102 protein-coding genes, 4 tRNA genes and 1 pseudogene (1 of these 107 cut by a window edge) are annotated in these 111,901 nt (G+C 74.6%); 64 read left to right on the top strand and 43 right to left on the bottom strand.

The features are described 5' to 3' along the window. Nucleotides 1–71 precede the first annotated feature (71 nt). The 9 genes from ACZ6PY_RS21465 to rdgB all read left to right on the top strand — a co-directional run bounded on the left by ACZ6PY_RS21465 (nt 72) and on the right by rdgB (nt 6,590). Nucleotides 72–950, top strand: coding sequence for a hypothetical protein (locus ACZ6PY_RS21465; protein ID WP_466075249.1), 879 nt, complete (start codon nt 72–74; stop codon nt 948–950). Nucleotides 951–1,065: 115 nt separating this feature from the next. After that, nucleotides 1,066–1,356 (top strand): ATP-dependent Clp protease adapter ClpS, encoded by a 291-nt coding sequence (clpS, locus tag ACZ6PY_RS21470; RefSeq protein WP_091201734.1) that lies wholly within the window; start codon nt 1,066–1,068, stop codon nt 1,354–1,356. After that, entirely contained in the window at nt 1,353–1,856 is a 504-nt protein-coding gene (locus ACZ6PY_RS21475; protein ID WP_466074699.1) for a DUF2017 domain-containing protein, read from the top strand. Before clpS ends, ACZ6PY_RS21475 begins: the two co-directional genes overlap by 4 nt. A gap of 55 nt (nt 1,857–1,911) precedes the next feature. Further along, nucleotides 1,912–2,397, top strand: coding sequence for a M67 family metallopeptidase (locus ACZ6PY_RS21480; RefSeq protein WP_151463080.1), 486 nt, complete (start codon nt 1,912–1,914; stop codon nt 2,395–2,397). Nucleotides 2,398–2,467: 70 nt separating this feature from the next. Further along, nucleotides 2,468–2,866, top strand: coding sequence for a MoaD/ThiS family protein (locus ACZ6PY_RS21485; RefSeq protein ID WP_466074700.1), 399 nt, complete (start codon nt 2,468–2,470; stop codon nt 2,864–2,866). Between the two features lie 11 nt (nt 2,867–2,877). Continuing rightward, nucleotides 2,878–3,843 (top strand): PLP-dependent cysteine synthase family protein, encoded by a 966-nt coding sequence (locus ACZ6PY_RS21490; RefSeq protein WP_466074701.1) that lies wholly within the window; start codon nt 2,878–2,880, stop codon nt 3,841–3,843. A 225-nt stretch (nt 3,844–4,068) separates the two neighbouring features. After that, nucleotides 4,069–4,815, top strand: a complete 747-nt coding sequence (locus tag ACZ6PY_RS21495) for an MBL fold metallo-hydrolase (protein ID WP_466074702.1) — start codon at nt 4,069–4,071, stop codon at nt 4,813–4,815. 397 nt (nt 4,816–5,212) lie between these two features. Beyond that, a complete protein-coding gene (rph, locus tag ACZ6PY_RS21500; RefSeq protein ID WP_262281593.1) occupies nt 5,213–5,938 on the top strand; it encodes a ribonuclease PH in 726 nt (241 codons plus the stop codon). A 34-nt stretch (nt 5,939–5,972) separates the two neighbouring features. Further along, the gene (rdgB, locus tag ACZ6PY_RS21505) at nt 5,973–6,590 is read left to right on the top strand and encodes an RdgB/HAM1 family non-canonical purine NTP pyrophosphatase (protein WP_466074703.1); all 618 of its coding nucleotides are present in this window, start codon (nt 5,973–5,975) and stop codon (nt 6,588–6,590) included. Between the two features lie 61 nt (nt 6,591–6,651). Here rdgB and ACZ6PY_RS21510 read toward each other — a convergent pair whose 3' ends face one another. After that, entirely contained in the window at nt 6,652–7,368 is a 717-nt protein-coding gene (locus ACZ6PY_RS21510; RefSeq protein WP_466074704.1) for an SDR family oxidoreductase, read from the bottom strand. Nucleotides 7,369–7,470: 102 nt separating this feature from the next. Here ACZ6PY_RS21510 and ACZ6PY_RS21515 point away from each other — a divergent pair, with 102 nt between their 5' ends. Further along, the gene (locus tag ACZ6PY_RS21515; RefSeq protein ID WP_466074705.1) at nt 7,471–8,307 is read left to right on the top strand and encodes a helix-turn-helix domain-containing protein; all 837 of its coding nucleotides are present in this window, start codon (nt 7,471–7,473) and stop codon (nt 8,305–8,307) included. Between the two features lie 41 nt (nt 8,308–8,348). Here ACZ6PY_RS21515 and hutH read toward each other — a convergent pair whose 3' ends face one another. From hutH to ACZ6PY_RS21545, 6 genes are read right to left on the bottom strand one after another with little or no spacing between them, the layout of a single operon-like run. After that, nucleotides 8,349–9,887 carry a histidine ammonia-lyase gene (gene hutH / locus ACZ6PY_RS21520; protein ID WP_466074706.1) on the bottom strand — a complete coding sequence of 513 codons (1,539 nt, stop codon included), beginning with the start codon at nt 9,885–9,887 and terminating at the stop codon, nt 8,349–8,351. Next, nucleotides 9,875–11,134 carry an imidazolonepropionase gene (gene hutI, locus ACZ6PY_RS21525; protein ID WP_466074707.1) on the bottom strand — a complete coding sequence of 420 codons (1,260 nt, stop codon included), beginning with the start codon at nt 11,132–11,134 and terminating at the stop codon, nt 9,875–9,877. The genes hutH and hutI overlap by 13 nt, the downstream gene beginning before the upstream one ends. Continuing rightward, a complete protein-coding gene (locus ACZ6PY_RS21530) occupies nt 11,131–12,483 on the bottom strand; it encodes a formimidoylglutamate deiminase (RefSeq protein WP_466075199.1) in 1,353 nt (450 codons plus the stop codon). The genes hutI and ACZ6PY_RS21530 overlap by 4 nt, the downstream gene beginning before the upstream one ends. Continuing rightward, complete coding sequence (locus ACZ6PY_RS21535; protein ID WP_466074708.1) at nt 12,480–13,679, bottom strand: allantoate amidohydrolase; 1,200 nt, start codon at nt 13,677–13,679, stop codon at nt 12,480–12,482. The genes ACZ6PY_RS21530 and ACZ6PY_RS21535 overlap by 4 nt, the downstream gene beginning before the upstream one ends. A gap of 55 nt (nt 13,680–13,734) precedes the next feature. Then, nucleotides 13,735–15,399, bottom strand: a complete 1,665-nt coding sequence (hutU, locus tag ACZ6PY_RS21540; protein ID WP_466074709.1) for a urocanate hydratase — start codon at nt 15,397–15,399, stop codon at nt 13,735–13,737. A gap of 12 nt (nt 15,400–15,411) precedes the next feature. After that, complete coding sequence (locus ACZ6PY_RS21545) at nt 15,412–16,260, bottom strand: MurR/RpiR family transcriptional regulator (RefSeq protein ID WP_466074710.1); 849 nt, start codon at nt 16,258–16,260, stop codon at nt 15,412–15,414. A gap of 130 nt (nt 16,261–16,390) precedes the next feature. Here ACZ6PY_RS21545 and ACZ6PY_RS21550 point away from each other — a divergent pair, with 130 nt between their 5' ends. Genes ACZ6PY_RS21550 through ACZ6PY_RS21585 form a run of 8 tightly spaced genes read left to right on the top strand, consistent with a single transcriptional unit; the run spans nt 16,391 to nt 28,904 of the window. Further along, nucleotides 16,391–17,656, top strand: coding sequence for a hypothetical protein (locus ACZ6PY_RS21550; protein ID WP_466074711.1), 1,266 nt, complete (start codon nt 16,391–16,393; stop codon nt 17,654–17,656). 35 nt (nt 17,657–17,691) lie between these two features. Continuing rightward, nucleotides 17,692–21,273, top strand: coding sequence for an SGNH hydrolase domain-containing protein (locus tag ACZ6PY_RS21555; protein WP_466074712.1), 3,582 nt, complete (start codon nt 17,692–17,694; stop codon nt 21,271–21,273). Nucleotides 21,274–21,278: 5 nt separating this feature from the next. Continuing rightward, on the top strand, nt 21,279–22,427 hold the full coding sequence (locus tag ACZ6PY_RS21560; RefSeq protein ID WP_466074713.1) for a glycosyltransferase: 1,149 nt from the start codon (nt 21,279–21,281) through the stop codon (nt 22,425–22,427). Further along, nucleotides 22,414–23,895, top strand: a complete 1,482-nt coding sequence (locus tag ACZ6PY_RS21565; protein ID WP_466074714.1) for a hypothetical protein — start codon at nt 22,414–22,416, stop codon at nt 23,893–23,895. Before ACZ6PY_RS21560 ends, ACZ6PY_RS21565 begins: the two co-directional genes overlap by 14 nt. Next, the gene (locus ACZ6PY_RS21570) at nt 23,888–25,099 is read left to right on the top strand and encodes a glycosyltransferase (RefSeq protein ID WP_466074715.1); all 1,212 of its coding nucleotides are present in this window, start codon (nt 23,888–23,890) and stop codon (nt 25,097–25,099) included. Before ACZ6PY_RS21565 ends, ACZ6PY_RS21570 begins: the two co-directional genes overlap by 8 nt. Further along, entirely contained in the window at nt 25,096–26,352 is a 1,257-nt protein-coding gene (locus ACZ6PY_RS21575; RefSeq protein ID WP_466074716.1) for a hypothetical protein, read from the top strand. Before ACZ6PY_RS21570 ends, ACZ6PY_RS21575 begins: the two co-directional genes overlap by 4 nt. A 27-nt stretch (nt 26,353–26,379) precedes the next feature. Further along, nucleotides 26,380–27,648, top strand: a complete 1,269-nt coding sequence (locus ACZ6PY_RS21580) for a DUF1800 domain-containing protein (RefSeq protein WP_466074717.1) — start codon at nt 26,380–26,382, stop codon at nt 27,646–27,648. Between the two features lie 2 nt (nt 27,649–27,650). Then, nucleotides 27,651–28,904 carry a DUF1501 domain-containing protein gene (locus ACZ6PY_RS21585; protein WP_466074718.1) on the top strand — a complete coding sequence of 418 codons (1,254 nt, stop codon included), beginning with the start codon at nt 27,651–27,653 and terminating at the stop codon, nt 28,902–28,904. Between the two features lie 7 nt (nt 28,905–28,911). On the opposite strand, the gene ACZ6PY_RS21590 is transcribed toward ACZ6PY_RS21585, so the two are convergent. Together ACZ6PY_RS21590 and ACZ6PY_RS21595 are read right to left on the bottom strand one after the other, a co-directional pair. Next, nucleotides 28,912–30,216 (bottom strand): sugar transferase, encoded by a 1,305-nt coding sequence (locus tag ACZ6PY_RS21590; RefSeq protein WP_466075201.1) that lies wholly within the window; start codon nt 30,214–30,216, stop codon nt 28,912–28,914. Between the two features lie 352 nt (nt 30,217–30,568). Continuing rightward, entirely contained in the window at nt 30,569–31,645 is a 1,077-nt protein-coding gene (locus ACZ6PY_RS21595; protein ID WP_466074719.1) for an LCP family protein, read from the bottom strand. Between the two features lie 119 nt (nt 31,646–31,764). Between ACZ6PY_RS21595 and ACZ6PY_RS21600 the strand changes: the two genes are divergently transcribed. Then, nucleotides 31,765–32,598 (top strand): O-methyltransferase, encoded by an 834-nt coding sequence (locus ACZ6PY_RS21600; RefSeq protein ID WP_466074720.1) that lies wholly within the window; start codon nt 31,765–31,767, stop codon nt 32,596–32,598. Nucleotides 32,599–32,666: 68 nt separating this feature from the next. After that, a complete protein-coding gene (locus ACZ6PY_RS21605) occupies nt 32,667–33,671 on the top strand; it encodes an expansin EXLX1 family cellulose-binding protein (protein WP_466074721.1) in 1,005 nt (334 codons plus the stop codon). Nucleotides 33,672–33,710: 39 nt separating this feature from the next. On the opposite strand, the gene ACZ6PY_RS21610 is transcribed toward ACZ6PY_RS21605, so the two are convergent. From ACZ6PY_RS21610 to bcp, 4 genes are all read right to left on the bottom strand, one after another. Beyond that, nucleotides 33,711–34,250, bottom strand: coding sequence for a GNAT family N-acetyltransferase (locus tag ACZ6PY_RS21610; RefSeq protein ID WP_466074722.1), 540 nt, complete (start codon nt 34,248–34,250; stop codon nt 33,711–33,713). A 58-nt stretch (nt 34,251–34,308) separates the two neighbouring features. Next, a tRNA-Leu gene (locus tag ACZ6PY_RS21615) sits at nt 34,309–34,391 on the bottom strand. Next, nucleotides 34,356–35,276, bottom strand: coding sequence for a hypothetical protein (locus tag ACZ6PY_RS21620; protein ID WP_466074723.1), 921 nt, complete (start codon nt 35,274–35,276; stop codon nt 34,356–34,358). The genes ACZ6PY_RS21615 and ACZ6PY_RS21620 overlap by 36 nt, the downstream gene beginning before the upstream one ends. Nucleotides 35,277–35,307: 31 nt before the next feature. Further along, nucleotides 35,308–35,778 carry a thioredoxin-dependent thiol peroxidase gene (gene bcp, locus ACZ6PY_RS21625; protein WP_262281573.1) on the bottom strand — a complete coding sequence of 157 codons (471 nt, stop codon included), beginning with the start codon at nt 35,776–35,778 and terminating at the stop codon, nt 35,308–35,310. A gap of 123 nt (nt 35,779–35,901) precedes the next feature. Between bcp and ACZ6PY_RS21630 the strand changes: the two genes are divergently transcribed. Genes ACZ6PY_RS21630 through ACZ6PY_RS21645 form a run of 4 tightly spaced genes read left to right on the top strand, consistent with a single transcriptional unit; the run spans nt 35,902 to nt 38,576 of the window. Next, complete coding sequence (locus ACZ6PY_RS21630) at nt 35,902–36,621, top strand: energy-coupling factor ABC transporter permease (protein WP_387115688.1); 720 nt, start codon at nt 35,902–35,904, stop codon at nt 36,619–36,621. Further along, nucleotides 36,618–37,040 (top strand): PDGLE domain-containing protein, encoded by a 423-nt coding sequence (locus tag ACZ6PY_RS21635; RefSeq protein WP_466074724.1) that lies wholly within the window; start codon nt 36,618–36,620, stop codon nt 37,038–37,040. The genes ACZ6PY_RS21630 and ACZ6PY_RS21635 overlap by 4 nt, the downstream gene beginning before the upstream one ends. Before the next feature lie 7 nt (nt 37,041–37,047). Next, entirely contained in the window at nt 37,048–37,818 is a 771-nt protein-coding gene (cbiQ, locus tag ACZ6PY_RS21640) for a cobalt ECF transporter T component CbiQ (RefSeq protein WP_466074725.1), read from the top strand. Continuing rightward, the gene (locus tag ACZ6PY_RS21645) at nt 37,815–38,576 is read left to right on the top strand and encodes an energy-coupling factor ABC transporter ATP-binding protein (protein WP_466074726.1); all 762 of its coding nucleotides are present in this window, start codon (nt 37,815–37,817) and stop codon (nt 38,574–38,576) included. The genes cbiQ and ACZ6PY_RS21645 overlap by 4 nt, the downstream gene beginning before the upstream one ends. 1 nt (nt 38,577) lies before the next feature. Here the strand turns inward: ACZ6PY_RS21645 and ACZ6PY_RS21650 are convergent, their stop codons facing one another. From ACZ6PY_RS21650 to ACZ6PY_RS21665, 4 genes are read right to left on the bottom strand one after another with little or no spacing between them, the layout of a single operon-like run. Next, nucleotides 38,578–39,669, bottom strand: a complete 1,092-nt coding sequence (locus ACZ6PY_RS21650) for a hypothetical protein (protein ID WP_466074727.1) — start codon at nt 39,667–39,669, stop codon at nt 38,578–38,580. Beyond that, nucleotides 39,666–40,382: a DsbA family protein gene (locus tag ACZ6PY_RS21655; protein ID WP_466074728.1), complete on the bottom strand. Its 717-nt coding sequence runs from the start codon at nt 40,380–40,382 to the stop codon at nt 39,666–39,668. Before ACZ6PY_RS21655 ends, ACZ6PY_RS21650 begins: the two co-directional genes overlap by 4 nt. Then, entirely contained in the window at nt 40,375–40,896 is a 522-nt protein-coding gene (locus ACZ6PY_RS21660) for a MauE/DoxX family redox-associated membrane protein (RefSeq protein ID WP_466074729.1), read from the bottom strand. Before ACZ6PY_RS21660 ends, ACZ6PY_RS21655 begins: the two co-directional genes overlap by 8 nt. A gap of 32 nt (nt 40,897–40,928) precedes the next feature. Next, nucleotides 40,929–41,519 carry a sigma-70 family RNA polymerase sigma factor gene (locus ACZ6PY_RS21665; protein ID WP_313722712.1) on the bottom strand — a complete coding sequence of 197 codons (591 nt, stop codon included), beginning with the start codon at nt 41,517–41,519 and terminating at the stop codon, nt 40,929–40,931. 281 nt (nt 41,520–41,800) lie between these two features. Between ACZ6PY_RS21665 and ACZ6PY_RS21670 the strand changes: the two genes are divergently transcribed. From ACZ6PY_RS21670 to ACZ6PY_RS21680, 3 genes are all read left to right on the top strand, one after another. Further along, nucleotides 41,801–43,486 carry a copper resistance CopC/CopD family protein gene (locus tag ACZ6PY_RS21670; RefSeq protein ID WP_466074730.1) on the top strand — a complete coding sequence of 562 codons (1,686 nt, stop codon included), beginning with the start codon at nt 41,801–41,803 and terminating at the stop codon, nt 43,484–43,486. Between the two features lie 17 nt (nt 43,487–43,503). Next, a complete protein-coding gene (locus ACZ6PY_RS21675; RefSeq protein ID WP_466074731.1) occupies nt 43,504–44,232 on the top strand; it encodes a YcnI family copper-binding membrane protein in 729 nt (242 codons plus the stop codon). Between the two features lie 175 nt (nt 44,233–44,407). Continuing rightward, nucleotides 44,408–45,322: a hypothetical protein gene (locus ACZ6PY_RS21680; RefSeq protein WP_466074732.1), complete on the top strand. Its 915-nt coding sequence runs from the start codon at nt 44,408–44,410 to the stop codon at nt 45,320–45,322. A 140-nt stretch (nt 45,323–45,462) separates the two neighbouring features. On the opposite strand, the gene ACZ6PY_RS21685 is transcribed toward ACZ6PY_RS21680, so the two are convergent. Next, nucleotides 45,463–46,734, bottom strand: a complete 1,272-nt coding sequence (locus ACZ6PY_RS21685) for a glycosyltransferase family 87 protein (protein WP_466074733.1) — start codon at nt 46,732–46,734, stop codon at nt 45,463–45,465. A 68-nt stretch (nt 46,735–46,802) separates the two neighbouring features. Here ACZ6PY_RS21685 and orn point away from each other — a divergent pair, with 68 nt between their 5' ends. Beyond that, complete coding sequence (gene orn / locus ACZ6PY_RS21690) at nt 46,803–47,399, top strand: oligoribonuclease (RefSeq protein ID WP_466074734.1); 597 nt, start codon at nt 46,803–46,805, stop codon at nt 47,397–47,399. Nucleotides 47,400–47,501: 102 nt separating this feature from the next. After that, nucleotides 47,502–47,577: transfer RNA gene (locus tag ACZ6PY_RS21695), tRNA-His, on the top strand. 109 nt (nt 47,578–47,686) lie between these two features. Here the strand turns inward: ACZ6PY_RS21695 and ACZ6PY_RS21700 are convergent. Together ACZ6PY_RS21700 and ACZ6PY_RS21705 are read right to left on the bottom strand one after the other, a co-directional pair. After that, a complete protein-coding gene (locus ACZ6PY_RS21700) occupies nt 47,687–48,988 on the bottom strand; it encodes a L,D-transpeptidase (RefSeq protein WP_466074735.1) in 1,302 nt (433 codons plus the stop codon). Between the two features lie 212 nt (nt 48,989–49,200). Beyond that, nucleotides 49,201–50,466: a L,D-transpeptidase gene (locus ACZ6PY_RS21705; RefSeq protein WP_466074736.1), complete on the bottom strand. Its 1,266-nt coding sequence runs from the start codon at nt 50,464–50,466 to the stop codon at nt 49,201–49,203. A gap of 187 nt (nt 50,467–50,653) precedes the next feature. Between ACZ6PY_RS21705 and ACZ6PY_RS21710 the strand changes: the two genes are divergently transcribed. The 4 genes from ACZ6PY_RS21710 (at nt 50,654) to ACZ6PY_RS21725 (ending at nt 52,849) form a co-directional block, all read left to right on the top strand. Further along, nucleotides 50,654–50,726: transfer RNA gene (locus ACZ6PY_RS21710), tRNA-Lys, on the top strand. A gap of 81 nt (nt 50,727–50,807) precedes the next feature. Beyond that, nucleotides 50,808–51,782 carry an NADPH:quinone reductase gene (locus ACZ6PY_RS21715; protein ID WP_466074737.1) on the top strand — a complete coding sequence of 325 codons (975 nt, stop codon included), beginning with the start codon at nt 50,808–50,810 and terminating at the stop codon, nt 51,780–51,782. Between the two features lie 70 nt (nt 51,783–51,852). Then, nucleotides 51,853–51,925: transfer RNA gene (locus tag ACZ6PY_RS21720), tRNA-Lys, on the top strand. 183 nt (nt 51,926–52,108) lie between these two features. Further along, complete coding sequence (locus ACZ6PY_RS21725; RefSeq protein ID WP_466074738.1) at nt 52,109–52,849, top strand: Clp protease N-terminal domain-containing protein; 741 nt, start codon at nt 52,109–52,111, stop codon at nt 52,847–52,849. Between the two features lie 191 nt (nt 52,850–53,040). Here the strand turns inward: ACZ6PY_RS21725 and ACZ6PY_RS21730 are convergent, their stop codons facing one another. Both ACZ6PY_RS21730 and ACZ6PY_RS21735 read right to left on the bottom strand, forming a co-directional pair. Next, nucleotides 53,041–53,556 carry a hypothetical protein gene (locus tag ACZ6PY_RS21730; RefSeq protein ID WP_466074739.1) on the bottom strand — a complete coding sequence of 172 codons (516 nt, stop codon included), beginning with the start codon at nt 53,554–53,556 and terminating at the stop codon, nt 53,041–53,043. A gap of 99 nt (nt 53,557–53,655) precedes the next feature. Beyond that, on the bottom strand, nt 53,656–53,841 hold the full coding sequence (locus ACZ6PY_RS21735; RefSeq protein ID WP_262281554.1) for a DNA repair protein: 186 nt from the start codon (nt 53,839–53,841) through the stop codon (nt 53,656–53,658). Nucleotides 53,842–54,021: 180 nt separating this feature from the next. Here ACZ6PY_RS21735 and ACZ6PY_RS21740 point away from each other — a divergent pair, with 180 nt between their 5' ends. Next, the gene (locus ACZ6PY_RS21740) at nt 54,022–54,687 is read left to right on the top strand and encodes a GNAT family N-acetyltransferase (RefSeq protein ID WP_466074740.1); all 666 of its coding nucleotides are present in this window, start codon (nt 54,022–54,024) and stop codon (nt 54,685–54,687) included. A 189-nt stretch (nt 54,688–54,876) separates the two neighbouring features. Here ACZ6PY_RS21740 and ACZ6PY_RS21745 read toward each other — a convergent pair whose 3' ends face one another. The 3 genes from ACZ6PY_RS21745 to ACZ6PY_RS21755 are packed head-to-tail and all read right to left on the bottom strand — an operon-like array spanning nt 54,877 to nt 56,496. Then, nucleotides 54,877–55,584 carry a TetR/AcrR family transcriptional regulator gene (locus tag ACZ6PY_RS21745; protein WP_466074741.1) on the bottom strand — a complete coding sequence of 236 codons (708 nt, stop codon included), beginning with the start codon at nt 55,582–55,584 and terminating at the stop codon, nt 54,877–54,879. Next, a complete protein-coding gene (locus ACZ6PY_RS21750; protein WP_466074742.1) occupies nt 55,517–56,017 on the bottom strand; it encodes a thiol-disulfide oxidoreductase DCC family protein in 501 nt (166 codons plus the stop codon). The genes ACZ6PY_RS21745 and ACZ6PY_RS21750 overlap by 68 nt, the downstream gene beginning before the upstream one ends. Beyond that, nucleotides 56,014–56,496, bottom strand: a complete 483-nt coding sequence (locus tag ACZ6PY_RS21755; RefSeq protein WP_466074743.1) for a hypothetical protein — start codon at nt 56,494–56,496, stop codon at nt 56,014–56,016. The genes ACZ6PY_RS21750 and ACZ6PY_RS21755 overlap by 4 nt, the downstream gene beginning before the upstream one ends. A 138-nt stretch (nt 56,497–56,634) precedes the next feature. Between ACZ6PY_RS21755 and ACZ6PY_RS21760 the strand changes: the two genes are divergently transcribed. Continuing rightward, on the top strand, nt 56,635–56,997 hold the full coding sequence (locus ACZ6PY_RS21760) for an STAS domain-containing protein (protein WP_466074744.1): 363 nt from the start codon (nt 56,635–56,637) through the stop codon (nt 56,995–56,997). A gap of 7 nt (nt 56,998–57,004) precedes the next feature. Here ACZ6PY_RS21760 and ACZ6PY_RS21765 read toward each other — a convergent pair whose 3' ends face one another. After that, complete coding sequence (locus tag ACZ6PY_RS21765) at nt 57,005–58,201, bottom strand: PP2C family protein-serine/threonine phosphatase (protein WP_466074745.1); 1,197 nt, start codon at nt 58,199–58,201, stop codon at nt 57,005–57,007. A gap of 36 nt (nt 58,202–58,237) precedes the next feature. Next, the gene (locus tag ACZ6PY_RS21770) at nt 58,238–59,689 is read right to left on the bottom strand and encodes a glycoside hydrolase family 3 N-terminal domain-containing protein (RefSeq protein ID WP_466074746.1); all 1,452 of its coding nucleotides are present in this window, start codon (nt 59,687–59,689) and stop codon (nt 58,238–58,240) included. Nucleotides 59,690–59,810: 121 nt separating this feature from the next. Here ACZ6PY_RS21770 and ACZ6PY_RS21775 point away from each other — a divergent pair, with 121 nt between their 5' ends. Beyond that, nucleotides 59,811–60,986 (top strand): ROK family transcriptional regulator, encoded by a 1,176-nt coding sequence (locus ACZ6PY_RS21775; RefSeq protein ID WP_466074747.1) that lies wholly within the window; start codon nt 59,811–59,813, stop codon nt 60,984–60,986. 111 nt (nt 60,987–61,097) lie between these two features. Here the strand turns inward: ACZ6PY_RS21775 and ACZ6PY_RS21780 are convergent, their stop codons facing one another. Beyond that, entirely contained in the window at nt 61,098–62,108 is a 1,011-nt protein-coding gene (locus tag ACZ6PY_RS21780; protein ID WP_466074748.1) for an ABC transporter permease subunit, read from the bottom strand. Then, nucleotides 62,105–63,109 (bottom strand): ATP-binding cassette domain-containing protein, encoded by a 1,005-nt coding sequence (locus tag ACZ6PY_RS21785; protein WP_466074749.1) that lies wholly within the window; start codon nt 63,107–63,109, stop codon nt 62,105–62,107. The genes ACZ6PY_RS21780 and ACZ6PY_RS21785 overlap by 4 nt, the downstream gene beginning before the upstream one ends. Nucleotides 63,110–63,184: 75 nt before the next feature. Here ACZ6PY_RS21785 and ACZ6PY_RS21790 point away from each other — a divergent pair, with 75 nt between their 5' ends. After that, a complete protein-coding gene (locus ACZ6PY_RS21790; protein WP_466074750.1) occupies nt 63,185–64,081 on the top strand; it encodes an ABC transporter ATP-binding protein in 897 nt (298 codons plus the stop codon). A 20-nt stretch (nt 64,082–64,101) separates the two neighbouring features. After that, on the top strand, nt 64,102–65,001 hold the full coding sequence (locus tag ACZ6PY_RS21795; RefSeq protein ID WP_466074751.1) for a ribokinase: 900 nt from the start codon (nt 64,102–64,104) through the stop codon (nt 64,999–65,001). A gap of 2 nt (nt 65,002–65,003) precedes the next feature. On the opposite strand, the gene ACZ6PY_RS21800 is transcribed toward ACZ6PY_RS21795, so the two are convergent. The 3 genes from ACZ6PY_RS21800 to ACZ6PY_RS21810 all read right to left on the bottom strand — a co-directional run bounded on the left by ACZ6PY_RS21800 (nt 65,004) and on the right by ACZ6PY_RS21810 (nt 66,896). After that, the gene (locus ACZ6PY_RS21800) at nt 65,004–65,732 is read right to left on the bottom strand and encodes a hypothetical protein (protein ID WP_466074752.1); all 729 of its coding nucleotides are present in this window, start codon (nt 65,730–65,732) and stop codon (nt 65,004–65,006) included. Between the two features lie 77 nt (nt 65,733–65,809). Next, complete coding sequence (locus tag ACZ6PY_RS21805; RefSeq protein ID WP_466074753.1) at nt 65,810–66,292, bottom strand: DUF6232 family protein; 483 nt, start codon at nt 66,290–66,292, stop codon at nt 65,810–65,812. 70 nt (nt 66,293–66,362) lie between these two features. Then, nucleotides 66,363–66,896 (bottom strand): DUF6232 family protein, encoded by a 534-nt coding sequence (locus ACZ6PY_RS21810; RefSeq protein ID WP_466074754.1) that lies wholly within the window; start codon nt 66,894–66,896, stop codon nt 66,363–66,365. A 131-nt stretch (nt 66,897–67,027) separates the two neighbouring features. Between ACZ6PY_RS21810 and ACZ6PY_RS21815 the strand changes: the two genes are divergently transcribed. From ACZ6PY_RS21815 to ACZ6PY_RS21830, 4 genes are all read left to right on the top strand, one after another. Next, nucleotides 67,028–67,801, top strand: coding sequence for an enoyl-CoA hydratase-related protein (locus tag ACZ6PY_RS21815; RefSeq protein ID WP_466074755.1), 774 nt, complete (start codon nt 67,028–67,030; stop codon nt 67,799–67,801). Nucleotides 67,802–67,910: 109 nt separating this feature from the next. Further along, entirely contained in the window at nt 67,911–69,533 is a 1,623-nt protein-coding gene (locus tag ACZ6PY_RS21820; protein WP_466074756.1) for an acetolactate synthase, read from the top strand. 152 nt (nt 69,534–69,685) lie between these two features. Continuing rightward, complete coding sequence (locus tag ACZ6PY_RS21825; RefSeq protein ID WP_466074757.1) at nt 69,686–70,651, top strand: ATP-binding cassette domain-containing protein; 966 nt, start codon at nt 69,686–69,688, stop codon at nt 70,649–70,651. Continuing rightward, nucleotides 70,648–71,460 (top strand): ABC transporter permease, encoded by an 813-nt coding sequence (locus tag ACZ6PY_RS21830; protein ID WP_466074758.1) that lies wholly within the window; start codon nt 70,648–70,650, stop codon nt 71,458–71,460. Before ACZ6PY_RS21825 ends, ACZ6PY_RS21830 begins: the two co-directional genes overlap by 4 nt. Here the strand turns inward: ACZ6PY_RS21830 and ACZ6PY_RS21835 are convergent. The 4 genes from ACZ6PY_RS21835 to ACZ6PY_RS21850 are packed head-to-tail and all read right to left on the bottom strand — an operon-like array spanning nt 71,444 to nt 75,876. Beyond that, the gene (locus ACZ6PY_RS21835) at nt 71,444–74,719 is read right to left on the bottom strand and encodes an ATP-binding protein (protein WP_466074759.1); all 3,276 of its coding nucleotides are present in this window, start codon (nt 74,717–74,719) and stop codon (nt 71,444–71,446) included. The two genes, ACZ6PY_RS21830 and ACZ6PY_RS21835, sit on opposite strands and share 17 nt — an antisense overlap. Before the next feature lie 38 nt (nt 74,720–74,757). Continuing rightward, on the bottom strand, nt 74,758–75,165 hold the full coding sequence (locus ACZ6PY_RS21840) for a PLD nuclease N-terminal domain-containing protein (protein ID WP_151463919.1): 408 nt from the start codon (nt 75,163–75,165) through the stop codon (nt 74,758–74,760). 28 nt (nt 75,166–75,193) lie between these two features. Further along, nucleotides 75,194–75,493, bottom strand: a complete 300-nt coding sequence (locus ACZ6PY_RS21845) for a DUF202 domain-containing protein (protein WP_466074760.1) — start codon at nt 75,491–75,493, stop codon at nt 75,194–75,196. Next, nucleotides 75,490–75,876 (bottom strand): YidH family protein, encoded by a 387-nt coding sequence (locus ACZ6PY_RS21850; protein ID WP_466074761.1) that lies wholly within the window; start codon nt 75,874–75,876, stop codon nt 75,490–75,492. Before ACZ6PY_RS21850 ends, ACZ6PY_RS21845 begins: the two co-directional genes overlap by 4 nt. 41 nt (nt 75,877–75,917) lie before the next feature. On the opposite strand from ACZ6PY_RS21850, the gene ACZ6PY_RS21855 reads away from it, so the two are divergent. The 4 genes from ACZ6PY_RS21855 to ACZ6PY_RS21870 all read left to right on the top strand — a co-directional run bounded on the left by ACZ6PY_RS21855 (nt 75,918) and on the right by ACZ6PY_RS21870 (nt 79,264). Then, a complete protein-coding gene (locus ACZ6PY_RS21855; RefSeq protein WP_466074762.1) occupies nt 75,918–76,715 on the top strand; it encodes a GNAT family N-acetyltransferase in 798 nt (265 codons plus the stop codon). A 2-nt stretch (nt 76,716–76,717) separates the two neighbouring features. Continuing rightward, on the top strand, nt 76,718–77,122 hold the full coding sequence (locus tag ACZ6PY_RS21860; protein ID WP_466074763.1) for a hypothetical protein: 405 nt from the start codon (nt 76,718–76,720) through the stop codon (nt 77,120–77,122). Between the two features lie 390 nt (nt 77,123–77,512). Further along, nucleotides 77,513–78,292, top strand: a complete 780-nt coding sequence (locus tag ACZ6PY_RS21865) for an electron transfer flavoprotein subunit beta/FixA family protein (protein WP_466074764.1) — start codon at nt 77,513–77,515, stop codon at nt 78,290–78,292. Between the two features lie 12 nt (nt 78,293–78,304). Further along, complete coding sequence (locus tag ACZ6PY_RS21870; RefSeq protein ID WP_355340303.1) at nt 78,305–79,264, top strand: electron transfer flavoprotein subunit alpha/FixB family protein; 960 nt, start codon at nt 78,305–78,307, stop codon at nt 79,262–79,264. 116 nt (nt 79,265–79,380) lie between these two features. On the opposite strand, the gene ACZ6PY_RS21875 is transcribed toward ACZ6PY_RS21870, so the two are convergent. Continuing rightward, on the bottom strand, nt 79,381–79,755 hold the full coding sequence (locus ACZ6PY_RS21875; RefSeq protein WP_466075203.1) for an anti-sigma factor: 375 nt from the start codon (nt 79,753–79,755) through the stop codon (nt 79,381–79,383). Between the two features lie 7 nt (nt 79,756–79,762). Between ACZ6PY_RS21875 and ACZ6PY_RS21880 the strand changes: the two are divergent. From ACZ6PY_RS21880 to ACZ6PY_RS21905, 6 genes and pseudogenes are all read left to right on the top strand, one after another. Beyond that, a pseudogene (locus tag ACZ6PY_RS21880) lies at nt 79,763–80,044 on the top strand (class F sortase); the annotation flags it as partial. An 86-nt stretch (nt 80,045–80,130) separates the two neighbouring features. Continuing rightward, nucleotides 80,131–81,306, top strand: a complete 1,176-nt coding sequence (locus ACZ6PY_RS21885; protein WP_466074765.1) for a cysteine desulfurase family protein — start codon at nt 80,131–80,133, stop codon at nt 81,304–81,306. A 37-nt stretch (nt 81,307–81,343) separates the two neighbouring features. Next, a complete protein-coding gene (gene mnmA / locus ACZ6PY_RS21890) occupies nt 81,344–82,417 on the top strand; it encodes a tRNA 2-thiouridine(34) synthase MnmA (protein ID WP_466074766.1) in 1,074 nt (357 codons plus the stop codon). A 38-nt stretch (nt 82,418–82,455) separates the two neighbouring features. Further along, nucleotides 82,456–83,460, top strand: coding sequence for a methionine synthase (locus tag ACZ6PY_RS21895; protein WP_466074767.1), 1,005 nt, complete (start codon nt 82,456–82,458; stop codon nt 83,458–83,460). 36 nt (nt 83,461–83,496) lie between these two features. Then, nucleotides 83,497–83,865: a VOC family protein gene (locus ACZ6PY_RS21900; protein ID WP_466074768.1), complete on the top strand. Its 369-nt coding sequence runs from the start codon at nt 83,497–83,499 to the stop codon at nt 83,863–83,865. A gap of 154 nt (nt 83,866–84,019) precedes the next feature. Then, nucleotides 84,020–85,033: an ADP-ribosylglycohydrolase family protein gene (locus ACZ6PY_RS21905; RefSeq protein ID WP_466074769.1), complete on the top strand. Its 1,014-nt coding sequence runs from the start codon at nt 84,020–84,022 to the stop codon at nt 85,031–85,033. Between the two features lie 146 nt (nt 85,034–85,179). On the opposite strand, the gene ACZ6PY_RS21910 is transcribed toward ACZ6PY_RS21905, so the two are convergent. Beyond that, complete coding sequence (locus tag ACZ6PY_RS21910; protein WP_466074770.1) at nt 85,180–85,680, bottom strand: type II toxin-antitoxin system PemK/MazF family toxin; 501 nt, start codon at nt 85,678–85,680, stop codon at nt 85,180–85,182. A 263-nt stretch (nt 85,681–85,943) separates the two neighbouring features. Between ACZ6PY_RS21910 and ligA the strand changes: the two genes are divergently transcribed. The 6 genes from ligA (at nt 85,944) to ACZ6PY_RS21940 (ending at nt 97,027) form a co-directional block, all read left to right on the top strand. Beyond that, the gene (gene ligA, locus ACZ6PY_RS21915) at nt 85,944–88,079 is read left to right on the top strand and encodes an NAD-dependent DNA ligase LigA (RefSeq protein WP_466074771.1); all 2,136 of its coding nucleotides are present in this window, start codon (nt 85,944–85,946) and stop codon (nt 88,077–88,079) included. 148 nt (nt 88,080–88,227) lie between these two features. After that, on the top strand, nt 88,228–91,029 hold the full coding sequence (locus ACZ6PY_RS21920; RefSeq protein ID WP_466074772.1) for a GGDEF domain-containing phosphodiesterase: 2,802 nt from the start codon (nt 88,228–88,230) through the stop codon (nt 91,027–91,029). 231 nt (nt 91,030–91,260) lie between these two features. Next, nucleotides 91,261–91,566 (top strand): Asp-tRNA(Asn)/Glu-tRNA(Gln) amidotransferase subunit GatC, encoded by a 306-nt coding sequence (gatC, locus tag ACZ6PY_RS21925; protein WP_091268917.1) that lies wholly within the window; start codon nt 91,261–91,263, stop codon nt 91,564–91,566. Then, a complete protein-coding gene (gene gatA, locus ACZ6PY_RS21930) occupies nt 91,563–93,038 on the top strand; it encodes an Asp-tRNA(Asn)/Glu-tRNA(Gln) amidotransferase subunit GatA (protein ID WP_466074773.1) in 1,476 nt (491 codons plus the stop codon). The genes gatC and gatA overlap by 4 nt, the downstream gene beginning before the upstream one ends. Nucleotides 93,039–93,051: 13 nt before the next feature. Further along, a complete protein-coding gene (gene gatB / locus ACZ6PY_RS21935) occupies nt 93,052–94,551 on the top strand; it encodes an Asp-tRNA(Asn)/Glu-tRNA(Gln) amidotransferase subunit GatB (protein ID WP_466074774.1) in 1,500 nt (499 codons plus the stop codon). 118 nt (nt 94,552–94,669) lie between these two features. Next, nucleotides 94,670–97,027: a transketolase-like TK C-terminal-containing protein gene (locus tag ACZ6PY_RS21940; protein WP_466074775.1), complete on the top strand. Its 2,358-nt coding sequence runs from the start codon at nt 94,670–94,672 to the stop codon at nt 97,025–97,027. Nucleotides 97,028–97,030: 3 nt separating this feature from the next. Here the strand turns inward: ACZ6PY_RS21940 and ACZ6PY_RS21945 are convergent, their stop codons facing one another. Genes ACZ6PY_RS21945 through ACZ6PY_RS21955 form a run of 3 tightly spaced genes read right to left on the bottom strand, consistent with a single transcriptional unit; the run spans nt 97,031 to nt 101,733 of the window. Beyond that, nucleotides 97,031–98,641 carry a metallophosphoesterase gene (locus ACZ6PY_RS21945; protein ID WP_466074776.1) on the bottom strand — a complete coding sequence of 537 codons (1,611 nt, stop codon included), beginning with the start codon at nt 98,639–98,641 and terminating at the stop codon, nt 97,031–97,033. 53 nt (nt 98,642–98,694) lie between these two features. Next, nucleotides 98,695–99,870, bottom strand: coding sequence for a PQQ-dependent sugar dehydrogenase (locus tag ACZ6PY_RS21950; RefSeq protein ID WP_466074777.1), 1,176 nt, complete (start codon nt 99,868–99,870; stop codon nt 98,695–98,697). A gap of 57 nt (nt 99,871–99,927) precedes the next feature. Continuing rightward, nucleotides 99,928–101,733, bottom strand: coding sequence for a SpoIIE family protein phosphatase (locus tag ACZ6PY_RS21955; RefSeq protein WP_466074778.1), 1,806 nt, complete (start codon nt 101,731–101,733; stop codon nt 99,928–99,930). A gap of 141 nt (nt 101,734–101,874) precedes the next feature. Between ACZ6PY_RS21955 and ACZ6PY_RS21960 the strand changes: the two genes are divergently transcribed. Next, nucleotides 101,875–102,801: a 2-hydroxyacid dehydrogenase gene (locus ACZ6PY_RS21960; RefSeq protein WP_466074779.1), complete on the top strand. Its 927-nt coding sequence runs from the start codon at nt 101,875–101,877 to the stop codon at nt 102,799–102,801. Between the two features lie 4 nt (nt 102,802–102,805). Here ACZ6PY_RS21960 and ACZ6PY_RS21965 read toward each other — a convergent pair whose 3' ends face one another. Continuing rightward, nucleotides 102,806–103,183, bottom strand: a complete 378-nt coding sequence (locus tag ACZ6PY_RS21965) for a PH domain-containing protein (RefSeq protein ID WP_466074780.1) — start codon at nt 103,181–103,183, stop codon at nt 102,806–102,808. Between the two features lie 237 nt (nt 103,184–103,420). Between ACZ6PY_RS21965 and ACZ6PY_RS21970 the strand changes: the two genes are divergently transcribed. After that, nucleotides 103,421–105,739, top strand: a complete 2,319-nt coding sequence (locus tag ACZ6PY_RS21970; RefSeq protein WP_466074781.1) for a putative bifunctional diguanylate cyclase/phosphodiesterase — start codon at nt 103,421–103,423, stop codon at nt 105,737–105,739. Nucleotides 105,740–105,770: 31 nt separating this feature from the next. Here the strand turns inward: ACZ6PY_RS21970 and ACZ6PY_RS21975 are convergent, their stop codons facing one another. Next, nucleotides 105,771–106,790, bottom strand: a complete 1,020-nt coding sequence (locus ACZ6PY_RS21975; RefSeq protein ID WP_466074782.1) for a LacI family DNA-binding transcriptional regulator — start codon at nt 106,788–106,790, stop codon at nt 105,771–105,773. 343 nt (nt 106,791–107,133) lie between these two features. Here ACZ6PY_RS21975 and ACZ6PY_RS21980 point away from each other — a divergent pair, with 343 nt between their 5' ends. The 4 genes from ACZ6PY_RS21980 to ACZ6PY_RS21995 form a co-directional block, all read left to right on the top strand. After that, on the top strand, nt 107,134–108,417 hold the full coding sequence (locus ACZ6PY_RS21980; protein ID WP_466074783.1) for an ABC transporter substrate-binding protein: 1,284 nt from the start codon (nt 107,134–107,136) through the stop codon (nt 108,415–108,417). Nucleotides 108,418–108,498: 81 nt separating this feature from the next. After that, nucleotides 108,499–109,512, top strand: coding sequence for a carbohydrate ABC transporter permease (locus ACZ6PY_RS21985; RefSeq protein WP_466074784.1), 1,014 nt, complete (start codon nt 108,499–108,501; stop codon nt 109,510–109,512). 35 nt (nt 109,513–109,547) lie between these two features. Beyond that, nucleotides 109,548–110,390, top strand: a complete 843-nt coding sequence (locus tag ACZ6PY_RS21990) for a carbohydrate ABC transporter permease (RefSeq protein ID WP_466075205.1) — start codon at nt 109,548–109,550, stop codon at nt 110,388–110,390. Further along, a protein-coding gene (locus ACZ6PY_RS21995; RefSeq protein WP_466074785.1) for a glycoside hydrolase family 2 protein crosses the window boundary here: on the top strand, nt 110,387–111,901 show its 5' portion. 942 nt of this gene lie beyond the right edge of the window; only the first 1,515 of its 2,457 coding nucleotides appear in the window; its start codon is at nt 110,387–110,389; the stop codon falls past the right edge of the window. Before ACZ6PY_RS21990 ends, ACZ6PY_RS21995 begins: the two co-directional genes overlap by 4 nt.

The raw sequence follows: 111,901 nt of genomic DNA on the forward strand, positions 1-111,901 counted from the left end.
GGCCGGGTCGCCGCCGGAGAGCTTGAGCCCCTCCCACGGGATGGAGATCAGGCACTCCCGCAGGTGCTCCCGTGACTCGTCGAGGGTGGGCAGCGGCGCACCGGGCCGCGCTGCTGGCCGCGGTGCCCGCGCTCGCCCAGGCCCGCTGGTTCCCGGCCCGCCAGGGCGAGCACTCGGTGCTGCGCCGCGCGCTGGTCGGCTGGGCCGCCGACGAGGGACTGCGCCGGGCCAGCTCCCGCCCGCCGGAGCCACCCGGCGCCCACGGCCGGGTGCCCGTGGTGGCCGGCACCGAGCCAACCGACCTCACCGAGCGGATCGACCGCCAGGCCCGCTCCTGCGCCCAGCGCATCCGCCAGCACCTCGCCCTGGAGCTGGCCAACATCCACCTCCGCGTGGTGCAGGAGATCGTCTTCGGGGTCGGCTGCGCCGGCCTGCCGCAGCTGCTCGACCGCGAGATGGAGGCGCTGTCGCTGCTCGCCACCGCGCAGTGCGACGAGGCGGTCCGCGGCATCGTCGACGACGCGGCCGCCCGCGTCTTCGGCGCGCCGCTCGCCGAGGGCGTGCGCCGGCGGATCGTGCACGCCGTCCGCTGGGGCCTGGCCGACCACCCGGACGGCCGCGAGCTGGACCGCGTGCTCCTCGTCACGAGCACCGCCGGGGTGGCCGGGCTGGCCGGCACCGGCGCCCTCGACGCGCTGGCCGGCTATCCCCGCGCCGAGCGCGACGAGGCGCTCCCGCCCGTCGGCGTGGCCCTCAACGGCGGGTGCTGGCAGCACTGGCGGCTGCCCGGCAACGCCGACCCCAACGTGGCCCGCTCCTGGGCCCAGCGGGCGCTGCGCGAGGTCGAGTTGGAGCTCTCCCGCCAGGTGTCCCGTCGCTTCGAGGTGATCCGCCTCTCGCTCGCCGCGGTCCTCGCCGATGCTGTCGACCACGGCATCCTCCTCGCCTGAGGTCGGGGCCGCCGCACCGCCGTCGCCGTCGACGTACGCGGCCCGGGCGGGTGATCCCGACCGCCGCGCCGTTCCGGTTCATCGGTTCCCCGGATCCGGTGGCACGATGGGGGGCATGGCGGCTCCACAGGTTGCGCCGGTCGAGACGCCGGACACCGACGAGGTGCCGGTCTCCGACCGGCCATGGGTGACCATCGTCTGGGACGATCCGGTCAACCTCATGACGTACGTGACCTGGGTGTTCCAGAAGCTCTTCGGATACAGCCGGGAGAAGGCCGAGCAGCTCATGCTGGACGTGCACCACAAGGGCAAGGCCGTCGTCTCCAGCGGCGCCCGGGAGCGGATGGAGCACGACGCGTCGCAACTGCACGCGTACGGCCTCTGGGCGACGGTGGACCGGTCATGAGCATGTTCCGCCGGCAGGGCGACCACTACGCGGCCATCTTCGCGGTCGACGAGGTCCGGGTGCTGCGCAAGGTCGCCTCCGAGGTGGTCGGGCTGCTCACCGACGGCTTCGACCACGGCGACCCGGTGGTCGGCCGGCTCTTCCCCGAGGTCTACCCGGACGACGCGGCGGGCAGCGCCGAGTTCCGCCGCTACACCGAGGGCGACCTCAAGACCGCCAAGATCGACCAGGCCGGCGCGATCCTGGCCGCGCTGCCCGACGGCGAGGCCGGCGGCGAGGTGCGGCTCGACGCCGAGGCGGCCGAGGCGTGGCTGCGCGCGCTCAACGACGCCCGGCTGGCCATGGGCGTCCGGCTGGAGATCAAGGACGGCACCGACCTGGGCGAGGAGCTGGACGACGCGGTCGCGGAGGACCCCACCTCGTCGCGGGTGTTCCAACTGTCGGTCTACGCGTACCTGGGTTATCTCCAGGAATCCCTGCTCAACGCCCTGATCGACTGAGTGGTGACGGTCACCACCTCGCGGCCCGGGACGGCCAGCGGCTAGGCTTGGCGGCGTGCTGAGCATCGACCGGTCGATCATCGACGCGATCGTGGCCCACGCGCGTCGGGACCACCCGGACGAGGCGTGCGGCGTGGTCGCCGGTCCCGCCGGCAGCGACACCCCGACCCGGCACATCCCGATGGACAACGCCGCCCGCTCCATGACCTTCTACGAATTCGACTCGATGGAGCAGTTGCGGGTGTGGCGGGAGATGGACGACCGCGACGAGGAGCCGGTCGTCATCTACCACTCGCACACCGCGACGGAGGCCTACCCGTCCCGCACGGACGTGTCCTTCGCCGGGGAGCCGGGGGCGCACTACCTGCTCGTCTCGACCCGCGAGCCCGACACCGAGGAGATCCGCTCCTTCCGGATCGTCGACGGCGTGGTCACCGAGGAGCCGGTCGAGATCGTGGCTGCCGTGGACCCGCACGCCGTCCAGTCCTACATGTTCGGGCAGAGCCCGGCGACGGTCGACTACGAGTGTTCCGACCGCTGACCTTCCAGCGCCGGCACACCTTTCTTCTTCCCGTCACCTGGCACGATCCGAACAAGGAGCACGAGACATCATGGCCATCGAGGTTCGCATCCCCACCATCCTGCGCAGCTACACCGGCGGCGCGAAGGTCGTCGAGGGCAGCGGCGACACCCTGGGCGACCTGCTCGCCGACCTGGACTCCCGGCACGCCGGCCTGCGGGCCCGGCTGGTCACCGACGCCGGCGCGCTGCACCGGTTCGTCAACGTCTACGTCAACGACGAGGACGTCCGCTTCCTCGGCGCGCTCGACGCCAAGCTCAACGACGGCGACAGCGTGACCATCCTGCCGGCCGTGGCCGGTGGCGCGTTCGGCTTCGCCGCCGCGGCGGCGATCGCGCAGCACAATGCCTCCGCGGCGGCGATCGCGCAGCACAGTGCCTCCGCGGCGGCGATCGCGCAGCACGGCGCAGCGCACGCAGTGCGCCGCTGAGGGCGGGCGGCATGGCACGGTACGACAGCCTGCTCGACGCCAGCGGCGGCACGCCCCTGGTCGGGCTGCCGCGGCTCTCGCCGACGGTCCCCGACGGCGCGCCGCCGGTGCGGCTGTGGGCGAAGCTGGAGGACCGGAACCCGACCGGCAGCATCAAGGACCGGGCGGCCCTGTTCATGGTCCGCGCGGCCGAGGAGGCGGGCCGGCTCCGCCCCGGTGACACCATCCTGGAGCCGACCAGCGGCAACACCGGCATCTCGCTGGCCATGGTGGCCAAGCTGCGCGGCTACCGGCTGGTCTGCGTGATGCCGGAGAACGTCTCCACCGAGCGGGTCCAACTGCTCCGGATGTACGGCGCGGAGATCATCTTCTCGCCGGCGGCGGGCGGCTCGAACCAGGCCGTCGCCACCGCCAAGCAGATCGCCGCCGAGCACCCGGACTGGGTGATGCTCTACCAGTACGGCAACGAGGCGAACGCGCGGGCGCACTACGAGACGACCGGGCCGGAGCTGCTGCACGACCTGCCGACCATCACCCACTTCGTGGCCGGCCTGGGCACCACCGGCACGCTGATGGGCACGGGGCGCTACCTGCGAGAGAAGGTCGACGGCATCCAGGTCGTCGCGGCCGAGCCCCGCTACGGCGAGCTGGTCTACGGGCTGCGCAACATCGACGAGGGCTACGTGCCCGAGCTGTACGACGCCACGGTGCTCTCCCGGCGTTTCTCGGTGGGCACCCGCGACGCGGTGCTGCGGACCCGGCAGCTCGTGGAGGTGGAGGGCATCTTCGCCGGCTTCTCCACCGGGGCGATCCTGCACGCCGCCCTCGCGGTGGCGCACGAGGCGGTCCGGGCGGGCCGCCGCGCCGACGTGGCCTTCGTGGTCTGCGACGGCGGCTGGAAGTACCTGTCGACCGGGGCGTACGGCGGCACCCTGGCGGACGCCGAGGACGCTCTGGAGGGGCAGCTCTGGGCCTGACGGCCGGACGGTCGGTTCGGTCGGCGCACGCCGCTGACCGAACCGACCGTAACCTCCCGGGACCGTACGTGTGCGGGTGTCACGTTGATGACAACTTCCGGCAGATGATTCTTGCCCGACCGGGCCGACGCGTAGGCTGCGCAGCGTGGCGAACGCGTCGGTAGAGATCATCGGCGGAGCGACCGCCGGCGTGTCGACTACCGAGCGTGAGATCGAGGCGACCGGATGCGACTGACCGTCCTCGGGTGCGCGGGCAGTTTCCCCGGGCCCGAGTCTCCCTGCTCGGCCTACCTCATGGAGGCCGACGGGTTCCGGCTCCTGATCGACTTCGGGGTGGGTTCGCTCTCCACGCTCCAGCGCTACGTCGGGCTGCACGCCCCCGACGCCATCCTCCTCACCCACCTGCACTGCGACCACATGTTCGACGCGGTGTCCTACGTGGTGGTCCGCCGGTACGCGCCGGACGGCCCGTACCCGCCCCTGCCCATGTACGCCCCCTCCGGCGCGCCCGACCGGCTGGCCAGCGCGTACGGGCAGGAGGAGGGCTCGGTGGAGGACGTCTACCAGTTCTACGGCCTGCAGCCGGGCACCTTCCCGATCGGCCCGTTCACCGTCACCGTCGACCGGATGAACCATCCGGTCGAGACGTACGGGGTGCGGCTGGAGCACGGCGGCCGGGTGTTCTGCTACTCGGCGGACACCGCGCCCTGCGACGCGCTGCTGCGCCTGGCCCAGGGCGCCGACGTGTTCCTCTGCGAGGCCAGCTACATGGACGGGGTGGACAACCCACCGGACCTGCACCTGACCGGCCGGGAGGCCGGCGAGGCGGCCACCAAGGCGGGGGTGGGCCGGTTGCTGCTCACCCACCTCGTCCCCGCCTGGGGCAGCGAGTCGCACACGGTGGAGTCGGCGGCCGGCGCGTACAGCGGGCCGCTCGAGGTGGTCCGCGCCGGCGCCTCCTACGAGGTCTGACCACGCCGGTCGGCGCGCCAGGTTGCCGGCGGTCGTCGCCGCGGACGTGATCCCGAAGCCGCTGTTGGTGCGCATCGCTCTGTGACACTCCGTGTCCCGCCCGGTCCGGGCGCAGGGTGCTGACACCGGCCTTTGCTCTGCAGCCATCCGCGCAGCGGTGCGGTGAGCTGCGGTTCTCTGCGTGACCTCCCGGCGGATCCTTGCCCGGCTGATGACTCCCGGTAGCTGCCGCGTCCGTGGCTGCAGAGCAAAGGCGGCCGGGGACCCCCGCCGCGGCAGCCCGGCCTCACCGACCGTGTGCTGCCGGCGAGTGTTCAGACCTCGCCACCGTGACGACTGAGGGCGACCGGGGGAGACCCCGGCCCGGTTCGATCACGGCACCGCATAGGGTGCAGGCATGGCGCGACCTGACGGGCGGCGGCCCGACCAACTCCGACCGGTGACCCTGACCCGCGGCTGGAGCACCCACCCGGAGGGCTCGGTCCTCGTCGAGTTCGGCGCGACCCGGGTGCTCTGCACGGCTAGCGTGACCGAGGGCGTGCCCCGCTGGCGCAAGGGCTCCGGGCTCGGCTGGGTGACCGCCGAGTACGCGATGCTGCCCCGGGCCACGAACACCCGCTCGGACCGGGAGAGCGTCAAGGGCCGCGTCGGCGGCCGGACCCACGAGATCTCCCGGCTCATCGGCCGCAGCCTGCGGGCCTGCGTCGACCTCAAGGCGCTCGGCGAGAACTCGGTGGTGCTCGACTGCGACGTGCTCCAGGCCGACGGCGGCACCCGGACGGCGGCCATCACGGGCGCGTACGTCGCACTGCACGACGCGGTGACCTGGCTCGCCGAGCGCAAGGCCCTGGCCGGCAAGGTCGACAAGGTCATGCACCGGTCGGTGGCGGCGGTCAGCGTCGGCATCATCGCCGGCGAGCCGCGACTCGACCTCTGCTACGAGGAGGACGTGGCCGCCGAGGTCGACATGAACGTGGTCTGCACCGGGACGGGTGACTTCGTCGAGGTGCAGGGGACGGGCGAGGCCGGCGTCTTCGCCCGGGAGCAGCTGGACGCCCTGCTCGACCTGGGCGTGGCGGGCTGCCTGGACCTGGCCGACGCGCAGCGGAAGGCGCTGAACTGATGAACCGGCTGACGCGCAGTGGAAGGCGTTGAACATGAACACGGTGCTCCTGGCCACCCGCAACCGGAAGAAGCTCGTCGAGCTGCAGCGGATCCTCGACGGCGCGCTCGGCGCCCACCGGATCGCCCTGCTCGGCCTGGACGACGTCGAGGAATACCCGGAGCTGCCCGAGTCGGGCCTGACCTTCGGCGAGAACGCGCTCATCAAGGCCCGGGAGGGCTGCCGGCGTACCGGCCTGCCGACCATCGCCGACGACTCCGGTCTGGCGGTGGACGCGCTGAACGGCATGCCGGGCGTGTTCAGCGCCCGCTGGGCCGGCCGGCACGGCGACGACCACGCCAACCTGCAGCTCGTGCTGGACCAGATCGCCGACCTGCCGGACGAGCACCGGGGTGCCGCCTTCGTCTGCACGGTGGCGATGGTCCTTCCCAGCGGCAAGGAGCACCTGGTCGACGGCCGGCAGCCGGGCCGCCTGCTGCGCGCCCCGCGCGGCGACGGCGGCTTCGGCTACGACCCGATCTTCCTCGGCGACGGGCAGGAGCGGACCAACGCGGAGCTGACCCCGGAGGAGAAGGACGCGGTCAGCCACCGCGGCAAGGCGCTGCGCGAGCTGGCCAAGCTGGTCGCCAAGGTGCTCCCGCCGGCCGCCTGACCGCGACGGGCCGGCCGGCCCCGCCGTCCGCCGAGGCGGACGGCGAGGAGAGACACACCGGTCAGACCAGCCGGTGTCCGCCGTCGACGTGCAGCACGGTCCCGGTGATGAAGCTGTTCTCCAGGATCGCCACGAAGGCCCGGGCGATGTCGGCCGGGTCGCCCACCCGGCCACCGGGCAGCCGCCCGGCCAGGGCCGCCAGCCGGTCGTGCTTCGCGTCGCCGGCGAAGGTGTCCCAGATCGGCGTGTCCACCCAGCCCGGCGAGACCGCGTTGACCCGGACCGGGGCGAGTTCCAGCGCCAACGCCCGCACGAGGGACTCCAGCGCCCCGTTCGCGGTCGCGACCATCGAGCCGCCCGGCGCGGGCCGGTAGGCGGCGATGCCGGACGTGACGGTGAGCGAACCGGTCGGGGCCACCGCGACGTGCTTGGCGACCAGCCACGGCCCGAGCACCTTGGTGCCGAGGACCGCACGCGCCGCGTCGAGGTCGAAGTCGGCGAGCGGACCGTACGCGCCGGTCATGTCGGCGGCGGTGACCACGACGTGGTCCAGCTGCCCACACTCGCCGGCCAGCCGCCGTACCTGCTCCTCGTCGGCGATGTCGACGGGGTGGGTGCTCAGCCGCTCGGGTGCGCCCAGCCGGCGGGCCGCCTCGGCCAGGCGGCCGGCGGAACGGCCGGCGATGGCCACCTCCGCGCCGCCGTGCAGCAACAGTTCCGCCAGCGCCAGCCCCATGCCCGAGCTGCCGCCGACGATCAGGATTCGGGATCGTTCCATGCCGTCGAGGTTTCCGGTCCGCCCGTGAGCCCGGAAGACCGCGGCGGGACCGGCCCTGACAGGGCCACCCCGCGTGCCGGTCGGGGATGTCAGACTCTGCGGGTGGCGGAGCACGGCGCACTCGGTGAGTTCCTGCGCAACCGACGGGGCCGGATCGGGCCGGCCGACGTCGGTCTGCCGCCCGGCGCCGGCCGCCGGCAGACCCCGGGGCTGCGCCGCGAGGAGCTGGCCGCACTGGCCGGCGTGAGCGTCGACTACTACATCCGGCTGGAGCGCGGCCGGGACACCAACCCCGGCCCGGCCGTCCTCGACGCGCTGGCCACGGCGTTGCGCCTCGACGACGACGAGCGGGCGCACCTGCACGCGTTGGCCCACCACGCGTCCGGCCGTCCCGCCCGCCGCCCGCGCCCGGTCACCGGGGTCCGGCCCGGGCTCCGGCTGCTGCTGGAGAGCGTCCGGCCCACCCCGGCGTACGTGCTGAGCCAGACCAGCGACGTCCTCGCCGCCAATCCCGAGGGGCTGCGGTTGCTGGCCGGGATCGAGCAGTGGCCCGGGGAACGACGGAACCTGATCCGGTACGTCTTCGTGCACCCGGCGGCCCGCACGCTGTTCGTGCCGTGGCGGCGGATGGCCGAGGACTGCGTGGCGCACCTGCGGACGGTCGCCGCCGCCGACCCGGAGTCGCCGGAGCTGGCCCGGCTGGTGGCCGAGCTGTCCGGGGTCGCCGAAGAGTTCGCGGCGCTCTGGCGGCACTACGACGTACGGGTCAAGAGCGGCTCACGACGCAGCTTCCAGCACCCCGGGGTGGGCCGGCTGGAGCTGACGTCCGAGATCCTGACCGCCCCGGACGGGCAGCGGTTCGTCGCCTTCCAGGCCGACCCGGCCAGCCCCGACCGGGACGCGGTCGCCCTGCTCGCCCACGCCCCGGCATACCGCTGACCGGCTCCCCGGGACGCGGACGGACCGACCGCGCCCGGGGCTCAGCCCAGCGGGCCGACCTCGCGCTCGATGGCGGCGCGCAGCGCGGGGCCGCCCACCACGTCCCGCGCCGCCTCCATGAGCGGGGCGAGGAACACGTCCGGCCCCGGCTCGCCGATCGCCTCGCCGAGCGCGGCCACCGCGGCCCGGCCGGCCGGTGACGGGGTCAGCGGGGCGCGGAGCTGGAGCCCGCGCACGGCGGCCAGCAGCTCGACCGCGAGCAGGCTGGTCAGGTTGTCCAGCACGGTGCGCAGCTTCTTGGTCGCCGCCCAGCCCATCGAGACGTGGTCCTCCTGCATGCCGCTGGTGGGCAGCGAGTCGACCGAGGCGGGTGCGGCGAGCCGGCGGTTCTCCGCGACGATCCCGGCGGCCGTGTACTGGGCGATCATCAGGCCGGAGTTGACCCCGGCGTCGGGGGAGAGGAACGCCGGCAGCTCCCGGGAGCGGGTGACGTCGAGCAGCCGGTCCACCCGGCGTTCGGCGATCGCGCCCACCTCGGACGCGGCGATGGCGAGGTAGTCGGCGGCGAAGCCGAGCGGCGCGCCGTGGAAGTTGCCTGTCGACTCGACCCGCCCGTCCGGCAGCACCACCGGGTTGTCCACCACCGAGAGCAGCTCCCGCCCGGCCACCACCTCGACGAAGTCGAGGGTGTCGCGGGCGGCGCCGGCCACCTGCGGCGCGCAGCGCATCGAGTAGGCGTCCTGCACCGCGTGCGCCAGGTCGTCGCGGTGCGAGTCCATGACCGCCGAGTTCTGCAGCAGCTTGTGGATGTTGGCGGCCGAGGCGGCCTGGCCGGGGTGCGGCCGGATGGCGTGCAGCTCGGGCAGGAACGGCCGCTCCGAGCCGAGCATCGCCTCGATGGCCAGCGCGGCAGTCACGTCGGCCATGGCGAACAGGTGCCGGGCGTCGTGGACGGCCAGCAGCAGCATGCCGAGCATGCCGTCGGTGCCGTTGATCAGCGCCAGCCCCTCCTTGGCGGCCAGCTCGAGCGGCTGCAGCCCGACCCGGCGCAGTGCGTCGCCGGCCGGGATCCGGTCGCCCGCCGGGCCGAGCACCCAGCCCTCACCGAGCAGCACCAGCGCGCAGTGCGCGAGGGGCGCCAGGTCGCCGGAGGCGCCGAGCGAGCCGTGCTCCGGCACCCACGGGGTCACCTCGTGGTTGAGCAGGTCCACCAGGGCCTCGGCGACCCGCGGGCGGACCCCGGAGCGGCCGAGAGCCAGGGAGCGCACCCGCAGCAGCATCATGGCGCGGACCACCTCGCGGGGCATCGGCGCGCCCACCCCGGCGGCGTGCGAGCGGATCAGCGCGTGCTGGAGCTCGGCCCGCCGCTCCGGCGCGACGAACGTGTTGGCGAGCGCCCCGAACCCGGTGGAGACGCCGTACACGGGCCGGCCGGCGGCCTCGATCCCGTCCACGATGGACCGGCTGGTGGCCATCGCCTCCACCGTGGCGGGGTCGAGGACGACCTTGGCGGTGCCGCGGGCCACGGCGAGCACGTCGGCGGGGGAGATCCCGGTGGGCTGGATGACTACGGTCGACATTGCGGTACTCCGTTGTGCAGGACCTGGCGGATCAGCGGGACACCGGGCCGGTAGGCCAGGTGCAGGTGGGACGGGGCGTCGAGGATCGTCAGGTCGGCCCGCGCGCCCCGCGCGAGCCGCCCCACGTCGTCGCGGCGCAGCGCCGCCGCCCCGCCGGCCGTCGCGGCCCACACCGCCTCCGCCGGGGTCATCCGCATCTCGCGTACGGCGAGGGCGATGCAGAACGGCATGGACGACGTGTACGACGACCCGGGGTTGCAGTCGGTGGCCAGCGCCACGGTGACGCCCGCGTCGAGCAGCCGGCGCGCGTCCGGGTACGGCGACCGGGTGGAGAACTCGGCGCCGGGCAGCAGGGTGGCGACGGTGGTGGTGTGCGGGCCGTCCGGGCGGCGGTGCGACGCGAGCGCGTCGACGTCGGCGTCGGACAGGTGGGTGCAGTGGTCCACGCTGGCCGCGCCCAGCTCCACGCCGAGCCGCACGCCCGGCCCGGGGCCGAGCTGGTTGGCGTGCACCCGCACGCCCAGCCCGACGGCCTGCCCGCAGGCGAGGATCGCCCGGGCGTGGTCCACGTCGAAGGCGCCCCGCTCGCAGAACACGTCGATCCAACGCGCGTGGGGCGCGGCGGCGGCCAGCATCGGCCCGCACACCAGGCCCACGTAGTCGTCGGGGCGGTCGGCGTACTCGGCGGGGACCACGTGCGCGCCGAGGAACGTGGTGTCCTCGGTGAACTCGGCGGCGACCCGCAGCGAGCGGGCCTCGTCGGCGACGGTCAGCCCGTACCCGCTCTTGATCTCGATGGTGGTGGTGCCCTGCCGCATCGCCTCGCCGCGCAGCCGCCGGACGGTGTCCCGCAGCTGGTCGTCGGAGGCGGCCCGGGTGGCGCCGACGGTCGTCCGGATGCCGCCCCCGGTGTAGGGCTCGCCGGCCATCCGGGCGGCGAACTCGGCGGCCCGGTCGCCCGCGAAGACCAGGTGGGCGTGGCTGTCCACGAAGCCGGGCAGCACGGCGCCGCCCTCGGCGTCGATCCGCCGGTCGGCGGCCGGGGCGTACCGGGCCGGGCCGATCCAGGCCACCTGGCCGTCCTCGACCAGCACGGCGGCGTCCCGGCGGATGCCGAGCGGCCCGCCCTCGCCGCCGGTGTCGTTGGTGACCAGTTCCCCGATGTTGTCGACCAGCAGGCTGCCGCTGTTCCGCGGCGCCGGCCGCACCGGGTCGCCCGGCCGCACCGGACGGTCGCCCGGGCTCATGACGTCACCTCCTGGATGGCGTCCCGCAGCTCGGTGGGCACGTCCACGGTCCGGTGCCGGCCGTCGGCCACGACCGTCCGCCCGTCCACCACCACGTGGGTCACGTCGGCGGCGGTGGCCGCGAAGAACGCGCCGACCGGCGGCACCCCGGCGGTGCGGGCGCTGTCCAGCCGCACCGTCACGAGGTCGGCCCGGTCGCCGACGGACAGGCGGCCCGCGTCGCCCCAGCCGAGCGCGGCGTGCCCGGCGACGGTGGCCGCGGTGACCAGCTCGGCGGCGCTGAAGTGCCCCCGCCGGCGCGTGCGCAGGCGCTCGTCCAGCTCCACGGCGCGGGCCTCCTCGAAGAGGTCCACCACGGCGTGGCTGTCGCTGCCCAGGCTGAGCGGGCTGCCCGCCTCGGCCATCCGCCGGGCCGGCCCGATCCCGTCGGCCAGGTCCCGCTCGGTGGTGGGGCAGAGGCATACCCCGGTCCGGCTGTCCCCGAGCAACGCGACGTCGGCGCTGGTGGGGTGGGTCGTGTGCACCGCCGTGGTGTGCGGGCCGAGCACCCCGTGGTCGGCCAGCAGCCGGGTCGGTGTGCAGCCGTGCACGGCCCGGCAGGCGTCGTTCTCGGCCGGCTGCTCGGAGAGGTGCACGTGCAGCGGCACGCCGTTGCGGTCGGCCCAGCCGGCCACGGTGGCGAGCTGCTCGGCGGGCACCGCGCGGACCGAGTGGATGGCCGCGCCCAGCCGGGCGTGGTCGTTCTCGGGGCGGAACGCGTCGACCCGCTCGACCCAGCGCAGCGCGTCGCCGTCACCGAACCGGCGCTGCGTACCGACCAGCTCCGCGCCGTCCACGCTCGCGGTCAGGTACGCGGTGTCCAGCAGGGTGAGCCGGATCCCGGCGTGCGCGGCGGCCTCGACCAGCGCGGCCGACATGGCGTTCGGGTCGGCGTACGGCCGGCCCTCCGGGCCGTGGTGCAGGTAGTGGAACTCGCCCACGCAGGTGATCCCCGCGAGGGCCATCTCCGCGTACGCGGCCCGGGCCAGGGCCAGGTACGAGTCGGGGTCGAGCCGGGCCGCGACGTCGTACATGACGTCCCGCCAGCTCCAGAAGTCGCCGCGCCCGCCGTGGGTGCGCCCGCGCAGCGCCCGGTGGAAGGCGTGCGAGTGGGCGTTGGCCAGGCCGGGCAGGGTGAGCCCGGGCAGGCGTGTCGCGTCGCCGAGCACCTCGACCCCGGCGGGGGCCGCGCCACCGCCGACCAGCGGGGTGACCGCGGTGATCCGCCCGGCCTCGGCCTCGATCAGCACGTCGGGGGTGGGCTCGGCGTGGTCGGGCAGCCAGGCGTACTCGGCCAGCCAGCGGGTCAGCGGCATGCCAGCTCCTCCAGCACCCGGGCCAGGGCCGTCACCCCGGCCGCGCAGTCGGCGTCGGTGGCGTACTCGGCCGGCGAGTGCGACACCCCGGTCGGGTTGCGCACGAAGAGCATCGCGGTCGGCAGGTGCGCGGCCAGCACCCCGGCGTCGTGCCCGGCCCCGGTGGGCAGCACCGGCGCGTCGAGCAGCGCGGCCAGCCGGCCGGCCAGCCCGCCGTCGAAGGCCACCAGCGGGGTGGCCGACTCCTGGGTGCAGGTCAGCTCGGTGCCGTCCCGCTTCGCCCGCTCCGCGGCCTTGGCCCGGACCGCCTCGACCAGGCCGTGCAGCGTCTCCGGTTCGGCCGCCCGGGCGTCCAGCCAGCCGGTCACCCTCGACGGGATGGCGTTCGTGGCGTTCGGCTCGACGGCCACCCGGCCCACCGTGGCGTGCGCGTCGCGAAGCCGGGCCTCCTTGTTCGCCGCGAGCACGGTGAACGCGTAGGTGAGCATCGGGTCGCGGCGGTCGGCCATCCGGGTCGTACCCGCGTGGTTGCCCTCACCGGCGAAGTCGAAGCGCCAGCGGCCGTGCGGCCAGATGGCGCTGGCGACCGCGACCGGCGTGCCCAGGTCGACGAGCGCGCGGCCCTGCTCGACGTGCAGCTCCACGAAGGACGCGAAGCGGCCGAGCAGGCCGGGGTCGGCGCCCGCCGGCCGGTCGCCCAGCGCGTCGGCGAAGCTCACCCCCGCCGCGTCGCGCAGCCCGGCCGCGCGCTCCACCGGGATCTCCCCGGTGAGCAGCCGCGAGCCCAGGCAGGGTACGCCGAACCGGCCGCCCTCCTCCTCCACGAACGCGGCCACCGCCACCGGCCGGACCGGGGCGACCCCGGCGGCCCGCAGCTCGTCCACGGCCAGGAACGCGCTGACGATGCCGAGCGGCCCGTCGTACGCCCCGCCGTGCGGCACCGAGTCGAAGTGGCTGCCGGTGAGCACCGCGTCCCCGGCGGCCGGGTCGCCCCACCAGGCGAACAGGTTGCCGTTGCCGTCCTCGGTGACCGGCATGCCCCGCTGCCCGGCCTGCTCCCGGAACCAGCCGCGCAGCGTGCGCTCTGGCTCGGTGAGCGCGTAGCGCAGGTAGCCGCCGCTGCCCGCGTCCCGCCCGACCGGCGCGATCTCGTCCCACAGCTTGCGGAACCGGACGGCGAGATCGCTCACGCGGCACCTCGGTTGTTCGCGGCTGCGAGGCGGCGCTGCGCTGCACTCCTCGCGCTCACGCCGTACCCTCCGTGCCCTCCGCCATGGGCACGCGGACGCCGGTGCGGGCGGCGACCTCGCGGGCGTCGTCGTAGCCGGCGTCGACGTGCCGGATGACGCCCATGGCCGGGTCGTTGGTGAGCACCCGCTCGATCTTCTGCCCGGCCAGGGCGGTGCCGTCGGCCACGCAGACCTGCCCGGCGTGGATCGACCGGCCGATGCCCACGCCGCCGCCGTGGTGGATCGACACCCAGGACGCCCCGCTGGCGGTGTTGACCAGCGCGTTGAGCAGCGGCCAGTCGGCGATCGCGTCGGAGCCGTCCGCCATGGCCTCGGTCTCCCGGTAGGGGCTGGCCACGCTGCCGCAGTCCAGGTGGTCCCGGCCGATCACCACGGGCGCGCTCAGCTCGCCGGACGCGACCATCTCGTTGAACCGCACCCCGGCCTTGTCCCGCTCGCCGTAGCCGAGCCAGCAGATCCGGGCCGGCAGCCCCTGGAAGGCGACCCGCTCGCCGGCCATCCGGATCCACCGGGCGAGGGACTCGTTCTCGGGGAACAGGTCGAGGATGGCCCGGTCGGTGGCCGCGATGTCCTTCGGGTCACCGGAGAGCGCGGCCCAGCGGAACGGGCCCCTGCCCTCGCAGAACAGCGGCCGGATGTAGGCCGGCACGAAGCCCGGGAAGTCGAAGGCCCGCTCGTAGCCGCCGAGCTTCGCCTCGCCGCGGATGGAGTTGCCGTAGTCGAAGACCTCGGCGCCGGCGTCGAGGAAGCCCACCATCGCCTCGACGTGCGTGGCCATCGAGGCCCGCGCCCGGTCGGTGAACTCGGCCGGCTTCGTCGCCGCGTAGTCCCGGGCGTCGGCCAGTTCCACGCCCTCCGGCAGGTACGACAGGGGGTCGTGCGCGCTGGTCTGGTCGGTGACGATGTCGATGGCGACGCCCCGGCGCAGCAGCTCCGGGAAGACCGTGGCGGCGTTGCCGACCACCCCGACGCTGAGCGCCCGGCGGTCCCGCCTGGCGGCGAGCGCCCGCTCGACGGCGTCGTCCAGGGAGTCGGCGATCTCGTCCAGGTAACGGTCGTGCGCCCGGCGTTCCAGCCGGGTGCGGTCCACGTCGACGATCAGGCAGGCGCCGCCGTTCATGGTGACCGCCAGGGGCTGCGCCCCGCCCATCCCGCCGCAGCCGGCGGTCAGCGTCAGCGTGCCGGCCAGGGTGCCCCCGAACCGCTTCTCGGCCACCGCCGCGAACGTCTCGTAGGTGCCCTGGAGGATGCCCTGGGTGCCGATGTAGATCCAGGAGCCGGCGGTCATCTGCCCGTACATGGTCAGGCCGAGCGCTTCGAGCCGGCGGAACTCCGGCCAGGTGGCCCAGTCGCCGACCAGGTTCGAGTTGGCCAGCAGCACCCGGGGCGCCCACTCGTGGGTGCGCATGACGCCGACCGGGCGGCCCGACTGCACCAGCATGGTCTCGTCGTCGCGCAGGTCGGTCAGCGTCCGGACCAGCGCGTGGTACGACGGCCAGTCCCGGGCCGCCTTGCCGGTGCCGCCGTAGACCACCAGGTCCTCGGGGCGCTCGGCCACCTCCGGGTCGAGGTTGTTCATCAGCATCCGCAGCGCGGCCTCCTGGGGCCACCCCTTCGCGGTGCGTGCGGTGCCGCGGGCGGCGCGGACGGGCTGGTGCATCTCGTACTCCTCTCAGCCGAGGAACAACTGACGACGGGTGGCGGACGACTCGAACGCCTCGAGCCGGGCCTGGGTTTCGGCGGGGGTGGCGTCGCAGATCGCCTGGAGCACCACCATGGCCAGGGTCATCGGGGCGGTGTGCAGGTCGAAGACCAGGTCGGTGCCGACGGCGGCGGGGAGCACGACGTCGGCGTGGTCGGTGGCCGGGCTCACCGGGGAGTCGGTGATGGCCACGACGGTCAGCCCGGCGTCCCGGGCCTCGCGCAGCGCGTCGAGGGTCTCCCGGGGGTAGCGGGGGAGCACGAAGGCGAGCAGGGCGCGCGCCCCGGCCGCGGCGGCCTGTTCGAGCCGGTCGGCCAGGAGGCTGCCGCCGTCGTCGACGACCCGCACGTCCGGGTGCACCTTCGCGGCGAAGTACGCGAAGTACGCCGCGAGCGGCGCGGCGGCGCGCAGTCCGAGCACCGGCAGCGGGCGGCTGGCCGCGAGCAGCTTGCCCACGTCGGCGATCCGGCCGGCGTCGGCGAGCTGCGCGGCGAGCCGGTCGAGGTTGCCCATCTCGGCGTGGACCGCCCGCTGGAGGGCGTTGCCGGCCCCGGCCGGGTCGGCGGCGCCGGTGGCGGTCAGCTCGCGCAGCCGGCGGCGCAGCGCGGGGTAGCCGTCGTGCCCGAGCGCCATGGCGAACCGGGTCACCGACGGCTGGCTGACCCCGGCCAGCTCGGCCACCTCCGCCGCGGACAGGTACGCCGCCGCGCCCGCCTGCTGGACCAGGCAGTGCGCGATGCGGCGCTGGGTCGGGGTGAGCCGGACGCCGTGGAAGAGGTCGAGCAGGCGGTCGGTGGGTGCCGCACCGCTTTCATTCACGTCCTGACTCTATGCATGAAAACTTTCACAACGCAACCTTCGGCCGGTGTCCGTGCGGCGACCGGAGGACGAGCCGGGAGGCGTGCGCTCTGTACTATCCGCACGGCGGAAAAACCAGAGGAGTTGTCGCATGCAGCCGGTCGGCCCGTACAGGTTCACCGAGGCGCTGGGCGTCTGCCAGGTCGGCACGGCGTGGTGGGCCATCGACGGGCAGGACCGGCTGGTGACGGTGGCCGTGCTCGAGGGCGCGGCGGCGGCCGACCCGCCGTGGCGGGAGGCATTCGCCAACGCGGCCAACGCCATGGCGCTGACCTCGGGCGGCCAGCGTTACGTCAACGCCGACTTCGCCGCCGCCAAGCCGTGGGTGGCGTACCCCTCGGAGGAGGGGATGGGGGCGCAGCGGCTGTTCCAGACCCTCGGCATGGAGCTGCACCCGGCGGAGTCCGAGACCCAGGTCCTGATCCCCGAGTCCGGCGCCGTCGGCGGACCGCCCCAGCCGGTCTCCGGGGCGCCGACCTCCGGCACGCCGAGCCCCACCTCGGGAGCGCCGCTGCCCTGGGCCATGCACGCCGCCGTGCCGCACCAGGTGTCGTCCCCGCCCCAGCAGGTGTCCCCGGCGCCGCAGCAGGTGTCCCCCGCGCCGCAGCCGGTCAGCGCCCCGCCGCAGGACCCGTTCACCGCGCCGGTCCGCCGGATCACGCCGTCCGAGCCGCGCCCCCGCCGGACCGGGCTCTGGATCGGGATCGCCGCGATCGTCCTGGTGCTCGTCGCCGGTGTCGGCGGCGCCGTCGTCTGGTTCGGACCGGACGACCCCGGCACGCCGAAGACCGAGGGGACCACCAGCCCGGCGCTGCAGCCGGAGCAGAAGACGCCGCCCCAGTCGCCCGGCCTCGAGCCGCCCAGCGCCGGCGACTGGCCGAAGGAGTGGCCGAAGTTCACGCCGGGCGACTCGGTGCGCACCATCGCCGACCTCGACGGCCTGGGCTTCGCCCTCAAGGTGCCGGCGGAGTGGGACTGCACGCCGGCCGGCCGCGCGCAGGGGTTCGTCAAGTACAACTGCGGCGTCTCGAACGACAAGCAGCAGATCGGCGGCGAGCTGATCGTGCGCGAGTGCCCGGTGCCGTGCGACGTGCAGCGGCAGACCGCGATGCGCCAGGAGGAGGAGGCCTGGGGTCTGCAGTGGATGCGGGGCGGCCAGTTCGTCTCCTACGCCGACTCCAGCAAACTCCAGCTCGACGGTGAGCGCCGGTACGGCCTGGTGCTCGTCGCGTACTGGCGGGGCGGGAACAGCGGGCAGATCGACCGCCAGGTCGTCTTCCGGATGACCTCCCCGATCGACGGTGCGGGTCGGCTGCGCCGGGTGGCCAACCACCTGCGCGACACCCTGATCTTCTGACCGCCCGACCCCTCCTCGCCGCGCGGAGTTCCGACATGCCCTCTGGTACGGCCCTGGCACGTCGGTTCGCCGTCCTGCTGGGCACCGTCGCGATCGGCTGTGCCGCCGCCGTCCCCGGTGCGGCGGCGGTACCGACGTACGCCCGCAACGAGCCGGCGGTCGCCGTGGCCACCCCGGCGACCGCCTTCCTCGAGGCGCGGTACGCCGGCTACCTCCGGAACACCGCCACGGGCGCCCTGGTCCGTCCCGAACAGGTGGTCGTGGTGCGCCGGTGCAGCGGGGCGGTGGTGAACCCCGACGGCTACGTGGTGACGACCACGGTCTGCGTGCAGCCGAGCCGGGAGGTGCTCCTGGTCAACGCCCTCTACCGGCTCGGCCGCACGCTGGTGCAGCGCAACGAGCTGCCGGCCGAGCGGCTGGACGGTTTCGTCGCCGGCCTCCAGGGTTCGTCCGCGTTCACCGGGGCCCGGCGCGGCACCGCGCCGACCCTGCGGCTGACCGGCCAGTTCGGTGCGGCGACCTCGGGGGACAGCTCCGTACCGGCCGTCGCCGGCGCGGTCACGAAGGCCCTGCCGGCGGTCGACGGCAACGTGGCGCTGGTGAAGCTGCGCCGCACCGGCCTCCCGGCCGTCGAGATCGCCCCCGACCCCGACCTGCGCGCCGGGTCCTCCGTGGACATCCTCGGCTACGCGCTGGGCGAGGGCACCGGCGACTCCGGCACCTGGACCGTCCGCGACCGCACGGTCGAGGTCATCGGGCGTACCGGGACCAACCGCACCGGGGTCAGCGGCCAGCTCGGTCCCGACTCCCGGGGCGGCCCGGTGGTGGACTCCGCCGGCCGGCTCGTCGCGCTCCTGGACACCGACACCTCCGCCGAGGGCGAACCCATCCGCGACCTGATCGGCACCGCCAACATCGACCGCCTGCTCGCCCAGAGCGGCGTCGACAACCGGCTGAGCGAGACCGACCGCGCCTTCCGGTCGGCCCTGGCCGTCTACTTCGCCGGCCACTACTCGCAGGCGATCGAGCGGTTCGACGGCGTGCTCGGCCAGGACCCCGGGCACGCCGCCGCCCGGGCGTACCGGCAGCGGGCGCAGGAGCGGCTGCGGCTGGACGGGGACGCCACGGAGAACGCCGCGAACTGGTGGTCGTATCTCCTCTCCGCCGCCGGCGGGGTGCTGGTCATCGGCGCGGTGACCCTCGGGCAGCGCGCGCTCCGCCGCCGGCCGCGGCCGGTCGGAGCGGGCGGGCCCGGCTCCGACGCGGAAACGGTGGCCGTCGGCGGCGCGCCGACCGCCACCCCGGTGGAGGCCGCCCCGCCGGCCACGAGCGCCCCGCCGGTGCCGCCGTCCGCCGAGGACACCCTCGTGCTGACCGTGCCCGCGGCCCGCCGGACGGAGGCGCCCGCGCGGCCCGCGCCGGAGGACACCGCCGGCCCGGACCGGACGGACGTGCCGTCCGCCCTGGACGACACCGTGGTGCTGCACCTGCCCGAGGCCGGACCCGGCACGCCGGCGGCGGAGCAGGCCGACGGTGGCGGGTCGGCGCCGGCCACCGACGCCGGGACGCCCCGCGAGCGGCCCCGGAGCGCGTTCCGCCCGGACATCGAGGGTCTCCGCGCGCTCGCCGTGGTGTTGGTGGTGCTCTGGCACGCGGGCATCCCGTACGTCTCCGGCGGCTTCGTCGGGGTGGACGTCTTCTTCGTCATCTCCGGCTACCTGATCACCACCGGGATGGCCGCCGAGGTGGCCGCCCGGGGCCGGTTGTCGCTCGGCCGGTTCTGGGCCAGGCGGGCCAAGCGGCTGCTGCCCAGCTCCGCGCTCGTCCTGCTCGCGGCCCTGGTCCTGACGTACCTCCTGCTGCCGGACATCCGCTGGCGGGACACCGCGGGCGACGTCGTGAGCAGCGCCCTCTACCTGGTCAACTGGCGGCTCGCCGACCAGTCCGTCGACTACCTGGCCGCCGGCCAGGCCCCGAGCATCGTGCAGCACTACTGGTCGCTCGCGGTCGAGGAGCAGTTCTACCTCGTGTGGCCGGTGCTGCTGGTGGGCGTCGCCTGGCTGGCCCGGCGGGGACGCACCCCGGCCCCCCGGTTCCGCACCCTCGCGTTCGCCGCCGTGGCTGTCGTCTGGGCGGCCTCCTTCGCCTGGTCGGTGCTGCTGGTCGAGGCCGACCCCGGCCGGGCCTACTTCGTCACCACCACGCGGATGTGGGAACTCGCCGTCGGCGCGCTGCTCGCGCTGGCGCCGATCCTGCGGCTGACCGGCGCGGTCGCCGCGGCGGCGGGCTGGCTCGGCGTCGCGGCCATCGCCGTCTCCGCGGTGGTGCTGAGCACCTCGACCCCGTTCCCGGGCACGATGGCGCTGCCCGCCACCGTCGGCGCGGCCCTCGTCATCGCCGCCGGGGCCACCGCGCGGTACGGTCCGGTCGCGCTCCTGCGGTTGCCGCCGATGCAGTTCCTGGGCGGGATCTCGTACACGCTCTACCTCTGGCACTGGCCGCTGCTGGTGGTCCTCACGGCGCGGATGCCCGACCCGGGCACGCTGGCCGTGGGTGCCACCGTGGCCCTGTCGGTGGTGCTCGCCTACCTGACCAGCCGGCTGGTGGAACGGCCGGTCTGGCACTCGCCGCGGCTCGCGGTGCGGCCCCGGGTGGCGCTCGCGGTCGGGGCGGCCTGCACCGTGCTGTCGGTCTGCGCGGGGCTGGCCTTCCAGACCGCCACCGGCCCGGCCGCGCCGGCCAGCGGCGACGTGCGCGACGCGCCGGGCGCCGCCGTGCTGACCGCCGGCGGCGCGACCGGCGCGGGGGTGCCCGTCGACCGCGCGCCGTCGGTGGTGCCCGACCCGGCGGTGGCCCGGGACGACCTGCCGTCGGTCTACGCCGACCGGTGCCACGCCGGTCCCACCGAACCCGAGGTGCTGCGCTGCGCGTACGGCCCGCAGGACGCCACGGTCACCATCGCCGTGGTCGGCGACTCGCACGCCGCGCAGTGGGTGCCGACGCTGCGGGCGGTCGCGGAGCGGCGGAACTGGCGGCTGCTGACGTACACCAAGTCGAGCTGCCCGGTCCTCGACGTCGAGGTGGTCGGCGCGGACGGCCAGCGGCCCGCCGACACCTGCGCGGCGTGGAACCGGGAGCTGCCCGGCCGGCTCGCCGCCGACCACCCGAACCTGGTCGTGACGAGCAGCTACAACTACTCCGCCTACCGGGACGGCCGGCCGCTCACGGGGTCGGCGGGCCGCGCCGCGCTGGTGGACGGGATGCGCCGGACCTGGCGGTCGCTGGCCGGAATCGCCCCCGTGGTGGTGCTGCGGGACACCCCGGCGCCGCGCCTGGACGTCGCGGAGTGCGTGTCGGCCCACCGGGAGGAGCTGACCCGGTGCGCGGTGCCGCGCGACGAGGCCCTGGCGGGCATCGGCCCGCTCCAGGTGGACGCGGCGCGGGGCCTGACCGGGGTACGGCTGGTCGACCTGAACGACGCCATCTGTCCCGCCGACCGGTGCGCGGCGGTGATCGGTGGGGTGCTCGTGTACCGCGACACGAATCACCTCACGGCGACGTACGCGCGGACGCTGGCGGCCCGGCTCGACGAGCAGTTGCAGATGGTGATGGGGTGAGCGGAATGATCAGCAGGGACGGCGACGTCGCCGGGGTCGATCCTGCTGGCGTGGGCGCGGGCGGCCCGCTGCTGGCCGGCCGGTCGGTCGCCCTCGTGCACGAGTGGTTCGGCGCCACCGGCGGCTCGGAGAACGTCTTCCTGGCGATCCAGGAGGTGCTGCCCGACGCGAAGGGGTTCGTGCTGTGGCGCGACCGCGACGCGCGACGCGGCCTCGACCTCCAGGAGTCGTGGCTGGCCCGGACCCCGTTGCGGCGGTCCAAGGCGCTGGCGTTGCCGCTCATGCCGCTGACCTGGCGCACGCTCAGCAGCGAGCGGTTCGACGTGGTCATCTCGTCGAGCCACGCCTTCGCGCACACCGTGAAGTTCCGGTCCGCCCCGGACGCGCGCTACCTGAGCTACATCCACTCGCCGGCCCGCTACCTGTGGAGCCCGGACTTCGACGGCCGGGGCTCGAACGGGGTGCTGACCGTGCCCCGGCGCGTGCTCCAGGGCGCCGACGTCCGCCTCAGCCGGCACGTCCACAGCTACGCCGCCAACTCCCGTGAGGTGCAGGCCCGCATCCAGCGGTTCTGGCGGCGCGACGCCCGCATCATCCACCCGCCGGTCGACGTGGACCACTTCGCCGACGCCCCGGCCGCGCAGCGCCGGCAGGACCGCGACTACCTGCTCGGCGTCGGACGCTGGATCCCGTACAAGAAGTTCGACCTGATGATCGACATCGCCGACGCCGCCGGGATGCCGCTGGTCATCGCCGGGTCGGGGCCGGAGGAGGAGGCCCTGCGCCGGCAGGCGGCCCGCGTCGGGGTCCCCGTCACCTTCGAGCGGCAGCCGTCCCGGGACCGGCTCCGCGAGCTGTACTGGGGGGCACGGTGCCTGCTCTTCCCCACCCACGAGGACTTCGGCATCATCCCGGTGGAGGCGATGGCCTGCGGCACCCCGGTGCTGGGGCTGCGCCGGGGTGGGGTGCTGGAGACGGTCGTCGACGGCGAGACCGGTTTCCTGGTCGACTCGGACGACCCGCGGGCGTACGCCGCCATGCTGCGGCACGTCGACGGCCTGGACCGGGACCGGGTCCACGCCCACGCCGCCCGGTTCTCCACCGCGGTCTTCCGCGCCAACGTCGCCTCGTGGGTCGCCGATGAGACCGCCTGAGGCCGCCCCGCGCCTGCGCAGGCCGGGCGGGCACGCCCTGGTCGTGGCCGCCGCGGTGCTGGCCGTCGTCACGGCCCTCGGGGTGACCACCGTGCTGCCCCGCCCGACCGTCGCCGGTGGGCTCGGCCTCGTCGTGGTGGCGGTGTGCCTGACGGCCCTCTACCAGACCACCCGGTCGGCGTCGTTCAGCCCGGTCTCCGTGACGTTCTGGGCCTTCGTCACGGTCTGGGTGGGCTTCGCGCCGCTGCTGCAGATCCGGGACCGGCGGCTGCCCTGGCCCGACCTGCCGCTGGACCAGTACTACGTCAGCGCGCAGGTCATCCTCCTGTTCGCGGTGCTGGCCTACTGGGCCGGCAACACCCGACGCCTGCCCGCGCCGCGGTCGCGCACCTCGTCCCGCACCCGGATCACCGTCGAGAAGGCGCTCGCGGTCACCGTCACCGCCGCGGTGCTGGCCGTCGTCTGCCTGCCGATGACCGGCGGCCTGGCCGTCCGGTTCGGCAGCCGCGACGACCTCCAGCGCGCCATCGCCGAGGCCGGCCTGAAGAGCCGGCAGGACTTGGCGCTGCTCGGCCTGCTCAGCACCTTCCCGGCCGCCGTCGCCGCGGTCGCCCTGGTGCTGTGCCTGCTCTGCTGGCGGAGCCGGAGCTACGCCGGACCGAGGGCGCGGTGGGTGCTGCTGGGCACCACGGCCACCGCGGTGCTCCTCAACGTCGTCTACAACAACCCGCTCTCCGCGAACCGGTTCACCGCCTTCGGTGTGCTGCTCGCCGCCGGCCTGGCGATCGTGCGGTTCGAGCGGCGACGCTGGCGGACCCTGTTCTCGCTCGGCATGCTCACCGGCCTCGCCGTGCTCTACCCGCTGGCGAACCTGTTCCGCAACGAGCGCTCGCGCGGCGACCTCCGGCTGGGCCTGGACGCCTACTACACGTGGGACTTCGACGGGTTCCAGCAGACCGTGAACGCCGTCTACTACGCCCGCGTGCACGGCCACAGCTGGGGCCACCACCTCGTATCCGCGCTGCTGTTCTGGGTGCCCCGGTCCTGGTGGGAGGGGAAGGCCATCCCGGCCGGCAACGCGGTGGCGGCCAGCCGGGGCTACTCCTTCCAGAACCTGGCCCTGCCGTTCTGGGCCGAGACGTACCTGGAGTTCGCCTTCGTCGGCGTGGTCGTGCTGTTCTTCTTCTACGGGCTGCTCGCCCGGCGGCTCGACCGCGCGTTGAGCGCCACGCCGGCCGGCCTGGGGACGGCCCTCACGGTCACCTTCGCCGCCTTCCAGATCGGCCTGCTGCGCGGTCCCCTCGGCGCGCAGATCCCGTTCGTCGGCGCCGCGTTCGCGGTGCTCGTCGTGGGCGTGCTCGCCCTGCCCGACCGGGGCTGGCGGCTGACCCGACCGCACCCACCGGTCGACCACGACCCCCCGACCGTGGCACCCACCCGAACCGAGGAGATGGCGCCCCATGACTGATCCCCGGCCCCGGGTCGCCGTCCTCGCCGACTGGTGGTGGCCCGACGAGGTCGGCGGCGCGGAGCGCTCCGCCCGCGCGGCCGCGCGGGAACTGGCCGGCTTCGCCGACGTGTCGGTCTTCGTGCCGTCCACCGCCGACAACACGTACGCCGACGGTCCGCTCACCGTGCACGCCGTCCGGCGGCCCCTCGCCCGGCGGCAGCACGCGGACACCCGGGTCCGGCGCGGGCTGGAGTTCCTGACCGCCTGGCTGCTGCCCCTCGTCGCGTCCCGCCTGACCCGGCGGATCCGGGCGTTCCGGCCCGACGTCGTGGTGGCCACCAACATCTCCCGCACCGGTCCCTGGCTGCCCCGCTGGGTGCGGGCGCGCGGCCTGCGCTACGTCCGGGTCTTCCACGACCTGAGCGACACCTGCTGGCGCCGGTCGCGGCTGAAGGACTCCCGCACCTGCGCGACCCTGTGCGGGGAGTGCCGGGTCAAGGCCGGGATCATGCGGGGCGCCACCCCGCGCGGCGCGGTGAGCGTCTGCGTCTCCGGCTTCGTCCGCGACGAACTCGCCGGGGCGGGCCTGACCACCCCGGCGGCGAGCCTCGTCGGCTACCCGCTGATCGGCCCGCCGGAAGCGGTACGCCCGGCCCGGCGGATCGACGAGACCCGGCTCGTGGTCGGCTACCTCGGCCGCCTTGACCCGGTGAAGGGCATCGAGTCGGCCATCCGCACGGCCGGCGCCCACCAGCGGAGCACCGGCACGCCGGTGCGGATGCTGGTCGCCGGTGAGGGGCAGCCCGACTACACCCGGACGCTGGCCGAGCTGGCCCGCTCGGAGGAGGTCGACCTGCACCTGGCCGGCCACATGACGGTCGACGCGTTCTGCGACGCGGTCGACGTCGTCCTCATCCCGTCCCGCTGGATGGAGCCGTTCGGCCGGGTCGCCGTCGAGGTCGGGCGCACCGGGAAGCCGATGCTCGTCGCGCCGCTCGGCGGCCTGCCCGAGGCGGCGGCCGTGTCCGGCGGCGCCTACGCGTACGCCGACTTCCAGGACCCGGCCGCGGCCGCGGCCGCGCTCGGTGAGCTGCTGGCGGGCGCGGCGCCACCGGTCGCCGGGGCCGGCGGCGCGGCGGCGACGCTGCCGCAGGCCGTCGTGGTCGCCACCCGGCGGGCGCTGTCCGGCGCGGCCGGCGCGACGGCGGGGCGGCGGCCGTGACCGGGACGGTCGCCAGGCCCCGGGCCGCCGCCGGGCGCAACTGGGCCCGGCTCGCCCTGACCCTCGGGCAACTGGCCCTCATGGGCACGAGCCTGGTGTTCAGCCTGGCCCTCGGCTACGCCGGCGACCTGTCCGCGGTCGGCGCCACCGCGCCCGCGATGCTGGTGTTCCAACTGACCTGCGGCGTCCTGCAGCGGTCCCTCGCCGAGGCGACGCTGCTCGCCGAGGCGCACGCCGAGCGGGCCGCCGAGCGGACGGAGTGCCAGCGGTCGGTGGCCGCCGCGTTCACCGGCGGGCTCGCCGGCGCGGTGCTGGCGGTGGCGTCGGCGGTGGCCGTGTCCGGCGGGTCGATCGAGCTGGCCGTCGCCTACGCGGCCGGCATCCCGTTCGCGATCGCGCTGGACATCGGCCGGGCCGCGGGTGTGGCGGCCGGCGCCGCCCGGTCCGTGTTCCTGGAGACGGGCGCGTGGCTGGCCGCGCAGCTCGTCGTGCTGGTGGTCGCGGCCACCCGGTCGCCGCTGGCCGTCTGCCTGTCCTGGACCGTGGTGAACGTGGTGTTCCTGCTGGCCGCGGCCGGCCGGCCCGAGCGGCGGCCGCGCTTCGCCGGGCTGCCGGGCTGGGTGCGGTCCCGCCGCGGCGTGATGGGCGCGGCCTCCCTGGACGCCCTGCTCGTCGGTCTCACCCCGGTGCTCGCCCTGCAGGCCACCGCGTTCGTCGCCGAGGCCGCCACGCTCGGCGTCATCCGCATCACCCAGCAGCTGTTCGGGCCGTTGGCGTTCGTGTCGATCACCGTCCGGCGGGTGCTTGTCTACCAGCGCACGGCCGACGTCGGCACGACCCGGCGGCAGGACCTGCGGGACGGGGCGCTGGCGTGGGCGTTCCTGGCCGCCGGTTCGGCCGCCCTCGGGCTGGCGGTGCTCGTCGGTCAGGAGTTCGTCCCCGCGCTGTCCTTCCTGCCGGTGGGCTGGGTCCTGGTCGCCGCCGGGCTGGAGAAGGCCGCGCTCGGGTTCTCCTACGGCTGCTCGCTGAGCAGGTTCATCCGGGGCGAGTTCGCGCTGCTCCTGCGCGCCCGCTACGTCATGCTGGGCCTGACGGTGCTCGCCGCGCCGCTGCTGACAGTCCGATTCGGAGCGTCCGGCTACCTGGTCGCGTCGGCCGTCGGAATGGCCGTCTACTCGCTGGTTCTCGTCGCGCTGCCGGCCGGTGACCGTCCACGGCCGACACCTGTCGCGTCGGACACCGGTCTGTCCTGACCGGCGGCCCTCGCTAAGGTTGTCGGCATGAGCGACAGTGTCGGCCTGCTGCTGCGGCGTGCCGGATTCGGCCCGACCGCGGTCGAGCTCGCCGCCGCTCGCCAGGCCGGCTACGCCGCCGCACTGACCGGTCTGACCGCCCCGCCCGGCCCGGACGTCGGCGCGACGGGCGCGCCCGTCCCGGACCTCGGGCCCGACGCGTACGCGGGCAAGCGCGACCTGACCTACGAGGAGAAGGTCCGGCTGGAGGACCTCCGCGACGCGCAGACCGCGCAGCTCACCGAGTGGTGGCTGAACCGGATGACGGTGGCCAGCCACCAGGCCGTCGAGAAGCTGATCTTCTTCTGGCACGGGCACTGGGCCACGTCGGTCAAGAAGGTGCGCAGCCCCCAGCTGATGCTCAGCCAGCACCGGACGCTGCGCGGCGCACCCGACTTCACCGTGATGGCCCGGCGGATGGTCGTCGACGCGGCGCTGAACCACTACCTGGACGGGCACCTCAACACCCGGCAGGCGCCCAACGAGAACCTCGCCCGTGAGCTGTGCGAGCTGTTCCTGCTGGGGATCGGCAACTACACCGAGAAGGACGTCAAGGAGGCCGGGCGGGCGCTGACCGGCTGGCGGTTCAGCCTCACCATGGGCCGTTCGGTGTTCGACGCGCGGGCCCACGACCCGGGCCGCAAGTCCATCCTGGGCCGCACCGGGAACTTCACCGCGCAGAGCCTCGTCGACCTGCTGGTGGCCCAGGATGCCTGTCCCCGGTTCGTCGCCGCCCGCCTCTGGTTCCGGTACGGCTCGTCCACCCGGCCCATCCCGAAGGGGCTCCAGGAGAAGATGGCCCGCGCCTTCCCGGCGCCGATGGCCATGCTCCGGGTGCTCCTCGCCGACGAGGCGTTCCAGGCGACCGCCGGCACCATGGTGAAGCAGCCGGTCGAGTGGCTCGTCGGTGCGCTGCGGCAACTGGGTGTGCGGCCGGCCAACCTGCCCGCGGAGACCCGCAAGGCCGTGCTGCACGACCTGGAGAACCTGGGGCAGTTGCCGTTCGCGCCCCCCAACGTGGGTGGCTGGCCCTCCGGCGGCTCCTGGTTGACCTCCGCCGCCGCGCAGGTCCGCCTGCGCCTGGCCGGCCGGGTCGCCGAGCAGGCGCCGGTCGACCAGCTGACCCCGGAGAGCCTGGCGTACCTGCTGGGCGTCGACCGGTGGACGAATCGCACCTACGCCGTGCTACGTGGCACGCAGGACCGGCGGCAGTTGTTGACCCTGGGCCTGGCGAGTCCGGAATACCTGGTGACATGACGATGGACCTGCAAACCCGACGTCGCTTCCTGCTCGCCTCGGGCGTCACGGCGGGTGCCGCGCTCGCCGCCGGTGCCGGCGGGATGGGGCTCGCCCAGCTGCTGCGGACCGCGGGGCAGGACCGGGCCGCCGCGCCGTCGAAGAAGCTCGTCCTCGTGACCCTCTACGGCGGCAACGACGGGTTGAACACCGTCGTCCCCTACGCCGATCCCGCCTACCACGACGCGCGGCCGGAGCTGGCGTACGACCCGGAAAAGGTGCTGCACCTGGACGACGCCCTGGGCCTGAACCCGGTCATGCGGGGCCTGAAGCAGCTCTGGGACGAGAAGCGGCTGGCGGTCGTCCTCGGGGCGGGCTACCCCCGGCCGGACCGCAGCCACTTCCGGTCCATGGACATCTGGCAGACCGCGTCCCCGGCCGAGCCGGTGACGACCGGCTGGGTGGGCCGCTGGCTCGACGGCACGAAGGCCGCTCCGGAGGCCGCGGTCAGTTTCGAACCGGTGCTGCCCCCGGTGCTCGCGGGGGAGACCCGGGCGGGTTCCTGCGTCAACGTGGGCGGCCTCGAACTGCCACCGGGCATCGGCGCGGACGCCGTCGCCGCCCTCGGCCGCGGGGAGCCCGGCGAGCCGGAGCTGCAGGCCCGCGCGGCGCGCGCCTACGGCGACCTGCTCCGGGTGGAGCAGCTGGTCCGCGACGCCGAACAGCACCAGAGCCCCACCCCGGGCGGCGTCGAGCAGGAGGTCCTCACGACCGGCCCCGGCAGCCGCAGCGTCCTGGAGACGCAGCTGGCGCTCGTGGCCCGCTGCGTCGAGGCCGGGGTGCCCACCCGGGTCTACTCGGTGAGCCTCGACGGGTTCGACACCCACGCCATGGAGCGGGCCGGCCACGAGAGCCTGCTCACCCGGCTCGACCGCGCGCTGTCCGCGTTCGTGGCCCGGATGGCGCGCACCGAGGCGGGCCGCCAGGTGACCGTCGTCGTCTACAGCGAGTTCGGCCGGCGGGTCCGCGCCAACGCCTCCCAGGGCACCGACCACGGGACGGCCGGGCCGGTGTTCGTCCTGGGGCCGGCGGTGGCCGGCGGGCTCCACGGCGAGCAGCCCAGCCTCACCGACCTGGACGACGGCGACCTGAAGGCCACCGTGGACTTCCGGGACGTCTTCGGCACGGTCCTGGCCTCGGTGCTCGACGCCGAACCCGACCGTTACCTGGGCAGCGGCTACCGGGCCACGCCGCTGCCGCTGCTCGCCGTCGACTGAGGACCGGTCACCGCCCGCCCGCCCGGAACACCTCCGCGACGGTCCGCAGGATCACCTTGACGTCCAGCCACAGCGACCAGTTCTCGATGTAGTAGTTGTCGAACCTCGCCCGGTCGGAGATCGGGGTGTCCCCGCGCAGGCCGCTGACCTGGGCCAGCCCGGTCAGCCCGACCGGCACCCGGTGGCGCATCGCGTAGTTCGGGTACTCGGCGGAGAACTTCTCCACGAAGTACGGCCGCTCGGGCCGGGGCCCCACCACGCTCATCTCCCCGCGCAGGATGTTCCACAGCTGGGGCAGCTCGTCCAGCGACGTACGGCGCATGAACCGCCCGATCGGCCCGACCCGCCGGTCGTGCGCGATGGACCAGTTCGTCTGCGACTCGTGCTCGTCCACCGGCCGCATCGACCGGAACTTGACCACCCGGAAGGGCTTGCCGTAACGGCCGATCCGCTCCTGGTGGAAGAAGATGCCGCGACCACCGTCGAGGAACGTGGCGATCGCGCACAGCAGCAGCACCGGGCTCAGCAGCAGCAACGCCGTCGTGGCGAGGACCACGTCGGAGGCGCGCTTCACCGCCCACCGCGGGCCGGAGAACGTGGTGTCGCCGATCTTCACGATCGGGATGGCGCCGATGTGGTCGGGGTAGCCGCCGTGCGACCGGGACCCCCACAGCCGCGGCACCGCCCACAGGTCACACGCCGAATCGGCCTGCCGGAGCAGCGTCTCCATGAGCACCGACTCGGGACAGTCCGGGTCCGCGATGACCAGCACCTCGCACTCCAGCAACCGGACCAGATGCTCGAGGTCGGCCAGGGTGCCGATCAACGGGACCGCCGCCCCGTGGTCCGGCGGCGCCGTGTCGACGGAGCCCACGAAGCGCAGGCCGTACTCCGGGTAGCGGCGCAGCAGCCGGGCCAGCTCCACCCCGATCGGGCCGGCGCCCACGACGATCGCGTTGTGCTCCACCCACCGGCGCCGGCGGGCCAGGAGGGTCACCTTCCGGCTGCACACCCGACCCAGGACCACGAGCGCCGCGGAGAGCGCCACGCCGTGCATGAAACCACTGACGTACGGCACCGAGTCGTGCCGGTAGGCCGCCACGATGGCGACCACCGCGCCCGACGCCAGCAGCCGGCCCGAGAGGCTCGGCAGCTCGTCCAGGATGCTGAGGTGCCGGCGCGCCCGGTAGAGGCCACCGGCCGCGAAGACGGACACCGTGAGGACGGCGTTGGCCAGCGTGCCGCGCCAGTAGTTCTGGGTCACCAGCAGCGGCGCGAGCAGCGCGACGACGTCGACCGGCGCCGTCATCATCCAGGCCCGGAGCCAGCGCGTGCGCGTCGAGGCCCGGGAACTGGCGTACGGCAGCACCGCCGTCGTGTCGAGACCGGCGCGCGGCCCCGCGGCCGGCGCCGGCCCGGTCCCGGACCGGGCCCCGGGGACGGCCGAGGGCACAGCGCTGCCCCGGTCCGTCTCCGGCCGCCGCATCATCATCTGCGGTGACTCGTGCCAGCGACCGGTCGCCGCCGGCTCTGTCGTAGCCGGTTGGCCTGACATGGTCGATCCTCCCCCGTGACAGCCCTCCCCGGCGCGAGCACAGCGAGGGCGATCGAAGGATATGAGCGCGTGGCTCCCGCCGCCAGAGCCGGGACGCCAATCCGACGTCCTACTTATCGGCGGAAAGGATCTCCGAGACCGAGTCGCGGCGGACCGCGTCGAAGAGGGCCTTGGCCTTCGCCGAGTCCGCGAACACCACGCTCTCGCTGCCCACGCGGCCGGTTCCCTTCACCGGACAGGTGTAGAACCCGAGGTTGCCGCTGCGCAGGTGGCGCATCTCCATCGCCAGGTCCACAAGCGACATCGACTTGTCGACGGCCACCGAGTTCGCGGTGGCCCGGACGAACGAGTTCAGCCTGGTGGGGCTGCTCAGCGTGCCGCCGGAGGCCGCCTTGTCGAGGATCGCCTTGATGACCTGCTGCTGGTGCTTGATGCGGGTGAAGTCGCCGTTGGCGAAGGCGTACCGCTCCCGGGCGTAGTCCAGCGCGGTGGCCCCGTCCATGGTCTGCCGGCCCTTCACGAACTCCCGCTTGCCGCTCGGGTCGAGCGAGTGGGTCGAGGTGAAGTTCTGCTCCACGTCGATGTCGATGCCGCCCAGCGCGTCCACGATCTCCTTGAAGCCGGCGAAGTCCACCATGGTCACGTGGTCGACGCGCACGCCGGTGAACTTCTCCACGGTCTGCACCATGAGCGGCACGCCACCCCACGCGTACGCTGCGTTGATCTTGGCGTCCCGGCCGCCCCGGCCCTCCTTGGACCGCGGAATCGCCGTCCAGGTGTCCCGCGGGATCGAGATGAGCTGCGCGCTCGACCGGTCCTTCGGCAGGTGGGCCAGGATGATCGTGTCGCTGCGGGAGCCCCCGGTGTTCTCCGGGTCGCGGGAGTCGCTGCCCAGGATCATGATGTTCATGGCGCCCTTGGCCACGACCGGCGGCCGGGCCTCCTCCGGCACCCCGGTGAACGCGTCCATTCGATCGATCGAGGAGTTGACCGACCGGTAGTACAGGCCGCCCGCCAGCAGGCCACCGCCCGCGAGCAGCACCACCACCAGCAGCACGATCAGGGCGATCCGCCGGCCACGGCGGCGACGTGGCGCCGGCGTGGGGCTCTCCTCCGCCGCGCCGGTGTCCACTCCCGACGACGGGAAGCGGGTGTCGGGGTGGGCGAGCGGGTGGCGATCTGACATGGCCGCGATGCTACTGACTCACGTTCCGTCACGGGGACCCTCGTCCGACCGGCCAGCCCCGCCCACCCGTTCGGCGCTTTCCTCTCGACCGACGCCGCGGACCTGATACAACGGCACGGGTGGATGCAACGAAGCTCCGCCGGGCCATCGCCCGGACCCGGCTCGCGCCGGTCGCCGCCTTCCCGAAGCGCCTGGCCCGGGTCGCCCGGCACGACGCCCGGGTGCTGCGCACTTCCGCCCGGTGGCTGCTCACCTCCCGGGAGCACCACAACTACACCTACGAGCTGACCAAGCTCAGCCGGCATCACCTGGCCTGGTTCGTCAGCGTGGTCTGCGACGTCCCCGTCGGGCAGGTGCGCCGCTGGTTCGCCGAGATCGAGGGCGACGACAAGCTGCGCACCCACATCGAGGCCGCCACCGCCGCCGCCTCCCGCCGCGGCCTCGCCGACCGGCAGGTCCGCTACGCCCGCCGCATCGGCTGGTACGCCGTCGTCCGCGCCCGCAGACCCACCCACGTCGTGGAGACCGGAGTCGACAAGGGCCTCGGCAGCTGCGTCCTGGCCGCCGCCCTGCTCCGCAACGCCGCCGAGGGCCACCCCGGCCGGGTCACCTCGCTCGACATCAACCCCGAGGCCGGCTACCTGGCCCGGGCCACCCCCTGGGCCGACGTGGTCGACCTCGTCATCGGCGACTCGGTCGCCTCGATCCGCGCGCTGGAACGGCCGGTCGACCTCTTCCTGCACGACAGCGACCACAGCCGCGTGCACGAACGCAGCGAGTTCGAGGCGGTCGAACCGAAACTCGCCCCCGGCGCCATGCTCCTCACCGACAACGTCACCGCCACCAACGTCCTCGCCGAGCACGCCGAACGCACCGGCCGCCGGTTCCTCGCCTACCGGGAGACACCCGCCCGCCACTGGTATCCGGGCGACGGCATCGGCGTCGCCTGGTGACGAACCCGCCTTAGCTTTCGCTTAGCCCGCTTGTCCGCCGCCCCACCGGTCCGGCAGCATCGACCGGCGTGACCGACGGCAGCGCTCCCGGCCGCACCCCGCCCACCGCCGACCAGCACCCACCCGCCCGGGCCGGCCGCCGCCGCGCCCCGGCCGGCCCCCGCCGCCGGCTGCTCGCCGCCGGCGGTCTCGCCGCGCTCGCCGCCGTGGTCGCCGTGACCCTCGCCGTACGCGGCGGCGCCACCCCCGCCTGCGCGGCCCCACCGCCGCGCGCCCTGCCCGCCGCCGCCCCACCGCTCGGCGGCACCGTCCACAGCGGAACGGCGACCTTCTACGACTCGAAGGGTGCCGGCGGCAACTGCTCCCGGCCCGCCGCCCCCACCAACCGGCTCTACGTCGCCCTCGGCCCCGGCGAGTACGCCGCCGGCGCCTCCTGCGGCGGCCACCTCGACGTCACCGGCCCCAAGGGAACCGTCCGCGTCCTCGTCATGGACCAGTGCCCGGAATGCGAACCCGGCCACCTCGACCTCTCCGCCGAGGCGTTCGCCCGGATCGCCGACCCGGTGCAGGGCGTCGTCACGGTCAGCTACCGCGCCGTGGTCGACCCGCCACTGCCCGGCCCGCTCACCTTCCGCATCAAGGAGGGCGCCTCGCAGTGGTGGTTCGCCGTCCTGGTCGGCGACCACGGCAACCCGCTGCGCGCCGTCGAGGTGCGGCAGGGCGACTCCTGGCGGGCCGCCACCCGCCAGGACTACAACTACTGGCTCATCGCCTCCGGCGCCGGCCCCGGGCCGTACCGCATCCGCGTCACCGACGTGTACGGCCACCGCGCCACCGCCACCGGCATCCGGATGCTCCCCGGCCAGGTCCAGCGCAGCACGGTCCGCATGTACGGCGCCGCCGCCCCGGCCCGACCGGCCACGCCCCGCCGCTCGCCCCCGGCTCGGCCCAGCCCCCGGCCGAGCGTCTCCGCCACCCCGACGGTCACCGCGCCGCCCGGCGCCCCCGCCGTGCTGGACGCGGCCGCCGCCCCGCCGGCCACCCCCGCGCCGGTTGCGGCCGCCTGCGACTGACCTGGACCGTGCGTGCCGGGTTCGCCCCGATGGCGGCGGTCAGGCCGCCTCGGCGCCCAGGTCGAGCCACATGAAGACCTCGTCCCGGTCGTCGCCCGGGGCGAGCCGCAGCGCGCCGGGCAGCCGCCCGACCTCCCGGTACCCGAGGCGCTCGTAGAACCCGCCCAGGCCCAGCCCGTCCCGGACGGTCACGTGCAGCGCCGCCAGGCCCAACTCCCGACCGATCCGCTCGGCCTCGCGCATCAGCGCCGCGCCGTAGCCGCGTCCCTGCGTGTCGGGGTGCACCATGACCCGCTTCAGCACCCGCCAGTGCGCCTTCAGGTGGAACCGGTTGTCCGCGATGATCAGGACGCCGACGAGGCGGTCGCCCTCGTAGCCGACCAGCAGCCGGTCCGGCCCGTCGGCGATCGCGGCGAAGGTCGCCGCGGCCATGGGCCGCACGTCGGCGTCGGTCACCGGGGCGACGAAGCCGACGGCGCCGCCGGCGTTTGTCACGTCCACCCAGAGCGCGATGATCTGGTCGCGCAGCTCAGGGGTGAGATCGGGGTCGAGGACGAAGCGCAGGTTCACGCCCGCCATCCTCCGCGAGCCGACGCGACCCCGACCCGGGTTCGTGATCCACGTGACACCGCTGTTGTGCGGGAGGGGGGTTTCGAACCCCCACGTCCTCTCGGACACAGGCTCCTAAGGCCTGCGCGTCTGCCGTTCCGCCACTCCCGCCGACCCGCCGAGTCTAAGGCGTCGCGCCGAGGCGGTGTGCAGTCCGGCCCGTCGCAGCGCATTCGAAACCGTCCCATGGCTGATCGTCAGCGTGCCGCCGGATGCCGCCCGGATCACATCGGCGAGTTTGCGTGGCCCCAGGTCGGGGTTTGCCAGCGCGTGTCGCACCACGACGTCGTCCCACGGCCTGCTCGGGATCGACCGGGGTGCGGGCGCGAGGGTGCCCCGCGTGGCGAGACGCGCCCGGAGCCGGGCCACGTGGTTGCGATGGCACCCGATCCGGCGCGCCGCCTCGCCCGGACCGAGAATTCCCTGTTCCACCTGCCGGAGCAGATCCTCCACGCGGTCCACCGGCAGACGTTCCCCCTCCGCGGGAGTCACCGGGTCGGGTGGTGGTGGCGGATGGGGCCGGGCCTCGCTCTTGTTGCGGCCGGCGTAGGTGTCGGTCTGGCTGTGGCAGTTCGGGCAGAGGATCCTCAGGTTGGGTGGGCGGTTGTCGAGGAAGTCGCCGTTGAGGTGGTCGACATGGAGGGTCAGCGGCCGGCCGCGCCAGACCGGGCCGACGCGGCACTCCTCACACTCCTCGGGCACGCCGATGTCGTCCAGGGCCCATTTCAGCCGGCTGCCGGGCGTGCGTCGCGAACCGGCGGGCAGTTGCACCAGCAACTGGGACGAGGTGGTGCGCCGCACCCCGCGCTGCCCCTTGTTGTGCGCTGCGCCGGTGAAGTGTGAGGTGTCGATGCCGAAGCGCTTGAGCTGGCGGCTGATGTGCGCGTGTGACCCGCCGCTCACCCGGACCCCGAGCAGCCGCATGACCTCGGTGACGCTGCGCGCCTGCGACGCCGCTGCCGCCAGCCGCTCGGGCGAGTATTTGTAGCGAGGCATGCGCCGACGGTAACGGCGCCCTCCGACAGGCTCAGTCGAGCCCGAGGTCGCGGCGCAGCTTGGCGACGTGCCCGGTGGCCTTGACGTTGTAGAGCGCCCGTTCGATCTTCCCGTCCTCGTCGACGACGAAGGTCGAGCGGATCACGCCGGTGACGGTGCGGCCGTACATCTGCTTCTCACCGAACGCGCCGTACGCGGTCAGCACCGACTTGTCGGTGTCGGCGACCAGCGGGAAGGTGATGGCGTCGCGGTCGCGGAACTTGGCCAGCTTCTCCGGCTTGTCGGGGGAGATGCCGACGACCTCGTAGCCGGCGGCCTGGAGCGAGGCGAGGGAGTCGCGGAAGTCGCAGGCCTGCTTGGTGCAGCCGGGCGTCATGGCGGCCGGGTACGCGTACAGGATGACCTTGCGGCCGCGCAGGTCGGCCAGGGAGAGGGTCCCGCCGCTGTCGGTGGGGAGGGTGAACTCGGGGGCGGGGTCGCCGGGGCTCAGGCGGTCGGTCATGGCGCAGACGATACCGCCGTCGCCGGGTCCGGTGCGGGTGGTGACGCGCCGGCCGCCGTGATGATCACCATGGCTTGTTGCAAGGGATTGGCAACAGCGACTCCTGACAAATAAGCTCGGTCCGTGGAAACCCTGGCGATGCACATCTCGAACGGGATCATCGACGGTCCCGTCGCCGCGGTGTTCGCGGCCCTCGCGCTGGCCGTGCTCACCTTCTGCGTTCTGCGCGGGCGCCGTGACCTCGACGACCGGCTGGCCCCGATGGCCGGCCTGGTGGCCGCGTTCATCTTCGCCGTGCAGATGCTCAACTTCCCGATCTTCACGGCCGGGGTCAGCGGCCACCTGCTGGGTGGCGCCCTCGCGGCGCTGCTGGTCGGCCCGTGGGTGGGCGCGCTCTGCGTCGCCGTGGTGCTGGTCGTGCAGGCGCTGGTGTTCGGCGACGGCGGGGTGGCCATGCTCGGCCTCAACATCACCAACATGGCGCTGCTCGGCACGGCCGCCGCCTACCTGCTGATCGCGCTGCTGCTGCGGGTGCTCCCGCGCACGCCGGCCGGACTGGGCGTCACCGCCTTCGTCTCGGCGCTGGTCAGCGTCGTGGTGGCGTCCCAGGGGTTCGTGCTCGAGTACTGGCTGGGCGGCACCACCGACCTGGGCGGCAACCTGGCCGGACTGTCCGGCACGATGGCCGGCGTCCACCTGCTGATCGGCATCGGCGAGGGTCTGATCACCGCGACCACCGTGGTCACCGTCGCCAAGGTCCGCCCCGACCTGGTGTACGCGCTGCGCGCCCTCAAGCCGGCCGTGCCGGCTCCCGCCGTCCCGGTCGCCGGAGGTGCCCGATGAGCAAGCGTTCCTGGCCGTTCCTGCTCGGCGGCCTGCTGGTCGCGCTGCTGCTGGCCGGCGTGGTGAGCAACTACGCCTCGTCGCATCCGGACGGGCTCGACTCGTCGCTGCTCAAGGGCTGCACGGTCAACGCCGACGACGAGATCACCGGCGGCAGCTGCCCGGCCCAGCAGGCCAAGGACCACGAGCTGGCCGACAGCCCGCTGGCCGACTACGGCGTGCGCGGGGTGAGCAACGACTTCCTCTCGACCGGCCTGTCCGGCGTGCTCGGCGTGCTGCTCACCTTCGCCGTCGGCGGCGGCCTGTTCTGGCTGGCCCGCCGCCGCGGCCCGGCGACGGACCCGGCGGGTGGCACGGGGACCGGCGCGGCCGGCCCGACCGGCGACGAGCGTCCGGCGCGCGCCGCCGGCACCCGCTGAGTCCCGGATGGGTGCCGGCCACGCCCACGTGCTCTACCGCGAGTCGTCCTCGCCGGTGCACCGCCTCCCGCCGGAGGTGAAGATCGCTGCGATGGTGCTGCTCACCGTCGCGGTGGTCGCCACGCCCCGGGCGGCGTACTGGGCCTTCGGCGGTTACGCCCTGCTGGTCGTCGCCGTGGCGGCGCTGGCCCGGGTGGGGCCGCGCTGGCTGCTCGGCCGGGCGCTGATCGAGCTGCCGTTCGTGCTGTTCGCGTTCGCGCTGCCGTTCCTCGGCTCCGGGGAGCGGGTCGACGTGGCCGGGTTGAGCCTCTCGGTCGACGGGCTGCACGGCGCGTGGAACATCCTGGCCAAGGGCACGCTCGGCGTACTCGCGTCGCTCCTGCTGGCGGCGACCACGACGACGCGGGACCTGATCGTGGGCCTGGACCGGCTGCGCTGCCCGCAGATCCTCACCCAGATCGCCACGTTCATGCTGCGCTACCTGGACGTGCTGGTGGGGGAGGCCCGGCGGATGCGGGTGGCCCGGATGTCCCGGGGCGACGACCCGCGCTTCCTCTGGCAGCTCCGCGGGTTCGCCGCCGGGGTCGGCGCGCTGTTCCTGCGGGCCTTCGAGCGGGGCGAGCGGGTCTACCTGGCCATGGTCTCCCGTGGCTACACGGGCCGGATGCCGGCGGTGTGGCAGGGCGCGGGCGCGGCCACCGCGGGCCAGTGGGCGGCCGCCGCGACGGTGCCGGCGATCGCGGCCACCATCGCCGCCGTCGCGCTCGTCCTGACATGATCGGGTACGTGCAGCAGCCGCCCTCCCTGGACGTCCGTGGCGTCCGGTATGCGTACCCCGACGGTCACGTCGCCCTGCACGGGGTGGACCTGACCGTGCCGCGCGGCGAGCGGGTGGCCCTGCTCGGGCCGAACGGCGCCGGCAAGACGACACTGGTGCTGCACCTCAACGGCATCCTCACCCCGACCGAGGGCACGGTCAGCGTGGGCGGCCTGGCGGTGAGCCGGGACCGGGACACGCTCGCGGAGATCCGCCGCCGGGTGGGCATCGTCTTCCAGGACCCGGACGACCAGCTCTTCCTGCCCACCGTCGCCGAGGATGTCGCGTTCGGGCCGGCGAACCTGGGGTTGCGCGGGGCGGAGCTGGCGGCCCGGGTGGACGAGGCGCTCGCCGCGGTGGGGATGGCCGAGCACCGGGACCGGGCGCCGCACCACCTGTCGTTCGGGCAGCGCCGCCGGGTGGCGGTGGCCACCGTGCTGGCCATGCGCCCGGAGATCCTGGTGCTGGACGAGCCGTCGTCCAACCTCGATCCGGCGGCCCGCCGGGAGCTGGCGGAGATCCTGCGCGGCCTCCCGGTGACCCTGCTGATGGTCACCCACGACCTGCCGTACGCGGCGGAGCTCTGCGACCGTTCGGTGATCCTGGACGCCGGCCGGGTCGTCGCGGACGGGCCCACCCTGGAGCTGCTCTCCGACGAGCGGCTGCTCGCCGCGCACCGCCTGGAGCTGCCGTACGGCTTCGTGCCCCGCCCGTCCTGAGTCAGCGCGCGACGGGCGCCGCGGGCGTGGCGCGGGCGGCCCGCGAGGCGGTGCGCAGGCGCAGGAGGCCGGCGGCGACCGCGCCGAGGCCGGTGGCCAGGGCCACGGTGACCAGCACCCGGGCGAGGGTGGGCGGGCCGGCGACCGGGGCCACCGAGCGGGACAGGACGGCCAGGTTCCCCACGCCGGCGAACAGGGTCAGGCAGGCGCCCGCCAGGGCCAGCGCGAAGTCGGCGGCCGGGCGGCGGGCCAGCGCGTAGCCGCCGGCCGCGAGCGCGCCGAGCCCGGTGAGCAGCGTCCACGCCTGCCCGGTGAGCAGGTTGACCAGCACCCCGCCGGCCCCGGCGGCGCCGGCGTCCACGGCCTTGCCGACGGTGAGCGCCGCGGTCGCGGCCCCGCCCAGGGCGAGCAGCGCGCCCGCTCCGCGCAGCGCGCGGACGCCGGCGGCGGTGCCGGCCGGCACCAGGCCGGCCGCGCCGATCACCAGGAAGCCGAGGGTGGCGGCCACCCACCAGGGGTACGCGTCGGGCGGCGGCACCCAGTCCAGGGTGCCGCGCACCTCAGCGGTGCCGGTGCCGGCGCGCAGCGGCACCACCCAGTCGCGGACCCGCTGCTCCCGCTCGGGGGCGGCGGTCACCTGGGCCGGCGGGTCGGACTCCAGCCAGAGCGTCCGCTGGTCGTGCCAGCGGGCCGTCGGCCCGTCGGCGATCCGCCGCCACACCGGCGCGGCGGCCGGGTCGGCCTCCGGCGGGAGCTGGGTGTCCCCGGCGAGGGTGCGGTTGAGGTAGGTCGCGGGGGAGCGGGTGTTCTCGTACACGCCGCCGGGCCCGATCCGCAGGTACGGCTCGCCGGAGTAGCCGAGCACCTCGACGTCGGCCGCGGTGCGGTTGGTCAGTTCGAGGCGGGCGCCGGCCTCGACCATCCGGGCGGTGAGCCCGGGCCGGGCCGGAGCGATGCCGGTGACCTCGGCCCGGTAGTCGGTGCCGTCCGGGGCGTCCGCGCCGTGCGCGGCGGCCGGGGTGGCGAGGGCGAGGAGGGTGGTGAGCGCGGCGGTGACCACCAGAGCGGCCCGCCGCAGCGGTGCGGGGATCACTTGCCGGCCGCCTCCACGGCCGCCCTGATCCCCTCCGGGCTGCGGTCCGTGACGTCCTTGCCGTCGACCCGGATGGTCGGGGTGCCGGTCACGCCGGACTTGCTGGCGTCGTCGGTGACGTGCTCGGTCCACGCCGTGTATTTTCCGTCCTTCACGCAGGAGCCGAAGTCGTCGCGGTCGAGCCCGACGCCCGCGCCGATGTCGATCAGCTCGTCGTCGCTGAGCCCGGCGCTGCCCTCGGCCGGCTGCCGGGCGAAGAGCTGGTCGGTGAACTCCTTGAACTTGCCGCCCTGTGCGGCGCAGCCGGCGGCGGCCGAGGAGCGGGTGGAGTACTCGGTGGTGGAGAAGCGGTTGAGGAAGGCCACCGGGTGGAAGTTCACCCGGATCTTGTCCTCGTTGATCAACTGGTTGATCGTGTCGCCGCTGGTCTGCTGGAACTGCTTGCAGACCGGGCAGAGGTAGTCCTCGTACAGGTCGACGGAGACCGGGCCCTGGCCGAGGACGATGGCGGTGCCGGGCGGGTTGGCGCCGGGCGGGGTGGTGAACGTGTCCGACTTCTGGCTGGAGTAGACCGTCCAGCCGATCAGGCCGGCGATCACCAGCACCACCACCGCGGCGACGGAGGTCCAGATCGTGCGGGTGCGCCGCTTCTCCCGGGCGATCTGGGCGCGGACCACCTGGGCCGCGTTCTTCCGCCCCTTGCGACTACTCATCGTCGACCTCCACGGTGTCGCCCGCCAGCCAGCCGTCCACGGAGAACGGGGTGCGGGGCCAGGTCAGCAGGAACCCGGCCAGTACCAGGAATCCCAGGTCCCGGAGGATCTCCGGGAGGTAGCTCGGTGCCTGGCCGGCGGCAAGCTGCCCGCCGCTGCCGAAGCACCCGCAGTCGATGGCCAGGCCGCGGGACCAGGCCGAGGTGATGCCGGCGATGAAGACGACGAGCAGCGCCGCGGAGACGCCGGCGGCGAGCCGGGTGGCCAGACCGAGGAGCAGGAGCACGCCGAGCGCCAGCTCGACGAAGGGCAGCGCGGCGCCGATCACGGTGGCCAGGTCGTACGGCATCACCTGGTAGGCGTTGACCGCCCGGCCGGAGGCGGCCAGGTCGCCGACCTTGGCGGCGCCGGCGACCAGCCAGACGGCGGCCAGGCCGAGGCGGGCCGCGATGCCGAGCCAGGGCCGGACGGCGGGCCAGCGGGCGGCCCGGGTGGGGGGTGCGGTCACGGTCATTGGTCGTCCCGTTTCCGAGGAAAGTTCCACGATCAGCCGGTCAACGCGTCGCCGGCGGCCTCGACCAGGTCGTCGCGGGCCCGGGCGACGCGGGAGCGGATGGTGCCCACGGGCACCCCCTCCACGGCGGCGGCCTCGGCGTACGACAGGCCGAGCAGTTGGGTGAGCACGAACGCGGAACGCCGTTCGGCGGGGAGCCGGCGGACCAGGTCGGTGGCGCCGAGCTGCCCGGCCGGGTCCGGGTGGGGCCGGTCGGTGGCGGCGTGCGCGGCGAGCCGCGCGTCCAGCCGCCGGCGGCGGATCACGGTGCGGAGGTGGTCGGCGCAGGCCCGGCGGGCGATGCCGAGCAGCCAGGTGCGCGCGGTGGACCGCCCCTCGAAGGCGGGCAGCGCCCGGAACGCACGCAGGTACGTCTCCTGGGTCAGGTCGTCCGCGCTGTCCGGGTCGACCAGGGCGGCGGCGAAGCGCCACACCTCGGCCTGGGTGGCCCGGACGAAGGCGGCCTGGGCCACCGGGTCACCCGCCCGGGCGGCCAGTGCCCAGTCGGTCGCGGCGTCCCGCGCAGCCTCGCCCGCCGGCGCCGCGGGGCGGCCGGCGGAGGTGTCGCGCGGGGCGGGGATCACGACAGACGAGGTTACGCGGCGTACCTGTGCCGGACCGGGTCCTTCGGCTCATTACGTGGTCCCGCCCACGCCGGGAACTTTTTCCGCCCGCCCGCCGACTACCCGCTCATGACGTGCGACGACGTGCGCGTGGCGCCTCCCGCCCGGCCGGACGGGGAGGACCCGCGGGCCCGGGCCGGGCGGCTCCGGGTGGCGGAGCTCCGGCCGCGTACGGCGCCGGCGTCGGGGCGCGGATGAGGTCGGGTCGCCGGGGGCCGCACGGTTCGGGAAGCATGATGGTCATGACTGCTGCCGTACGCCGCCGCCCCGTGGCCGTCGCCGACCGTCCGTGGGCCGCCCGGCTGGGGACCGCCGCCGGGCTGCTGATCACCCTCGTCGCCCTGCTGCTGGCTCCGGCCACCCCGGCCAGCGCCCACGCGGTGCTGGTGAGCAGCAGCCCCGCCGCCGCGGCCGTGGTGTCCAGCGCGCCCGCCGACGTGGTGATCACCTTCAGCGAGGGGGTCCGCAAGGTCCCCGACAAGATCCGGGTGATCGCGCCCGACGGCTCCCGGGCCGACCGGGGCGAGCCCACCGTCAAGGGCGCGGTGGTCACCATCCCGGTGGACCCGTCCGGCGCGCGCGGCACCTACCTGGTCAGCTACCGGGTGATCTCGGCGGACAGCCACCCGGTCTCCGGCGCGTTCACCTACTCGGTCGGCGCGCCGTCGACGCCGCCGACGGACACCGGCGCGGACACCCGGGCGAACCCGGTGGTGGGCAACGCGGTCAAGGTCGCCAAGTACCTCGGCTACGTCGGGCTGCTGCTGCTCGTCGGCCCGGCGCTGGTGCTGGCCGCGCTCTGGCCCCGCCGGCTGTCCCGGCGCGGCCCGGCCCGGCTGGCCTGGTCGGCGCTGGGCCTGCTCGCCGTGGCCACGCTCGCGGAGCTGTGGCTCCAGGTCCCCTACACCAACGGCGGCGGCCTGTTCGACGCCACCGGGTCCGGCTTCGGCGACGTGCTGGGCAGCACCTACGGCGCCACGCACCTGGTCCGGCTCGGCCTGCTGGCCGCGGCGGCGTTCCTGCTCCGCCCGCTCTTCGCCGGGCCGGTCGGCCGCACCGACGGGCTCATCCTGGCGATCCTCGGCGGGGCGGCGCTGTTCACCTGGCCCCTCGCCGGCCACCCGGCCGCGTCGCCCGCGCCCGCCGTCTCGGTGGTGGTGGACGCCGTGCACCTCGGCGGCATGGCCGTCTGGCTGGGCGGCCTGGTCATGCTCGCGGTCTTCCTGCTGCGCCGGGCCGACGAGCGGGAGCTGGACGCCATCCTGCCGATCTGGTCCCGCTGGGCGGCGCTGGCGGTGGCCGCGCTGCTGCTCGCCGGCACCGTGCAGGGGCTGATCGAGGTGGCCACGCCGAAGGCGCTCGTCGACACCACCTACGGGCAGCTGCTGCTCGCCAAGATCGTGCTGTTCGCGCTGGTGATCGGGGTGGCCGCGTACTCCCGGGCGCTGGTCCGGAAGCGCACCGCCGCGGGCCGCCCGGGGTCCATGCGGCGGGCGGTGGTGGCCGAGCTGGCGATCACCGCGGTGGTGCTCGGCCTGTCGGCGACGCTGGTGCAGACCACCCCGGCCCGGACCGCCTCCACCACCGTGGCCGGCGCCCCGGACGGCTTCTTCTCCACCACGCTGAGCAGCCCGCTCTACTCGCTGCAGGTCGAGCTGGACCCGGCCGAGACCGGCAGTAACTCGCTGCACCTCTACGCGTACACGCCCAAGGACAACCGGCCTCAGCCCGTGCAGGAGTGGAAGGCCACCGCCGCGCTGCCGTCGGCCGGCATCGAGCCGATCACGATCCCGCTGCTTCCACTGACCGACAACCACGCCTTCGGCGAGATCAACCTCCCGGCGGCGGGGCAGTGGCAGCTCCGCTTCACCGTCCGCACGTCCGACATCGACCAGGCCACGGTGACCGCCACCGTGCCCGTCAGGTAACCGAAAGGCTCGCTCACATGACCCGTCTCCGGCGTCCCGCAACCGCCGCCGCGCTCACCCTCGCCGCCGTGGCCACGGCCGTGCTCGGCCTGGCCGGGCCGGCCTCGGCGCACGTCACGGTCAACCCGAAGGAGGCCACGCAGGGCAGCTACGGCCGCTTCGCCTTCCGGGTGCCGAACGAGAGCGACGCGGCGTCGACCACGAAGGTCGAGGTCAACCTGCCGGAGAACGCCCCGGTCGGCTCGGTCTCCACCATGCCGGTCCCCGGGTGGACGGTCGCGGTGGAGAAGCGCAAGGTCGACCCGCCCGTCGAGGTGCACGGCAGCCAGCTCACCGAGGCGGTCTCCAAGCTGACCTGGACGGCCGCGCCCAACGGTGGGGTCAAGCCGGGCGAGTTCCAGGAGTTCCCGGTGTCGATGGGCCCGCTGCCGCAGGTCGACCGGATGGTGTTCAAGGTGCTCCAGACCTACTCGGACGGCAACGTCTCGCGCTGGATCGAGGAGCCCACGCCGGGCGGGGAGGAGCCGGAGAACCCGGCGCCGGTTCTCACCCTGGCCGCCGCCTCGGCGTCCGCCTCGCCGGTCGCGAGCGCCCCGGCCGCCGCCGACGACGACGATGACGAGGACGCCGACACCGGCACGGCCACCGCGTTCGGCGTGGCCGGTCTGGTCGCCGGCCTGGCCGGCCTGATCCTCGGCGGGCTGGCCTTCCTGCGTACCCGCCGGGAGCCCGCCGCGAAGTCCTGACCTGCGCAGTCACGCCGGCCCGTCGGTTCTTCCGGCGGGCCGGCGGTCGTTCCGCGGTCCTTGGGGTGCTTGCCGTGGATATGCGGCGAATCGTCGGTCGACGTCGGTAAGGTCGGCGGGTACTTCGCTACCGAGGGGGACGACGCGAATGCGTTTCGTGCGCACGATCGCCGGCATGCTGCTGTTGACCGTGGGGCTGCCGGCCCTGCTGGCGGGCGCGGGGCTGTGGTTCGCCGCCCGGCACGCCGACCCGGACGGCGGCTTCGGCGCCCGCTTCGAGACGATCCGCACCCCTGCCCGGGCGGTCGTGGTGACCGACGTGGACGCCCTGCTCCGCGCCGACGCGCCGGTCGCCCGGGCCGGGCAGGCCCGGCTCCGGCTCACCGCGCGGACCGCCGACGGTCCCGCCTTCCTCGGCCTCGCCCCGACCGACCAGGTGCGACGGTGGCTGGCCGACGTCCCGCACACCACGGTGAGCCGGGTGGCGCTGTCCCGGGGGCCGTTGCCGGTCCGCCTGGACCCGCCCACCGCCGGCACCGCGGCCGCCGTCCCGCTCGGCCAGACCCTCTGGGTACGCGAGGGCGTCGGCGCGCTGGAGTGGAGCCCGGCCGAGCTGGCCGGCCGGTCCCTGAGCCTGGTGGTGATGCGGCCGGACGGGCGGGCCGACCTGGCCCTGGACCTGCGCGCCGAGCTGCGCGCCGGCTGGTTCCCCGGCGTGGCCTGGGCGCTGCTGGCCGGCGGGACGCTGCTGGTGGTGCTCGCCGTGCTGGTGCTGCTGCGCCCGGTCCGCCCGCGCGAGGTGGTCTTCGTGGTGGAGCCGGACCAGGTTCCGGTGCTGGCCGGCCGGCTGGGCGTCAGCTCGCTCAGCGGGCTGGGCCAGCGGGCCGAGCCGGCCACCCTGCCCGACCGGCAGCTGGTCTCGGTCGGGTCGGCGTCCGGCGAGCGGTCCCGCGTGGCCATCGGCCCGGTGCCGAGCCGGCGGCCCGAGAGCCTGGCCGACCTGCCGGTCAACCCGGACTGGTCGTGGCCCCCGGTGACCACCGCCGAGACGCCCCGCCCGGTCCGGCCGGCCACGCCGGTCGACGAGTGACCCGGCCCCTACGGCGGTGGCCCTCCGCGCTGCCGACGCGGAGGGCCACCGTCACCGGGGGATCGGTGCTACCTGGGAGAAACCTGAGGTAGTTGGGACCAGATTAGCGCTGAACGGCGCTTGTCGCGAGATCTGTCCGGTTACTGCCTGTTTCCGACCGGCACGTCGGCCGGCTCGCGCACCGGCCGGCGGCTCGGCAGCACGGCCAGCAGCAGCAGGCTGAGCAGGACGTACGCGTTGCGGACAACGAAGTCCACCGGATCGTCGGTGCGCGCCGGGGCGACGCCCCAGTCCTGGAAGGTGACCACCCCGTAGACGATCACGAAGCCGGTGCCGGCGGCCAGGGCGAGCAGCCGGCGCCGCCGGCGGGCACCCTCCACGGTGGCCGGGTCCGCGGCCAGCGCCGCGTCGACCAGCACCACCACCGCGGGGATGAACCAGTACAGGTGGTGGGTCCAGGTGATCGGGCTGACCAGCCCGCCGACCAGGCCGGTCAGGGTGAGGCCGGCCAGCGCGTCCCCGGCCCGCGCCGCCCGGGCGGCCCGCCACAGCCCGTACCCGGCGACGAGCAGGGCCAGCAGCAGCCAGGGGAGCTGGCTCGGCTTGTCCGGCGCGGTGATCCGGCTGAGGAGGCCGAACAGCGACTGGTTGCCGGTGTAGTCGGTCCGGCCCACCCGGTCGGTCGCCCACAGCTCGTGGGTCCAGAACCGCCACGAGTCGCGGGGCGCGACCACCGCCGCGAGCAGCGTGGCCAGCGTCGCGGTCACGGCCGCCACCACGGCGGCCCGCCAGCGCCGGGTGGCCAGCAGGTAGAGCACGAAGATGCCGGGGAAGAGCTTGAGCGCCGCCGCCAACCCGACGCCCACGCCGGCCCAGCGCCGCCCCTGGGGTACGGCGAACAGCAGGTCGCCCAGGATCAGCACCACCAGCAGCATGTTGATCTGGCCGAAGGTGATCGTCTCCCGGGTGCTCTCCACGGCGAGGACCAGCAACACGGCCACCGTGACGCTGAACATCTTCGGCAGGTCGTGCCGCCGCACCACGGGCAGCACCAGCCACCGGGTGGTCACCACCACCCCGACCACGGTGAGCACCGTGAAGATGGCGATGGTGACGCCGAGCCGCGGGAGCGCGAACGGCCACAGCACCAGGCCGGCGAGCGGGGGATAGGTGAAGTACAGCAGGCCCTGGACCCGGTCCGGTTGCACGTAGTCGTAGAGCGGATGGCCGTCCCGCCACCAGTCCATCGCGCTCATGTAGATCTTGAGGTCGAGGAAGTTGTGGTTGAGGCCCGGACGGTAGAGCGCCGGCAGCAACGCCGCGAGTGCCACCACCGTGACCAGCCGACGGGCCGTACGCCCGCCCGGATCGTCCTCGGTGACGGCTGGTGGTGCGACGGGTTCGGCTGGCACGGGGAAACCCTAGCGGTCCACCTCGGCCCGGGTGCTTCAGGCGCGGGCGGGTCGGCGGCGCGTAGTCTGTGGCGGTGGCTGATCTTCTCGTCTGGATCGACTGTGAGATGACCGGGTTGGACCTCGGCCGGGACAGGCTGATCGAGGTCGCCGCGCTCGTCACCGATCCCGACCTCAACGTGCTCGGAGAGGGCGTCGACGTGGTCATCCACGCCGACGAGGCGGCGCTGGAGGCGATGCCGGAGATCGTGCAGACCATGCACGGCAAGTCCGGCCTCACCGAGGAGGTGCGCCGCTCCACGGTCACCCTGGCCGAGGCCGAGGACATGGTGCTCGACTACGTGGCCAGCCACGTCAAGGACCCGCGCACCGCCCCGCTGTGCGGCAACTCGATCGCCACCGACCGGGGCTTCATCGCCCGCGACATGCCCCGGCTCGACGCCCACCTGCACTACCGGATGATCGACGTCTCCTCGATCAAGGAGCTGTGCCGGCGCTGGTACCCGCGGGTGTACTTCGGTCAGCCGCAGAAGGGGCTGGCCCACCGGGCGCTGGCCGACATCCGGGAGAGCATCCGGGAACTGGAGTACTACCGGCGGACCGTCTTCGTGCCGCTGCCCGGCCCGGACGTGGAGAGCGCCAAGGCCATCGCCGCCCAGCTCTGAGCCCCGCCGGGCGGGGCCGCCCGAACCCGGTGGACGGGGCCGGCCGGGGTGTGGCTATTATTAGTCCGCGCCCCGCCCGGGTCGACCGGCGCGGAGAGCATGGTGGCTGTAGCTCAGTTGGCAGAGCACCGGGTTGTGGTCCCGGTTGTCGTGGGTTCAATTCCCATCAGTCACCCCAGATGACGCGAGCCCCCTCCTCCGGGAGGGGGCTCGCGCCGTTCGCGGTCCGCGAAGCGGGAAACGGCCCCCTCCCGGTGGGAGGGGGCCGTTGCGCGTTGCCGGTCGGATCAGGGGGTCGGCTCGACGCTCGGCTCGTCGGCGGCCGGGCTGGTGTCGTCCCCGGGCGCGGCCGGCGGCTCGTACGGCAGGGCGCTGCCCTTGACGTACTCGTCCCAGCTCATGTTCCAGTCGGTCCAGCCGTTGCCGTTCTGGAGCTTGCGCTCGGTGCCCTTCACGGTGATCGGGTCGCCGATGCGGGTGTTGGCGAAGAGCCAGTTGCCGTCCTTCATCGAGACGTTCACGCAGCCGTGTGACACGTTCGACCTGCCCTGCACCCCCTCGGACCAGGGGGCCGCGTGGATGAACTCGCCACCCCAGGTGAGCCGCTGGGCGTAGTCGATCTCGGTGCGGTAGCCCTCCTCGGGGCCCAGCTCCTCCATGGTGTCGAAGACCGTGTGGCGGAGCTTCTCGATCACCACCATGGTGCCGCTGGACGACGGGGTGCTCTTCTTGCCGAGGCTCACCAGGATCGTCTTGACCGCCTTGCCGTCCCTGGTGACCGTCATCTTCTTGGTGCGGTTGTCCACGGTCATCACGAACGAGGGGCCGATCTTGACGTCGACGGTGAGGTCGGAGCGGCCGTACCAGCCGTCGCCGAGCGGCAGCCCACCTGCCTGCACCTTGTAGGTCACCGTGCTGTTGGCCTTCCAGAACGTCTTCGGCCGGTAGCGCACCTCGGTGGGGCTCACCCAGTGCCAGATGCCCTCCTGGGCCGGCTTCGCGGTGACCGTCATCCGGCGCTGCAGGTCGTCGCGGTAGTCCTCCGGGATGGCCCGGCCGAACTTGACGATCAGCGGCATGGCCACCCCGACGACCTGGTTGTCGCCGAGGAAGCTGCTCACCCGGATCTGCTTGCCCGGCTTCGCCATCGTGGTGAAGGTGCTGGTCGCGGTGGCCGGCTTGCCGTCGTCGCCGGTCGCGGTGACGGTGGCCGTGTACGTCTCGCCGTAGGCCAGCGCGCCGTCCGGCAGCCAGCTCTTCCCGTCCTTCGCGAGCTGGCCCTCCACGACCTTGCCGGCGGAGTCCTTCAGCTCGACGGTGGTCTCCTGCGCCTCCTTCGTGGTGAAGGTGACGGCGGTGGAGGCCGGCACGTCCTTGGCGTCGGCCGCGGGCTCGGTGATGGTGGCCGCCGCCTTCGGGCCGCTCTCGCCGCCGCCCTGCCAGCTCGACCCCTTGTCGTCCCCGCCCTTGTCGCTGGTGCACCCGGTCAGGGCCATGGCGGCGGCGAGCACCGCGGCCGCGAACACGCGGCGTCGCCCGCCGCGCCGGGCCGCCCCGCCCCGGATCAGCTCGTCCTGGCTAGCTCGCATGTTTCCCTCACAGTCGTGGTCCGGGTCCCATCGTCCTTACCGACGCGCCGCAACGGCTACCGGTTGCCGGAAGTGAACCGAAACACCCCGCCCGCGATGTAACGATTCTGATATCGTGCGGCGCTTTGTCGGGCGGAGTGGTCTCCCCTCCGCCCGACGGTACGCGGACGAACGACCACCGCCGGTGGCGCATCCGCCCACGTTACGCCTGCTCAGAAGGGCGACCCCTGGCCACCCTCGGGCACCGGCACGGCGCTGCCGGCGACGAACTGCGACCAACTCATGCTCCAGGCCGTCCAGCCGTTACCCGGCTCCAGCCGCCGCTCGGTGCCCTTCACCGTGATCGGGTCGCCCACCAGCGTCTTGCCGAAGAGCCACCGGCCGTCCGCCATCGAGACGTTGACGCAGCCGTGCGAGACGTTCACCCGGCCCTGCACGCCCTCCGACCAGGGCGCGGCGTGGATGTACTCGCCGCCCCAGGTGAGCCGCTGAGCGAAGTCGATCTTCGTGACGTACTGGTTGCGGGGGTCCGGCTCGTCCCGGGTGTCGAAGACCGTGGACTCCTTCTTCTCCATCACCACCATCGTGCCGCTGGAGGAGGGCGTGCTCTTCTTGCCCAGGCTCACCGGCACGGTGCGGATCACCGACCCGTTCTCGTACACGGTCATCCGCTTGGTCGCGTTGTCGACCTTCATCTCGAACGCGCGCCCGATCTTGGCGGTGGCGCTCCGGTCGACGTTGCCGTAGCGGCCGTTGCTCAGCGGGATCCCGGCCAGTGCCAGCCGGACCGTGATCGTGGTGCCCGGCTTCCAGTACTCCGGCGCCCGGTAGTACGCCTGCGTGCCGTTGTAGACCCAGTGCCAGGCGCCCGGCTGCGGCGGGTCGGTCTGCACGAACATCCGCTTCTGCACCGCGGCGCGGTCCTTCTTCGGGATGCCCGGCGAGAACTCGGCGACCACCGGCATGCCCACCCCGTAGGTCTTGCCGCTGAACATGTAGAGCCCGGAGCCGATCATCGACTTCGGCTTGGCCATCGTGGTGAAGCTGCTGGTGCCCTGCCGGGTCTGGCCGTCCGTGCCGGTGCCCGTGACCGTGGCGGTGTACCGGGTCCCGTACTTCAGCGGAGCCGACGGCACCCAGGACGAGCCGTCCCGGCGCAGCCGCCCCGCGACGGTCGCGCCGTTGGCGGCCGTCAGGACGACCTTCGACACCTTGCCGCCACCGGGGATCCGCGCGCTGATCTCGGTGCTGACCGGGCGCTTGTCGGACCCGTCGGCCGGGTTCACCGTCAGCGTCGGCAGGGCGGGCCGGCTCGGCTCGCCCGTCGCGTCCGGCGATGCGGTCGCCGCCGGGTCGCCCTGCTGCGCGCCGGCCACGAACGCCGGCTTCTTCTGGTCGTCGCCGCACCCGGTCAGTGCCAGTGACGCCGTGAGGACCAGGACACCCACCAACGCCCCGGACCGCGCGAACCTGCCCATCCCCACCTCTGTTCTCGCGTACCTGGCGGACATCGTGCCGCATGAGGGCCCGCGTCCCGCGCCCCTCGACCGGACAGACGCGAACTTTGGGGGCTTTCGCCGGTTAAGCTCGACCGAAGGGTGGAGCCCGGTATCGGATTGGAACCCGGGTCGGCGTGCGTGCTAAGGTTCTTCCCGTTGTCAGCGAGCGCCGCTAGCTCAACTGGCAGAGCAGCGGACTCTTAATCCGCGGGTTCGGGGTTCGAGTCCCTGGCGGCGCACACTTCAGGTCAGGCCCGGTGCAGTGCACCGGGCCTGACCTTTTTCCCGGGCCGCCGGTCGCCGGTGGCCAGAATGAGGACATGCGAGCCGCCTACGTCGAGGGTCCGGGGCCGGCCGCCGACATCCGCTACGGGGAGCTGCCGGCACCGCGTCCCGGCCCGACCGACGCGCTTGTCGACGTCCTCGCCACCACGGTCAACCCGGTCGACACCCTCGTCCGCTCCGGGGCGTTCCGCACGGCACTGCCCCTGCCCTTCGTGGTCGGCAGGGACCTGGTCGGCCGGGTCGCCGAGGCCGGCCCCGGTGTGCCCGGCGTCCGCCCTGGTGACCTGGTCTGGTGCAACAGCCTCGGGCACGGCGGCCGGCAGGGTGCCGCCGCCGAGCAGGCCGTGGTGCCGGCGGACCGGCTCTACCCGCTGCCCCACGGCGTGGATCCCGCCGTGGCGGTGACCGTGCTGCACCCGGCCGCCACGGCGTACCTGGCGTTGTTCACGCACGGCCGCCTGCGGCCCGGGGAGACCGTGGTGGTGGGCGGCGGTGCTGGCAACGTCGGCGCGGCGCTCGTCGTCCTGGCCGCCCGAACCGGCGCCCGGGTGGTGGCCACCGCGTCGACGGCCGACGCCGATTACTGCCGGCGACTCGGCGCGGCCGAGGTGCTCGACTACCGGGATCCCGACCTGGCACACCGGCTGCGGTCGGCACTGCCCGACGGCGCCGACGTGTACCTCGACACCTCGGGCCGCAACGAGTTGGAGCAGGCCGTCGACCTGCTGGCGCTCCGGGGCCGGATCGTGCTGATGGCCGGACCCCGGACCCGGCCGGTCCTGCCCGCCGGGCCGCTCTACACCAACGACCGCAGCGTGATCGGCTTCGCCATCTCGCACGCCACCGTCACCGAACTGGCCGAGGCCGCGGGCGCGGTGAACCGGCTGCTCGCCGCCGGCCGCCTGGCGCCGCGCGAGGTCGTGTCCCTGCCGCTGGCCGCGACCGGCGAGGCGCACCGGATGCTGGAGCAGGGGGAGCTGCGGGGCCGGCGGGTGGTCATCCGGCCCTGACGGCCGGGGCGGGGGCCACCCTCGTCGGGCCGGCCCGGCGACGTGTTACCGTGCTCCCCGTTGTCAGCGAGCGCCGCTAGCTCAACTGGCAGAGCAGCGGACTCTTAATCCGCGGGTTCGGGGTTCGAGTCCCTGGCGGCGCACGGTTCACTCAGGCCCGGTCCTTCGCGGACCGGGCCTGCCGCGTTTTCAGCCCCCACCGGCCCCACCTGCCTGGCGCGCCCCGACAACCCGGGCGCGCGGCGCCGCCGTCCCCGCTCGCCGTTCGCAGGGAAGATCGTCAACCGATGGTTGACGGTCTGCCTTCGTCAACCTATGGTTGACGCATGACGGACGAGATTGACCCGCTGAAGCTGACCCATCCGGTACGCCTCGATGAGCTGATCGAGGGCATCAAGAAGGTGCACGGCGACGCGCTGGACCAGCTCGCCGGCGCCGTTCTGGTCGCCGACCACCTGGGCGACCTCGCCGACCACCTGGTCGGGCACTTCGTCGACCAGGCCCGCCGCTCGGGGGCCTCGTGGACGGAGATCGGCCGCAGCATGGGAGTGAGCAAGCAGGCCGCCCAGAAGCGGTCTGCCGCGAAGGCCGAGACGGCGGCGGCCCTCGACCCGAACGCCGGCTTCGGCCGGTTCACCCCGCGGGCCCGGAACGTGGTCGTGTCCTCGCAGGAGGAGGCGCGGGCCGCCGGCAACGCCGAGATCACGCCGGGGCATGTCGCCCTGGGCCTGCTGGCCGAGCCCGAGGGGCTGGCGGCCGCGCTGATCGTCGCTCGGGGCGTACCCCTGGAGCGGCTGCGGGAGGCGGTCACCGCGACCCTGCCGGCGAAGGCCGACACGGTCCCGGACCTGATCCCCTACGACGCGCGGGCCAAGAAGGTGCTGGAGTTGACCTTCCGGGAGGCGCTGCGGATGGGCCACAACTACATCGGCACCGAGCACATCCTGCTCGCCCTGCTCGAGGAGGAGGCCGGCGACGGCGTGCTCACCGGGCTCGGGCTGGAGAAGGCGGCCCTGGAGTCGGCGGTCGAGGGCGCCCTCGCCGAGATCACCCGCAAGCGGGCCTGACTCCGAAATCCGGTGCCGGACCGGCCGGGGGCGCGCCCCCCGGGGGGGGGGGGGCCCCGCCGGGCGGCGGGGGGGGGGGCGCGGGGGGGGCCCGCCGCCCGTCCACCGCATGCCCGGGCGCCCTCCCACCCTTTCGGGGGCGGCGCCCGGGGGGCCCCCCCCCCCGGGGGGGGCGCCCCCGGCCGGCGGCGTCAGGCGGCGGGGAAGCCGTAGCGGGCGGCGTGCTCCGGGTCGGCCGGGTCGACCTGGCGGATCCCCGCGTCGGCGAGGCGCTTGTTCACCTCGTCGAGCTGCTCGCGGACGAGCCGGGCCTCCTCCTCGGTGACCCGGCCCCGGTGCGGCTTCCCGGCGTGCTCGATGGTGCCGTAGTCGACCTTCTCGGCGGAGCGGCGGGCCTTGGGCGGCTTGACCCGCTCGGCGGTGCGCAGCAACTGCGCCATCGGCATGTCGGTGGCCATGGCGTCGAACTCGCTGGCGGTCAGCACCACCCGGCGCGGCTCGCCCCCGCCGTGGCGGTCGTGGATCTCCACGACGGCCACGTCCAGCGCCGCGTCGTCGATGCTCTCCACCTCGACCGGGGTGGCGTCGAGTTGCACGGGCCCGGCGACGAGGTCCGGGTGCTCCAGCACGACGACCTTGACCACCTCGTCGTCGGGGCGCAGCACCTGGCCGCTGAAGTCGGAGACGTGGATCGTCTTCTTGCCCATGCGCGAAGCTTCTCCTGTGGTAGCCGGGATTCGGACCACAAGACGCTACAGGACAGGTGTGCGAAAGCTCGGTGCGGAGCGCCCGGTGTGTCGGGCGCGTCAACGGGCGGTGAGGCCGCGCCGGGGCGAGGCGCCCGCCGGCAGCGCGTTCAGCTCGGCCCAGGACAGCGTCCCGCGGCGAGCCCCCCGGTAGTCGGCCTGCGCCGGGAACCGCCCGGCGGCCTCGACGGCCCGCCAGCGCTGCTCGGCGTCCTGCTGGTACCGGTCATTCGGCTGATTCGGCATGACCATTACCGTCCCAGAGAAACTTGTACATGTATGGAAATGAATATGACGCGGCATCGATGCCTGAGGTTCCCGCCGCCGCCGGTGCTGTTCTGACGTCGTCTACCCGCCCGCCGGGCACCCCAATCACCCCGGTGGATCCGGCACGCCGGAGGGCCACGGTGGGCGTACCATGATCACGTGCTCGACCGGCGGCTGTTCCTGCACCTGGCGACCTGGTTGGGGCAGTGGCCGGCGGGTCCCGGGCTGCACGTGGTCCGCTCGCACCGGCGGGCCCGGCCGGCCTGGGACGGGCGGCTGCGCCCGGCCATCGCGGTCGCGTCACCGGAGTGCGCGATCCTCTCGGTGCCGCCGGACCGGGCCGGCCTGGTGCGGGACCTGGTCCGGGAGCGGCCCGGCGAACGACTGCTGCCGGCCCTTCCGTCGGCGGTCGGCGTGCCCGACTTCACCACCCACTCCGGGCTGTTCCGCTGGAGCACCGCACCGGCGCCGCTGCCGGACGCCGGTGACTGGGTCGCGCCGACCACACCCGGGCTGCCGCCCTGGCTGCGGCTGTTCGACCGGGAGGTGCTGGTGGTCCGGGACGCCGACGGGGCGTACCTGGCCGGGGCGGGGATCAAGCGGCACGACGCGTACGGGCACGAGTTGGCCGTGGGGACCGTGCCGGCGGCGCGGGGGCAGGGGCTGGCCCGGCGGCTGGTCGCCCAGGCGGCCCGGCGGGTGCTGGACGAGGGAGCCGTTCCCACCTACCTGCACAACCACGACAACCACGCCTCCGCACGGGTGGCCGAGGCGGCCGGCTTCCCGGACCGGGGCTGGACCTCGTACGGGGTGTTCCCCCGCTGACCGCGCTGACCGGGGCGGGCGCGGACCGTGGATCCCGGGCCGGATCCACGGTCCGCCGCCTCTCCCCCCAGGTCCCGACCCTGGTAACGCTATGTGTCCGCCGCGTGTCGGGCAAGGGGTGAAGGGCCGCTGACCCCTGTCCGGTTGCGGACTTGACCTGCGGTTCAGCCCTGTGAGGTGGTGCGGCGGTCAGTGACGCAGCGTGTGGATCAGGCCGACCACCTGGCGGGTCACGGGGCGCAGCACCCGCAGCCGGGACAGCTTCACCAGCCGGTCGACCAGCGGGACCGCGCCGTCGATGAGCTGGCGGGTCTTGGCCTGGCCGGGGGAGCGGTCGTGCACCCAGTAGAGCACCACGCCCATGTAGCCGAGCCAGAGCAGCTCCGGCAGGGGCTCGCGCAGTTCGGCGTCCACCGTGGCGGCCGAGCCCTCCAGCACCTCGCGGAACAGCGACACCGAGGCGTCCCGCGGGCCGGACGACTCGGTGGAGAACGGGCTGAGCGGCGAGGTCGGTTCGGCCGCCGTCTTGAAGAAGCTGGCGGCGAACGAGTGGTACGGCGTGAGCACGTCCACCCCGGCGTGCAGCACGGCGGCCAGCCGGGCGGCGAAGTCCCGCTCCCGGGCCAGCGCGGGCGCGGCCGCCACCCGGTGTTCCCGCTGGGTCTCCGCGTAGAACTCCTGGATCAGGTGTTCCTTCGAGCCGAAGTAGTAGTAGGCGTTGCCCACCGCCACGCCGGCCTCCTGGGCGATGGCACGCATGGTGGTGCGCGCGTACCCCCGCTCGCGGAACAGCCGCAGGGCGGTGTCCAGGATCAGCTGGCGGGTCTGCTCACCCCGGGCCGTCGCCCCGGTGCTCGGGCCACCCGCAGCGGTCGTCGGCGCAGTCTGCTCGGTCATCGTCGTCACCGTATCCCGGGTCCGGGCGGGGTTCCCGGACCAGCTCACGTGCCGCGGAGGCGGTCGTCACCATCCGCCGGGCCAGCGGCAGCAGGTGCGGGCGGGCCAGCCGCTCGGCGGTGCCCCGGTGGTCGACCAGGGCCCAGAGGCAGGCGAGGAAGGCGCCGTCGCCCGCGTAGACCGCGCCGGTGTCGGCCACCACGGTCAGGTCCCGCAGCGTGGCGTCGTGGTCGAGCCCGGGGAAGCGCCGCCGGGCCTCCGCCGAACCGGCCGGCACGAACTCCAGGGGTACGAGCTGGGCGCGCGAGGCGAGCCACTGCCGGGCGGCCCGGCACAGCGGGCAGTGCGCGTCGTAGAGGACGGTGAACCCGCGGATCCCACCGGCCCCGTGCCCGGTGGGATCCGTCGGGCGCCCGCCCGGGACGGACGTCATCGTGGCGGGGCCGGCGGCGCCTGTCCGGGCGTGGGCCCGGCCGGCGCCGGTGGGGCCGGGTGGGCCGGCCGGGGGCCGCCCTGCGGCGGGAGGTAGCCGACCGGGGCGAGCGGCGGATGGGTGGCCGCCGCCTGCTGGCGCAGCCGGCCGCGCCGGTAGCGGCCGAGCGCGAAGACGTTGAAGAAGTGCAGGGCGCCGAGGACCAGCAGCACCCAGCCGACCTTCATGGACAGCTGTTCCAGCGCCTGGCTGGTGGTGCCCACCGGGTCGGCCTCCTTCATGGCCACCGTGACGTAGCCGAGGTTGAGCAGGTAGAAGCCGACCACCAGCAGGCTGTTGACCGCGTCGGCCAGCCGCTTGTCGGCGAAGACGTCCTCCAGGAACACCAGCCCGTTGCGGGCGAGCGTCCGGGCCACCCACACGGTCAGCGCGATGCTGACCGCGAGGTAGGCCAGGTACATCCAGACCTTCACGTCCATCCCCGCCACCCTTCTTGAACGCGTTCAAATCGATGTCGGGCTGAGCGTACGACAGATTTTGAACGTGTTCAAGTTCGTTGGCGGGCTGCCCTGCCGGTATGGTCGCGACGACGTCGATCGGGAGCGGACGGGCGGGTCATGGAGATCGGTACGCGGGACGCGGGGGCGGGACGGCTGGTCGTCAGCCCGGTCGGCGACCTGGACATGGCCGGAGCCCCCGCGCTGGACCGGGCGCTCGACGCCGTGCTGGACCGGCCCGACCTGGTGGAGATCCTGGTCGACCTCGGCGCGGTCACGTTCCTCGACTCCACCGGGGTGGCCGCCCTGCTGCGCGGCGCCGCCGAGGCGGTCGGCCGGGGCGCCACCCTCCGGGTGACCGACCCGCAGCCCCCGGTGGCGCGGGTGCTGCGGATCACCGCGGTCGACGTCCTGCTCGGTTGGCCGGGCGGGCGGGACGGCGACGGCAGCGACCTGGAGCGCGGCTGGCGCCGCCTGCGGTGAACCGCCCTCAGGGCTCCGTCCGGGCCGCCGCCGCGCCGGACCACTCCACCAGCACCATGCTGGCGTCGTCGTGGGAAGCGGTGCCCCGGTACGCGGCCACGGCGTGGCTCAGCCGGCGCAGCGTCTCCGGCCCGGGCAGGTCCGAGCCGATGAGCCGCTCGGCGAGATCGGCGAGCCGCGGCAGCCCGAACATCTCCCCGGCCGCGTCGCGGGCCTCGGTCACCCCGTCGGTGTAGAGCAGCAGCCGGTCGTCCGGCTCCAGCCGGGCGACACCCGGCTCGCCGCCGGGCAGGTGCAGTCCGAGCGGCGGGCGGCGGCCGCCGGTGAGGGCGCGCACGGCCCGTCCCCGGCGCAGCAGCACCGGGGCGGGGTGCCCGGCGTTGACGTACCGGACCCGTCCGCTGTGGACGTCGACCTCGGCCAGGACGGCGGTCACGAAGCGCCCGTCCCGCCACTGGCTGAACAGGGCCGCGTCGACCGCGTCGACCTGCTCGGCCAGCCCGCCGCCGTCGCGCCGGGCGGCCCGCAGCGCGGCGAGCGCGACCGAGGTGGTCAGGGTCGCCGGCAGCCCGTGTCCGACCCCGTCCAGCACGGCGAGCGCGAGCCGGCCGTCGTCCAGCGCGTAGTCGAACGCGTCCCCGCCCACCTCGTAGCAGGGTTCGAGGATCGCGCTGACCGCGACCGTGTCGGTGGCGAAGGTGAGCGGGGGGAGCAGCGGCCAGAGCAGCTCGGCCGAGACGGCCATGGGTTCGCTCCGCCGGGCCCGGACCAGGGCGTCGCCGTACGCCGTCTTGCTGGCCAGCAGGTGCCCCACGAGGCCGGCGAGCATCCGGCAGCCGTCGCGCAGGGCGGGGTCGTCCGGGTCCGCGCCGGCCGGCAACCGGACCTCCAGCAGCCCCAGCCGCTCGGTGCCGTCGACGATCGGCACCCACAGCCGGCCGTCGTGCCCGGCCCGCGCCCGCACCTCCGTGTAGGCGCGGCCGGGCAGGCTGGTGTCGATGGGCAGCGGCTCCGGCACCGGCCGGCCCGGCTCGGGCAGCGGGCGCAGCAGTTCCTGCTCGACGTCCACCACGTACAGGGTCACGGCCACGCCGAGGTCGCGCACCGCCGCGCTCACCGCCGCGGGCACCGCGTCGGGCGGCACCCGGTGGGAGCGGGAGATCAGGTCGGCCGCCGCCCGGTGCCAGGGGTCGGTTGCGCTCATCCGACCCGTGTACCCCGGAACGGCGCCGGGCAGACCTCAGCCGGCCAGACCGAGCACATGTGCGGCCGCCCGGCCGTTGGCGTGGCTGGCGCCGTACGTGGTCACGAAGGCCCGCGCGCCGGCCGGCCGCCAGCCGCCCGGCCAGCCCATCTCCACCACCGTCACCGGATGCGTGGCGGCCAGCGCCTCGACCAGTTCCCGCGCCCCGGGCAGCCGGTGCAGGTGCCGGCCGACCAGCACGACGGGCCGGTCCCCGGCGAGAGCGCGCAGCTCGTCCGGATCGGTCTCGCCGGCCACCGCGCGGACCACCTCCGCCCCGGCCAGGTGCGGGCCCAGCCCCCACGGGACCCGCCCCTCGGCGATGGTGGAGGTCGCGTGCACCTGCACCACCAGCGGCGCGGTCAGGCCGGTGACGTCGCCCTCGACCCGCACCGCGCGCAGGGCGGCGGCGTAGCCGAGGCCGTCCGGGGTCTCCGCCACGGCGCCGCCCGCGCCCGTCCAGGCGGCCAGCTCGGCGGCCCGGCCGGCGGCCTCCTCGACGCGGGCCCGGTCCAGCCGGCCGTCGGCGAGCGCGGCGACGATCTCCTCGACGACGTGCTCCACCAGGCCGGCGTCGACCTTCGCGCCGATGCAGAGCAGGTCCGCCCCGGCGGCCAGGGCGCGGACCGCGGCCGGCCCGACCCCGCCGGCGGCCAGCGCGGCGCCCTTCATCTCCAGCGCGTCGGTGATCACCGCGCCGGTGAAGCCGTACTCGGTGCGCAGCAGGTCGACCAGCACGGCCCGGCTGAAGGTGGCCGGACCGTCGCCGGTCAGCGCGGGTACCCGGATGTGCGCGGTCATGACGGCGCGTACCCCGGCGTCGACCACCGCGGCGAACGGCGGCAGGTCCCGCTCGCGCAGCACGGCCGGCGGCACGTCGACGGTCGGCAGCTCGTGGTGGGAGTCGGCGACCGTCGCGCCGTGCCCGGGGAAGTGCTTGGCGCAGGCCGCGACCCCGGCGGACTGGAGGCCGACGACCGCGGCGGCCGAGTGGACGGCCACCCGGACCGGGTCGGCGCCGAACGAGCGGGTGCCGATCACCGGGTTCTCGTCGGCGGTGTTCACGTCGACGGTCGGGGCGAGGTCCAGGTTGATGCCGAGGGCGGCCAGCTCCGCGCCGATGGCCGCGTACACCTGGCGGGTCAGGGTCGGGTCGTCGACCGCGCCGAGGGCGGCGTTGCCCGGGTACGGGCTGCCGGTGGCGTGGGCCAGCCGGGTGACGTCCCCGCCCTCCTCGTCGATCGCGATGAGCACGTCGGGGCGGCCGGCGCGCAGCGCCGCGGTGGTCGCCGCCACCTGGGCCGGGTCGTGGACGTTGGTGCCGAACAGGGTGTGCCCGGCGAGCCCGTCGGCGAGCAGGTCGACCGCCCAGTCGGGCGGGACCGGGCCGGGGTACGCCGCCAGCAGGGTGCCCAGCGCGAGCCGACGGAGTCCTTGATCCAACCCCACGAGTATCCCCTTTCCCTGCCGGGTTGTCCGACGGCCCCGGATCGAGGTGGCCGATACGCTAACGGACACCCTCGGCAGGCGTTTTGTGGTTCGAAACCTTACTGAAAATTGAGGACGTGGCATGAGTGCGACCCGGCTGCCCGGCACCCCCCGACTCTTGCGGGCGCTCAACGACCGTGCGGCGCTGGAGCTGCTCCTCGAGCAGGGGCCGCTGACCCGGGCGCGGATCGGGGAGCTGACCGGGCTTTCCAAGGTCACCGCGTCGCAGCTGGTCGAGCGGCTGGAGGAGCGGGGCCTGGTCACCCGGGTCGGCGAGCAGGCCGGCGGGCGGGGCCCGAACGCCCAGCTCTACGCGGTCCGGCCGGGCAGCGCGTACGTGGTCGGTGTCGACGTCGGCGCCGAGCGGGTGGTGGCCGCCTGCGCGGACATCACCGGTGCGGTGGTCGGCCGGGTCGAGCAGTCCACGAAGGACACCGACGACCCGGTCGGCGTGGTGCACAACGCGGTGGTCCAGGCGGCCAGCAGCGCCGGCGCCGAGCTGTCCAGCGTGCGGCGGATCGTCCTCGGCACCCCGGGCCTGGTGGACCCGGGCACCGGCGACATCACCTTCGCGTTCAACCTGCCCCGCTGGCACAGCGGCCTGCTCGCCGCGCTCCGCGAGGACCTGCACACCCCGGTGGTCTTCGAGAACGACGTGAACCTGGCCGCCGTGGCCGAGGCCCAGTCCGGCGCGGCCCAGGGGACGGCGGACTTCGTGCTGGTCTGGGTGGACGCCGGCGTCGGCCTGGCGATCATGCTGGGCGGGCGGCTGCACCACGGCAGCAGCGGCGCGGCCGGCGAGATCGGCTACCTGCCGGTGCCCGGCGTGCCCATCCCGCGCGACGTGTCGAAGCGGGCCAAGCCGGCGTTCCAGCAGCTCGCCGGGGCCGACGCGGTCCGCGCCGTGGCCGCCGAGCACGGGTTCGCGGCGGCCGGCGCGGCCGACGCGGTGCGTGCGGCGATCGAGGCCGGCCCGGCGGGCGGCCCGCTGCTGGACGAGCTGGCGCGCCGGCTGGCGCTCGGGGTGGCCAGCACCTGCGTGGTCCTCGACCCGCCGCTGGTGGTGCTGGCCGGCGAGGTGGGGCGGGCCGGCGGGGCGGCGCTGGCCGAGCGGGTGCAGCACGAGGTCGCCGCGATCACCCTGGTCCGGCCGCGGGTGGTGAGCACCGGGCTGACCGAGGAGCCGATCCTGCGCGGGGCGCTGCGCACCGCCCTGGACGCCGTGCGCGACGAGGTGTTCGGCTCGACGGTCGGCTGACCGCCGGCCCGTCGCCACCGGTGCCACCATGTGAAGGAATTCTTCACGAGGTGACGAATCTCTGCAAGCAGTTGCCGGTGCGGTCCCGGATCGGGACCGCACCGGCGCCCCTCAGATCAGGTCGCGGCGGCGGAACACCGAGAAGGCCGCCACGGTCAGGGCGGCGGTCAGGCCGAGCAGGACCACCAGCCCCGGCACCCAGCCCAGCGTGTAGTACCCGTCGCAGAATCCCGCGATGTCACCGGCGCAGGCGTCGTTGTCCCAGAAGCGGGCCTCGCCGCTGAGCCACGCCGCCAGGTAGCTGGAGAGCATGAACCGGTCCGGACGGGTCACCGACAGGATCTGGAACACCAGTCGCGCGCCCAGCTCCCACACCACCAGGTAGGCGGCCACCGTGCCGAGCGCCGCCGAGGTGTGCCGGCCGAGCGTGGCCATGGCGAAGCCGAGCGCCGCGGCGAGCAGCACCAGCACCAGGCCGCGCACCCAGACCGCGGCGAGCGACGACCAGAACTCGCCGCTCAGCCGGCCGGTGAGCCCGGAGGCCTCGCCGATCAGCCAGAACACCCCCAGGTACGCCACCGAGGCCAGCGCGGAGAGCCCGAGCAGCCCGCCGAGCAGCGTGCCCAGCTTCGCGCCGAGCACGACGAGCCGGCGCGGCCGCCAGAGCAGCAGGTTGACCACGCCACCCGAGTTCAGGTCGGCGCCGATGTAGGAGGCGCCCACCAGGAACCCGAACATCGCCAGGAACGCGATCAGGAAGTAGAGCAGCGGTTGGGCCTCGTTGGCGAAGACGAACACCCCGGTCAGGTAGTCGGACGCGGCCGGCAGCTTCTCCATGAGGGCCGGGTCGATCTGCGCGCAGTCCCGCGGCAGGTAGTCGTTCTCGTCCGGGGTCACGGTGCCGGCCTTGATCCGCAGGCAGCGGTCGTGCGCCAACTCCATGTTGCGCACCTCCTCGGCGGCCTGCGCCTGGGCCCGGCCCAGCTCCACCGGGGTGGGCCGGTGCGAGCCGGCCAGCGTGGTCGCCACGGTCACCGCGAAGGCGGCCACCAGCAGCAGCATCATGAGCTGGACGAAACGGCGGGCGGCCAGCCGCTCCAGCTCGGCACGGACCAGGTTCACGCGTCCACCTCCCGGCTCTCCCGGACGTCCAGGTCGATCACGCCGTCGTTCGGCGGCGCGCCGTCCACCTGGCGGGGCAGCGCCGGATGCGGGTGGCCGCCGGTCAGCTCCAGGAAGACGCTCTCCAGGTCGGGCCGGAGCGGGATCAGCTCGCGCACCCAGAGGCCCTGCTCGCCCAGTGTGCGGCTGATCAGCTCGGGGTCGACGACGCCGGTCACCACCAGGTGGTCGGGGCCGGCGGTCACCACCATGCCGGCGCGGCCGAGCAGCTCCGCGGCCCGCTCGGGCTCGGCCACCCGGACCTGCCACTGGTGCTGGTCGAAGCCGGCCAGCACGTCCGCCACCGGCCCGTACGCGACCCGCCGGCCCCGGCTGATGATCGTCACGTGGTCGCAGATGAGCTGGATCTCGGCCAGGATGTGGCTGGAGAGCAGCACGGTGACCCCGGCCGCGGCCAGCGACCGGGTGAGATCCCGCATCTCCCGGATGCCGGCCGGGTCCAGGCCGTTCGCCGGCTCGTCCAGGATCAGCAGCTCCGGGTCCTTGAGCAGCGCCGAGGCGACCGCGAGCCGCTGCTTCATGCCCAGCGAGTAGCCCTTGACCCGCTCGTCGCCCCGGTCCCGCAGACCGACCTGCTCCAGCACCTCGTCGACCCGGGCGGTGGGCACGCCACCGGCCAGGGCCAGCAGCCGCAACGTCTTGTGGGCGGTGAAGTTGCCGAAGAACTGCGGGCTCTCCACGATCGCGCCGACCCGCCCGGCCACCTCGGCCAGCCGCTCCGGCGACTCGGCCCCGAGCACCCTCATCCGGCCCGCGTCCGCCCGGACCAGCCCGAGCAGGGCGCGCAGCGTGGTGGTCTTCCCCGAGCCGTTCGGGCCGAGGAAGCCGTGCACCTGACCGGTCTCGACCAGCAGATCGAACCCGTCGACCGCGATCCGGCGGCCCTGACGCAGGGTGTGGAACGTCTTGCGGAGACCGGCGATCTCGATGACCGCGCTCATCCGCACGCCTCCCGGCAGCGGTCGGGCATGAGGCGTCCTCCCGGATTGGTGACCAACGACACGGCGCCCCACCCTATGGCCGTGACGCCGCCCGTGGGGGGCACCGTGCCGACTGCGTGGTTGGATGGACCGGTGACTGGTGACCTGATCCCCGGCGCCGCCGGCGCCCCCGCCCCCGCACCCGTGGACGCGGATCTGGTGGTCAGCCTCGACGGTGTCGGCGTCCGGCGCTCCGGCAGCACGCTGGTGCAGGACGTCGACTGGCAGGTCGAGCTGGACGAACGCTGGGTGGTGCTCGGCCCGAACGGCGCCGGCAAGACCACGCTGCTCAACCTCGCCGCCGGCCGGCTGCACCCGACCACCGGCACGGCCCACGTGCTCGGCGAGCGGATCGGCCGCACCGACGTCAACGAGCTGCGGACCCGGATCGGCCTCTCCACCGCCACGCTCGCCGAACGGATCCCCGCCGACGAGCGGGTCACCGACGTCGTGGTGACCGCGGCCTGGTCGGTGGTGGGGCGCTGGCGGGAGAGCTACGACCGCACCGACGAAGCCCGCGCCCGCGCGCTGCTCGGCCAGCTCGGCGTCGCCCACCTGGCCGAGCGGACGTACGGCACGCTCTCCGAGGGCGAGCGCAAGCGGGTGCAGATCGCCCGGGCCCTGATGACCGACCCGGAGCTGCTGCTGCTCGACGAGCCCGCCGCCGGGCTCGACCTGGGCGGCCGCGAGGACCTGGTGGCCCGCCTCGCCGAGCTGGCGTACGACCCGGACGCGCCGGCCATGGTGCTGGTCACCCACCACGTCGAGGAGATCCCGCCGGGCTTCACCCACGCGCTGCTGCTGCGCGAGGGGGGCGTCGTGGCGCAGGGCCTGCTCGCCGAGACGCTCACCGCCGACAACCTGTCGAAGACGTTCGGCCTGCCGCTGGTCGTCGCGCGGGCCGGCGAGCGCTGGACCGCGCGCGCCGCCTGAGCCGGACGGGAGACCTCGCCGTGCCGCAGACCCGGATCGCCGTGGTGGGCAGCGCGAACATGGACCTGGTCGGCACCGCGGCGGCGCTGCCCCGGCCGTGGGAGACCGTGCTCGGCGACGACTTCGTCATGCTGCCCGGCGGCAAGGGCGCCAACCAGGCCGTCGCCGCCGTGCGCGCCGGCGCGTCCTGTGTGTTCCTCGGCGCGATCGGCTCGGACGCCTTCGGGGTCACGCTCAAGGCGCGGATCACCGCGGCCGGCGTCGACACCGGCCACCTCCGGGTGGTGTACGGCGCCTCCGGCGTGGCCCTGGTGATGGTCGGCGGGGCGGGGGAGCACGCCATCCTGGTCACCCCGGGTGCCAACGACGCGTTCGCCGGCCTCACCGAGGGCGAGCTGGCCGCCGTACGCGAGGCGGACGTGCTGGTCGCCCAGCTGGAGGTGCCGGTGGAGACGGTGACCGAGGCGGCGCTGGCGGCCCGGTCGGCCGGCACCCGGGTCGTGCTCAACGCGGCGCCGGTCCGGCCGGTGCCGGCGGAGCTGCTGGCCGCGACCGACCTGCTGGTGGTCAACGAGGCCGAGGCGCGGGCGCTCACCGGCCGGGGCGGCGACGAGCCGGGGGCGCTGCTGGAGCTGGTGCCCCGGGCGGTGCTCACCCTCGGCGGTGCGGGCGCCTGGTACGTCGAGCGTGACCGGCCGGCCGTGCACGTGCCGGCCGTGAAGGTCGACGTGGTCGACTCCACCGCCGCCGGCGACGCCTTCACGGCCGCCCTGGCGGTGGCCTGGGGCGAGGGGCGCGAGCTGGTCGAGGCGGTGCACTGGGCGGCGGCGGCCGGGGCGGCCTGCGTCCGCAAGCTGGGCGCCTCGGTGGCGCTGCCCCGCCGGACGGAGATCGACGAGCTGTTCAGCCGGCCGGCCTGACCTCAGTCGACCGGCTCGTCGGTGCGGCGTTCGCCCCGCCGGCGCAGCATGCCGAGCCCGGGGATGCCGGCCACCGCCAGCTTAAGGTCCCGGGTGACCGCCAGCAGGTCGTGCAGGTCCGGGCCGACCCGGTCCAGGGTGGCCAGGATCGGCAGCACGTCCGAGGTCAGGTGCTCCTTCAGCTTCGGCAGCTCGTCGACCAGCCGGATGGCCGCGGTCACCTCCTCCGGGCTGAGCTGCTGGACGAACCGGGTCGCCATGGGCGCGGCGCGGCGCAGCGCCGGCCCGTACGCGCCCAGCAGCTCGGCCGCCGTGCCGGCCGCCTCCTCGGCGGTGACCACCGTGCCGGCGGCCCGGACGGCCACCGCGTCGGCCTCGGCGACCAGGGTGGCCGCCGCCCGGGCCACCCGGTCGGCCTCGCCCACCACCGCGGCCGCGGCCGTGGCGACGCCGGTCGCCGACTCGATCGCCTCGGTGGCCGCGGCGCTGATCACGGCGACCTCCCGGACCGCCGCGTCGGCGTCGTCCAGCACGCGGTCGGTGCGGGCCAGGGTGTCCTCGATCCGGTCGACCACCCCGTTGATCCGCCGCAGCAGCGTCTCCACCTCGTCGAGCACCGCGAAGGCGCGGGCCGGCACGGCGGCGAACGCGGCGGCCGAGCCGAGCGCCTGGTCCAGGGCGGAACGGGTGAGCCCGACGACGGCGCCGGGACGGGGGAGGGGAATCGCCATGCCACCCAGTGTGCGTGCCGCCGGCCAGGCCCGCCGGGTGGCGGCGGCGCGGCCACCGTCACACCCCCGCCGGTCGGTCAGCGGCGGTCGCCCTGCTGCTCGACGGCGCGCTGCACGGCCCGGTAGATCTGCCCGAACCGGAGCGCGTCGGGCGTGCGCAGCAGCAGGGTCTCCCGCCCGTGGTGCTGCACCCACAGCTCGTGCACCCGGTTGCCCCGCTCGTAGGAGCGGTCCAGCCAGCTGAGCGGCACCTCCAGGAACGGGGTCAGGGCCAGCCCGACCACCACGAACGCGGCCAGGATGACCAGCGCCAGCTTCCAGTCGCCCCGGTCCTGCGCGGCCCAGGCGAGGGAGAGCACGCAGACCAGCGCCACGAGCGGCGGCAGCGACAGCAGCAGGACCAGCACGCCGCGCCCCAGGACCCGGCCCCGGACCGCCAGGGTGGTCGCGCCGCGGGCGTGCCAGACGTACGTGACGTCGGCGAGCGCGACGACGTGCCCGCCGGCGTGGATGGCCTCGGAGGTGACCTGTACCGCGTCGTCCCGGTAATAGAGGGTCATCACTCAGCCTAACCACGCGTCGTCCAGAGGGGACGGTGCCCGCGGCTCGACCGGTGGTGGGGTGCGGCGCCTACGGCCTGCTGCGCGGCCTCGGGCTGCTGCCCGATGTGCCGATCGCGTTCTGACCGGTGCGCTGCGCGCGCTGACCGGCGGGCCTGCTCTCCATGGCCCGCTGCACCGCACGGTAGATCTGGCCGAAGCGCAGCGCGTCGCCGGTGTGCAGCAGCCGCACCGGCCGGCCCCGCCAGCGCGCCCACATCTCCAGCTCCCGGCTGCCGCGGGCGTAGGACCGGTCGAGGTGTTCGAAGAGCACGTCGGCGAGCGGCCCGATGCCGAGGCCGACCAGCACGGACGCCCCGACGATGGCGATCGTGACCACGGCGGAGCGGTGCAGCCAGACCGCCAGCCCGATGCCGAGCACGGCGGCCACCAGCGGGCCGGCGAGGGCGGCGCCGATCGCGCCGCGGCCGGCGAGGACCCGCCAGGAGCGGTCGCCCCGCCGGTGCCACACCATGCTCAGTTCGGCGAGGGGATAGCTGAGCCCGTCCACCCGGACGGCGGTGGAGGTGACCTGGACCGACTTGTCGTCGTAGTAGGTGATCATGGCCTCACTCCCGGTGCAGGGGCGGCGACAACTCCAGCGCAGCGACCTGAAGCCGTCGACACCACACTGTCTACCCCAACGACACTGGTCGTAAGGTTGGCACGCGACTTCGACGAGGAAGTGAGGGCAGCGTGGGCGAGTTCGTCAGGCTGGAAGTGAAGGACGGCATCGGCACCATCCGGCTGGAGCGGCCGCCGATGAACGCGCTCAACACCCAGGTGCAGGAGGAGTTGCGCGCCGCCGCCGCGGCGGCCACCGCCGACGCCGAGGTCCGCGCGGTCATCGTGTACGGCGGCGAGAAGGTCTTCGCGGCCGGCGCGGACATCAAGGAGATGGCCGACATGTCCTACGTGGACATGTCGGGTCGGGCGGCCGACCTGTCCAGCGCCCTGGGCGCGATCGCCCGGATCCCCAAGCCGGTGGTCGCCGCGATCACCGGGTACGCCCTGGGCGGCGGCTGCGAGCTGGCCCTGGCCTGTGACTGGCGGATCGTGGCCGAGGACGCCAAGCTCGGCCAGCCGGAGATCAAGCTCGGCATCATCCCGGGCGCCGGCGGCACCCAGCGGCTGGCGCGGCTGGTCGGCCCGGCCCGCGCCAAGGACCTGATCATGACGGGCCGGATGGTCGACGCCGACGAGGCGCTGCGGATCGGCCTGGCCGACAAGGTGGTCCCGGCCGCCGAGGTCTACGAGGCCGCGGTCGCCTACGTGAAGCCGTACCTGACCGGCCCGGTGCAGGCGCTGCGGGCGGCCAAGCTGGCCGTCGACGGCGGCCTGGACATGGACCTCACCTCCGGCCTGGCCTGGGAGAGCCAGCTCTTCGCGGCGCTGTTCGCCACCGACGACCGGCGCGAGGGCATGGCCGCGTTCGTCGAGAAGCGCAAGCCGGGGTTCACCGGCCGCTGAACCGCCGGTCCGGGTCGGCGGCCCACCGTGGCCGCCGACCCGAGAACGGTTCACATCCCGCCTACCGGCCAGTAGCGTGTGACTCCGGTCATGACGAAGGGAAGTGGCGATGACGGAACGGGTCGAGGGGCACGGCGGCGAGCTGGCACTCGCGGCGCTGCGCGCACACGGCGTACGGGAGATGTTCACCCTCTCCGGGGGGCACGTCTTCCCGCTCTACGACGCCGCGCACCGGACCGGCTTCCCGATCTACGACGTCCGGCACGAGCAGTCCGCCGTCTTCGCCGCCGAGGCGGTGGCGAAGCTCCAGCGCCGCCCCGGCCTGGCCGTGCTCACCGCCGGCCCCGGCGTCACCAACGGCGTCTCCGGCCTGACCAGCGCCTTCTTCAACGCCTCACCGGTGCTGGTGCTGGGCGGGCGGGCCCCGCAGTTCCGCTGGGGCTCCGGCAGCCTCCAGGAGATGGACCACCTGCCGCTCGTCGCCCCGGTCACCAAGCACACCGAGACGGTGTTCAGCGCCGACGACATCCCGCGCGCGGTCACCGCGGCCCTCACCGCCGCGCTCACCCCGCACCGCGGCCCGGCCTTCCTCGACTTCCCCCTGGAGGCGGTCTTCTCGGTCGGCGACGCGGACCTCCCGGCGGTCACCCCGCCCGCCCCGGTCGAGGCCGACCCGGACGAGGTCGCGAAGGCCGCCGCCCTGATCGCCGCCGCGTCCCGGCCGGTGATCATCGCGGGCTCCGACGTGTACGCGGGCGACGCCGTCGAGGCGCTGCGGGCCGCCGCCGAGTCCCTCCAGGTGCCCGTCTTCACCAACGGCATGGGCCGCGGCGCGCTGCCGCCGGAGCACCCGCTCGCCTTCGCCAAGGCCCGCCGCGTCGCCCTGAAGAACGCCGACGTCGTCGTCGTGGTCGGCACCCCGCTCGACTTCCGGCTGGCCTTCGGCGACTTCGGCGACGCGCGGGTGGTGCACGTCGTCGACGCGCCCAGCCAGCGCGCCGGGCACGTCCAGCCGGCCGCCGCTCCCGCCGGTGACCTGCGACTGATCCTCACCGGGTTCGCCGAGCACCACGGTGACCGGGCCGACCACGCCGACTGGATCGCCCAGCTGCGCACCGCCGAGGACGCCGCGAAGGCGCGCGACGCCGAGGAGATGGCCGCCGAGACCGACCCGATCCGCCCGGCCCGCGTCTACGGCGAGCTGCGCAAGGTGCTCGCCCCCGACGCGATCACCATCGGCGACGGCGGCGACTTCGTCTCCTACGCCGGGAAGTACCTGGAGCCCGCCCAGCCCGGCACCTGGCTCGACCCCGGCCCGTACGGCTGCCTGGGCACCGGGATGGGCTACGCCATGGGGGCGCGGGTCAGCCACCCCGACCGGCAGATCTGCGTGCTCATGGGCGACGGCGCGGCCGGCTTCTCGCTGATGGACGTGGAGTCCCTGGCCCGCCAGCGGCTCCCGGTCGTGATCGTGGTCGGCAACAACGGCATCTGGGGCCTGGAGAAGCACCCCATGCGGGCCATGTACGGCTACGACGTGGCCGCCGACCTCCAGCCCGGGCTGCGCTACGACAAGGTCGTCGAGGCGCTCGGCGGGGCGGGCGAGACGGTGGAGAAGGCCGCCGACCTCGGCCCGGCCCTGGCCCGCGCGTTCGACGCCAGCGTGCCGTACCTGGTCAACGTGCTGACCGACCCGGCCGACGCGTACCCCCGCTCGTCGAACCTGGCCTGACCTCGACGCCGCGACCGCCGCCGCCGGGTGACCGGCGACGGCGGTCGCGGCGTTCTGCCCGCGGGAAAATCAGCGGTCTGTCAGCGGTTGTAGCCGTACCGTCAGCGCCGTCGCTCAAGGTGGGGTGACCAGCGAGAACGACGGGAGCAACGATGACCTACGCGATCCGCGCGGAGGGCCTGGTGCGCCGCTTCGGCGCCACCACCGCGCTGGCCGGGGTGGACCTGGCCGTCCCCACCGGGACGGTGTTCGGCCTGCTCGGGCCGAACGGGGCCGGCAAGACCACGGCGGTCCGGGTGCTGGCCACCCTGCTCGCCGCCGACGAGGGGCACGCCACCGTCGGCGGCTACGACGTCCGCCGCGACGCCCACCGGGTGCGCCAGCTGATCGGCCTCACCGGCCAGTACGCCTCGGTCGACGAGAACCTCACCGGCACCGAGAACCTGCTGCTCATCGGCCGGCTGCTCGGGCTGTCCCGGGCCGACGCCCGGGCCCGTGCCCGGGCACTGCTGGCCGACTTCCAGCTCAGCGACGCCGCCGAGCGGGCCGCCAAGACCTACTCCGGCGGCATGCGCCGCCGACTCGACCTGGCCGCCAGCCTGGTCGGCCGCCCGCAGGTGCTCTTCCTCGACGAGCCGACCACCGGGCTCGACCCGCGCAGCCGCAACGAGCTGTGGGATGTCGTCCGCACCCTGGTCGCCGACGGGGTGACCGTGCTGCTCACCACCCAGTACCTGGAGGAGGCCGACCAGCTCGCCGGCGAGATCGCGGTGGTCGACCACGGCCGGGTGATCGCCCAGGGCACCCCGGAGGAGCTGAAGGCGAAGGTGGGCGGGCAGGTGCTCACCGTCCGTCCGGTGGACCCGGCCGACCTGGCCACGGTGCTCGCCGTCACCGCCGAGGTGGCCCGGGCCACCCCGGAGGTGACCCACCAGACCGTGACCGTCGGCGTCAACGACCCGGAGGTGCTGCCCGCGGTGGTCCGCCGCCTCGACGACGCCGGAGTGGGCGTGGCCGAGCTGGCCCTGCGCGGCTCCAGCCTCGACGAGGTCTTCCTCTCCCTCACCGGCCACCGGGCCGAGGAGGCCACCCCGACCCTGGAAGGGAGCCCGGCATGACCACCCTCACCGCCACCGCGTCCCCCGTCGCGCCGGCCCGTCGGCCGGGGCTCCTCGCCGGCCTGCGACACACGCTCACCCTGGCCTGGCGCAGCCTCGTGCAGATCAAGCACAACCCGATGGAGCTGCTCGACCTGAGCGTCCAGCCGGTGATGTTCGTGCTGCTGTTCACGTACGTCTTCGGCACGGCGATCTCCGGCTCGCCCGGGACGTACCTGAAGTTCGCGCTGCCCGGCATCATCGTGCAGACCGCCCTGTTCGCCACCATGACCACCGGGTTCGGGCTCAACCAGGACCTCACCAAGGGCGTCTTCGACCGGCTCCGCGCCCTGCCGGTGGCGCGGTGGGCGCCGCTGGCCGGCCGGATCGTCGCCGACACGGTCAAGCAGGCCTGGTCCCTGGCGCTGCTGCTCGGGGTCGGCATGATCCTCGGGTTCCGGCTCGGCAACGGCGTGGCCGGCCTGCTCGGCGCGCTCGTCCTGCTGCTCGTCTTCTCGCTGGCCGCCTCGTGGATCTCGGTGCTGGTCGGGGTGCTGGTCAGCGAGCCGGACAAGGTGCAGATCTTCGGCTTCACGGTGATCTTCCCGTTGACCTTCACCAGCAACGTCTTCGTGCCGACCGACCGGATGCCGAGCTGGTTGCAGCACTGGGTGGAGGTCAACCCGGTGACGATCCTGGCCGACGCGCTGCGGGGGCTGCTGGTCGGCGGGCCGGTGGCCGGGCCGGTCGGGCAGTCGCTGCTCTGGGCCGCCGGGATCCTGCTGGTGTTCGCCCCGCTGTCGGTGCGCGCGCTCAGTCGTCGAGTGTGACCCGGACCGCCTCCGTGGCGGTCTCCCAGCGGTAGGCCAGCCCGCCCGCGTACGCCTCGGCGAAACCCGCCTCGCCGAGCGCGTCGCGGGCGGCCGCCTCCACCCGGGCCCGCTCCAGCACCGTGTGGTCCGGGCCGCCCCGGATCCCGGTGGCCGCACCGAGCAGCCGGGCGGCGGCGGCCGGCCGGTCCAGCCGCAGCGCCAGGTCGGCGTAGCCGACCAGCACCGCCGCGACCACGGGGGCGTCCTGCGAGCCGACGGCCAGCTTCAGGGCCTGGTCGTGCCGGGTGCGGGCGGAGACCAGGTCGCCGTCGGCGGCGTCGAGCACGCCCAGCGTGGAGGCGTTGAGCGCCCGCCACTGCGGGGCGACCGCGCGGTCGCCCACCAGCCGGGCGCCCTCGGTGAGGCACCGCCGCGCCCCGGCCCGGTCACCCTCCGCGCGCAGCAGCTCCGCCCTGCCGTACGCCAGCGCCGCCCGGGTCTCGTCCGATCCGAGAGTCTCGGCCTCGCGCGCCGCCCGGTCCAGCTCCGCCCATGCCCCGCGCCGGTCGCCGCGCCGCCACAGGTTGTGCGCCAGCCGCAGCCGCATCTCCGGCACGTCGTCGCGGACGCCCAGCGCCTCGAAGTAGGTCATGGCCTCCTCGTGGTACGGCGTGGCCTCGGCGGCCTCGCCGCGCCGGTCCAGCAGGTCGGCCAGCGAGGTGAGGCTGAACGACATGCCCCACCGGTCGCCGACCTGCCGGTAGTGCGCCAGCCCGGCCCGCAGGTCCGCCTCCGCCTCTGAGTCGGGGAGGCCGCCGTTGAGCAGGGCGTGCGCCCGGATCAGCCGGGCGATGCCGGCCACCCACGGGTCCGGGTCGTCGAACAGGGCGACCATGCCGGCCATGGCCGGGGGCTGGAAGTTCGTCTCGAACGCCGTCCCGATGGGCGCGGCCAGGCGCAGCAGCGGGTGTTCGTGCTCGCGGCCGAGGGACAGCTCCGCGGCCCGGGCCAGCCGCTCCTGGCTGACCGCGATGTTGTCGGCGCCGGTGGCGATCAGGTTCAGCGCGGCGGTGGCGAGCGCGAGCGCGGTGGCGGCGGGCGGCGCGTCGCCCACCCCGGGCAGTGCCAGCGCCTGGCCGGCCAGGTCGGCGCCCTCGGCGCGCTGGCCGGTCAGCCACCAGTACCAGCCCAGCGCGGCGGCGTACCGGACGGCGGTGGTGGCGTCGCCGACGGCGATCGCGTGGCGCAGCCCGGCGTGCAGGTTGTCCTGGTCGGCCGAGAGCCGGCGCAGCCAGTCCAGCTGCGCCGCCCCGCGCAGCTCCGGCTCGGCCGCCTCGGCCAGCGCGAGGTACTCGGCGGCGTGCGCCCGCCGGACCCGGTCCGCCTCGCCCGCCTCGGCCAGCCGGTCCAGGCCGTACTCGCGGATGGTCTCCAGCATCCGGTAGCGCGGCTCGGCCGTGCCGCCCGCCACCACCAGTGACTTGTCCACCAGCGCGGTGATGTCGTCGAGGACGTCCGCGACCGCTTCCGGTCGTGGCGCGACGGCAGACGCGCCGAGCTGGAGTGGTCGTACGACGGCGCAGACCCGCTCGACCGCGTCCAGGGTGGCGCCGCCGGCGAAGACGGCCAGCCGCCGCCAGAGCGCGCGCTCGCCGTCGCCGAGCAGGTCCCAGCTCCAGTCGACCACGGCGCGCAGCGTCTGGTGCCGGGGCAGGGCCGTTCGGCTGCCGCCGGTGAGCAGCCGGAACCGGTCGTCCAGCCGGGTGGCCACCTGCGCCGCGGTCATCGCGCGCAGCCGTGCGGCGGCCAGCTCGATGGCGAGCGGCATGCCGTCCAGCGCCCGGCAGATGCGCACCACCGGGCCGACCGTGACGGCGTCCACCGCGAAGTCCGGGCGGACCGCGCCAGCCCGGTCGGCGAAGAGCCGCACCGCGGGGTACGCCAGCGCGGCCGCCGGGTCCGCCCCGGCCGGCGGCAGGGCCAGCGACTCCACCGGCCGCAGCACCTCCCCGGTGATGCCCAGCGGCTCCCGGCTGGTGGCCAGCACCCGCACCCGGGGACAGGCGGTGAGCAGCCGTTCGGTGAGGCCGGCCGCCGCGTCGAGCAGGTGCTCGCAGTTGTCCAGCAGCAGCAGGGCGGTGCGCCCGGCGAGCGCGTCGACCAGCCGCCCGACCGGGTCGGCCGGTTCGGGCGCGGTACGCCCGGCGCGGCCCAGCAGCGCCTGCTCGCGCAGGCCGAGCGCGGCGAGGACGGCCTGCGGCACCTCGGCCGGGTCGGTGACCGGGGCGAGCGGAACCAGCCACACCCCGTCCGGGAAGCGGCCGGCCACCGCCCGGCCCGACTCGATCGCGAGCCGGGTCTTGCCGGCTCCGCCCGGTCCGGTGAGGGTGGCCAGGCGGGACCGGTCGAGCAGCCCGGCGACCCGGGCCACCTCCTCCTCGCGTCCCACGAAGCTGGTGAGGGTGGCGGGCAGGTTTCCCCGGGCGGCCCGGTCGTCGCCCGCACCGACCGGTCCGGCCGGGACGCGGGCGCCGGCGCGCGCGGGGACGACCGCCGGCTCGCCGCGCAGGATCTCCAGGTGCAGGGCGGCCAGCTCGGGGCCGGGGTCGGTGCCGAGCGTGTCGGCGAGGGTGGCGCGCAGCCGTTCGTACTCGGCGAGGGCCTCGGCCGGGTGCCCGGCCCGGTGCAGCGCCCGGATCAGCAGCCCGGTCAGCCGCTCCCGCAGCGGGTGGGCGGCGGCCAGCTCGCGCAGCCGCGGCAGCACGGCGCCCGGCGCCGCCCGGTCCAGTTGCGCCTCGACCAGATCCTCCGTGGCGGCGAGCCGCAGCTCGGTGAGCCGGGCCACCGGCGCCCGGGCGAAGTCGGCGTCGGCCACGTCGGCCAGGGCCGGGCCCCGCCAGAGCGCCAGCGCCTCGGTGAGCCGGCGGCAGCCCTCGGCCGGGTCGTCGGCGAGCCGGGCCCGGCCGGTCCGGACGGCGGCCTCGAACCGGTGCGCGTCCACGTCGTCCGGCGCGACGGCGAGCCGGTAGCCGCCGGGTCGCGCCTCGACGGGCAGCCCGGCCCGGCGGAGCCGCGAGACCAGGGCCTGGAGCGCGTTCGCGACCCCGGCCGGGGGTTCGCCCGCCCACAGCGCCTCGGTGAGCCGGCCCACGGTGACCGTGCGACCCGGCTCCAGGGCCAGCAGGATCAGCAGCCGACGCAGCCGGGCGCCGCCCACCTCCACCGGCGTGCCGGTGTCGGCGCGCAGCTCCAGGGGGCCGAGCAGGCTGATCCGCACGGCGTCGATTGTGCCCGCCCGGCGCCCGCCGGCCGCGCTCAGACCTCCGGCCGGTCCCGGTCGTCCTGCCCGCGGCGCAGCTCCTCCTCACGCCGGCGCAGGTCCTCCTCCCAGCGGCGGAGTCGTTCCTGGTCGTCGGCCCGCTTGCGCTCGGCGAGGGAGGAGAGGAACTCGGGGTCGTCGTCCGGCGCGACCGGCCGGGGACGGTGCTGCTCGGAGAAGCCGTTTCCCACGGGCCACGCGGTTCGCGTCCGCCGGGCGCCGGCCTCCCGGCCGGCCACGAACCAGGCGATGGAGCCGACCAGCGGGAAGAACAGGATGATCAGCACCCAGGCGACCCGGGGCAGCGCGCGGATCTCGCCCTCCTCGGCGGAGAGGCAGCTGATCAGGGCGCAGACGGCAAGCACGAGCTGGGCCAGGAAGAGCAGCCCGTAGAGGCGAACCATGCCGGACATCATGGCGCACCGGGGACGGTCAGCGCAGCCCGCGCAGGACGTGCAGCACGCCCAGCAGCGCCAGCCCGGCCGCCGCCAGCGCGGTGAGCGGGATCGACAGGCGCTCCGGCCCCCGCGGCCCGACGCCGGTGGCCCGCCGCCAGCCGACCAGCAGGACGCCCAGCCAGGTGACCACCGCCAGCCCGGCCAGCAGCGCGTCGACCGGACGCCCGGTGAACGCCAGCCGGAGTTCCAGCACCAGGATCGCGGTGACCGCGAGCAGCGTCCGCCGCCAGGCCAGCCGGGTGCGTTCCGGTTGCAGCCCCGGGTCCCGGCTCACCGGAGGCCCCGGGCCAGCACGACGGCCACCAGGAGCAGCGCACCGAGCGCGACCACGAGGGCCAGGACGGCCGGGAAGCGGGACGCGGGCAGCTCCTCGTCCAGCCGGATGGCCCGTTCGGTGCGGGCCCAGTGGTCCACCGCCCGGACCGCGACCGTGGCGCCGAGCAGCAGCAGCGCGACGGCGATCACCTCGCGCAGGTGGGCCAGGGGGAGCCGGGGGAGGAACTGCGCGGCGGCCAGCCCACCGGCGATCAGCGCGAGTCCGGTGCGCAGCCAGGCCAGGAAGGTCCGCTCGTTGGCCAGCGAGAAGCGGTAGTCCGGCCTGCTGCCGACCGACCGCAGCTCGCGCGGGTCGAACCAGCTCTTGATCGCTTCCCACACGTCGTCGATTATCCGCTTTGCCCGGTGCCTAGCCTGAAGGGATGACCGATCTTGACGCGCGGAGTCTGCGCGACGCCTACGACACCCAGATCCGCCCCGAGCTTCCGGACCCGGTGCCGGCCGGAGTGACCATCGACCGGGACGGCCCGCTGTTCCGCGTCCTCAACCTGGATCGGGGCGGTTTCCTCACCTACCGCACGCTGGACGGGCTGGCCGGCGCCGAGCTGGACGCGCTGATCGCCCGGCAGGTCGAGTTCTTCCGTGCCCGGGGCGAGTCGGTCGAGTGGAAGCTCAACGGGCACGACGAGCCGGCCGACCTGGGCGACCGGTTGCGGGCCGCCGGCTTCGTGCCGGAGGACCTGGAGACCGTCGTGGTCGGCCCGGTCGCGGCCCTGGCCGCCGCCGTCCCGACACCGCCGGAGGGGGTACGCCTGCGCGAGGTCACCAGCCACGAGGACCTGCGCCGGATCGCCGCCATGGAGGAGGCGGTCTGGCAGGAGGACCGGAGCCACCTGGTGACCGGGCTGGCCCGGGAGATCGAGGCCGACCCGCAGTCGATCACGATCGTGGTGGCCGAGGCGGGCGACACCGTGGTGAGCGCCGGGTGGGTGCGCTACCTGCGCGGCACCGGCTTCGCCACGCTCTGGGGCGGCTCGACGCTGCCGGAGTGGCGGCGCAAGGGCGTCTACCGGGCGCTGGTGGCCTACCGGGCGCGGCTGGCCGAGCAGCGCGGCAAGACCCTCGTGCAGGTGGACTGCTCGCCGGACAGCCGGCCGATCCTGGAGCGGCTCGGTCTCGTTGCGGTCACCACGACCACCCCGTACGTCTACACTCCGTGATCATGGAGCGGTTGACGGCGGACGAGCAGCTCACCCTCAAGACCGGAGCCTTCGGGGCCGTGTTCCTGGTCTCCAACGCGGTGCCCGGGATGCTGGGAATGGTGCGGGAGAGCATCGCCGCGTCCGGGGCGCTGGGCGACGCCAGCGGTGTGGTCAAGGAGGCGCTGACCACCGGCCCGTTGCCGCAGCTGCCCCGGGACTCGGCGCTGGAGATCGAGGCGACCGTGCTGCCGGCGCTCGGCCGGGCGGTGGAGATCCTCCGCAGCAAGTCGCCGGGCGACGTCGAGGCGTACCGGTCGGTGGTGCTGGCGGCCGCCGACCGGGTGGCGCAGGCTCACCGGGGTGTCGCGCCGGCCGAGGCGGCGGTGATCGACAAGATCAGGCACGCGCTGGCCGAGCCGGCCTGACCGGCTCGGCCGACCACAGCGCCCGCACGCTGGTCCGGACGCAGCGGTCGCGGACCCCGCCGCAGGCGCAGCGGTAGGTGTCGGGGAGCATGCGGCGGCAGGCCCGGCGGGCGGTCCGGGGGCCGTCCGCCACGTCTCGCCGTCCCGTCGAAACGCTCTTTTCTGGCATATCCGTCACCTCCCTGTTTCGGGAGTTTACCCGCCGCGACGGATCCCGGTGACCTGTGTCACTCTGAGGCGCCGGGGAGCGGATGCTACTTGCGGGTAACATAGCCCCCGTGGGCAACTGCACAGCTCCGCGCGGTTGACCGGACGTTAAGTCACGCGCAAGGCTGCGCCCGTGACCGGGCGAGTGATCGCTACACCAAACAGGAGGGTCGTCGAAGCGCGATGAACATCGTCGTACTCGTCAAGCAGGTGCCCGATTCGGGCGCGGACCGCAACCTGCGTCCTGACGACAACACCGTCGACCGCGGTTCGGCGAACAACGTCATCAACGAGATGGACGAGTACGCCATCGAGGAGGCGTTGAAGATCAAGGAGGCGCACGGCGGCGAGGTGACCGTCCTGACCATGGGTCCGGACCGGGCGACCGAGTCGATCCGCAAGGCGCTCTCCATGGGGCCGGACAAGGCCGTGCACGTGGTGGACGACGCGCTGCACGGGTCCTGCGCCGTGACCACCTCGAAGGTGCTCGCCGCCGCCCTGGGACAGCTCAACGCCGACCTGGTCATCTGTGGCGCCGAGTCGACCGACGGCCGGGTCCAGGTCATGCCGCACATGATCGCCGAGCGGCTCGGCGTGGCCGCGCTGACCGGCGCGCGCAAGCTCACCGTCGACGGCGCCACGCTGACCGTCGAGCGGCAGACCGAGGAGGGCTACGAGGTGGTCACCGCCTCGACGCCCGCCGTCGTCTCCGTCTGGGACACCATCAACGAGCCGCGCTACCCCTCCTTCAAGGGCATCATGGCCGCCAAGAAGAAGCCGGTGCAGACGCTCGCCCTCGGTGACCTGGGCGTCGCTCCCGCCGAGGTGGGCTTCGACGGCGCGACCAGCGCCGTGCTCGAGCACACCAAGCGCCCGCCGCGCTCCGGCGGCGAGAAGATCACCGACGAGGGCGAGGGCGGCGTGAAGCTGGTCGAGTTCCTCGCCACCGAGAAGTTCGTGTGAGAGGTCTGGGACATGTCTGAGGTTCTCGTCGTCGTCGAAGCCACCAAGGAATTCGGCGTCAAGAAGGTCACCCTGGAGATGCTCACCCTCGCCCGCGAGCTGGGCACCCCGAGCGCGGTCGTGCTCGGCGGCGCCGGCGCCGCCGAGGCGCTGAGCGCCAAGCTGGGCGAGTACGGCGCGGAGAAGATCTACGCCGCCGAGGGTGAGGAGATCGACGGCTACCTGGTGGCCCCGAAGGCCACCGTGCTGGCCGAGCTGGTCCGGCGGGTGCAGCCGGCCGCCGTGCTGCTCGCCTCCTCCCAGGAGGGCAAGGAGATCGCCGCCCGCCTGGCCGTCAAGCTGGACAACGGCATCCTGACCGACGTGGTGGCCCTCGCCGCCGACGGCACCGCCACGCAGGTCGCCTTCGCCGGCTCCACCATCGTCAAGTCCAAGGTCACCAAGGGCCTGCCGCTGGTCACCGTCCGGCCCAACTCGCTCAACCCGGCCCCGGCCGCGGCCACCCCGGCCGTGGAGCAGCTCACCGTGTCGGTCTCCGACGCCGACAAGCTGGCCAAGGTCGTCGAGCGGGTCGCCGAGCAGAAGGGCTCCCGCCCGGAGCTCACCGAGGCGTCGGTCGTCGTCTCCGGCGGTCGCGGCGTCGGCAACGCCGACAACTTCAAGCTGGTCGAGGAACTGGCCGATCTGCTCGGCGGCGCGGTCGGCGCGTCCCGCGCGGCGGTCGACTCCGGCTTCTACCCGCACCAGTTCCAGGTGGGCCAGACCGGCAAGACCGTCTCCCCGCAGCTCTACGTCGCGCTGGGCATCTCCGGCGCGATCCAGCACCGGGCCGGCATGCAGACCTCGAAGACCATCGTCGCGGTGAACAAGGACGCCGAGGCGCCGATCTTCGAGCTGGCCGACTTCGGCGTCGTCGGCGACCTGTTCAAGGTCGTCCCGCAGGCCGCCGAGGAGATCCGCAAGCGCAAGTGACCCCGTCACGACGCGAGCCGCCGTCCGGTGATCCGGGCGGCGGCTCGCCGTGTGTCGCGGGCCCTTCGGTGGAAGGGAGCTGATCGGCGGGCCGGGGAGCTGAGCCGGCCCGCCGATCAGCCCGTCAGGGTGCCCCTCAGCAGACTGTCGCCGGAGTGGGCGGGCTTGTTGTCGAACTGTTCGGCGGAGACGTCGACCACCGAGTAGGTCCGGAGGTCCACGTTCGGAGGCATCGGCAGCAGTTCGTCTCCCGACGCCTTGTTCAGCGTACCGACGGGGAACATCTCCATCGTCCGAGGGTCGATCAGCCAGACCTGGTAGTACCCCGGAATGCGCGGGAGATTCGCCACGTGCAGGTGCAACTGGTTGTCGTCGAGAACCCGGGCGTCGCCGGAGGCATCCGGTGGCGTCGATCCGTACGCGGCCAGCGCGGCCCGGGCCAGCACCGCCGGCTGCGACGGATCTCCGTCTCCCGGGCGGAGCACCGCCAGGGTGCCCACCACCGGCCACGTCGACAGCTCCGACCAGGGCAAGGGGGCGTTCTTCCGGCTGCGCGATCTGGACCGGGGCGACCTGTTCACCGCCACCGGCTCCGACGGCCGGGAGCGCCGCTACCGGGTGGTGGCCCGCGAGGAGTACGCCAAGACGCGGATCCCGCTCGACCGGTACTTCGCCCGGGACGGCAGCCCCCGGCTGACCCTGATCACCTGCGGCGGCCCGTTCGACGCGAGGACCCGGCACTACCGGGACAACATCGTCGTCACCGCGGTTCCCACCTGAGTGTCCGGACCGCCCGCGCCGCCCCCGTGCGGGACGGGCGGTCCGGCATCGGGCGGCACGCCGGTGGGCCGTTAGGCTGAGCGGTGATGGCATACCTGGATCACGCGGCGACGACCCCGATGCTCGACGAGGCACTCGAGGCGTACGTCGCCACGGCCCGCGAGGTGGGCAACGCGTCGTCGCTGCACGCGGCGGGCCGGCGTGCCCGGCGGCGGGTGGAGGAGTCCCGGGAGCGGGTGGCCGCCGTGCTCGGCGCCCGCCCGTCCGAGGTGATCTTCACCGGGGGTGGCACGGAGAGCGACAACCTGGCCGTGAAGGGCATCTTCTGGGCCCGCCGCGCCGCCCGGGCCGAGCGGGTGCGGGTGGTCTCCAGCGCCGTCGAGCACCACGCCGTGCTGGACGCGGTGGACTGGCTGGCCGGGCACGAGGGCGCCGAGGTCGGGTGGCTGCCGGTCGACGCCGCCGGCCGGCTCGACCCGGAGCGGCTCCGCGCCGAACTGGCCGCGCACGGCGACCGGGTGGCCCTGGTCACCGCGATGTGGGCCAACAACGAGGTGGGCACCGTGCAGCCGGTGGCCGAGCTGGCCGCGGTCGCCGCCGAGCACGGGGTGCCGTTCCACACCGACGCGATCCAGGCGGTCGGCCAGGTGCCCGTCGACTTCGCCGCCAGCGGCGCCGCCGCGCTCACCGTCACCGGCCACAAGCTCGGCGGCCCGACCGGGGTCGGCGCGCTGCTGCTGGCCCGCGACGTGGCCGCCACCCCGCTGCTGCACGGCGGCGGCCAGGAGCGCGACGTCCGCTCCGGCACCCTCGACACCGCCGGCATCGTCGCCTTCGCGGTCGCCGTGGAGGCCGCCGTGAAGGGCCAGCAGGAGTACGCGGCCCGCGTCGCCGCGCTCCGCGACGACCTGGTCGAGCGGGTCCGGCAGGCGGTCCCCGAGGTGATCTTCAACGGCGACCCGGCCGACCGGCTCCCCGGCAACGCGCACTTCTCGTTCCCGGGCTGCGAGGGGGACGCGCTGCTGCTGCTCCTCGACGCCCAAGGCATCGCCTGCTCGACCGGCTCGGCCTGCTCCGCCGGGGTGGCCCAGCCCTCGCACGTGCTGCTAGCGATGGGCGCCGACGACGACCGGGCCCGCTCGTCGCTGCGCTTCACCCTCGGCCACACCAGCGCCAGGGCGGACGTGGACGCGCTGATCGCCGCGCTTCCGGGCGCCGTGGAGCGGGCCCGCCGCGCGGCCGCCCTCCGCACCCCCCGCTGACCCGGATACCCTCGGTGATGACGAGGGGAGTGGGCTGGTGAGGGTTCTGGCGGCAATGTCGGGCGGGGTGGACTCCGCCGTGGCGGCGGCGCGCGCGGTGGAGGCCGGGCACGACGTGACAGGCGTGCACCTGGCGCTGGCCCGCAACCCGCAGACGTACCGCACCGGCGCCCGGGGCTGCTGCACCCTGGAGGACTCCCGGGACGCCCGCCGGGCCGCCGACGTGCTCGGCATCCCCTTCTACGTCTGGGACATGGCCGACCGGTTCCACTCCGACGTGGTGGACGACTTCGTGGCCGAGTACGCGGCCGGGCGCACCCCGAACCCGTGCCTGCGCTGCAACGAGAAGATCAAGTTCGCGGCGGTGCTGGACCGGGCGGTGGCCCTGGGCTTCGACGCGGTGGTCACCGGCCACCACGCCCGGCTCGGCGCGGACGGCCTGCTGCGCCGCAGCGTCGACGCGGCCAAGGACCAGTCGTACGTCCTCGCCGTGCTGACCCGGGCGCAGCTCGACCGGTCGATCTTCCCGCTCGGCGACTCGACCAAGGCGGAGGTGCGCGCGGAGGCCGCCCGGCGCGGCCTCGCCGTGGCCGACAAGCCCGACTCGCACGACATCTGCTTCATCGCCGACGGCGACACCCGGGGCTTCCTGTCCCAGCGGCTCGGCGAGGCCCCCGGCGAGGTGGTGGACGCGCTCACCGGCGCGGTCGTCGGCAGCCACACGGGCGCCTACCAGTACACCGTCGGGCAGCGGCGCGGCCTGCACCTGGACCGCCCCGCGCCGGACGGCCGCCCGCGCTACGTGCTCTCGATCACCCCGAAGACCAACACGGTCACCGTGGGCCCGGCAGAGGCGCTGGAGGTCGCCGAGGTCCGCGCCGCCCGCCCGGTCTGGACCGGCGGCGCGCGTCCCGACGGGCCGATCGAGTGCGAGGTGCAGCTCCGGGCCCACGGCGACGTGGTGCCGGCGACCGTGTCGCTGGACGCCGACGGGTTGCACGCCGACCTGCGCCGCCCGGTCCGCGGGGTGGCCGCCGGCCAGGCGATCGTGGCGTACCGCCCGGACCCGGCCGGCGACGTCGTGCTCGGGTCGGCCACCATCACCGGCTGAGCCCCGGCGCGCGCGGGCCGGTGGCATAGGCTGCGGCGGTGACTGAGACGACCTGGCCGTGGGGAGTGGGCACGGCGACGGGGATCGGGTCGTTGCCCGGCACCGACGTCGCCGAGGCGCAGCGCATCGTGCTCGGTGAGCTGCCCGACCTGCCGCACCTGCCGGAGCTGCCCGCCCGCGGCCCCGGCGCCGACCTGATCGGCCGCACCGGCGGGCTCCTCGTCGAGATGCCGGTCGAGCTGTACGCGGCCCGCTGGCGGATCGCCCCGCGCCCCGGCAGGGACCTGCGCCGCGCCCGCGACCTGATGGAACGCGACCTCGACCAGCTCGCCGAGCAGGCCGAGGAGTACGCCGGCCCGGTCAAGGTCCAGGCCGCCGGTCCCTTCACCCTGGCCGCCTCGGTGGAGCTGCCGATCGGCGGCCGGCTGCTGCGCGACCCCGGCGCGGTCCGGGACCTCGCCGGCTCGCTCGGCGAGGGGCTGCGCGGGCACGTGGCGGCGCTGGCCCGGCGGCTGCCCCACGCCTCGGTGCTCCTCCAGCTCGACGAGCCGTCGCTGCCCGCCGTGCTGGCCGGCCGGGTGCCCACCGAGAGCGGCCTCGGCACCCACCGGGCCGTCGAGTCCGAGGTGGCCCGCACGCTGCTGCGCGGTGTGATCGAGGCGGCCGGCGTGCCCACCGTCGTGCACTGCTGCGCGCCGGACGTGCCGCTGGAACTGATCCGCACCGCCGGTGCCGTCGGCGTCGCTCTCGACCTGGCCCTGGTCACCGACCTGGACCCGCTCGGCGAGGCCATCGACGCCGGGTTCGGCCTGCTGGCCGGCGCCGCTCCCGCGCTGCCGCCGCCGGCCGGTCGCGCGCCCACGTCGGCCCAGGTCGCCGACCGGGTACGCCGGATCTGGGACAAGCTCGGCTTCCCCCGCCGCCGGCTCGCCGAGCAGGTGGTGGTCACCCCCGCCTGCGGCCTGGCCGGGGCCACCCCGGCGTACGTGCGGGAGGTCCTCGCCGCCTGCCGGGACGCCGGCCGCCGGCTCGCCGAGGAGTGAGGTTTCCCGTCGTACGGCGGGGGCAGGATGACCGGCATGATTGGACAGCTGCGTTCCGTGGTGATCGACTGCCCTGATCCGCGCGCGCTGGCCGGCTTCTACGCGGAGCTGCTCGGCCTTCCGCTGATCGAGGACAACTCCGACGGCGACGAGTGGGTGGTGCTCGGTGGCCCACCGGGTCACCAGCCCCGCCTCGCCTTCCAGAAGGCGCTCAACCTGCGTGCCCCGGCCTGGCCCGACCCCGAGCGGCCGCAGCAGTTCCACCTCGACGTCACCGTCGACGACATCGAGGTGGCCGAGAAGGCGGCGCTGGCCCTGGGCGCCCGCCGGCTGCCCGGCGAGGGGGAGGGCTTCCGGGTCTACGCCGACCCGGCCGGCCACCCGTTCTGCCTCTGCTGGGACTGATCACGCCGGGCCTGCGCGGGCCGGGTGGCGCCCGGCTCGCAGGGGCGTGCGTGCCTGGCTCGCAGGGGGGTGCCGTGCCTGGCTCGCAGGGGCGTGCCGTGCCCGGCTCGCTCGGCTCGCGGGTCGTGCCCTGCTCGGGTTGCGCGGGCGGGGCATGATCACCACCGTGATCGACTCCGCCCCGCGCCGCGCGTCCGGCTCGCTCTTCGGCCTCGCCTACGGCGACGCCCTGGGCAGGCCCACCGAGTTCCTCACCGTCGCCGAGATCGTCCGCCGCTACGGCCCGGCCGGCCCGCGCCAGCTGACCGGTGACCCGGCGCTGGTCACCGACGACACCCAGATGGCGCTCGCGGTGGCGTGGGCGCTGCACGACGCCCCGGCCCTCACGGCGGAGGCGGTGGAGCCGTTGCTGCGCCGGCGCTTCCTCGACTGGGCGGTCAGCCCCGACAACAACCGCGCGCCCGGCATGACCTGCCTGCGCGCCTGCGCCGAGCTGGACCGGGGGACCCGCTGGCAGGACGCGACGGTCGCCGGCTCGAAGGGCTGCGGAGCGAACATGCGGGTCACTCCCGTCGGGCTGCTCGACGTCGACCTCGACACCCTGGCCGGGTTGGCCCAGCTCCAGGCCGGCCTGACCCACGGCCACCCGACCGGCCTGGCGGCGAGCGAGCTGACCGCGTACGCGGTCCGGCTGCTCCGCGACGGCGCCCCGCTGGCCGACCTGCCCGGGCTGCTCACCGAGCGGGCGCAGACCCAGCGCACGGTCTACCGGGACGACTGGCTCGGCGACCTGTGGCGGCGCTCGGGCGACCCGACGCCGGCGGAGTTCATCGCCCGGGGCTGGGACGACTGCCTGCGGGTGCTCGGCCGGCTCGACGCGGCGCTGGCCCGCCCCGACGACGGCGGCGACCCGTGCCTGCTCACCGGTGAGGGCTGGATCGCCGAGGAGGCGCTGGCCACGGCCCTGCTCTGCGCGCTGCGCCACCCCGACGACCCGGTCGGCGCGCTGGCCCGGGGCGCCACCACGGCCGGTGACTCGGACTCCATCGCCGCCCTGGCCGGCGCCTTCGTGGGCGCGGCACACGGCATGAACGCCTGGCCCCCGGAGTGGTCCACCCGCATCGAGTACGCCGACCAACTGCGCGCCCTCACCACCCCCCTGGACTGACCCGGCCCGCACCGCCCCCGCCGGCGTTGATCATGAAGTTGTTGCCACGCCACGCCGGTGGCCGGCGCAACAACTTCATGATCGACGAGGTCTGGGCGTGGCCGGTCGGACGGTGGTCGGGGGTGGTGGGGGGTGGGGGTGCCGGGTCAGGGCGTCAGGTGGGGGAGGCGGCGGATGCCGTGCCAGAGGTCGGGGTCGCAGGCGCCGGCCCGGTTCGAGAAGGCCGTGCGGGGCAGCGCGATGGGCTCGCTGATGTCCAGGAAGCTGTCGTGGTCGGCGTCCGGGTCCCAGCTCCGGGTGGGGATCGGCAGATGGTCGTCCCGGCCCGACTTATCCTGGCTGGTGATCTTCAGGACGTCGGCGTCCCGGCCGCCGACCCGCAGCACCAGGCAGGGACGCACCTTCGAGCCGGTCCCGTCGGCATAGGGCACGTCGGCCCACCAGATCTCCCCGGGGCGGGGTGCGGTCGCCGGCCCCGGCCCGGCCACCCGGGGCCGCGGTGCCGCGCCGGTCCGCCCCTTCCGGCGCCCCGCCCGCGGGGCGGCCTCGGTGGACCGGTCCGCCGCCCGGCGGCGCCACTCGCCCCACAGCCAGCCGGCCGCGACACAGGCCACGATCACCGCGGCCCAGAGCAACCCGTCGCGCATGCGTACCCCCGCCTCTCACCGTGCAAGCCACCACCGCCCGGCGATAGTCGCACGCCGACCACCCACCGCCTCCCAGCCGCCCGCACCCGGTCGCTCCCCGCCGATCATGAGGTTGACGGGGTGGGATGTCCGGTTCGGTGCCGCCAACCTCATGATCGGCGGAGAACGCACCGGTCTGCCGGCGGCGGTTGTCAGCCCCGCCCGATACCGTGCGGAGGTAGCACGATCACGGGAGGTCGACAGCGGTGTCCGAAGGCGGCAGGGTGTCCGAAGAAGCGATTCCCCAGGCGGTCAGCCCCGCGCAGGAGGCGGCGGCCGGCGCCGAGCCGACCCCGGAGGCGCGGGAGCGGCACGCCACGCTGAGCCAGGAGCTCACCGAGCACCAGTACCGCTACTACGTGCTGGACGCGCCGACCATCTCCGACGCCGAGTTCGACAAGCAGCTGCGGGAGCTGGAGGCGCTGGAGGAGCAGTACCCGGCGCTGCGCACCCCCGACTCGCCGACCCAGCGCGTCGGCGGCACCTTCTCCACCGACTTCACCCCGGTCACCCACGCCGAGCGGATGCTCTCGCTCGACAACGCCTTCGCCGACGAGGAGCTGGCGGCCTGGGCCGAGCGGGTCGAGCGGGACGCCGGCGGCCCGGTGCCCTACCTGTGCGAGCTGAAGGTCGACGGCCTGGCCATCAACCTCACCTACGAGAAGGGGCGGCTGATCCGGGCCGCCACCCGGGGTGACGGGCGCACGGGTGAGGACGTCACCGCCAACGTGCGCAGCATCCGGGACGTGCCGGCCCGGCTGACCCCGTCCGACGACTTCCCCGACGTGCCGGAGTTCCTCGAGGTGCGCGGCGAGATCTACTTCCCGGTGGCCGCCTTCGCCGACCTCAACGCCGGCCTGGTCGAGCAGGGCAAGGCGCCGTTCGCCAACCCGCGCAACGCGGCCGCCGGCAGCCTGCGCCAGAAGGACCCGCGGATCACCGCCTCCCGCCCGCTGCGCCTGGTGGTGCACGGCATCGGCGCCCGCCGGGGCTTCCAGCCGGCCGCGCAGTCCGAGTCCTACGCGGCGCTCAGGGCGTGGGGGCTGCCGACCAGCGACCGCTGGCGGGTGGTGCCCGACCTGGCCGGGGTGGCGGAATACATCGCCTACTACGCCGAGCACCGGCACGACGTCGAGCACGAGATCGACGGCGTGGTGGTCAAGGTCGACCCGGTCTCCATCCAGGGGCGGCTCGGCTCGACCAGCCGCGCGCCGCGCTGGGCCATCGCCTTCAAGTACCCGCCCGAGGAGGTCACCACCAAGCTCCTCGACATCGACGTCAACGTCGGGCGCACCGGCCGGGTCACCCCGTTCGCCGTCCTCGAACCGGTCCGGGTGGCCGGCTCCACGGTCGCCCTGGCCACCCTGCACAACGCCCGCGAGGTCGAGCGCAAGGGCGTGCTCATCGGCGACACGGTGGTGCTGCGCAAGGCCGGCGACGTCATCCCCGAGGTGCTCGGCCCGGTGGTCGACCTCCGCCCGGCCGACGCCCGCCCGTTCGTCATGCCCACCGCCTGCCCGGCCTGCGGCACACCGCTCGCGCCGGCCAAGGAGGGCGACGTCGACATCCGCTGCCCCAACTCGCGCAGCTGCCCGGCGCAGCTCCGGGAACGGGTCTTCCACCTGGCCGGCCGCGGCGCCTTCGACATCGAGGTGCTCGGCTACAAGGGCGCCGCCGCGCTGCTCGACGCCGGGATCATCCAGGACGAGGGCGACCTGTTCGCGCTCGACGCCGAGCAGCTCTCCCGCTCGCCGTTCTTCGTCAACAAGGACGGCACGCTGGGCAGCAACGCCACCAAGCTGCTCGACAACCTGGCCGTGGCCAAGGAGCGGGAGCTGTGGCGGGTGCTGGTCGCGCTCTCCATCCGGCACGTCGGCCCGACCGCGGCGCAGGCGCTCGCCCGGCACTTCCGCTCGGTCGAGGCGATCGACGCGGCCGGCGAGGAGGAGCTGTCCTCGGTGGACGGCGTCGGCCCGACCATCGCCGCCAGCATCAAGGAGTGGTTCGCCGTCGACTGGCACCGCGAGGTGGTGCGCAAGTGGGCCGAGTCCGGCGTGCGGATGGCCGAGGAGGCCGGCGAGGAGGGCCCGCGCCCGCTCGAAGGGGTGACCGTGGTGGTCACCGGCACGCTGGCCGGGTTCAGCCGCGACCAGGCGTCCGAGGCGATCCAGAGCCGGGGAGGCAAGGTCACCGGTTCGGTCTCCAAGAAGACCGGCTTCGTGGTGGTGGGCGACAATCCCGGGTCCAAGGCCGACAAGGCCGCCGACCTCAAGCTGCCGATCCTCGACGAGGAGGGCTTCCGGGTGCTGCTGGAGTCCGGCCCGGACGCGGCCCGCGAGGTGGCCCGCGTCGAGGGCTGACCCGCTCCCGGCGGCTCTGCCGCGCATTCCAACTTAATTACGACTACGACCGATTCGTGACTGTCGTGTCGGGGAAATCGGCACCGAGGGCGTTTCATTGGCGTACGGCGCGTGACCGCGCGTGCCAGGGCCGACCCCGGGAGGTGCGATGGAGACCGGCGACCCGCGAAACTCCGTCCCGCCCGGGCGGACCGGGCCGTTCTTCGGCTTCGTCACCGTGGTCGGCGTCCTGGCCCTGCTCGTCTCGGCCGGGCCGCTGGCCGCGCTTCCCGACGACCTGCCGCACCTGCCGGCCGCCTTCTGGACCATGGCGGCGCTCGCCGTCGCCTGCGACGCCCGCCCGTTCGTGCCGCCCGGCCGACGGCAGACCTCGGCGGTCTTCCCGTCGACCTGCTTCACGTTCGCCATCCTCCTCGGCTGGGGGCTCGGCCCGGCCGTCGCCGTGCAGGCCGTGGCGGTGGCCGTCTCCGGCTGGCGGCTCGGCTACGCCGGCTGGCGCACCGCCTTCAACGGGGCCCAGTACGCGTGCGCGCTGGGCGCCGCGTACGCCGTCAGCCGGCTCGGCCCGGGCGAGCTCTTCGGCGACGGCCGGCTGCACTGGACCGACGTGGCGGCGGTGGGTGGCGCCACGGCCACCTGGTTCGTCGTCAACTACGGCCTGGTCAGCTGCGCGATCCGGCTGCGGTTCGGCGACCGCTGGTGGCCCAGCGTCCGGCAGGGCCTGGCCTACGAGCTGCTCTCCACCGGCTCGCTCCTGCTGCTCGCCCCGGTGCTGGTGGCCGCCGCCCGGGCCAGCGCCGCGCTGATCCCGCTGGTGCTGGTGCCGCTGTTCGCGGTCTACCGGATGGCCCGGCTCTCCGCCGAGCGGGAGCAGCTCGCCGACCTCGACCCACTCACCGGGCTGCCCAACCGCAAGGCCCTGCTCACCGAGGTGGCCGAGCAGGTGCACCTGCACGCCGAGCGGGCCGCCCGCGGCGAGCCGGACGCCCACCTGGCCCTGCTGCTGCTGGACCTCGACCGGTTCAAGCACGTCAACGACGCGCTCGGGCACGCGGTGGGTGACCGGCTGCTGGTCGAGGTGAGCGCCCGCCTCATCGAGGTGGCCGACGGGGAGGAGCTGGTGGCGCGGCTCGGCGGCGACGAGTTCGCCATCGTCGTACCCGGCCTCACCGGCACCGACCAGGCCCGCGAGCGGGCCGACCGGGTGGTGGCCGCGCTCACCGAGCCGGTGCCGCTGGACGGCCTGCCGCTGGACGTGGGCGGTTCCATCGGCATCGCCCTCTTCCCGGAGCACGGCGAGGACTTCGCCACCCTGATGCGCCACGCCGACGTGGCCATGTACGACGCGAAGCACCGCAACGACACCGTGGCCGTCTACGCGCCCGAGTCCGACCACAACTCCGCCGAGCGGTTGAGCCTCCTCGCCGACCTGCGCCGGGTGCTGGAGTCCGGGCCGCCGGTCCGGGCCGAGGAGCCGACGGGCGTCCGCGGCGGCGACGGCGCGGCGCTCGCCCCGGCGCCCGGCCTGTCCGCCCCGGCGGCCCGGCCGGCCCGTGGCGACGGCCTGCCCCGCAACGGCGGGCGGGCCGGCGGGGCGCGGGCCGGGTCCCCCGGCGGGGCGCGCCTGACGCCGCGCCGGGACCTGGAGCCGCCGGCGCGGTGGCGGCTGCGGCGGCGCGAGCGGGTGGAGGTGCGGCACGACGACGAGTTGATCAACCGGATCGTCACGGGCGCCGACCCGATCCGCCGCCGGGCCACCCGCGCGACCCCGCCGGAGACCCCGTCGCCCGGCGACGGCGACCGGCTGCACCCGGCCTACGGCGGCGACACCGGGGCGGTGCCCGACGCCCGGGCCGGGGCGGTCGCCGACGACCTGCCCGGCGCGGTGGCCGAGGCCCGGCCCGGGGCGGTGGCCGAGGCCCGGCCCGGCGCGGTGGCCGAGTCCGGGGCGGTGGCCGAGTCGGGGGCGGTGCCCGGCGGTCGGCCCGGGGCGGTGGCCGAGTCGGGGGCGGTGCCCGGTGGCCGCGCCGAGACGGTGTCCGCCGCGCGTCCGGAGGGCGGCGCTTCCGATCTCCTGGCCGGCCGGGTCGGGGTTGCCGGCGGTGGCGCGAGCCGGGCGGCCGCGCAGCGCGGCACCGGTTCTGCCGGGCTCGACGACCCGGCCGGGGATCCGGGCGAGATCACCATGTACTACCAGCCGCAGATCGCCATCGCGACCGGCGAGGTGGTCGGCGTCGAGGCGCTGCTGCGCTGGCGGCACCCGCGCCGGGGCATGGTCGACCCCGGTGAGCTGATCCAGGTCGCCGAACAGAGCGCGGTGATGCGGCTGCTCACCCGCCGGGTGGTGGACGACGTGGTGGAGCAGGTCGCCAAGTGGTCCGCCGCCGGCGTCACGCTGCGCGCCGCGCTCAACGTCAGCGTCCGGGACCTGCACACCGGCGAGATCGCCGACCAGATCGCCGACCGGCTGGCCCGGTACGGCGTGCCGCCGGACCGGTTGCAGGTGGAGATCACCGAGGGCGCGCTGATGGCCGACCCGCGGCGGGTGCTGGCCAGCATCACCCAGCTCCACCGGATCGGGGTCGGCATCGCGCTTGACGACTTCGGCACCGGCTACTCGTCGCTGCAGCACCTGCGCCGGCTGCCGCTGTCCGAGGTGAAGGTGGACCGGTCGTTCGTGCTCGGGATGGCCGACGACGCCGACGACGCGGCGATCGTCCGCTCGATGATCGAGCTGGCCGGGGCGCTCGGGCTGCGGGTGGTGGCCGAGGGCGTCGAGGACGAGCGCACCTGGCGGCTGCTGCACGCGGCCGGCTGCGACGTGGCGCAGGGCTGGTTCTACGCCCGGCCCATGCCGGCCGGGGAGCTGGTCACCTGGCTGTCCCGGTACCGGCCGGTCCACCCGGCCGTGACGGCGGACGGCGAGGGACCACGCCGCCCGGCCCGCTGAACGGCACACCGGCCGGCGGGCCCGGCCCGTTGAACGGCACACCGGCCCGGCGGGCCCGGCCCGTTGAACGGCACACCGGCTGGCGGGCCGGCGGGCGGGCACCGGGAGTCGGAGGCGTCGACCCGACCCGAGGGCAATAGACTCGCTCCGGTCACCGCGTGTCATCGTCCCCGGCGAGCGCGCGGCCGGCACACCGCAGACGCAGCAGGACAGCCACGAAGGGGGCACCCGATGGCCGCCATCTCCCGCGAGGAGGTCGCGCATCTCGCGCGACTGTCGCGGCTCGCCGTCACCGAGGAGGAGTTGGACACCTTCGCCGGCCAGCTGGACGTGATCCTCCAGTCGGTCGCCCAGGTCGGCGAGGTCGCCGCGGCGGACATCCCGCCGACGTCCCACTCGGTGCCGCTGACCAACGTCCTCCGCGAGGACGTGGTGACGCCGTGCCTGACCCCGCAGGAGGCGCTGTCGGGTGCGCCCGACGCCGAGGAGCAGCGGTTCCGCGTCCCGCGGATCCTGGACGAGGATGTGGCTTCATGACTGACCTGACCCGGCTCACCGCCGCCGAGATCGCCGGCCTGGTGGCGACGGGCGAGACCTCCGCCGTGGAGGTCACGCGGGCCCACCTGGACCGGATCGCCGCGGTCGACGAGCAGGTCCACGCCTTCCTGCACGTCGACACCGAGGGGGCGCTGGCCGCCGCCCGGAGCGTGGACGAGCGCCGGGCCGCCGGCGAGGAACTGGGGCCGCTGGCCGGCGTGCCGGTCGCCGTGAAGGACGTGCTCACCACGAAGGGCGTGCCGACCACGGTGGGCTCGAAGATCCTGGAGGGCTGGCGCCCGCCGTACGACTCGACGATCGTCGAGCGGCTGCGCGCCGCCGGCACGGTGATGCTCGGCAAGACCAACATGGACGAGTTCGCCATGGGCTCCTCCACCGAATACTCGGCGTACGGTCCGACCCGCAACCCGTGGGACCTGGAGCGGATCCCCGGCGGCTCCGGTGGTGGCAGCGCCGCGGCGCTGGCCGCGTACGAGGCGCCGCTGTCAATCGGCTCGGACACCGGCGGCTCGATCCGCCAGCCCGGCGCGGTCACCGGCACCGTCGGGGCGAAGCCCACCTACGGCGGCACCTCCCGTTACGGCCTGGTGGCGTTCTCCTCCTCGCTGGACACCCCCGGCCCGTGCGCGCGCAACGTGCTGGACGCCGCGCTGCTGCACCAGGTGATCGGCGGTCACGACCCGCGCGACTCCACGTCGATCCCGGCCCCGGTGCCGGACGTGGTCGGCGCGGCGCGGCTCGGCGCGTCCGGCGACCTGACCGGGGTGAAGCTCGGTGTGGTCACCGAGTTCACCGGCGAGGGCGCCGAGCCGGGTGTGATGGCCGCGTTCCGCGAGGCCGTGGAGGCCCTGGCGAAGCTGGGCGCCGAAATCGTCGACGTCTCGTGCCCGCACTTCAAGTACGCGCTGCCGGCCTACTACCTGATCGCGCCGAGCGAGTGCTCCTCCAACCTGGCCCGGTTCGACGGCGTCCGGTTCGGCCTGCGGGTCGGCGACGACGGCAACCGGTCCCTCGAAGAGGTCATGTCGCTGACCCGGGAGGCGGGCTTCGGCCCCGAGGTCAAGCGGCGCATCATGATCGGCACCTACGCGCTGTCCTCGGGCTACTACGACGCCTACTACGGGCAGGCGCAGAAGGTCCGGACGCTGATCACCCGGGACTTCACGGCCGCCTTCGAGGGGGTGGACGCGCTCATCTCGCCGACCACCCCGTTCGTGGCCTTCCCGATCGGGGCGCGCACCGCCGACCCCTACCAGATGTACCTGGCCGACCTGTTCACCATCCCGACCAACCTGTACGGCGGACCGGCCATCTCGGTGCCGTGCGGCCTGTCCGAGGGGCTTCCGGTCGGTTTCCAGATCATGGCCCCGACGATGGCCGACGACCGGATGTACCGGATCGCCGCCGCGCTGGAGTCCACGGTCGGCACCTTCACCCCACCGGCACTGTGAGGCAGGAGCACCGATGACGACGACACTGCCCGCGTACGACGAGGTCGTGGCGCGCTGGGAACCGGTGATCGGCCTGGAGACCCACGTCGAGCTGGGCACGAACACCAAGATGTGGTGCGGCTGCCCGACGGACTTCGGCGGCGAGCCGAACACCCGGGTCTGCCCGGTCTGCCTGGGCCTGCCCGGCTCGCTGCCGGTGGCCAACAAGGCGGCCATCGAGGCGACCATCCGGATCGGCCTGGCGCTGAACTGCTCGATCGCCGAGTGGTGCCGGTTCGCCCGGAAGAACTACTTCTACCCGGACATGCCGAAGAACTTCCAGATCAGCCAGTACGACGAGCCGCTCTGCGTCGACGGCTACCTGGACGTCGACGTCAACGGCGAGACCGTGCGGATCGGCATCGAGCGGGTGCACCTGGAGGAGGACACCGGCAAGACGCTGCACGTCGGCGGGGCGACCGGCCGGATCCACGGCGCCACCGAGTCGCTCGTCGACTACAACCGTGCCGGCATCCCCCTCGTCGAGATCGTCACCAAGCCGATCCCCGGCACGGGGGCGCTCGCTCCCGAGGTGGCCCGGGCGTACGTCACCGAGCTGCGCGACGTGATCCGCTCGCTGGGTGTCTCCGACGTCCGGATGGAGGAGGGCTCGCTGCGCTGCGACGTCAACACGTCGCTGAACCGGCCGGGCGAGGAGTGGGGCACCCGCACCGAGACCAAGAACGTCAACTCGCTGCGTTCGGTCGAGCGGGCGGTCCGCTCGGAGATGCTGCGCCAGGCGTCGGTGCTCGACGCCGGCGGCAGCATCACCCAGGAGACCCGGCACTTCCACGAGGACACCGGGGACACCACCCCCGGCCGGTCCAAGGAGACCGCCACCGACTACCGGTACTTCCCGGAGCCGGACCTGGTCCCGCTCGCGCCGGACACCGCCTGGGTGGCCGAGCTGAAGGCGGCCCTGCCGGAGCTGCCGCGGCTGCGCCGCAAGCGGATCCAGCAGGACTGGGGCCTGTCCGACCTGGACATGCAGTCGGTGGTCAACGCCGGCGCGGTCGAGCTGATCGAGGCGACGGTGGCCGCCGGGGCGACCCCGGCCGGCGCCCGCAAGTGGTGGCTGGGCGAGCTGTCCCGCCGGGCCAACGAGAGCGGCGTGGAGCTGGCCGACGTCGGGGCCACCCCGGTGCAGGTCGCCGAGCTGCAGGGCCTGGTCGACGCCGGCAAGCTCAACGACAAGCTGGCCCGTACGGTGCTGGAGGGCGTGGTGGCCGGCGAGGGCTCGCCGACCGAGATCATGACCAACCGCAACCTCGAGGTGGTCTCCGACACCGGCGCGCTCACCGCCGCCGTGGACGAGGCGATCGCCGCCAACCCGGGCATCGCCGACAAGATCCGCAGCGGCAAGGTCGCGGCGGCCGGCGCGCTGGTCGGCGCGGTCATGAAGACCACCCGCGGCCAGGCCGACGCCAAGACCGTCCGCGAGCTGATCCTGGCGCGCCTCGGCGTCCAGGGCTGAGTCCCGTCCCGAGGGCCGCCGTCGTGACCCGGCGGCGGCCCCCGGTCTGTTCCGCACACGCGGCCACCCCGCACCCCTCGCGCGTGGGCGTCAACGGCGACGCCCGGATGGAGTCACCGTGAACCAGCACGACCTCGACGTCCTCGACGAGATCCAGCGGCGGGTGCTCTGGCTCGCCACCCGCATCGTGGACGCGGCGAACCACGACCGGGACACCGGCGACGGCGTGAAGGTCGGCGGCCACCAGGCGTCCAGCGCCTCGCTGGTCACCGCCATGACCGCGCTCTGGTTCGCCCACCTGGACGCCGAGGACCGGGTCGCGGTCAAGCCGCACGCCTCGCCGGTCTACCACGCCGTCCAGTACCTGCTCGGCAACCTGGACCGGTCCTACCTGCCGAAGCTGCGGGCGCGCGGCGGGCTGCAGTCGTACCCGTCGCGGACCAAGGACCCGGACGGGGTGGACTTCTCGACCGGCTCGGTCGGCCTGGGCGCGGCCGCGCCGCTGTTCGCGGCGGTCACCCGCCGCTACGTCGACGCGCACTTCGGCGAGCGGCCGCACTCCCGGTTCATCGCCCTCATCGGCGACGCCGAACTGGACGAGGGCAATATCTGGGAGGCCGTCGCCGACCCGGCCACCACCGGGCTGGGCAACGTGATGTGGCTTGTCGACTTCAACCGCCAGTCGCTGGACCGGGTCGTCCCCGGGGTGCGGATCAACCAGTGGCGCGGCCAGTTCGAGGCCGCCGGCTGGCACGTGGTCGAGGTCAAGTACGGCCGCAAGCTCGCCGAGGCGTACGCGCGGCCGGGCGGGGCGGCGCTGCGCGACTGGATCGACCTGATGCCCAACGAGCAGTACCAGTCGCTGTTCGGGCTGGCCGGGCCGGCCCTGCGCAAGCAGTTCCTGGACGGCGCCCCGGCCGAGGTGGCCGCCTTCGTGGCCGACATCCCCGACGACGAGCTGGGCCCGCTCGTCACCGACCTGGGCGGGCACGACCTCCAGGCGATGCTCGACGCGTACGCCCAGTGCGACGCGGTCACCGACCGGCCCAGCGTGGTCTTCGCCTACACGGTCAAGGGCTGGGGCCTGCCGATCGCCGGCAACCCGCGCAACCACTCGGCGCTGCTCACCAGCGAGCAGGTCGACGCGCTGCGCGCCGCGCACGGCCTGACCCGCGACACCGAGTGGGACCGGCTCGACCCGGCGTCCCCGGCCGGCATCCGGGCCGGCGAGCGCCGGGAGGCGCTGGCCCGCGCGCCGCGGGAGCGGGCGCTGGGGGTCACCGTCCCGGAGACCACGAAGGTACGGGTGAACAAGCCCGTCTCCACCCAGGAGGTCTTCGGCCGGGTGCTCGTCGACCTGGCCCGCGACCCGAAGGTCGCGCCCTACCTGGTCACCACCGCGCCGGACGTGGCCACCTCCACCAACCTGGCCGGGTTCATCAACAAGACCGGGGTGTTCGCCCCCACCGAGCAGCGTTCCTGGACCGAGGACCGGATGCTGCGCTGGACGGAGACCCCGGCCGGTCAGCACATCGAGCTGGGCATCTCCGAGATGAACCTGTTCCTGCTCCTCGGCCAGCTCGGCCTGTCGTGGGACCTGTCCGGGCAGCCGCTGCTGCCGGTCGGCACGGTCTACGACCCGTTCGTGCTGCGCGGCCTGGACGCGTTCCTCTACGGCACCTACTCCGGCTCCCGGTTCGTGGTGGCCGGCACCCCGTCCGGCATCACCCTGGCCCCCGAGGGTGGGGCCCACCAGTCGACCATCACCGCCTCGGTGGGCCTGGAGCTGCCCGGCGTCACCTTCTGCGAGCCCGCGTACGCGGGCAGCCTCGACTGGCTGCTCTGCGACGCGCTCGGCCAGATCGCCGGGGGAGCGGCCCCGGCCGCCACGGCCGCGCCGGCCGAGGACGGCGCGTACTACTTCCGCCTCAGCACCCGCCCGGTCGACCAGGCGCCGTTCGAGGCGGCCCGGGCGCGGATCGGCGACGCGGTGCTGCGCCGGCAGGTGGTGGCGGGCGCGTACCGGCTCGTCGACGCGCACGAGGCGTACCCCCATCTGGCGGACGCCCCGGTCGTGCAGCTCGCCGCCTCCGGCGCGGTGCTGCCGGAGGTCCTCGCGGCCGCCGCGGAGCTGGCGGAGGAGGGCGTCGCGGCGCACGTGGTCGACGTGACCAGCCTGGACCGGCTCTACCGGGCCTGGCAGCGGACCCTGCGCCAGGGCGTGCGGACCGCGACCGTGCCGAGCGTGCCCGGCGCGCTGCGGTCGGCCTTCGCCGACCGGGTGCCGGTGGTCACCGTGCACGACGCCGCCTCGCACGCGATGGCCTGGCTCGGTTCGGCGCTCGGCGCCCCGGCCGTGCCGCTCGGGGTGGACGAGTTCGGCCAGTCCGGCAGTGTCGGCGAACTGTACGAGCTCCACGACCTGCTGCCCGGCAGCATCGTCAACGCGGCGCTGGCCGCCCTGTCGCTGCGCTGAGGCTCAGCCGGTGGGGCTGGGCGTCGCGGTCGGGCTGCCGTTCGGGGCGGGCGAGACGGGCCCGCCCCGGGTCGGGGTCGGGGTGACCGGCACCTGGTCGCCCTTCGTCGGGTCCTGGATGATGTGCCGTTCCAGGTTGACCTGCGACTGCCCGGTGCCGCCCACGGTGATGTCGTCGTAGGCCTGGAGCAGCTTCTGCTGGTCGAAGTAGAGCACCGACATCGACAGCGGGGTGGGCTTCTCGCCCTCCAGGCCGCGCAGCCCGGCGCCGCCCGTGGAGCCCTCCACGAAGAGCTGGGTGGGCTGCTTGTCCGGCACCTGCGGCAGCTTCGACACCTGCCGGGCGTGGGTGTGCCCGGCCAGCACCAGCGGGCAGGTGCCGGAGAGCGGGCCGGCCGAGGCCGGGTCGTGCACCAGCGCGATGTTCACCGGCTTCGGCGAGTTCCGCACCGTGGCGGCGAGCTGCTCGCCGGCCCCGATCACCTGGTCGGCGACCACGTTGGTGAGCCCGCTGCCGGCCGGCGAGGTCTCCTTGTCCGGGGTGAACCGCGGGTCGCCGATGCCGGCGATGGTCAGCCCGGCGACGGTGGTCGTGGAGTTGTTCAGCACGACGGCGTTCGGCTGGGCGGCCACGGCGGCGGCGGTGCGCGCCGAGTCGTGGTTGCCGCGGATGTAGACGTACGGCTTCTTGAGCAGGCCGATCGAGCCGACGAAGGACGCCTCGGGCTCGCTGCCCCAGTCGGTGATGTCGCCGGTGTCGATCACCACGTCGATGCCGAACTGCTCCACCACCGTGCGGATGAGCTGCCAGCCGGTGGGATTGAGGTGCATGTCGGAGACGTGCAGCACCCGCGTGGTGCCGGGCGACGGCTGGACCACCGGCAGCGCGGAGACCGTCGTGTAGAGCTTGCTGACGTTGCCGACCAACCGTTGCAGCTGCTCGGCGTACTTGGTGTAGTCGTTGGCGATCCGCCGCGCGTCACCGACGATCGCCGGCGCGTTGACCAGCAGCCCCTCGTAGCGCGGCTCCTCGATGGCCTGGGGCCGGATGGTGGCGGCGGCCAGGCCGAGGCTGCCGGCGGTGACCACCAGCGCCAGCCCGCCGGCCCACGCGGTGCGCCGCACGTCCCGGAAGAGCAGTCCGGCCAGCAGCAGGGTGGCCAGCACCGCCGAGGCCAGGGTCTTCAGGCCGAGCCGCATGACCCCGGCCCGCACGTCCTCGACCGCCGACTGGCTGGCCCGGCTGATGCTGGCCGGGTCGTCGATCAGCGCCTCGGTCCGCCGCTGGTCGAGCGCGCCCAGCTCGACGGTCAGATAGGCCGGCCCGTCGTGGCTGTCCAGCAGCAGCGCGCCCAGCGGCGGAATGTCGACGGTGGTGCCGCCGGTCAGCGACGGGCTGAGGTTGAGCTGGGCGCGGAACGGCCCGATGTCGGTGCCCACGTGCCCGCCCGCGTACGTGCCGGCCACCACCCCCGTGAAGGTGACCGCGAGCACGGCCAGCACGACGCCGAGCCGGCGCAGACCGCTGCCGGGACGCCACCGGCGGCGGGCGCGCCCGTCCTCCGGTGTCGCCCCGTCCCCGCCGCTGTGCTGCTCGTTCTCCTGGCCGTCCATGCTGAGATTCTGACCTGCCCGTCGAAGGATCTTGGCAAACCCGGGGAAGCGGATCAGCTGCGCCCGGCGCCGCCGTCGGCGAAGACCAGTCGCAGGATCCGGTCGTCGTCGCCGCCCGGCTTGCCCCGCCCGTCCCGGTTGGAGGTGCTCACCCAGACCGAGCCGTCCGGCGCCACGGCGGCGGCGCGCAGCCGGCCGTACCGGCCGGTGAGCAGCTCGCGCGGCTGGCCGAGGACCGTGCCGGTGCCGGCCAGCTCGACCAGCCAGAGCCGCTGACCGCGCAGGCAGGCGGTGATCAGCAGCCGCTGCACGGCCGCCAGGCCGGAGCAGGAGGCGTCGCCGGTGCGCCACTGCACGATCGGGTTGACGTAGCGCCGGTCGTCGCCGCGCCCCTCGACCTGCGGCCAGCCGTAGTTGCCGCCCTTGTTGATCTGGTTGATCTCGTCCCAGGTGTTCTGGCCGAACTCCACGGCGTACATCCGCTTGTCCGGTGTCCAGGCGAACCCCTGCACGTTGCGGTGCCCGGTCGACCAGACCGGGGAGCCGGCGGTGGGGTTGCCGGGGGCGGGCTTGCCGTCCCGGGTGAGCCGCAGGATCTTGCCGCCGAGGCTCTTCGGGTCCTGCGCGTGCGCGGTCTGCCCGGCGTCGCCGGTACTGGCGTAGAGGAAGCCGTCGGGGCCGAAGCCCAGCCCACCGCCGTTGTGGTTGCCGGCCTTCGGGATGCCGGTGACGATCGGCGTCGGCGGCCGGCCCAGCTCCAGCTTCGCGATCCGGTTGTCCTCGGCGCTGGTGTAGTAGACGAAGACCGTGCGGTCGCGGGCGTACGCGGGGGAGACCGCGATGCCGAGCAGCCCGCCCTCGCCGGCGGCCGCCACGTCCGGCACGGTCTGCACCACCCGGACGGTCATCCCCTCCGGCCCCGAATCCGGGCCGACCTGCAGGATCCGCCCGCTGTCCCGTTCGGTGACCAGCGCGGCGCCGTCGGGCAGGAAGGCGATGCCCCAGGGCACCGCCAGCCCCTTCGCCAGCACCGTGGCCACCACCTGCTGGCCGGCGCCGCCGGGACTGGCCGAGGTGGACGGCGAGGGGAGGTTGGGCGGCTCGCCGGCCGGGTCGGGATCGGGGTCGCCGAAGGCGCAACCGGCGGTGCCCAGCAGCAGGGTCGCGCAGGACGCCGCCAGCGCCGCCCGGAGGCGGCCGGCGCGGGGGTACGGGGGACGCGGCCTCACCTGGCCCAGCCTAGCCGGGCCGGGTGGCGAACCGGGCCCGACGAACCGAGCCGCGGCTCAACGGGCGCGCAGGGCGAGCAGCGCGACGTCGTCCTCCCGGCTTTGGGCGGCGGCGAGCAGCTTGTCGCAGAGGACCGCGAGGGGCAGCCCGGCGGCGCCGGCGAGCTGCGTGATCAGCTCGGCCTGCCCCTCGTCGATCGGCCGGTCCCGGCGTTCGATCAGCCCGTCGGTGTGCAGCAGCAGGGTGTCACCGGGGGCGAGGGTCAGCTCGCGGCGCCCGCGCCGGGGCGGGTGGGCCAGGCCGAGCAGCGGTCCCCGGATCCCGTCCAGCACCCGCACCGGGCCGTGGGCGGGGACCAGCAGCGGCGGCGGGTGGCCCGCGTTGCACCAGGAGACCCGGAGCCCGGGCGCGGCCGGGCGGATCCGGGCCAGCACGGCGGAGGCCACGGTCGGGACGGGCAGCCCCTGGATCGCCCGGTCGAGGTGGGTCATCAGCTCGTCGACCGGGTCGTCCCGCCCGTACGCGTCGCCGCGCACCAGGTTGCGCAGCTGCCCCATGGTCGCCGCGGCCTCGATGTCGTGCCCGGCGACATCCCCGATCCCGGCGACGAGGTCGCCGTCGGGCTGCACGAAGGCGTCGTACCAGTCGCCGCCCACCTCCACCCGGTCCGCCGCCGGCTGGTAGCGGGCGGCCAGCTCCACGGCGGGCACCACGGGCAGGGTGGGCAGCATGCTGTGCTGCAACACCTCGGCGACGTGCCGCTGCTCGCCGTAGAGCCGGCTGTTGCCCACGGCCTGGCTGGCCCGGCGGCCGATGTCCAGCGCGGTCCGCAGGTCGCTCCCGTCGAACCCGCGCCGGGACGGCCCGTTGACAAGCGTGACGGCGCCGATGACCCGGTCACCGGCGGCGGTGATCGGCACACTGAGGTGGGAGCCGAAGCCCAGCCGCTCGGCGAGCGGCACCAGGTCCGCGTCGGTGGTGCCCCGCCCGATCTCGGCCAGGGTGGCCGTGCCGCGGATGACCGGGCGCCCGGTCCGCAGCACCGACCGGATGACCGAGTCCGGGCCGAGGCCGGTGGCCAGCAGTTCGGCGAACCGGGCCAGGTCGGCGGCGCGGTCCGGGTCCCGGTGTGCGCCGGAGACGCTGCGCGGCCGGCCCGCCGGGTCGGTGAGGGTGATCAGGCACCAGTCGGCGAACAGCGGGACCATGGCGCGCCCGAGCCGGTCGACCGCCGTGGCCACGTCGAGCGTGCCGCCCAGCGTCTCGCTCATCCCGGCCAGCATGGCGAGCCGGTCGTGCGCCTCCTCGGCGCGGCGCCGGGCCTGCTCGGTGCTGCGCAGGGCGATCCGCAGGCGCAGCTCGGAGGAGCAGGCGGCGGCCAGGTCGGCGAGGGTGCGCAGCTGCTCGGCGGTCCAGGCCCGGGGCTTGCTGTCGACGGCGCACAGCGAGCCCAGCACCCGGCCGTCCAGATCGGTCAGCGGCATCCCGGCGTACGCGACGACGCCGAGGTCCTCGACGGCCAGGTTCCCGCGCACCCGGGGGTGGAGCCGGGCGTCGGGCAGCACCATGGGCGCCTCGATCTCGACCACGTGCTGGCAGAACGAATGGCTCAGCGGCGTCTCCCGCCGGGCGGCCCACGGCTCGGGCAGGCCGGTCGCGCCGGGGAGGATCTGGCGGTCGGCGGTGACCAGCGAGACCAGCGCCACCGGCACGTCGAGCAGGTCGGCGACCAGCCGGGCGAACCGGTCGAACGCCTCGTCGGGCGCCGCGCCGAGGCGGGTCTCCGCGAGGGACCGCAGCCGCCCGGGTTCGGCCAGCGTCGGAAGCGGCACGGCCGGGCGCCCCGAAGTGTCCTCGCTCATCGCCACCTGTCTCCGGAGTCGGGAACGCCGGCCGGCGCTCCGCACGGTTATACCTCCCGAGGGCGACCGTCAACCCCGGCAAGCGGCGGTCGTCACGGGCCGCGCCGCCCGCGCCGTCCGGGGCGGCTATCGTCGGCGGTCGTGAAGGTATGGATTCCGCACCCGGCCGGCCGGCGCCTCCTCGGCGAGCTGCCCGAGGGTGTCACCGTGGAGGTGCTGGAGGACCCGGCCCGGCCGCCGTCGTCCCCGAGCGGCGTGCGGTTCTGGGTGCCGCCCTTCCTCGCCGGCCCGGACGCCGGCGCGCTCCTTGCCGAGCTGCCCGACCTGAAGGTGGTGCAGCTCCTCTCCGCCGGGGCGGACGCCTGGGTGGGGCGGATTCCCGAGGGCGTGACGCTCTGCGACGCACGCGGCGTCCACGACTCGGCCACCGCCGAGTGGGTGGTCGCCGCGATCCTCTCCGCGCTGCGCGGCTTCGGGCCGCTGGCCCGCGCCCAGGCCCGCCGCGAGTGGGCGTACGACGAGGTGGCCCCGACCGACGAGCTGGCCGGCAAGCGGGTGCTGATCGTCGGCGCGGGCTCGATCGGCTCGGCGGTCCACGCCCGGCTGGCCCCGTTCGAGGTGAGCTTCACCCTGGTCGCCCGGACGCCCCGCCCGGCCGAGGGGGTGCACGGCGTCGACGAGCTGCCGGCCCTGCTGCCCGAGGCCGACGTGGTGGTCCTGCTGGTGCCGTTGACCGAGCAGACCCGGGGGCTGGTCGACGAGAAGTTCCTGGCCGCGATGCCCGACGGGGCGCTGCTGGTCAACGCCGCCCGCGGCCCGGTGGCCCGCACCTCCGCGCTGGTCGCCGAGCTGGCGTCGGGGCGGCTGCGGGCCGCGCTGGACGTGACCGACCCGGAGCCGCTGCCGGCCGGTCATCCCCTGTGGGACCTGCCCAACGTGCTGCTCACCCCGCACGTGGCCGGCTCGGTCCGCGGCCTGCTGCCGCGGGCGTACCGGCTGGTGGGGGAGCAGGTGCGCCGGTTCGCCGCCGGGGAGCCGCTGACCAACCGGGTGGTCGACGGCTACTGACGGGTCAGGCGGCGGACTCGGGCAGTGCCTGCCCGGTGGCGGAGATGAGCCGGGGCAGGTCGGCGGCGCGGACGGCGGGGAGCACCAGCGTCTCGCCGTCGTCGAGCCGGGCGACCGCCCGGCCGCGCGGGTCGGTGGCCAGCTCGGCGACCCGCGTCCAGGGCACCCGCCGCTGGCCGACGAGGGCTCGCAGTCGCAGCTCGCGGGCGTCCGCGTCGGTGCCGGCCCGCCACGCCCAGACGCCGACGGCGAGCGGGATCAGCAGCACCCAGAGCAGCCACCAGCGCGCGGTGGCGACCGGCAGCGCGCCGATGAACGCGACGAGCGCGGCGACCAGGATCGCCTGGTTGTAGCGGAAACGGACGGTGTCGGCGCGGCTCACCTCCCGATGATCCCACCTCGGGCCGGCGGCCATCCCCGCGGGCGGCGGCAGCGGCCGGACCCTCGGTGTGACGGGCGTCACGTGTTGTGTCGCGTAACCCTGGGCGTCCGGGATCGTTTATGGGCGTGGCCGCACCCGGTTCCCCGTCCGGTGCCGGTCGCAGCCGCATCCGCCCGTTGACCCCGCACGTCGTACCGCAACCGCACCGCCCCGTGCCCCCTCACGAAGGCGACCGCCGTGCCCGTCACCCGCCCCGCCGCCGGTCCCCGCCGGCGGCCACCGCTGTCCGATCTCGTCGTGTCGCTCGCCGGCGCGCTGTTCGTCCTCGCCGGCGCCGCCGGCCTGGTCCCCGGCCCCGCCGCCGTGGCGCTGGCCGTGGCCGGTGGCTCCGCCCTGGCCTGCGTCCGGCTCGCCTGGCTGGCCGGCGCCCCACCCGGGCCGCCGGCCGCCGCCCCGCCCGCCGAACGGTCCGGCGCCACCGCGCCGCCGGACCCGCCCGAGCCGGCCGCCGCCCGGCCGACCGGGCGGCGGGCCCGCCGGGTGGCGCTGTCCCGCCGGGTCGCCGGGATCCTCGACGTCGCCGTGCTGGCCGCCGGGCTCACCGTGGCGGTGCTGCCGCTGAGCGATCCCGCGCACCGGCTGCCGGTCGCCCTGACCGGCCTGGCGTTCACCACCCCGCTGTACGCCGTCGCCCTGCTCCGGCTGCCCGGCCGCTCGCGGCTCTCCGGCGCGGAACGGCTGAACCGTGGCGTGGACGTGATGGGCCTCGGTGTCAGCCTGGTCTTCGCCGGCTGGGTGCTGCTGCCGGCCGGCCCGGTGCCGCCGGCCGCGCGCGCGGCCAGCGTCGGTGGCGCACTGGCGCTGGCCGTGCTGCTGGTGGCCGCGGTCGCCGAGCGGCGCCGGCGACCGGGTGCGGCCCTCTGCCACGCCGGGGCGGCCGCCACGCTGGGCGGGCTGGCCCTGCTCGTGGTCCTGCTCGCCTGCACCGCCCCGGACGGGGCCCTGCTGGCCGTCGCGCCGCCGCTGCTGGCCGGCGCGCTGCTGACCGCTGCCGGCGCCCGGCGTACCGCGGCCGGGGAGCGGCCCCGCACCGGCGTCGCGCCGGCCGCCTGGCCCGGGCTGACGGCGCCGGCCGGCATCGCGGCGCTGGCCGCCGGCCACCACCTGTGGACGGTGGGGCAGTTCACCGCCCCGGAGATCGCCCTGGGCCTGTCCGTCATCCCGCCGATGGTGGTGCGGGAGGTGCTCGCCGCCGCCGATCACCGGCGCCGGGCCGAGCGGCTGGCCGCGAGCGAGGCGCGCCTGCGGCTCCTGGCGGGCGACGGTGAGTGGCCGGCCGACGCTCCACCGGCCGACCGGGGCGAGCTGGTCCGCGTCCTCGCCCGGCGCACCGGCGGCGCGCTGCTCGTGGTCGACCTGCACGGCGACGGGATGGCGGTGCCCGACGGGCCGGTGCTGGCCGAGGTCGTCCACCGGCTCCGGTCCGGCGCGGGCCCCAACGACCTGGTGGCCCGGCTCACCGACACCGAGTTCGCCGTGCTCACCGACCTCGGGCCGGTGCCCGCGTACGCGCTGGGCATCCGCCTGCTGGCCGCGCTCGCCGAGCCGTGCCCGCGGCCCGGCGGGACGAGCCGGCTCCGGGCCAGCATCGGGCTGGCCGAGACCACCGGCGGCGACCCGGGGGACGTGCTGCGCCAGGCCGACCTGGCCCGGCGGCGCGCCGTGCAGCTCGGCCGCGACCGGGTCGAGTGGTACGACGCGTACCTGGAGGAGCAGCTGGTCCGCCGGCTGGACCTGGAGCGGGAGCTGCCGGGCGCGGTCGCCCGGGGCGAGCTGGACCTGGTCTACCAGCCGGTGCTGGCGCTGGCCGACCGGCAACCGGTGGGCACCGAGGCGCTGCTGCGCTGGCGCAGCCCCGCGCTGGGCACGGTGCTGCCGGCGGAGCTGCTGCCCGTCGCGGCCGACCTCGACCTGCTCGGCGAGGTCGGGCGGTGGGTGCTGGACCGGGCCTGCCGGCAGCTCGCCGACTGGTCGGAGGGGGGCCGGGAGCTGTGGATGGCGGTCAACGTCACGCCCCGCGAGCTGGCCGCCCCCGACTTCGTGGCCCGCACGGCGACGGCCCTGGCCGCGTACGACGTGCCGCCGGAGCGCCTGGTGGTGGAGGTCGCCGAGCCGGCCGTGGCCCGCGAGCTGTCGACCGTGGTGGCCCGGCTCGCCGGTCTCCGCTCGCTCGGCGTCCGCACCGCGCTGGACGACTTCCGCGCCGAGCACGCCTCGCTCGCCCAGCTCCGCCGGCTGCCGATCGACCTGCTGAAGGTGGGCCCGCACCTGGTCGGGCCGGGCGCGGACGGGCAGCGCCCACTCATCGACGTGGTGGCCAACCTGGGCGACCGGCTCGGCCTGGAGGTGGTGGTGGAGGGGCTGGAGTCCGACGCCCAGGTGGCCGGGGCGCGCCGGGCCGGCTGCCGTTACGGGCAGGGCTTCGCGCTGGCCCGCCCGGCCCCCGCCGAGCGGGTGGAGGCGTGGTTCGAGGAGTTCCCCTCGACGTCCCGCTGACCTGGCCGTCCAGCCGGATCGCTGAACCGGTTCATCGGGGGCGCGGGGGTGCGGTGCTGCCGCGCGGGGTGAGGTGGGCGGTCTCGTCCTGGAGCCCGGTCACCGGCTCGCCGGCGATCACGGCCAGGAGCTGCCGCGCGGCGTGCGCCCCGTACGCGGGGATGTCCCGGCCCAGCGCGGTCAGCGGCGGGTGCACGAGCTGGCAGAGCGGGGAGTCGTCCCAGGCCACGATGGACAGGTCGCCGGGGACGGCCAGCCCCATCTCCTGGGCCACGGACAGCCCGGCGATCGCCATCACGTCGTTGTCGTAGATCACCGCGGTGGGCCGGGCGGCGGAGCTGAGCAGGCGCCGGGTGGCCCGCGCGCCCTCCTCGCCGGTGTAGTCGGACCAGACCGTCGTGGCCTCGTCCAGCCCGAGCCGCCGGCACACCTCGGTGAACGCGTCGGTGCGGATCTCGGTGTGCAGCAGCGAGGGGAGCCCGCCCACCCGGGCGATCCGCCGGTGCCCGAGCGCGACCAGGTACTCCACCGTCTCGACCAGGGCCGCCGCGTCGTCGGACCAGACGCTGGCCAGGCTGCCGGTGTGGCCGGGGCCGCCGATGACGACGGCCGGCAGTTGCAACTCCTCCAGCGCCGGCACCCGCCGGTCGTCGGTGCGCAGGTCGCACAGGAAGACGCCGTCCACCCGGCGCTCGGCCCACCACCGGCGGTAGACGGCGATCTCGGCGTCCTGGTCGGCGACCACCTGGAGGGTCAGCGCGTACGAGCGGGCCGACAGTTCGGCCTCCACGCCGCTGATCAGCTCCATGAAGAAGGGCTCGATGCCCAGTATCCGGGCGGGGCGGCACAGGGCCAGGCCGACGGCCTTTGCGGTGGCGCCGGAGAGCGCCCGGGCGGCGCTGCTCGGGCTGAACCCGATCTCGGCGGCGATCGCCAGGATCCGCTGCCGGGTCGCCTCGGACACGCCGGGCTGGCCGTTCAGCGCGTACGACACCGCGCCCTTGGAGACCCCGGCCCGCCGGGCGACATCGGCGATGGTCGGCCGCTTCACCGGCGCGCTCCTCCACTGGTCCGGCCCTCGCGGGCCCGTTTCCGCCGGGGGTGACCGGCGGTTTGTCACGCTACTGCACCGGCTCACGGCGTGGCCGGCGCGGCACGCCGGCCCACCGCTTGTTCGGTTAAGCAGCCGATCCCGTTGGGCCTCGCCCGTCCCGGGTCCGGTTGCCACAGGGCGCGAAACCCCTGCGGGCTGCGTCGATCAGGTTACCGGGCGGTCCCGCTCGTAACCGGCCGTTGACAGCCCAGGAGGCCGCCCGTACGGTGTCCTCACTTATCCGGTTCAGTCAACGTCTCTCGATCTCGGGAGCGTTCCCATATTCGGCGCGGAGGATGACATGAAACGGTCCTGGACGCACTGGGCCCGGGCGGCCACCGTGGGTGCCGTCAGCCTGGTCATGGTCGCGGCCTGCAGCGGCAAGAGCACCACCGGTGGCTCGGACGCCGCCGACGGCCAGGTCACCCTGAAGATCAATTTCTGGGGCGACTTCGGCCTCCAGGACCTCAAGGCGAAGTACGAGGCCGACCACCCGAACGTCAAGATCCAGCTGAACTCCGGCGAGTACAACGCGCAGCACGAGGACCTGCAGAAGAAGCTCGTCGCCGGCAACGGCGCGCCCGACATCGCGGCGATCGACGAGGGCTTCATGGTCCAGTTCCGCAGCCAGTCCGACAAGTTCGTCAACCTGCTGGACAAGGGCGCCGGGTCGTACGAGAGCAAGTACCTGCCCTGGAAGTGGAAGCAGTCGCTCTCCGCCGACGGCAAGACCCAGATCGGCCTCGGCACCGACGTCGGCGGCCTGGCCATGTGCTACCGCACCGACCTGTTCAAGGCCGCCGGCCTGCCCACCGACCGGGACCAGGTCTCCGCGCTCTGGCCCGACTGGGACAGGTTCCTGGAGGTCGGGCAGCAGTACACCGCGAAGACCCACAAGAAGTTCATCGACGCCGGCACCAACCTGTTCAACCCGATCCTCGGCCAGCAGCAGGTCGGCTTCTACACCGACCAGGAGCAGCTCCAGATGGACGGCGGCCCGAAGGTCGCCTTCGACTACACCGTCAGGGCCGTCCAGGCCGGGCTGTCGGCCAACCTGGTCAGCTTCCAGGCCGACTGGGACAAGGGCTTCACCAGCGGCGCCTTCGCCGTGCTCGCCTGCCCGGCGTGGATGCTCGGCCACATCAAGGACACCGCCCCCGGCACCCAGGGCAAGTGGGACATCGCCGCGGTCCCCGGTGGCGGCGGCAACTGGGGCGGCTCGTTCCTGACCATCCCCAAGCAGGGCAAGCACGTCGACGAGGCGTACAAGCTGCTGGAGTGGCTGGTCGCGCCCGAGCAGCAGATTGAGATCTTCAAGAAGGTCGGCAACCTGCCCTCGCAGCCGGCGCTCTACGCCGATCCGGCCATCGCCGACTTCAAGAACCCGTTCTTCAACAACGCCCCGGTCGGCCAGATCTTCCCCAAGATGGCGCAGGGCCTCACCCCGCAGTACCTGGGCAAGAAGAACGGCCCGACCCGGGTCGCCGTGGAGAACGTGATCCGGCGGGTCGAGAACAAGAGCCTGAAGCCGGACGCCGCCTGGGCCGAGGCGGTCAAGGAGGCCGACAAGGCCGCCAAGTCCTGACGGACGCCGGTGACGGGGCCGGCCACGGCGGGCCCCGTCACCGCCACACCGCCTCACCCACCTCGGCCCTGGAGTGATCCGATGTCCACCACCCGTGCCGCGCCCGCGCCGTCGAGCCGCCGAGCCGCGCCGGAGCGCGGCCGCTCCGGGGGCGACGACCGGCGGCTGACCTGGCGCAACCGGCTGTACCGCTTCGACATGCGCTACATGCCGTACCTGCTGATCGCGCCGTTCTTCCTGCTCTTCATCGTGTTCGGGCTCTTCCCGCTGCTGTTCAACGCGGTGGTCTCGCTGCGCAACTACCGGCTCGACGACCCGACGCTGCCCTACTGGGCGGGGGTCGAGAACTTCAGCCGGCTGGTCGGCGACGAGGACTTCTGGAACGCCCTCTACAACACCTTCGGCATCTTCCTGCTCTCCTCGGTGCCCCAGCTGCTGCTCGCGCTCGTGGTCGCCTCGCTGCTCAACCGGAAGCTGCGGGCGCAGACCTGGTGGCGGGTGGGGGTGCTGCTGCCGTACGTGACCCCGATCGTCGCCTCGACCATGGTGTTCAGCGTCTTCTTCTCCCGCGACTTCGGCATGGCCAACTGGGTGCTCGGCCTGTTCGGCCTCGGCGGCCCGGACGACCCGATCGACTGGCGGGCCGACAAGCTGCACGCCTGGGTCGCCATCGCCACGATGGTCAACTGGAAGTGGATCGGCTACAACGCCCTGCTCTACCTGGCCGCCATGCAGTCCATCCCGCGCGACGTCTACGAGGCGGCGGCCATCGACGGCGCCGGGCCGTGGAAGCAGCTCTGGCGGATCACCGTGCCGATGATCCAGCCCGTGGTGCTCTTCACCGTCATCCTCTCCACCATCGGTGGCCTCCAGCTCTTCACCGAGCCCATGCTCTTCGACCCGAACGCCCAGGCCGCCACCGGCGGGCCGAACGGCGAGTGGCAGACCATCGCCCAGCTCATCTACAAGGTCGGCTGGAAGGACCTCAACCTCGGTTACGCCGCGGCCATGTCGTGGGCCCTCTTCCTGATCATCCTCATCGTCGCCGGCGTCAACTACGTGGTGACGAACCGACTGTCCGGAGGGCGCAAATGACAAGCGTCGCACCGGCGCGCCGGAAGCCGCGGCTGATGGGCCGGGCCCCGCAGGAGACCCAGGCGGGGCTGTGGACCTACCTGTTCCTCGCGCTGACCATGCTCTTCGCCGCGTTCCCGCTCTACTGGATGTTCGTCATCGCGACCAGCGACGACGAGGCGCTCGCGAAGCTGCCGCCGGCGATCGTCCCCGGCGACCGGTTCCTGACCAACGTCGACGAGGTCTTCTCCCTCCAGGACGTCTACTTCGCCGCCTCGCTCGTCAACAGCGTCATCGTCGCCACCGTGGTGACCGCCTCGGTGCTGTTCTTCTGCTCGCTGGCCGGGTTCGCCTTCGCCAAGCTGCGCTTCAAGGGCAGCAACGCCCTGATGCTCTTCGTGGTGCTCACCCTGACCGTGCCCAACCAGCTCGGCATCGTGGCGCTCTACATCGTGATGGGCAAGCTCGGCTGGAACGGCACCCTTCTCGCGGTCATCGCCCCCGGGCTGGTCACCGCGTTCGGCGTGTTCTACATGCGGCAGTTCATCGTCAACACGGTCCCCGACGAGCTGGTCGAGTCGGCCCGGATGGACGGCGCCACGACCATGCGGGTGTACGCCAGCATCGTGCTGCCGGCGATCCGCCCGGCCCTGGCCGTGCTCGGGCTGCTCACCTTCGTGGCCACCTGGAACGACTTCCAGTGGCCGCTCATCACGCTGAGCGGCACCGACTTCCCGACCTCGATGGTCGCGGTCTCCGACCTGGCCAGCGGCAACTACGTGATCTACCGGCGGGTGCTGGCCGGGGCGTTCATCGCCACCGTGCCCCTGCTCGTCATGCTGTTCATCGGTGGACGCCAGATCGTCCGCGGAATCATGGAAGGCGCGGTGAAGTCGTGAGCCGTCAGACGCTGCACGAGGGTTGGGTGCTGCGGGCCGTGCCCGGTCCGCAGGTGCCGCCGGAGCTCGCCGGGCAGGCGGTGCCGGCGACCGTCCCCGGAGAGGTGCACACCGACCTGCTGGCGGCCGGCCTCATCCCCGACCCGTACCTCGACGACAACGAGAACCGCCTCCGCTGGATCGGCCGCACCGACTGGGTCTACGAGACCACCGTCGACTGGCGGCCCGGCGACGACGAGCGGGTCGACCTGGTCTGCGCCGGCCTGGACACGGTCGCCACGATCACCCTCAACGGCACCGAGGTCGGCCGCACCGAGAACCAGCACCGCGGCCACCGGTTCCCGGTCGGCCCGCTGCTCCGGCCGGGCGCCAACGCCCTCAACGTGCGCTTCGCCTCGCCGTACCGCTACGCCGAGGCGCACCGGGACCGGCTCGGCGACCGGCCGAACGCGTACCCGGAGCCGTTCCACTTCATCCGCAAGACCGCCTGCAACTTCGGCTGGGACTGGGGACCGACCGTGGTCACCGCCGGCATCTGGCAGGAGATCGGCCTGCACGGCTGGTCGGTCGCCCGGCTGGCGACCGTCCGGCCACTGGTCACCGTCGAGGGCGGCGCCGGCCGGGTCGAGCTGCACGTCGAGGTCGAGCGGACGCGGGACGAGCCGCTCACCGTCCACGCCACCGTGGCGGGCGCCGCCGTCGAGGTCACCGTCCCGCCCGGGGAACACCGCGCCGTCGCCACCCTCACCGTCCGCGACCCGGCGCTCTGGTGGCCCGTCGGGTACGGCGACCAGCCGCTGCACGACCTCGACGTGACCCTCCGCGCCGCCGACGGCCGGCCGCTGGACGCCTGGTCCCGCCGGATCGGCTTCCGCTGGGTACGCCTGGACACCGCCCCCGACGCGCACGGCTCCGCGTTCACCCTGCACGTCAACGGGGTGCCGGTCTTCGTGAAGGGGGTGAACTGGATCCCCGACGACGCCTTCCCCAACCGGGTCACCCGGGCCCGCCTCGCCGAGCGCTTCGGGCAGGCCGTCGGCGCAAACGTCAACCTGCTGCGCGTCTGGGGCGGCGGCCGCTACGAGTCGGAGGACTTCTACGAGCTGGCCGACGAACTGGGGCTGCTGGTGCAGCAGGACTTCCTCTTCGCGTGCGCCGCCTACCCCGAGGAGGAGCCGTTCCGCACCGAGGTCGAGGCGGAGGCGCGGGAGCAGGTCACCCGGCTCGCGAGCCATCCGTCGCTGGTGCTCTGGACCGGCAACAACGAGAACATCTGGGGCTGGCACGACTGGGACTGGCAGGAACCCCTGGCCGGCCGCACCTGGGGGCGCGGCTACTACCTGGACCTGCTGCCCGCCGTCGTCGCCGAGCTGGACCCGACCCGGCCGTACTGGCCCGGCAGCCCCTGGTCGGGCAGCGAGGACCTGCACCCCAACGACCCGGCGCACGGCACCACGCACATCTGGGACGTGTGGAACACCGACGACTACACGAAGTACCGGGAGTACGTG

The sequence above is a fragment of the Micromonospora sp. NPDC048907 genome, from assembly GCF_055586885.1.

Bases quoted from the DNA above. Each gene is read 5' to 3' on its own strand.
- ACZ6PY_RS21570 (WP_466074715.1), top strand. From the start codon at position 23,888: ATGACTGATCCCCGGCCCCGGGTCGCCGTCCTCGCCGACTGGTGGTGG.
- ACZ6PY_RS21985 (WP_466074784.1), top strand. From the start codon at position 108,499: ATGTCCACCACCCGTGCCGCGCCCGCGCCGTCGAGCCGCCGAGCCGCG.
- ACZ6PY_RS21745 (WP_466074741.1), bottom strand. From the start codon at position 55,584: ATGACCGAGCAGACTGCGCCGACGACCGCTGCGGGTGGCCCGAGCACC.
- ACZ6PY_RS21865 (WP_466074764.1), top strand. From the start codon at position 77,513: ATGAACATCGTCGTACTCGTCAAGCAGGTGCCCGATTCGGGCGCGGAC.
- ACZ6PY_RS21920 (WP_466074772.1), top strand. From the start codon at position 88,228: ATGGAGACCGGCGACCCGCGAAACTCCGTCCCGCCCGGGCGGACCGGG.
- ACZ6PY_RS21490 (WP_466074701.1), top strand. From the start codon at position 2,878: ATGGCACGGTACGACAGCCTGCTCGACGCCAGCGGCGGCACGCCCCTG.
- ACZ6PY_RS21760 (WP_466074744.1), top strand. From the start codon at position 56,635: ATGGAGATCGGTACGCGGGACGCGGGGGCGGGACGGCTGGTCGTCAGC.
- ACZ6PY_RS21790 (WP_466074750.1), top strand. From the start codon at position 63,185: ATGGCCGTGACGCCGCCCGTGGGGGGCACCGTGCCGACTGCGTGGTTG.
- ACZ6PY_RS21485 (WP_466074700.1), top strand. From the start codon at position 2,468: ATGGCCATCGAGGTTCGCATCCCCACCATCCTGCGCAGCTACACCGGC.
- ACZ6PY_RS21730 (WP_466074739.1), bottom strand. From the start codon at position 53,556: ATGGGCAAGAAGACGATCCACGTCTCCGACTTCAGCGGCCAGGTGCTG.
- bcp (WP_262281573.1), bottom strand. From the start codon at position 35,778: ATGACCGACCGCCTGAGCCCCGGCGACCCCGCCCCCGAGTTCACCCTC.
- ACZ6PY_RS21510 (WP_466074704.1), bottom strand. From the start codon at position 7,368: ATGGAACGATCCCGAATCCTGATCGTCGGCGGCAGCTCGGGCATGGGG.
- ACZ6PY_RS21855 (WP_466074762.1), top strand. From the start codon at position 75,918: ATGACCGATCTTGACGCGCGGAGTCTGCGCGACGCCTACGACACCCAG.
- ACZ6PY_RS21750 (WP_466074742.1), bottom strand. From the start codon at position 56,017: ATGACGTCCGTCCCGGGCGGGCGCCCGACGGATCCCACCGGGCACGGG.
- gatA (WP_466074773.1), top strand. From the start codon at position 91,563: ATGACTGACCTGACCCGGCTCACCGCCGCCGAGATCGCCGGCCTGGTG.
- ACZ6PY_RS21990 (WP_466075205.1), top strand. From the start codon at position 109,548: ATGGGCCGGGCCCCGCAGGAGACCCAGGCGGGGCTGTGGACCTACCTG.
- ACZ6PY_RS21565 (WP_466074714.1), top strand. From the start codon at position 22,414: ATGAGACCGCCTGAGGCCGCCCCGCGCCTGCGCAGGCCGGGCGGGCAC.
- ACZ6PY_RS21785 (WP_466074749.1), bottom strand. From the start codon at position 63,109: ATGAGCGCGGTCATCGAGATCGCCGGTCTCCGCAAGACGTTCCACACC.
- ACZ6PY_RS21860 (WP_466074763.1), top strand. From the start codon at position 76,718: ATGGAGCGGTTGACGGCGGACGAGCAGCTCACCCTCAAGACCGGAGCC.
- ACZ6PY_RS21870 (WP_355340303.1), top strand. From the start codon at position 78,305: ATGTCTGAGGTTCTCGTCGTCGTCGAAGCCACCAAGGAATTCGGCGTC.
- ACZ6PY_RS21800 (WP_466074752.1), bottom strand. From the start codon at position 65,732: ATGGCGATTCCCCTCCCCCGTCCCGGCGCCGTCGTCGGGCTCACCCGT.
- ACZ6PY_RS21700 (WP_466074735.1), bottom strand. From the start codon at position 48,988: ATGCGAGCTAGCCAGGACGAGCTGATCCGGGGCGGGGCGGCCCGGCGC.
- cbiQ (WP_466074725.1), top strand. From the start codon at position 37,048: ATGGGTGCCGGCCACGCCCACGTGCTCTACCGCGAGTCGTCCTCGCCG.
- ACZ6PY_RS21805 (WP_466074753.1), bottom strand. From the start codon at position 66,292: ATGACCCTCTATTACCGGGACGACGCGGTACAGGTCACCTCCGAGGCC.
- ACZ6PY_RS21580 (WP_466074717.1), top strand. From the start codon at position 26,380: ATGAGCGACAGTGTCGGCCTGCTGCTGCGGCGTGCCGGATTCGGCCCG.
- ACZ6PY_RS21725 (WP_466074738.1), top strand. From the start codon at position 52,109: ATGACGGACGAGATTGACCCGCTGAAGCTGACCCATCCGGTACGCCTC.
- ACZ6PY_RS21610 (WP_466074722.1), bottom strand. From the start codon at position 34,250: ATGGCGGGCGTGAACCTGCGCTTCGTCCTCGACCCCGATCTCACCCCT.
- ACZ6PY_RS21820 (WP_466074756.1), top strand. From the start codon at position 67,911: ATGACGGAACGGGTCGAGGGGCACGGCGGCGAGCTGGCACTCGCGGCG.
- ACZ6PY_RS21620 (WP_466074723.1), bottom strand. From the start codon at position 35,276: ATGCCTCGCTACAAATACTCGCCCGAGCGGCTGGCGGCAGCGGCGTCG.
- ACZ6PY_RS21830 (WP_466074758.1), top strand. From the start codon at position 70,648: ATGACCACCCTCACCGCCACCGCGTCCCCCGTCGCGCCGGCCCGTCGG.
- ACZ6PY_RS21705 (WP_466074736.1), bottom strand. From the start codon at position 50,466: ATGGGCAGGTTCGCGCGGTCCGGGGCGTTGGTGGGTGTCCTGGTCCTC.
- ACZ6PY_RS21635 (WP_466074724.1), top strand. From the start codon at position 36,618: ATGAGCAAGCGTTCCTGGCCGTTCCTGCTCGGCGGCCTGCTGGTCGCG.
- ACZ6PY_RS21560 (WP_466074713.1), top strand. From the start codon at position 21,279: ATGATCAGCAGGGACGGCGACGTCGCCGGGGTCGATCCTGCTGGCGTG.
- ACZ6PY_RS21590 (WP_466075201.1), bottom strand. From the start codon at position 30,216: ATGATGACGGCGCCGGTCGACGTCGTCGCGCTGCTCGCGCCGCTGCTG.
- gatC (WP_091268917.1), top strand. From the start codon at position 91,261: ATGGCCGCCATCTCCCGCGAGGAGGTCGCGCATCTCGCGCGACTGTCG.
- ACZ6PY_RS21495 (WP_466074702.1), top strand. From the start codon at position 4,069: ATGCGACTGACCGTCCTCGGGTGCGCGGGCAGTTTCCCCGGGCCCGAG.
- ACZ6PY_RS21825 (WP_466074757.1), top strand. From the start codon at position 69,686: ATGACCTACGCGATCCGCGCGGAGGGCCTGGTGCGCCGCTTCGGCGCC.
- rph (WP_262281593.1), top strand. From the start codon at position 5,213: ATGGCGCGACCTGACGGGCGGCGGCCCGACCAACTCCGACCGGTGACC.
- ACZ6PY_RS21945 (WP_466074776.1), bottom strand. From the start codon at position 98,641: ATGGACGGCCAGGAGAACGAGCAGCACAGCGGCGGGGACGGGGCGACA.
- ACZ6PY_RS21645 (WP_466074726.1), top strand. From the start codon at position 37,815: ATGATCGGGTACGTGCAGCAGCCGCCCTCCCTGGACGTCCGTGGCGTC.
- ACZ6PY_RS21885 (WP_466074765.1), top strand. From the start codon at position 80,131: ATGGCATACCTGGATCACGCGGCGACGACCCCGATGCTCGACGAGGCA.
- ACZ6PY_RS21905 (WP_466074769.1), top strand. From the start codon at position 84,020: ATGATCACCACCGTGATCGACTCCGCCCCGCGCCGCGCGTCCGGCTCG.
- ACZ6PY_RS21555 (WP_466074712.1), top strand. From the start codon at position 17,692: ATGCCCTCTGGTACGGCCCTGGCACGTCGGTTCGCCGTCCTGCTGGGC.
- ACZ6PY_RS21660 (WP_466074729.1), bottom strand. From the start codon at position 40,896: ATGACCGTGACCGCACCCCCCACCCGGGCCGCCCGCTGGCCCGCCGTC.
- hutU (WP_466074709.1), bottom strand. From the start codon at position 15,399: ATGCACCAGCCCGTCCGCGCCGCCCGCGGCACCGCACGCACCGCGAAG.
- ACZ6PY_RS21910 (WP_466074770.1), bottom strand. From the start codon at position 85,680: ATGCGCGACGGGTTGCTCTGGGCCGCGGTGATCGTGGCCTGTGTCGCG.
- ACZ6PY_RS21715 (WP_466074737.1), top strand. From the start codon at position 50,808: ATGCGAGCCGCCTACGTCGAGGGTCCGGGGCCGGCCGCCGACATCCGC.
- hutI (WP_466074707.1), bottom strand. From the start codon at position 11,134: ATGAGCCCGGGCGACCGTCCGGTGCGGCCGGGCGACCCGGTGCGGCCG.
- rdgB (WP_466074703.1), top strand. From the start codon at position 5,973: ATGAACACGGTGCTCCTGGCCACCCGCAACCGGAAGAAGCTCGTCGAG.
- clpS (WP_091201734.1), top strand. From the start codon at position 1,066: ATGGCGGCTCCACAGGTTGCGCCGGTCGAGACGCCGGACACCGACGAG.
- ACZ6PY_RS21755 (WP_466074743.1), bottom strand. From the start codon at position 56,496: ATGGACGTGAAGGTCTGGATGTACCTGGCCTACCTCGCGGTCAGCATC.
- ACZ6PY_RS21840 (WP_151463919.1), bottom strand. From the start codon at position 75,165: ATGGTTCGCCTCTACGGGCTGCTCTTCCTGGCCCAGCTCGTGCTTGCC.
- ACZ6PY_RS21955 (WP_466074778.1), bottom strand. From the start codon at position 101,733: ATGAGCGAGGACACTTCGGGGCGCCCGGCCGTGCCGCTTCCGACGCTG.
- ACZ6PY_RS21675 (WP_466074731.1), top strand. From the start codon at position 43,504: ATGACCCGTCTCCGGCGTCCCGCAACCGCCGCCGCGCTCACCCTCGCC.
- ACZ6PY_RS21900 (WP_466074768.1), top strand. From the start codon at position 83,497: ATGATTGGACAGCTGCGTTCCGTGGTGATCGACTGCCCTGATCCGCGC.
- ACZ6PY_RS21810 (WP_466074754.1), bottom strand. From the start codon at position 66,896: ATGATCACCTACTACGACGACAAGTCGGTCCAGGTCACCTCCACCGCC.
- ACZ6PY_RS21475 (WP_466074699.1), top strand. From the start codon at position 1,353: ATGAGCATGTTCCGCCGGCAGGGCGACCACTACGCGGCCATCTTCGCG.
- ACZ6PY_RS21765 (WP_466074745.1), bottom strand. From the start codon at position 58,201: ATGAGCGCAACCGACCCCTGGCACCGGGCGGCGGCCGACCTGATCTCC.
- ACZ6PY_RS21735 (WP_262281554.1), bottom strand. From the start codon at position 53,841: ATGCCGAATCAGCCGAATGACCGGTACCAGCAGGACGCCGAGCAGCGC.
- ACZ6PY_RS21595 (WP_466074719.1), bottom strand. From the start codon at position 31,645: ATGTCAGATCGCCACCCGCTCGCCCACCCCGACACCCGCTTCCCGTCG.
- ACZ6PY_RS21670 (WP_466074730.1), top strand. From the start codon at position 41,801: ATGACTGCTGCCGTACGCCGCCGCCCCGTGGCCGTCGCCGACCGTCCG.
- ACZ6PY_RS21655 (WP_466074728.1), bottom strand. From the start codon at position 40,382: ATGAGTAGTCGCAAGGGGCGGAAGAACGCGGCCCAGGTGGTCCGCGCC.
- ACZ6PY_RS21585 (WP_466074718.1), top strand. From the start codon at position 27,651: ATGGACCTGCAAACCCGACGTCGCTTCCTGCTCGCCTCGGGCGTCACG.
- ACZ6PY_RS21680 (WP_466074732.1), top strand. From the start codon at position 44,408: ATGCTGCTGTTGACCGTGGGGCTGCCGGCCCTGCTGGCGGGCGCGGGG.
- gatB (WP_466074774.1), top strand. From the start codon at position 93,052: ATGACGACGACACTGCCCGCGTACGACGAGGTCGTGGCGCGCTGGGAA.
- ACZ6PY_RS21980 (WP_466074783.1), top strand. From the start codon at position 107,134: ATGAAACGGTCCTGGACGCACTGGGCCCGGGCGGCCACCGTGGGTGCC.
- ACZ6PY_RS21550 (WP_466074711.1), top strand. From the start codon at position 16,391: ATGCAGCCGGTCGGCCCGTACAGGTTCACCGAGGCGCTGGGCGTCTGC.
- hutH (WP_466074706.1), bottom strand. From the start codon at position 9,887: ATGTCGACCGTAGTCATCCAGCCCACCGGGATCTCCCCCGCCGACGTG.
- ACZ6PY_RS21775 (WP_466074747.1), top strand. From the start codon at position 59,811: ATGAGTGCGACCCGGCTGCCCGGCACCCCCCGACTCTTGCGGGCGCTC.